The sequence below is a fragment of the Paenibacillus chungangensis genome, from assembly GCF_042675905.1.
Taxonomy (GTDB): domain Bacteria; phylum Bacillota; class Bacilli; order Paenibacillales; family Paenibacillaceae; genus Pristimantibacillus; species Pristimantibacillus chungangensis.
This window is the reverse complement of record NZ_JBHTJZ010000004.1, coordinates 346,029-427,249: the sequence shown is the minus strand read 5'-3', so window position 1 is coordinate 427,249 and position 81,221 is coordinate 346,029. Positions and strand designations below refer to the sequence as shown.

70 protein-coding genes, 1 tRNA gene and 1 pseudogene (1 of these 72 only partly in view) are annotated in these 81,221 nt (G+C 48.6%); 9 read left to right on the top strand and 63 right to left on the bottom strand.

Annotation, left to right across the window (positions count from 1 at the left end; genetic code table 11):
* Positions 1 to 225: 225 nt before the first annotated feature.
* Positions 226 to 1,854 carry a 23S rRNA (uracil(1939)-C(5))-methyltransferase RlmD gene (rlmD, locus tag ACFQ2I_RS02550; RefSeq protein ID WP_377561929.1) on the bottom strand — a complete coding sequence of 543 codons (1,629 nt, stop codon included), beginning with the start codon at positions 1,852 to 1,854 and terminating at the stop codon, positions 226 to 228.
* Positions 1,855 to 2,289: 435 nt separating this feature from the next.
* Here rlmD and argS point away from each other — a divergent pair.
* Positions 2,290 to 2,430 (top strand): annotated as a pseudogene (argS, locus tag ACFQ2I_RS02545) (arginine--tRNA ligase domain-containing protein); the annotation flags it as partial.
* A 95-nt stretch (positions 2,431 to 2,525) separates the two neighbouring features.
* Complete coding sequence (locus tag ACFQ2I_RS02540) at positions 2,526 to 2,759, top strand: DALR anticodon-binding domain-containing protein (RefSeq protein WP_377561927.1); 234 nt, start codon at positions 2,526 to 2,528, stop codon at positions 2,757 to 2,759.
* A gap of 194 nt (positions 2,760 to 2,953) precedes the next feature.
* Here the strand turns inward: ACFQ2I_RS02540 and ACFQ2I_RS02535 are convergent, their stop codons facing one another.
* The 25 genes from ACFQ2I_RS02535 to ACFQ2I_RS02415 form a co-directional block, all read right to left on the bottom strand.
* Positions 2,954 to 3,766 carry an alkaline phosphatase family protein gene (locus ACFQ2I_RS02535; RefSeq protein WP_377561925.1) on the bottom strand — a complete coding sequence of 271 codons (813 nt, stop codon included), beginning with the start codon at positions 3,764 to 3,766 and terminating at the stop codon, positions 2,954 to 2,956.
* 19 nt (positions 3,767 to 3,785) lie between these two features.
* A complete protein-coding gene (locus tag ACFQ2I_RS02530; RefSeq protein ID WP_377561923.1) occupies positions 3,786 to 4,613 on the bottom strand; it encodes a carbohydrate ABC transporter permease in 828 nt (275 codons plus the stop codon).
* A gap of 12 nt (positions 4,614 to 4,625) precedes the next feature.
* Positions 4,626 to 5,507 carry a carbohydrate ABC transporter permease gene (locus ACFQ2I_RS02525; protein ID WP_377561921.1) on the bottom strand — a complete coding sequence of 294 codons (882 nt, stop codon included), beginning with the start codon at positions 5,505 to 5,507 and terminating at the stop codon, positions 4,626 to 4,628.
* 69 nt (positions 5,508 to 5,576) lie between these two features.
* Positions 5,577 to 6,905, bottom strand: a complete 1,329-nt coding sequence (locus ACFQ2I_RS02520) for an ABC transporter substrate-binding protein (protein WP_377561919.1) — start codon at positions 6,903 to 6,905, stop codon at positions 5,577 to 5,579.
* Positions 6,906 to 7,019: 114 nt separating this feature from the next.
* A complete protein-coding gene (locus ACFQ2I_RS02515) occupies positions 7,020 to 8,588 on the bottom strand; it encodes a response regulator (protein ID WP_377561917.1) in 1,569 nt (522 codons plus the stop codon).
* Entirely contained in the window at positions 8,560 to 10,338 is a 1,779-nt protein-coding gene (locus ACFQ2I_RS02510) for a sensor histidine kinase (protein WP_377561915.1), read from the bottom strand. The genes ACFQ2I_RS02515 and ACFQ2I_RS02510 overlap by 29 nt, the downstream gene beginning before the upstream one ends.
* A gap of 178 nt (positions 10,339 to 10,516) precedes the next feature.
* Entirely contained in the window at positions 10,517 to 12,112 is a 1,596-nt protein-coding gene (locus tag ACFQ2I_RS02505) for a hypothetical protein (RefSeq protein WP_377561914.1), read from the bottom strand.
* Between the two features lie 22 nt (positions 12,113 to 12,134).
* On the bottom strand, positions 12,135 to 12,968 hold the full coding sequence (locus ACFQ2I_RS02500; RefSeq protein WP_377561960.1) for a carbohydrate ABC transporter permease: 834 nt from the start codon (positions 12,966 to 12,968) through the stop codon (positions 12,135 to 12,137).
* A 10-nt stretch (positions 12,969 to 12,978) separates the two neighbouring features.
* Positions 12,979 to 13,860, bottom strand: a complete 882-nt coding sequence (locus ACFQ2I_RS02495) for a carbohydrate ABC transporter permease (RefSeq protein ID WP_377561912.1) — start codon at positions 13,858 to 13,860, stop codon at positions 12,979 to 12,981.
* Positions 13,861 to 13,923: 63 nt separating this feature from the next.
* Complete coding sequence (locus ACFQ2I_RS02490; protein WP_377561910.1) at positions 13,924 to 15,192, bottom strand: ABC transporter substrate-binding protein; 1,269 nt, start codon at positions 15,190 to 15,192, stop codon at positions 13,924 to 13,926.
* A gap of 88 nt (positions 15,193 to 15,280) precedes the next feature.
* Positions 15,281 to 16,876 carry a response regulator transcription factor gene (locus ACFQ2I_RS02485; RefSeq protein ID WP_377561908.1) on the bottom strand — a complete coding sequence of 532 codons (1,596 nt, stop codon included), beginning with the start codon at positions 16,874 to 16,876 and terminating at the stop codon, positions 15,281 to 15,283.
* On the bottom strand, positions 16,857 to 18,671 hold the full coding sequence (locus ACFQ2I_RS02480) for a sensor histidine kinase (protein WP_377561906.1): 1,815 nt from the start codon (positions 18,669 to 18,671) through the stop codon (positions 16,857 to 16,859). The genes ACFQ2I_RS02485 and ACFQ2I_RS02480 overlap by 20 nt, the downstream gene beginning before the upstream one ends.
* A gap of 41 nt (positions 18,672 to 18,712) precedes the next feature.
* Positions 18,713 to 19,414, bottom strand: a complete 702-nt coding sequence (locus ACFQ2I_RS02475; RefSeq protein ID WP_377561905.1) for a glycerophosphodiester phosphodiesterase — start codon at positions 19,412 to 19,414, stop codon at positions 18,713 to 18,715.
* Between the two features lie 157 nt (positions 19,415 to 19,571).
* Positions 19,572 to 20,603, bottom strand: a complete 1,032-nt coding sequence (locus ACFQ2I_RS02470; RefSeq protein WP_377561904.1) for a CehA/McbA family metallohydrolase — start codon at positions 20,601 to 20,603, stop codon at positions 19,572 to 19,574.
* A complete protein-coding gene (locus ACFQ2I_RS02465; RefSeq protein ID WP_377561902.1) occupies positions 20,581 to 21,063 on the bottom strand; it encodes a hypothetical protein in 483 nt (160 codons plus the stop codon). The genes ACFQ2I_RS02470 and ACFQ2I_RS02465 overlap by 23 nt, the downstream gene beginning before the upstream one ends.
* Positions 21,064 to 21,120: 57 nt before the next feature.
* The gene (locus ACFQ2I_RS02460) at positions 21,121 to 21,819 is read right to left on the bottom strand and encodes an MgtC/SapB family protein (RefSeq protein ID WP_377561901.1); all 699 of its coding nucleotides are present in this window, start codon (positions 21,817 to 21,819) and stop codon (positions 21,121 to 21,123) included.
* 185 nt (positions 21,820 to 22,004) lie between these two features.
* Positions 22,005 to 23,024, bottom strand: a complete 1,020-nt coding sequence (locus ACFQ2I_RS02455; protein ID WP_377561899.1) for a LacI family DNA-binding transcriptional regulator — start codon at positions 23,022 to 23,024, stop codon at positions 22,005 to 22,007.
* Positions 23,025 to 23,165: 141 nt separating this feature from the next.
* On the bottom strand, positions 23,166 to 24,620 hold the full coding sequence (locus tag ACFQ2I_RS02450; protein WP_377561898.1) for a CoA-acylating methylmalonate-semialdehyde dehydrogenase: 1,455 nt from the start codon (positions 24,618 to 24,620) through the stop codon (positions 23,166 to 23,168).
* A gap of 62 nt (positions 24,621 to 24,682) precedes the next feature.
* Positions 24,683 to 25,672, bottom strand: coding sequence for a 5-dehydro-2-deoxygluconokinase (iolC, locus tag ACFQ2I_RS02445; protein WP_377561897.1), 990 nt, complete (start codon positions 25,670 to 25,672; stop codon positions 24,683 to 24,685).
* Positions 25,673 to 25,679: 7 nt separating this feature from the next.
* The gene (iolB, locus tag ACFQ2I_RS02440; RefSeq protein ID WP_377561895.1) at positions 25,680 to 26,489 is read right to left on the bottom strand and encodes a 5-deoxy-glucuronate isomerase; all 810 of its coding nucleotides are present in this window, start codon (positions 26,487 to 26,489) and stop codon (positions 25,680 to 25,682) included.
* A 15-nt stretch (positions 26,490 to 26,504) separates the two neighbouring features.
* Positions 26,505 to 27,407 (bottom strand): myo-inosose-2 dehydratase, encoded by a 903-nt coding sequence (iolE, locus tag ACFQ2I_RS02435; protein ID WP_377561894.1) that lies wholly within the window; start codon positions 27,405 to 27,407, stop codon positions 26,505 to 26,507.
* 16 nt (positions 27,408 to 27,423) lie between these two features.
* A complete protein-coding gene (iolD, locus tag ACFQ2I_RS02430) occupies positions 27,424 to 29,286 on the bottom strand; it encodes a 3D-(3,5/4)-trihydroxycyclohexane-1,2-dione acylhydrolase (decyclizing) (protein WP_377561893.1) in 1,863 nt (620 codons plus the stop codon).
* Between the two features lie 97 nt (positions 29,287 to 29,383).
* A complete protein-coding gene (gene iolG / locus ACFQ2I_RS02425; RefSeq protein ID WP_377561958.1) occupies positions 29,384 to 30,388 on the bottom strand; it encodes an inositol 2-dehydrogenase in 1,005 nt (334 codons plus the stop codon).
* A gap of 122 nt (positions 30,389 to 30,510) precedes the next feature.
* Positions 30,511 to 32,925: an ATP-dependent helicase gene (locus tag ACFQ2I_RS02420; protein WP_377561891.1), complete on the bottom strand. Its 2,415-nt coding sequence runs from the start codon at positions 32,923 to 32,925 to the stop codon at positions 30,511 to 30,513.
* 51 nt (positions 32,926 to 32,976) lie between these two features.
* Positions 32,977 to 34,272, bottom strand: a complete 1,296-nt coding sequence (locus ACFQ2I_RS02415) for a hypothetical protein (RefSeq protein ID WP_377561890.1) — start codon at positions 34,270 to 34,272, stop codon at positions 32,977 to 32,979.
* Positions 34,273 to 34,372: 100 nt separating this feature from the next.
* Between ACFQ2I_RS02415 and ACFQ2I_RS02410 the strand changes: the two genes are divergently transcribed.
* Both ACFQ2I_RS02410 and ACFQ2I_RS02405 read left to right on the top strand, forming a co-directional pair.
* Positions 34,373 to 34,924 (top strand): SRPBCC family protein, encoded by a 552-nt coding sequence (locus ACFQ2I_RS02410; protein ID WP_377561889.1) that lies wholly within the window; start codon positions 34,373 to 34,375, stop codon positions 34,922 to 34,924.
* Positions 34,925 to 34,961: 37 nt separating this feature from the next.
* The gene (locus ACFQ2I_RS02405; protein ID WP_377561888.1) at positions 34,962 to 35,609 is read left to right on the top strand and encodes a universal stress protein; all 648 of its coding nucleotides are present in this window, start codon (positions 34,962 to 34,964) and stop codon (positions 35,607 to 35,609) included.
* Positions 35,610 to 35,679: 70 nt separating this feature from the next.
* Here the strand turns inward: ACFQ2I_RS02405 and ACFQ2I_RS02400 are convergent, their stop codons facing one another.
* The 8 genes from ACFQ2I_RS02400 to ACFQ2I_RS02365 all read right to left on the bottom strand — a co-directional run bounded on the left by ACFQ2I_RS02400 (position 35,680) and on the right by ACFQ2I_RS02365 (position 43,040).
* Positions 35,680 to 36,471: a PepSY domain-containing protein gene (locus ACFQ2I_RS02400; protein WP_377561887.1), complete on the bottom strand. Its 792-nt coding sequence runs from the start codon at positions 36,469 to 36,471 to the stop codon at positions 35,680 to 35,682.
* Positions 36,472 to 37,003: 532 nt separating this feature from the next.
* Positions 37,004 to 37,804: a PepSY domain-containing protein gene (locus ACFQ2I_RS02395; protein WP_377561886.1), complete on the bottom strand. Its 801-nt coding sequence runs from the start codon at positions 37,802 to 37,804 to the stop codon at positions 37,004 to 37,006.
* A gap of 166 nt (positions 37,805 to 37,970) precedes the next feature.
* Positions 37,971 to 39,341 carry a sensor histidine kinase gene (locus tag ACFQ2I_RS02390; RefSeq protein WP_377561885.1) on the bottom strand — a complete coding sequence of 457 codons (1,371 nt, stop codon included), beginning with the start codon at positions 39,339 to 39,341 and terminating at the stop codon, positions 37,971 to 37,973.
* Positions 39,338 to 40,051, bottom strand: a complete 714-nt coding sequence (locus ACFQ2I_RS02385; RefSeq protein ID WP_377561884.1) for a response regulator transcription factor — start codon at positions 40,049 to 40,051, stop codon at positions 39,338 to 39,340. The genes ACFQ2I_RS02390 and ACFQ2I_RS02385 overlap by 4 nt, the downstream gene beginning before the upstream one ends.
* Positions 40,052 to 40,100: 49 nt before the next feature.
* On the bottom strand, positions 40,101 to 41,150 hold the full coding sequence (locus ACFQ2I_RS02380) for a M42 family metallopeptidase (RefSeq protein ID WP_377561883.1): 1,050 nt from the start codon (positions 41,148 to 41,150) through the stop codon (positions 40,101 to 40,103).
* Positions 41,151 to 41,423: 273 nt separating this feature from the next.
* Complete coding sequence (locus ACFQ2I_RS02375; RefSeq protein ID WP_377561956.1) at positions 41,424 to 42,245, bottom strand: DUF817 domain-containing protein; 822 nt, start codon at positions 42,243 to 42,245, stop codon at positions 41,424 to 41,426.
* Positions 42,246 to 42,317: 72 nt separating this feature from the next.
* Positions 42,318 to 42,548, bottom strand: coding sequence for a helix-turn-helix domain-containing protein (locus ACFQ2I_RS02370; RefSeq protein ID WP_377561882.1), 231 nt, complete (start codon positions 42,546 to 42,548; stop codon positions 42,318 to 42,320).
* Between the two features lie 15 nt (positions 42,549 to 42,563).
* Entirely contained in the window at positions 42,564 to 43,040 is a 477-nt protein-coding gene (locus ACFQ2I_RS02365) for a DUF2975 domain-containing protein (RefSeq protein WP_377561881.1), read from the bottom strand.
* A 191-nt stretch (positions 43,041 to 43,231) separates the two neighbouring features.
* Between ACFQ2I_RS02365 and ACFQ2I_RS02360 the strand changes: the two genes are divergently transcribed.
* On the top strand, positions 43,232 to 43,996 hold the full coding sequence (locus tag ACFQ2I_RS02360) for a hypothetical protein (protein WP_377561880.1): 765 nt from the start codon (positions 43,232 to 43,234) through the stop codon (positions 43,994 to 43,996).
* Positions 43,997 to 44,061: 65 nt separating this feature from the next.
* On the opposite strand, the gene cysK is transcribed toward ACFQ2I_RS02360, so the two are convergent.
* Positions 44,062 to 44,985, bottom strand: a complete 924-nt coding sequence (gene cysK, locus ACFQ2I_RS02355) for a cysteine synthase A (protein ID WP_377561879.1) — start codon at positions 44,983 to 44,985, stop codon at positions 44,062 to 44,064.
* 196 nt (positions 44,986 to 45,181) lie between these two features.
* Between cysK and ACFQ2I_RS02350 the strand changes: the two genes are divergently transcribed.
* Positions 45,182 to 45,255 (top strand) — tRNA-Pro (locus ACFQ2I_RS02350).
* A gap of 135 nt (positions 45,256 to 45,390) precedes the next feature.
* On the opposite strand, the gene ACFQ2I_RS02345 is transcribed toward ACFQ2I_RS02350, so the two are convergent.
* Positions 45,391 to 46,068 carry a restriction endonuclease gene (locus tag ACFQ2I_RS02345; protein ID WP_377561878.1) on the bottom strand — a complete coding sequence of 226 codons (678 nt, stop codon included), beginning with the start codon at positions 46,066 to 46,068 and terminating at the stop codon, positions 45,391 to 45,393.
* Positions 46,069 to 46,441: 373 nt separating this feature from the next.
* Here ACFQ2I_RS02345 and ACFQ2I_RS02340 point away from each other — a divergent pair, with 373 nt between their 5' ends.
* A complete protein-coding gene (locus ACFQ2I_RS02340; protein ID WP_377561877.1) occupies positions 46,442 to 46,804 on the top strand; it encodes a helix-turn-helix domain-containing protein in 363 nt (120 codons plus the stop codon).
* 1 nt (position 46,805) lies between these two features.
* Here ACFQ2I_RS02340 and ACFQ2I_RS02335 read toward each other — a convergent pair whose 3' ends face one another.
* From ACFQ2I_RS02335 to ACFQ2I_RS02235, 21 genes are all read right to left on the bottom strand, one after another.
* Positions 46,806 to 47,696 carry a hypothetical protein gene (locus tag ACFQ2I_RS02335; RefSeq protein WP_377561876.1) on the bottom strand — a complete coding sequence of 297 codons (891 nt, stop codon included), beginning with the start codon at positions 47,694 to 47,696 and terminating at the stop codon, positions 46,806 to 46,808.
* A 96-nt stretch (positions 47,697 to 47,792) separates the two neighbouring features.
* Positions 47,793 to 50,075: a hypothetical protein gene (locus ACFQ2I_RS02330; RefSeq protein ID WP_377561875.1), complete on the bottom strand. Its 2,283-nt coding sequence runs from the start codon at positions 50,073 to 50,075 to the stop codon at positions 47,793 to 47,795.
* Positions 50,076 to 50,115: 40 nt separating this feature from the next.
* On the bottom strand, positions 50,116 to 51,456 hold the full coding sequence (locus ACFQ2I_RS02325; RefSeq protein ID WP_377561874.1) for a UDP-glucose dehydrogenase family protein: 1,341 nt from the start codon (positions 51,454 to 51,456) through the stop codon (positions 50,116 to 50,118).
* A 19-nt stretch (positions 51,457 to 51,475) separates the two neighbouring features.
* On the bottom strand, positions 51,476 to 52,879 hold the full coding sequence (locus ACFQ2I_RS02320) for a sugar phosphate nucleotidyltransferase (RefSeq protein ID WP_377561873.1): 1,404 nt from the start codon (positions 52,877 to 52,879) through the stop codon (positions 51,476 to 51,478).
* A gap of 33 nt (positions 52,880 to 52,912) precedes the next feature.
* Complete coding sequence (locus tag ACFQ2I_RS02315) at positions 52,913 to 53,866, bottom strand: polysaccharide pyruvyl transferase family protein (protein ID WP_377561955.1); 954 nt, start codon at positions 53,864 to 53,866, stop codon at positions 52,913 to 52,915.
* A gap of 148 nt (positions 53,867 to 54,014) precedes the next feature.
* A complete protein-coding gene (locus tag ACFQ2I_RS02310) occupies positions 54,015 to 55,388 on the bottom strand; it encodes an oligosaccharide flippase family protein (protein WP_377561872.1) in 1,374 nt (457 codons plus the stop codon).
* A gap of 6 nt (positions 55,389 to 55,394) precedes the next feature.
* On the bottom strand, positions 55,395 to 56,390 hold the full coding sequence (locus ACFQ2I_RS02305; RefSeq protein WP_377561871.1) for a glycosyltransferase family 2 protein: 996 nt from the start codon (positions 56,388 to 56,390) through the stop codon (positions 55,395 to 55,397).
* A 129-nt stretch (positions 56,391 to 56,519) separates the two neighbouring features.
* Positions 56,520 to 57,554, bottom strand: a complete 1,035-nt coding sequence (locus ACFQ2I_RS02300; RefSeq protein WP_377561870.1) for a glycosyltransferase family 4 protein — start codon at positions 57,552 to 57,554, stop codon at positions 56,520 to 56,522.
* Positions 57,555 to 58,283: 729 nt separating this feature from the next.
* Positions 58,284 to 59,435 (bottom strand): glycosyltransferase family 4 protein, encoded by a 1,152-nt coding sequence (locus ACFQ2I_RS02295; RefSeq protein ID WP_377561869.1) that lies wholly within the window; start codon positions 59,433 to 59,435, stop codon positions 58,284 to 58,286.
* Entirely contained in the window at positions 59,380 to 60,606 is a 1,227-nt protein-coding gene (locus ACFQ2I_RS02290) for a glycosyltransferase family 4 protein (RefSeq protein ID WP_377561953.1), read from the bottom strand. Before ACFQ2I_RS02290 ends, ACFQ2I_RS02295 begins: the two co-directional genes overlap by 56 nt.
* A gap of 33 nt (positions 60,607 to 60,639) precedes the next feature.
* On the bottom strand, positions 60,640 to 61,989 hold the full coding sequence (locus ACFQ2I_RS02285; protein ID WP_377561868.1) for a hypothetical protein: 1,350 nt from the start codon (positions 61,987 to 61,989) through the stop codon (positions 60,640 to 60,642).
* Positions 61,982 to 63,103, bottom strand: a complete 1,122-nt coding sequence (locus ACFQ2I_RS02280; protein WP_377561867.1) for a glycosyltransferase — start codon at positions 63,101 to 63,103, stop codon at positions 61,982 to 61,984. Before ACFQ2I_RS02280 ends, ACFQ2I_RS02285 begins: the two co-directional genes overlap by 8 nt.
* A gap of 23 nt (positions 63,104 to 63,126) precedes the next feature.
* Positions 63,127 to 63,822 (bottom strand): sugar transferase, encoded by a 696-nt coding sequence (locus tag ACFQ2I_RS02275; RefSeq protein WP_377561866.1) that lies wholly within the window; start codon positions 63,820 to 63,822, stop codon positions 63,127 to 63,129.
* 2 nt (positions 63,823 to 63,824) lie between these two features.
* Positions 63,825 to 64,727 carry a UTP--glucose-1-phosphate uridylyltransferase GalU gene (galU, locus tag ACFQ2I_RS02270; protein ID WP_377561865.1) on the bottom strand — a complete coding sequence of 301 codons (903 nt, stop codon included), beginning with the start codon at positions 64,725 to 64,727 and terminating at the stop codon, positions 63,825 to 63,827.
* Positions 64,728 to 64,924: 197 nt separating this feature from the next.
* Positions 64,925 to 65,611: a CpsD/CapB family tyrosine-protein kinase gene (locus ACFQ2I_RS02265; protein WP_377561864.1), complete on the bottom strand. Its 687-nt coding sequence runs from the start codon at positions 65,609 to 65,611 to the stop codon at positions 64,925 to 64,927.
* A complete protein-coding gene (locus ACFQ2I_RS02260) occupies positions 65,592 to 66,341 on the bottom strand; it encodes a YveK family protein (RefSeq protein WP_377561862.1) in 750 nt (249 codons plus the stop codon). Before ACFQ2I_RS02260 ends, ACFQ2I_RS02265 begins: the two co-directional genes overlap by 20 nt.
* 177 nt (positions 66,342 to 66,518) lie before the next feature.
* Entirely contained in the window at positions 66,519 to 66,800 is a 282-nt protein-coding gene (locus ACFQ2I_RS02255) for a hypothetical protein (protein ID WP_377561861.1), read from the bottom strand.
* Positions 66,801 to 67,733: 933 nt separating this feature from the next.
* On the bottom strand, positions 67,734 to 68,966 hold the full coding sequence (locus ACFQ2I_RS02250; protein ID WP_377561860.1) for a Gfo/Idh/MocA family protein: 1,233 nt from the start codon (positions 68,964 to 68,966) through the stop codon (positions 67,734 to 67,736).
* A gap of 185 nt (positions 68,967 to 69,151) precedes the next feature.
* Complete coding sequence (locus ACFQ2I_RS02245) at positions 69,152 to 69,571, bottom strand: hypothetical protein (protein ID WP_377561859.1); 420 nt, start codon at positions 69,569 to 69,571, stop codon at positions 69,152 to 69,154.
* A gap of 5 nt (positions 69,572 to 69,576) precedes the next feature.
* Positions 69,577 to 69,846 (bottom strand): DUF2277 domain-containing protein, encoded by a 270-nt coding sequence (locus ACFQ2I_RS02240; RefSeq protein WP_377561858.1) that lies wholly within the window; start codon positions 69,844 to 69,846, stop codon positions 69,577 to 69,579.
* A 187-nt stretch (positions 69,847 to 70,033) separates the two neighbouring features.
* Complete coding sequence (locus tag ACFQ2I_RS02235; RefSeq protein WP_377561857.1) at positions 70,034 to 70,564, bottom strand: hypothetical protein; 531 nt, start codon at positions 70,562 to 70,564, stop codon at positions 70,034 to 70,036.
* Between the two features lie 214 nt (positions 70,565 to 70,778).
* Here ACFQ2I_RS02235 and ACFQ2I_RS02230 point away from each other — a divergent pair, with 214 nt between their 5' ends.
* Both ACFQ2I_RS02230 and ACFQ2I_RS02225 read left to right on the top strand, forming a co-directional pair.
* On the top strand, positions 70,779 to 71,357 hold the full coding sequence (locus ACFQ2I_RS02230; RefSeq protein ID WP_377561856.1) for an RNA polymerase sigma factor: 579 nt from the start codon (positions 70,779 to 70,781) through the stop codon (positions 71,355 to 71,357).
* The gene (locus ACFQ2I_RS02225; protein WP_377561855.1) at positions 71,350 to 72,132 is read left to right on the top strand and encodes a DUF4367 domain-containing protein; all 783 of its coding nucleotides are present in this window, start codon (positions 71,350 to 71,352) and stop codon (positions 72,130 to 72,132) included. The genes ACFQ2I_RS02230 and ACFQ2I_RS02225 overlap by 8 nt, the downstream gene beginning before the upstream one ends.
* A gap of 36 nt (positions 72,133 to 72,168) precedes the next feature.
* On the opposite strand, the gene ACFQ2I_RS02220 is transcribed toward ACFQ2I_RS02225, so the two are convergent.
* The 6 genes from ACFQ2I_RS02220 to ACFQ2I_RS02195 form a co-directional block, all read right to left on the bottom strand.
* Positions 72,169 to 72,663: a hypothetical protein gene (locus ACFQ2I_RS02220; RefSeq protein ID WP_377561854.1), complete on the bottom strand. Its 495-nt coding sequence runs from the start codon at positions 72,661 to 72,663 to the stop codon at positions 72,169 to 72,171.
* Positions 72,664 to 72,891: 228 nt separating this feature from the next.
* Positions 72,892 to 76,494 (bottom strand): carbohydrate binding domain-containing protein, encoded by a 3,603-nt coding sequence (locus ACFQ2I_RS02215; RefSeq protein ID WP_377561853.1) that lies wholly within the window; start codon positions 76,492 to 76,494, stop codon positions 72,892 to 72,894.
* Between the two features lie 43 nt (positions 76,495 to 76,537).
* Entirely contained in the window at positions 76,538 to 77,797 is a 1,260-nt protein-coding gene (locus tag ACFQ2I_RS02210) for a sulfatase family protein (protein WP_377561852.1), read from the bottom strand.
* Positions 77,797 to 79,197, bottom strand: a complete 1,401-nt coding sequence (locus ACFQ2I_RS02205; RefSeq protein WP_377561851.1) for a sulfatase family protein — start codon at positions 79,195 to 79,197, stop codon at positions 77,797 to 77,799. Before ACFQ2I_RS02205 ends, ACFQ2I_RS02210 begins: the two co-directional genes overlap by 1 nt.
* A 30-nt stretch (positions 79,198 to 79,227) precedes the next feature.
* Positions 79,228 to 80,856, bottom strand: coding sequence for a hypothetical protein (locus ACFQ2I_RS02200; protein ID WP_377561850.1), 1,629 nt, complete (start codon positions 80,854 to 80,856; stop codon positions 79,228 to 79,230).
* A 50-nt stretch (positions 80,857 to 80,906) separates the two neighbouring features.
* Positions 80,907 to 81,221, bottom strand: partial view of a carbohydrate ABC transporter permease gene (locus tag ACFQ2I_RS02195; RefSeq protein WP_377561849.1) — the 3' portion only. Its footprint extends 579 nt past the window's final position; 315 of the gene's 894 nt are visible here — the last part of the coding sequence; its start codon lies beyond the right edge, outside the window; it ends in the stop codon at positions 80,907 to 80,909.

Here is an 81,221-nt window from a genome sequence, read left to right as displayed (position 1 = left end):
CTTCATAACGTAGTGATGCTCTAACAAAATATTGCTGATGCTCTAACCGCGAATCGGTGATGTCCAAATGGGCAAGTTGATGATGCTTTCAGCGTGAAATATTCACCCATTTCAAATCCAAAACAACCGAAACTTTAATCGTATCTCGGAATTCCTTGTTCTTATAGTCGCTCTCATCCTTCGCAAAGGAGAAATACTTCGCAGAATGCTGAAAACTATAGACTTCTAGGTATCGACTCGACATATCCCCACCACGCACTCCACATGACTCGTCTGTGGAAACATATCCACCGGCTGAACCCATTCCAGGCGATAGCCGTTCTCCAGCAGCACCTTGCAGTCCTTCGCCAAGGTGGAGGGATTGCACGAGACGTAGACCAGCCGACGCGGCTTCGACTCCGCAATCGCCTGAAGCAGCGGCAGCTCGCAACCGGTGCGCGGAGGGTCGACAACAACGACGTTGGGTTGCACGCCTTGCGCTACCCACTCCGGCAGCAGCTTCTCGGCACGTCCCTCGTAGAAGCGAGTATTCTCGATGCCGCTCGTACGGGCATTGTCCCTGGCATCGCTAACCGCTTCGGGAAGTAGCTCGATGCCACGCACCTCTCGCGCATACGGCGCCAGCCATAGGCCGATCGTGCCCGTACCGCAGTAGGCATCAACTACCAGCTCAGAGCCCGTCAGTTCTGCCGCCTCCCGCACCGCATCGTACAGCTTCACCGTCTGTTCAGGATTAAGCTGGAAGAAGGCACGCGGCGACAATGCGAACTGAACGTCGCCAAGCGTCTCCTCCAGGCGCTCCTCCCCCCACAATATAGACGTCCGCTCGCCGAAGATAAGCGGCGACTTGCCCTTGTTGACATTATGAGCAATCGTCACCACATCGGGAAGCTCATCCCGCACTCGCTGCACGAGCCTTCTGGCATCCGGCAGCCGATCTGTCGCCGTGATTAATGTCAACTGCACCTTGTCCGTCTCGGCACCGATCCGGGCCACAATCGTCCGCACCGCCCCTTCTCTCTTCCGCTCATCGTAGATGGGAATATCCAGCTCCGCCAGTATCCGCTTCACGACATCCATCGTACGATTCACGGCAGAGTGCTGAACCGCGCAGCCGCTAATATCCACCAGCTGATGCGAGCCAGCAGCATACAGTCCCGTTATAATCTCTCCCTTATGCTGTCCCGTCTGCAGCTGCGCTTTGTTCCGGTAGCCCCACGGATTGTCCATTCCAATAATCGCTCGCAGCGGCAGTTCCTCCATACCGGTATAGCGCCGGAACGCCTCGCGCACGATCTCTTCCTTCGCCTCCAGCTGCGCTTCGTAAGTCATATGCTGCAGTTGGCAGCCGCCGCACGCGTCATACACTTCGCACATAGGTTCTTGCCGCTGCTTGGAGCGCTTCTCGATCTTCACGACATCTGCGGTCAGATACCCCCGCTCCACTCTCGACACCTTCGCTTTAACCACCTCGCCGGGCAGGGCTCCTTCTACGAACACCGCCTTCCGCTTATAGTAGCCGACGCCTTCCCCGTTAATGCCGATCCGCTTAATGGTCACGACGATGCGGTCGCCCGCTTTCACCTGCTCCGCCGAAGCTGCAACAGTAGCGGCAGTCCCGCCGTTCCCTTCACCAGCAGACTTATTCCCGGCCCTCCATTGTTCCCGTCCTGCGTGCCCATTGCCGCGATGCGGCCGCTTGCCTCCCGCTTCCGTGGGCCGACTTGTCTTCCTCTCACTAACTCCGCTTCCTGTCTGCTTACTCGCCCTTCTCTCACTGCCTCCGCTTCCCGCCGGCTTGTTCGCCCTTCTCTCGTTGCCTCCACGCTTGCCCTGCTTGTTCTCGCCTGTCATTCGTTACGTCTCTCCGTTTCCGCCAATGTTCCTTCCACTATACCACAGCATCGACGTTTTCCCAACGCATGAGAATAAGCGCTTGATTTCTCCAGCCGAACCGCTATAATAAATCGTAATATCTTGGAACGGGACAGTAGGCGGTGCATCCAGTTGCGCAGCGAACCGGGGCGGTGGAAGCCGGTCAGCGATCATCAGCCGAAGAGGACCCGGGAGATGGAAGATGCCTGCATTCGCATCAAGTAGGGAAGTCCGGCGAAGCGCCGTTATTGTACGAGAGATCCGATGCGCGCATCGCACTGAATAACAAGAGTGGCACCGCGGGTCAACCCCCGTCTCTAGCAGAGACGGGGGTTGTATGTATGTCAGAGGAGGAATGGATGATGGATAGGAATCAGATTACCCAGCTTATCTCGCCGCATGTGCCTTTGCCTGAAGAGGTTCGGCATCGGGCATCTGCGGTCGACGATGATCGGCAACGCCGTATCCCGCATTTTGCGCGAGGTGGGGCACGATACGGTCAATGTGAATCATCTGGGAGACTGGGGCACGCAGTTCGGCAAGATGATTGCCGCCTTGTCTGATTCTGAAGCCCGATGGCACCTCTATCTATGCGACTCGCGACCTTGCGACTGCCCTGTACCGGCATCAGGAGGGCCCTCATCACGACGTTGACCCGTTATCCTGAACGGCTGCTTCAAGCCGCGGAACGCTACGAGCCATCCGTGCTGGCCAGATACCTGCTGGATCTCGCACAAGACTTTAACCGCTATTATCATCATGTGAAGGTGCTGTCCGGCCAGCCGTCGGAAGTACGCATGAAGCTGGAGCTGGTAAGTCTGGTGTCGCAAATGCTGCGGAGAGGGCTTCATCTTCTTGGACTGCGAACGCCGGAACAACTCTAGGCGGTTTAACCGATCCGCGGCACACAGCGCCTTCTAAATCTGTACCTGGCGTTGTCCGCCGCACTTCCACGGGCCGCGGTTCAGACCGTATTTCCACCGTTCTGTTCTTATCGCCCTGCCCACTTGCAATTCGCTGATCTGAACATGAAGCTGCTGATCCGTGAAAAAAAACAGGTAAACTATCAATTAGAAATTTATTGGAACAGTTCCTGTGGCACTCTTGCATCCCAAGTTTCCGGTTGGGCTATACCGAAAGCATGAAGAACAACAGCAGCTGTATCCATAATATGTATGGACGATGCAAGTTTCTGTCCCGGACGAATTCCGGGGCCTGCACAACTCCAGAATATAGTCATGTCTAATGGATGATCGCTTCCATGATCTTTAAGATTGACCCCTCCGCCGCCATGATCTGTTAATACGATCACTACACTATCAGATAACCACCCTCTGGCAGTTATGGCTTCCATCAACTGTCCAAAGTAACCATCTGCTCTTTGAATTTCTTGATAATACTGTTCACTTTGAAAACCATAATCATGACCCGCATAATCGACATCCCCTAGATGAATAAAAAGTAGGCGTGGATCTTCATTATGGATATAATGCAATACTTCAGGCATCATTAACTCATCTTTTTTTGATACTTTTGCAACATAGGAAGACTGTTCAATTAATCCACTGTTAATTGGTTCCCAAGAACTAAATGCTGCAAGTTTAGACTGAGGTTCATGTTGTTGAATAACCTTAAAGAAAGAAGGATATGCTGAGTTCTCAGAGAAAGGTTGTTGATTAATATTTTCATAGTAAACCCCATGCTTCTCACAACTGACACCGTGAAAGGCGGCTCCCCAATTCTCGGCACTACCCGAGGGATAGTCTGCTGAGGCATCGAATGTTACCGCGCCTTGTGCAAAAAAACGATCCAAATGAGGAGTATCAACCTTTTGCAAAAAATTTCCAGCACCATCAATTCCTATAATAATAACCCTTTTGATTTCACTCATTATTCATCCACCTTAATCATTATTTCACAGCACCGCCAACAGAAAGCGCCCTCTCAACTCGTTCACTAAATAAAACATACATGATGACGGTAGGTACACTTGCTATAGTAAGAGCTGCTCCCATCGCACCCCAATCGGTATTGAACTGCCCTTGAAAACTCAACAAACCGAGCGGCAGCGTCTTAAGAGACTGTTCAGATATTAAAATTAGCGCCATTGTGAATTCATTCCACGAATGAAGAAAAACAAAAATAGCTACTGTTGCCACTGCCGGCGATACGATTGGCACCATAATACGTAAAAAGATCGTATAAATCCCTGCCCCATCAATAGCCGCCGACTCTTCCAAATCATTAGGAATGCTCCGAAAGAAACCATTAATAACAAAAGAAGAAAATGAGATTTGAAATGCCGTATAAGGTACAATTAAAGAAAGCCACGAGTTACTTAAACCTGCATCTCTTACCAATATTAACAACGGAATCAAAATAATTTGTACAGGAATAAACAAACCAGCTACTACATAAATTTTAGCTGCATTAGATAGTTTCCATTTCATTCGCGCGGTTGCATAAGCAAACATCAAAGATATTATTAAGGTCAATCCTACAACACTTAGCGTTACAATTACACTATTCATGAAATAAGTAAGAATATCATACTCCGTCCATGCTCGAACGTAGTTCTCTATACGAAACTCTTTCGGTATTCCAAATGGATTTGTGACGAAAATTTCCTCATTATTCTTAAACGAATATAGAATCATCCAAATAATTGGATAGATGGATAATAGTGAATATGAAAATAAAAAGATATACAACAATGTAGTAGATACTCTCTTCCTCATACAGACCCCCCCTTAATACGTTATGCGTTCTCTAGCCATAAAACGATTGATTAATACCGTAAAAATCAAGCATTCTATCACTAAAATGGCTGCTGAGGCAGATGCGTATCCATATTCATTCAGACGAAATGCTGCCCGATACATAAAGATGGTTAGTGTAAAGGTTGATGTGCCGGGTCCTCCGCCTGTCATAATAAACATATGTTCAAAAGCTTTTAACCCGCCGGTTACCGCTAAAATAAAACAAAACTTAAATGTTTCCGCCAGCAATGGGATTGTAACTTTCCAATGCGCTTTTACAGTGGAAGCGCCATCAATTGAAGCCGCTTCGAAATAATAATCTGGTATTGATTTGATTGCGGCATAGATTAAAATAAGATGGTATCCCATATTCTGCCATGCGTTAACCGCGGCTACAGCCCATATGGCAGTGTCAGGATTGCCCAGCCAGTCCTGTTCATAATCTAATCCGATAATGGAAAACAACTGATTCAATAATCCGTAGTGCCCATTATATATAGTTAGCCATAATTGACAAACAACAGTGACAGACAGGACAACAGGAATAAAAAATGAATTTCTAAAAAATCTTACTCCTTTTATTCTCTTATTAATTAATATCAAAGCTAAAATAGCGCCCAAACCTATCTGATAAAAAACTAACACCAAGGCAAAAATCAAACCATTAATTAATGAAATATAAAAATCTGAATCTTGAAATAGCCGAATATAGTTGTTTAAAAATATAAATTTGGGAGTATTCAGACCATCCCACGCAAACAATGATTTGTATGCCGTTTGGAGTACCGGGTAAACTACCACAACGCTGTACAATAATAAGACGGGAAGCGTGAAAATGAGAATTGCAATAGGATTTTTACGGTATCTATCCACTTATGCTCTCCTTCCTTAGCCCAACCGCACGGAAAGCCCAATAGGCTTTCCATGCATACCGAGCAATGTTTATCTAGCATTTTCAAGAGATCGGGTAGTATCTTTTATAAAGTTCTCCACAGAATATGAGCCAGTTAATAGCTTTTGAACATTATCCTCCAAAGCTGTTTTTACTTTGGCATTTTTAAGCCCCCAAGGAAAGATGGTCATCGATTTAAAATTTTCTGTGGCATCCACATATTCTTGCTGAATGGCATGCAACCCATTCTCTGATTGAGGAGAATCTTTTAATAGTGGAGGCGCATTACGTTTAACCGTTTTCCCCTCTGCCACTTTAACCGAGAACATAGTAGCATATTTGGCTGCGATGTCTTTATTCTTCGAATATGGGGAAACAGCATAGCCATTCAAGCTTCCGCCACCACTCATGTTCCATTGCACAAGCTCTTCCTCTCCCGGTTCAGCAAATGGGTAGTAGAGTATCCCTGCCTCGTCCCCCATTTTTTGACCAAGATCCTCCATTGCCCATCCACCATTCAATAGCATTGCGGCTTCCCCTTCGGTAAATAAAGCTAAGGCTTCATCATAACCCATATTAAATGCGCCCTTTGCAAGAAGTCCTGCTTCTACAAGCTCAACAATTTTCTCGGCAGCCTGCGTATAAGCTTCATCGGAAATGCTAGCTGCCCCGCTGTCCAGATCCATAATCCCTGTAGGTGTTTTTCGTGTAGCGATCATGTCAAACAACTGCACCCCAGGCCATTTTTCTTTAGCAAATAAGGCTAAAGGAATAATATCCTCTTGATTTAATACTTTTACAACATCCAGTAATTCAGAGTAATTTTTAGGAGGATCGATTCCTAACCGTTCGAATACTTCTTTGTTATAGTAAATTAATGATGCCCAGTTTCCACCCATATGAACCGCATATATTTTCCCATCTATGCTATCTCTTAATAGCGGTCTGACCGAATCAAGGTACATGTCTTCAATTCCCCACTCATCAACATACTTATCCAATTCCAGCAAGTTATTTGATGATTTGAAGGTTTTAATGACATCATAGTCAGCGGCAAAGATATCGGGCAGATTTCCTGCTGCAGCAAGTGTCTTTATTTTTTGATTATCGTCGCGTGCAGCGATGTCAATTTCCACTTCTACATCAGGCATTAACTTTTTCATTTCTGCAATTGCGTAGTCAACAGGTTGTTTTTCGGAATCATCTGAATAATTTGTATATACTTTTAATTTGACAATTTCTTGCTCACCTGATGGACTGTTATTTGCTTTATTCTGCTTGTTATTCCCTTCGGTATTGCTGCAACCCACAACTGCCAACAACGTTAGTAATCCAACAATCATTTTCCATTGATTGATTTTCCATTGATTGATTTTCAAATTCATCATCTCCCCACTTTTCATGATTGTAAGCTCAATTTCTATCTTAGATAATCTCTAATCTAATGAAAATGTAATATCCGATATCAAATGGTAATTTTCAATCAATCTGAACTAGCATTGAATTTCACTTGGTTTTACGCCAAAATATTTTTTGAACACTTTGCTGAAATAGCTGGAATCGGAAAATCCTGTCATTTCTGAAATAGCGCTTATTTTGTACTGTTTTTTTTCAAGAAGCGACTTTGCTTGATTCATCCTTACTTGCAAAAGATACTTAGAAATCGAAATGCTCATTTGCTTTTTAAAAGTGGCTCTCAAATAGCTTTCATGAACATAGAAAACTTTTGCCAGTTTTTCTATCGACAGAAGCTCATCGCTATAATATTGATCTATATACAATCTAACAGAATTGGCTATTTGTGCTGTTCGAGTTTCACGTAATGAACCATCAATGTCTTTTATCTGTTTCACTAGTTGTTGCATCCATTCCAATAACTCGGATATTGATTTCCTTTTATTTATTTCATGAACTGGTGTTTTTTTACCAGAGAAAAAGTTTTGCAGTGGTAATCCTTGCTCTTTCACAAACGATAACAGCAATGAGGTTAATCCCATGAATATCAAATGGACATATTCCATCGATACTTTCTGTTTTTTTACTTCCTCCCCCAAACTTGTAAGCAATAGCAGCACTTTCTCCCAATCTCTTGAACGCAAGTGCACCAGCATGGATTCGTTCAACTCCGCAGAGTAAAAACCAATGTTATTCTGTTCTTCCTTTAATTCATTAAACATAATGACTTTTCCAAATTGACCCGAATACTGATTTCGTAATGCAATAACAGCTTCTTTATAAGATTGATGTATATTTTCAATACCTTTATAGATATTTCCCACACCAACATATACAGTTTGATTCAGCTGATTATAAACATAGTTGCAATAAGTTTTAATAACGTGTTGAATGTCTATCTGATTACGCAACTCTAGAATAACTATAATATTATGATCTCGTCCTTTGAACACAATAGACGTTCCGTATTGCTGCATCATGTCATTCCAAACATTGATTAATGCGAATTGACATAAATCTAAATTGTCTATGGATTCCCACCTTTCGTCCAATTGGCCCGCTTCTATTGTTACTACTTGAATATGATCAGCCGAAAATGTGACATCGATTTCTTCCAATCTGCGTCTCATATATTGTGTATCTAGTGGTTTTTCTTCATTGATCCAGTCATTCAATAATAGCTGCTTTAATTGATTACGCTGGAATTGTTCCTGTTTGGCTTTTCTATCTCTATCGTCGAATTCTTCTTTTATTTTTGTCATCGTTTGAACCAATTCATCTCTATTAAACGGCTTCAGAATAAAGTCCTTCACACCAAGCTTGATTGCCTCTAATGCATATTGAAACTCATGATGCCCACTGATCAAGACAACTTCTGTCTGCATTAAGGAGTCGTTTATTTGTTTAGTTAATTCAATTCCATCCATGAAAGGCATATTAATGTCAAGTAATGCAATATCCACCTTAGATTTTTGTAAGTACAACCAAGCCTCTCTTCCATTTTTAGATACATTGACAATGTCAAAACCATAATCTATCCAGTTTATAACCTGGTTTAAATAGTCTCTGAACAACGGTTCATCGTCTACAATCATGACTCGCAGCATCAGATTCATCCTTTCCCGGAATTTTAATAATTGCCTTTGTACCTACCTCTTCCTCAGATTCAATGTAAAGTCCCGCCTTGGGACCAAAATAGAAATTCAATCGATGTTTAATACTCGAAAGTCCAAATGCGCTTTCTTTATTCTCAGTGATTTGATTTAACCACTCCACTTTGGATTTGCTCATGCCTACGCCTGTATCCAACACTTCGAGATATATGGTCCCCTTCTCCAAATACCCGCTTATTTTCAATTCTCCTCCATCTTCTTTTGCTCTAAGCCCATGATAAATGGCATTTTCAACCAATGGTTGAAGAGTAAGCTTCATAATGCTGTATTTATTTATTTGTGGATCCAAGTTGATTTGATATTTAAATACATCCCTGTAACGGATTTGCTGAATGAACAAGTAGGCTTGTACCATATTCACTTCTTCTTCAAGTGTAATAATATCCTTGCCACTACTTAATGAATAACGATAAAAGTCTGCTAGCGCTTTGGCTGCATCTTTAGCTAAATCCGATTTTCCTAAATCGCTCAACACATATACAACATCCAAAGTATTGTACAAGAAATGAGGTTTTATTTGAGATTGAATTAAGGCCATTTCGTACTCTTGTTTGCTACGTTGTTCTCGTTTTATCCTGACAATAAGTAAATCAAGTTTTTTAATCATCTTGTTATAACCTGCAGTAAGCTGTCCAATCTCATCGATACTATATGTAGACGGAGCTAGCTCATAACTTTCTTCATGGATTCTTCCCATCACGCGAGTTAGTCGAACAATTGGTCTTGCAATTACCCTCGATAACTTGTACCCCCCCCAGAATACTGTTACTATACATATAGCGATAATGAGAAGGATCGAAGCTGACATTTTTTGTTTATTCATATGAAGATCATCTAAAGAAATAACCACTATTAGCGACCAGTCGTTTTTCTTAAATTCAGCTTTCACTACCAAAACTTCTTCATTTACCCACTTATCACTTTTGTCAATTTGCTTGCCGGTTTTTAACCAATCCGTTAACTGAGTACTGGGAATTTTTCTAAGTAGTTGCTGATCATCAGTACTTGAGATAATTTGACCTTCATGACTGATCACAAAATATTGACGGTATTCTGGCGAATCTAAAAACTGAGCAGAGAGATCACTTTCACTCAAATGAATAACTAGTTGGCCCAACACCTCTCCAGTCATAATATGAATAACTTCTTTCCCAAGACTCATAATCTTCTCATCGGTATCGTTCCATTGTGTCATCAGGAACCATACATCCCTGCCTCCGCTTCCCGATACTTCCTCTAGCATTGAGAGTAGAAACGGCCCCTCGACTGGCTCCTGGGGATCAGGCATAGTACTGTATGTTACTCCCGAACGATGTACGAACTGCAGTGAATGTATATTGCTAAATATCAACTTGGCGTTGTTCAGTTCATTAATAATTTTGTAACGTCGTTCATATTCAGCTACCTTATCCCTATCAAATTCAGAAAACATACGATTTAAATTTATCGTTACCATATCCGCCGCATGCGCAGTTTGAATCACTAGTTCATCAATTCGATCGGTAATTAGTATGGCATTGCTCTGAGTTACCTCATAATTCTTGTTAATTAACGCCGTGGTCAATATGTGATTAGTTACAATCCCTACTGTTACTAATGGAATAATGACCAGAGGTAAAAAAATAACTAAGATTTTATCCTGAATTTTTCGATTTCTGTACCATTTAGAAATAGCACTCTTCATAAAAACCTCCTCTGAGGTAAGCGTTTTCCCACTCCGGCTTAATTATAAATTATCTCTATCCGCATCACAAGAAGTTTACAAAATCTATATCCCTACAGGTAACAGAACAAAAAGCCCCCTGATTCACTCGAGCGTGAACAGAAGGCTTATATTCCATCACTATTGCGTAGCAAAGATGCTACTTCTTTTTGTAATACATAACTCCATCATTTCGATACCAGTCATATTGCACGGTTTCCCCCATCAGCTTCCACTTGTTTGGTACAGTGGTATGGAGCCAATCAAGTGGTTCTCCAACAGGTTGCTTGCTAGCGGCATGATGGAACGCTTGCTGCAATGCTTCTCTCTGCTCTGCACCTGCGGCTTTATGATCAACGGACACTAACAACGGTGTGCCGCTTCGAGAGAGGAGATCAAGCCACTGCTTATTATAGTGCCAAAGGACCTGATCAGTTAATCCTACACAATCGGCATCTATATCAAAAAATGTACCATGCTTCGGCATTGTAAAAGCCAACGTATTAACGCCCATTAATCTAGTTCTTTCCCAGTACTTCCCGCTCGTATCCTCGCCCGTACGCTGTAGCTCGAAAATGCCAGCGGACAAATGTCCTATTGTATTGCAACCTAGTACAGTAGCATCTCCTGCTGCTTGAGCGATTGCGCGATACATATCCAATATGATCTCGGCTGTGGTCCGCGACGTATCATGAAACTCCCAATCCGAAGATGTAATCTCCCATCCCATTGCCCAGCCGTAGCGACCAAGCAGATCGTATGTAGAGAAATCATGTTTCAACAACTGATAACCCCAAGCTGTCAAACGCTTAATATCTGACCTGATTTTCTCCAAAACTTCAGGTACACTGGGATCCAATATTTTTTCTCCACTTGCCCCGCGTCGTAAAATCCAATTTTCAGGTGTTTTTTCTATAGTCAGCAGAGGACGAAACCAAATACCCGGACGCGTACCTGCTTGCTTCATTTCACTCGCCAGTTTTTCCATATTTGGAAACTTTGAGTTAGATACTGACCAAGGCCCGCCATTATAAGCTGGTTCATCATGACACAATTGCCAACCATCATCAATAATCATAAATGGTCGGTTTGACTCGTTTTTCGCCAATTCAGCCATCAACTCGGCATCCTTTAATATCTCACTATGCGAGCTCTCGCCGTATGCGTAATACCAATTATTCCCTCCGTATACGGGAAATGAGGGGCGCTTGGGTGATGGACATAGTCGCTGACAAAAAGCTCTTGCGAATAAAAATAATTGACTTTCTTCTGTTACTGCTTCTTGCGTAACAACCGTCGCCATCTGCAAGGTGCGTGTACCCAACTGAACGCCTCTGCCTCCACTACGAACATCAATCCATAATGTTATGCCATTCGAGTCGACTTGCCAGAAGCAGAAAGCATTGGCTCCTGTTTGAACCCCGCATCCATATGACGTTTTACCATCATAAGCCAAAAAATACCACGGAAGAACGCGTTCGGCAATTAATCCACGCCACTCCAGATCACCATAACCTCTTTCCCAATGATCATTTACGATTCTCAATTTATCAGAAACAGCTATCTGCCAACGAAATTTCACTCTCTCTACCGCTTCGCTGGGTGAATGCAACAATAATAGCAATTGATCACTTTGCTGAAGCGAAACCTTAGTATTGCCGGTTTCCCAAACCTGTCCCTGTTCTGAACCAGATAACTCCAGCCATGCACCATTAGACTGAATTTGTACACGATTCGGCATGCTATTTATAAACACGTTTGACTTCTCCACCTTTTCATTATTTTGAACCTGTAAAGGCAATTCCTTTTATAAACTGCTTCTGGAACATGAAAAACAAGATGATCATAGGAACCATAGCGATTACAGAACCAGCCATTAAAACTGGATAATCGGTTAAGTATTGTCCACGCAATGAAGCCAAACCTGAAGCTAAAGTCATTTTATCCATCGACATATTGACAATCAATGGCCAGAGCAAGTCTTTCCAGGCGAACAGAGCAGTAAAAATACCTAGTGCCGCCAAGTTTGCCTTTACTAATGGCAGCATAATCCGCCAATAGATTTGGAATGGGTTGCACCCGTCCAACACTGCTGCTTCTTCCAATTCCTTAGGAATTGCCAAAAATGACTGATGTAACAAAAAGGTGCCGAATGCGCTGACCAACCCGGGAAATATTAATGCTTTTATTGAATTCAGCCAGCCAAGCTCCAACACCATCAAGTATTGAGGAATTAAATATACATGCGGTGGGACCATCATCTGAATTAACACCAGTGAAAATAAAAAAGTTCGCAGCGGAAATTTCATACGGGCAAAAGCATAGCCTGCCATTGAACTGAACACAATGGCCAGAACAACACGAGCGGCCATCATAAGAAAGGTATTGAAGTATAGTCTGACAAACGGCAAAGTATCTAACGCAACTTGATAATTTTCCGGTTTCCAGTTTTCCGGCAGAATCGTCAAAGGAACTCGCGTAGCCTCACCATATGATTTTAACGATGTAACGATCATCCAGACGAACGGCAACAGCATCGTAATTGCTCCTGCAATTAAAAATAAATACCCTAATACGATGTACCCTCTCAACTTATTGCGATCTTTTCGCATGAACACGGCATTATTCATAGTGCACCCACCTTTTTTGCAGCTTGAATTGAAGCCATGTCAACAGCATGATAATAGTGAACGTTAAGAACACAATAGCCGAAGCGTAGCCTTTCTCATTTGTAACAAACGCATGATGATAAAATAAATATAAAAGCGTTTGCACTTCATCAATTGCCGGATTCATTTCATCAATCATCATATAAATAAAATCAAATTGTTTGATCGCCGTCATCACTCCTGTCGTTACCACAAAAAATAAAGTCGGTGAGACAAGAGGAATCGTAATCGAGAAAAATTGTCGGACTGGGCCAGCTCCGTCCAGCGAAGCCGCTTCGTAATAAAAATCCGGCACATTTTGCAACCCTGCTAAAATTAAGATCATATTGTATCCGACTAGACTCCATATTGCTACGATTGAAATAGATACAATAGCTAGTGATGGATTAGTCAACCATTGAATATTAGAGATGCCGAACATCCCCATAAAATGATTGATAATACCGTAATCTGAATTAAACATCCAGCGCCAAATCATCGCTACTGCGGCCGGTGCCACAACCAATGGCATAAAATAAATAATACGAAACAGCAAACGTCCTTTTAGATTTGAATTAAGCAGCACAGCTAATACCAGTGAGATAAACACCCCGACGGGGACTGTAATAATTGTAAAGGCAAATGTATTAAATGTTGCCTTCCATACTTTGATATCTTGCATCATTCGGATAAAGTTCGAAAACCCCGTCCAACTGTAATTACCAAATCCTTGTGATTGTGTGAAACTTAGAAACATACTGTGAAAAAAAGGGATGATATTCAAAATGACCAAACCGATCATTGTAGGAGCTATCAGTAGATAAGCCCAAGCCGTATATGAAAATCGTCGCTGCATTGTACCCTCCTTCTGTGAAGTGAAAAGAGGACAAGGCATTTCAAGCCTTGCCCTCGGCGATGGTTATTCTGTTGCCAAATGATTGTCCACCTGATCTGCAATCAGCTTCATGCCGTCTTCAACAGTTACTTCACCTGAGTAAATTTTACGCATGACATCTCGTTCAATTTGCTCCCATTTCAACTTTGTTTTAGAAGAAGGTAACGGAACTCCATAAGCAATCATATCCACTATAGCTTTCGTGTTATAATCCGAATAATAATCGATCCACCCTTGTTGTGTATCATGAAATGCCGAGATGGCGATACCGGTTTTAGAAAGCATATCTTGAGCTTCTTTAGAAGCTAAAAACTCGATCAGCTTTTTCGCTTCTTCAGGATGCTCGGTAGTTGATGAGATAGAATGGCCAAGCCCGTTGTATATCGTCGCTCGTTCCTGCCATTCCGGCAGTACAGTCATATTAAAATGGTCTTTAATATCTTCATTTTTTATTAATGCACTCATTTTCCACGAACCTAAAAACAGCATAGCAAGTTTATCAGCTGCAAATAACGCCATTGCATCGGTATCTGAAAATTGTTCTACTGTAGGTGAAACTTGGTGTTTATCGATTAAATCCTTATAAAATTGGACCGCGGCAATCGCCTCTGGTTGATTATACCCAGAATGAGTCTTATCATCAGCAATCACGTACCCGCCGTTTTGATAAATCAGATTATAATAACCTTGATGGTTAGTATTCGGAGCGCCAAAACCATATATACCTTTCTCCTGATCCGTCATCTGTTTTGCAACCATTAACAACTTGTCATAGTCCCATGTGTCATCTGGATAAGGAATACCTTTATCATCAAAAAGTTTCGTATTGTAAAATAAAGCAACGGTATCAAAATCTTTAGGTACTGCATATTGAACACCGTCATATTGATAGAGTTCTGACAAACTGGAAGGATAATCATCCGTATTCATTAAATTTCCAACATCCAACAATATCCCATTACTGGCATACTTCACAAATTGATTAGCATGCATCCAAAATACATCTGGCGCTACCCCTCCGGTAGCTGCGGCCTCAAGCTTAGTCCAATACTCATCCCAAGGCGTATTTTCCATTTTCACCTTAATGCCAGGATTATCTGCTTCAAACTGATCCAACACTTGACGTATGCCCGGTTCCTGATCGGGACTCCACAACGCATAGGTAATTGTTACATTGCCCTTTCGTTTTTTAGTGTTATCATTTGCACTTGTTTCAACTTCATTTTTTCCACATCCTGCAAGAACATTTAGAAGTAGTGCTAAACTAACCAATAAAGGTACAGATTTCCGCATATCGTCATTCCTCCTGTTATTTTCAACTCATTCTCATGGACGTGTATTCAGTGTAGCCTATAGTTGAAAGCAGGATAATGGACATATATTAAAGATGTTTTGGATTTTTTTTAGAATGGCGATATTGCAATGGTGTCATACCTGTCTGTTGTTTGAAGACTCGATAAAAATATTGTACATCAGCATAACCTACGGCTTGAGCTATATCATCAACAATACTATCCGATTCCAATAGAAGTTGTTTAGCTGCTGCTATTCTCAAATCAGTCACATACTTTTTGAAAGATTGACCGCATACTTTTTTAAACATAGTGGAAAAATAACTTGGCACCATTGCAAATTGCATGGCAAGCTCATTCAAACTCAATTCTTGCTCATAATGATTGTCAATATATTGTTTAACGCGCAAAACCGTATGAATAGCATCTGGTTTCTGATTGTAGTCATCACAAAATAAATTAGAAATAAACGAGTATATATATTTTTTCATATCTTGCAAAGTAGTAAAACGATTAAGAGTCGATTCATTGATAAACACCGTCTCCCATTCTGTATCTTGTTCCACATTCAACCTGTGGGCAAGAAGTATAATTAAATTCCAAATCTCCAGCCATAGAGCATAAATATAGTTAACACTACTATGCGTGTAAGTTTCATTGGCGAATAATTCATCTAAAATCAAGCCGACTGCATGTAAGTCTTGACGTTCCATGTATTTTTGAAGAAGTTGTAATTGAGCGCGTGGAAGCTTCCAATTTTTCTGTTGCAATACATAGTGAAGAACTCGATTTGACCCCTGGATAAACCTTTGATGATAAGCATCATGCGCTTCGCGGTACAAATTTGTATGTAAGCCCATATGTACGCGACTCACACCTATTGTGACACTTAAATTCAAGTATTCACTTAGATTAACGTGCCACTGCATTAAAATAGCAGCATATTGTTTTCGCAATTGCTGCTCGTCTTCATTTGAAAGCAAAACGAATTGTTGATTCCGATCAGTGAAATGGTTACACAATACGGCTTTCAAGGGAGTTTTGTCCGAATACTCTTGTAATAAATTATTTAAACTGAACTTGATTAAATCCAAATCACTATATTGAAAAGTCGATTGATAGAAACTGGCTCCATCGATATGGACAATTGCTAATACATAGGAATGGTCAGGAGGTAAGAAAGAGGCAATTTCATCTACTGCTCCTTCTTGTCCTGTCTTGAAAAACAGATGCAGTTTCTGCTCCAGGCTTGAATCATCCATTTTTTTACTTAAACGTTCGTATTCTGTTTGAAGTTGATCCTTGTTACGAATCTCTTCAATTTCAGTTAGCACCTTATCCATCGTTTCCTTGAATGCCTGATCTTGAATCGGTTTTAATAAATATCCACTTACCCCCATATTCAATGCCTGTTCGGCATAATGAAACTCAGCATAACCGCTTATAATGATAAAGTGAACGGAAGGTTGCATTTTCTTCACTCTTCTGATCAATTCAATACCGTCCACATAAGGCATTCGCACATCAGTAATAATTAAATCCGCTTTCTCTTCTTCTAACCAGGACAAGGCCTCCTCTCCATTTCGAAATTCATATACATTTTCGTAATGGTAGAATTTGTGCTTCAGCATAAAAGCAATACCATCTCTGATTAGCTTTTCATCATCAACGACCAGAATCTTCATCTTTTTCGCCCCCTCCGCGATTATAAAAAGGTAAACGAATCATCACACATGTGCCCTTATGCAGAGAACTGCTTATTTTCAAACCGTAAGATGCTCCGCATGTCAATATGATCCGCTGATGAACATTGCTGAGTCCAATGCCGCTTTTTTCATCTCGATCTATACTGTCAACTTCTAGTCCGTGCTCCAACTGATCAGTCATTTCCCTTAGCTTTTCTTCTTGAATACCCGATCCGTTATCCTGTACTTCCAAAATTAACAGCCCGGATTCTTGATATGCGCGCACATACAGCCTTCCTTTTTCCCTTAAATGTTCAAAACCATGAACAATTGCATTCTCTACGATAGGTTGCAAAATGAACTTAACGATTTTCTGATTGGTTACACATTTGTTAATGTCATAATGCACTTCAAAAGAATCGCCAAAACGAACCTTCTGTAAATAAATGTAGTTCTCAATATGCTGCAATTCATCTTTCAAACGAACAAGTTGATTTTGCTTTTTATGAATACTGTAACGGAACATGTTCCCTAAGCGTTGGCTAATTTCTCTGATATCATCTCGTCCATTAACAAGTGCGATAGAATTAATAGATTCCAGTGTATTATATAAAAAATGCGGGTTAATTTGAAATTGCAGAGCGTTCAACTCCGCTTCACGTTGCTTTAGTTCCTGGATATAATTTTTGCGAATTAATTCATGTAGTCGCTGCACCATCCTGTCAAAATGACGATCTAATACACTAATCTCATCGTTCCCTTTCACTCGTTCCTGTATTCGCCAATCCCCCGTTTCAATACGAAGCATTTTGCGAATCAATTGATAGATACGCTGGGAAAAATGCTTGGAAAACAAGAAAGCAATGGTAATGGATAAAACGATACAAAGGAGAGCGATGATCATAGTAGCCCGATGAACACGTGTCAAATCCTGCATCAAAGAAGATACCGGCACTGAACTAACCAAGTACCAGCCATTGTTTACCTCACTGTAAGAAACTAAATCTGAACCGGAAGTAAATGCTGAGCTTCCTCCATTCTGAATCTCAACCCAATAATCCGTATTCACCCTTTCTCCCAACTTCGTTTGTTCGGAATGATTAAACACCTTTCCATCTCGATCTAGTGTCATCGTTTCGTAAATCGATTGGAAATCAGTCTCTATATCAAACTCGAAAAGCTTGTCCGGATCAATAGCAAAAATGATAATGCCTAGAGGCTTGGATTGCTTCCAGTTGAACAAATATTTCATTAGAAAAATACGATTATAATCCTCTTGCAGGCCCGTTACCCAAAATGGGCGACCATTTCCTTGCACGATTTCATTGAACAATTCACTACTTTTTAATGCCTCTTGATTATCAAGAAAATATCTGCTGTATTGGGGTAACTTATCACTATATGAGCCGGCAATTTTCTCGCCATAAACTTTTACTTCATTATTAAAATCAAACCAAATAGCCGACTTCACTGATAAATGCTGGTATACAATAAGTTCCATCGATTCTTTTATTCTCAAACCACGATTAATTTCTTCTATTAAACTGGCATTTGTTGTTTGTGAGAGTAGATCCAGCATCTCGCTATTGTGCATAACGATATTAATAGCCTTCTCCAATTCGGAAATCCTTCCGCTTAATATAATGGCTTGTTGACTGACCAAACGCTGGGCGAAGTCTCCAACTTGTTGTTTTACAGTCTGTCGCGTCTCATAAGAGTAAAAAATGCCAACAGTAAGTACAGGCAAAGCACTTAACAGGATGAATATAATGAGCAACTTACTGCGGATTCCCATAATGCAACTCCCTTCAAATAACTAAATGCCAGTTTCTTCGATTAACTTGTACTGCTGTTATTCAACAATAAGGAAAGTTCATACACCTTATTCGTCGTAATGGAATGTGCGCCCATATCAACGAGAGACTTCATCACAAATATATCATCCACCGTCCATACCGACACGGGCAGATACAGTTGCGATGCTCTGTCTATTAATTGTGAACGCACATACTTATAGTTGATATTGATGCCGCAGCAGCCGGTGTCCACTGCAATCCGACAAGCATGATTCACCGCTTCGTTATAGTCCCGCCCGTCAAACCATTCAACATCCGTGTTCAACAGCACCTGTACCTTCGAATAGCGCCGCTTAAGCTCGCTCGCCTCGCGCTGATGACAGCCGGTTACGATGACCCGATCGAGCATATCCAAGCTTTGTACGCATTCTATCATAGAATCAGCAGCATCAATTGTTTTCAGATCCAGATTCGCAATCTTATTATGCCGTTTCACAAGCTCAAGCACTTCATCCAGTCGGGTCAAGCCGCTATTCACATAGTCCATGTCCATAATCGGCAGCAGCCGATCACCTACTGGAACATGCACATCGTGAGCTAATACAGAAATTCCGTCCCTTGTCGCGCGAACATCTACTTCTACCACATCAGCACCGTGTCTGATACCTTCTACTACAGATTCCAAAGTGTTGGCTTCCGTATTCATGCACCCGGTGTGAGCCGTAATCAAAGGAATTGACATGTTAGTACTCCCTTCCGCTTAAACCTTATAACTTCTCAAATAGACTAAGAAGCCTTGGATCGCGTATCATCTGCCACCGGGAAAGGAAACGTCAATCTTCATGTTCTTCCCTTAGCATAACGCTTTTTCATCTCCAAGGCTCACATTATTTTATTCCTTATTTTCCCTGAATTTCGATATATCGCCCATTTGTAAAATAAACCGGATTCGTAAAGGCAATCATCGTATGAATTCCCATTAACTCGCCATGTAATTCTGCGCGTAGCCACCGCAAATCATCAAATTGGATTGTATGTGAAAGATTCGGATTGCCTGGAGAAACCTTCAATTCATTAAGAAGGCCTGCATTGCTTTTCAACTTCACCGTAAATTCCTGTTCTTTCACATCCCAAATGCCAGCCCGGGTCAAAGTATCTAAGGTAAACAGAATTTCAAAGTTTTCATCAGGTTGGCTTACATCGATTTCATCACCAATCTCATACTTCTGATTATTATATACGATTTCGAAGGTAAGCAATGGCCCTACTGAAACAGTTACTTTTCCCTTGCTTATAGCTTCAATAACCTGGCGCTCCTGCACTGATGAATTCTCTTGTTTATCGCAATAGATGTAGGAAACTGCAATCGGATTCGGTTCATTGTCTGGAATGACATGCCAATCGCGGCCGCACACACCAGTTATCCGGTACCCTTGATTCAATAGATCATCCCATAACTGAAACGCTCTCTGATTCGATTTCATAATAGACGGGAATGTATAAGACCACACTTCCAAGTAATCAACATCATGCCAGTCGGTTATTGGATATTCCCAATAACAGCCGGTGCACAAGGGGCTTCCTACTCGATAAGGATGTGCAATCCCCGCAAGCCCTCCAGCTTCGTGGATTCGTGCAATGCCTGTATGAATATCGTCTATGCCCAAGTCACGCCATTCCACATATCGGTCAACACCAAGAGCAACCATATGGCCGAAAAAAGTCGTCCATTCCAACCCTCGGATAATACGCATGCTAGTCTTCAGTTCGACTTGCTCCTTATCTAGGAGAGCGGTCATCGTATTGTGGTCCGTCGAAGCAAAACCATGCAGACCCATCTCCTTTGCCGCTTCCGCCATCTCTAATAAGGAGTGATTGCCGTCGCTATGATACGTATGCGTATGAAGTTCATAAGGAAGCCAATTTTTCATATTTCGTCTCTCCTTTCCAGACCAGCAGCTCACAATGACAGGAAGGTGTCAACAACGCATGAATACTTAAAGTAATCTCCCAATGTCCGGTGGGCAGCTTACCCGGAATAAGGCCTGGGGATGCGGAATCTTCATCTATCATCAAGATTTGATCCGGATTTTGCCGATGGCATGCTCCGCGAAACCCGTTACAATCATCAATAGAAAATGTAATCAGATTTTTCAAGGGGACAAACCGTTTCCATGTATCTTCCTGGCTCGCATCAGCCGTTCCATTGTATTTCAACAGACTTTCTTCAATGACTTGCTTAGAAAGTTGCTCGTCGTTCCATTCCTTGGGGCTGTATTTGACCATAAAATTCAACCGGCTTGCTGGTTGATCTAATACAAATTTATACCGAATATGCGTTTGCGTGTCCTTTGGATACAATTCTGTCTTCTTATGCAGCAGCTTTTCCATTGTTGCTCCTCTCCTTACTTCAAAATACCACCCAAAACCTACCACAAGTATGAATCTTCAAGATAAGCCATCTATTTGTACTTGTTTAACTTCTGATAAGTGCTTCAAATGTTCTAGTATAAGCCCTTTATGAAGCTTGTGATGCCCTTTAACAGACAATTTCACTTCTAGTCTAGGTATATCTCCCTCCCTGTGATGTGACTGGGTCAACGTCATATTTTTGACACTCAGACCTTGATCTTTAAGAAAATTAATAATCGTAATAAGAGCCCCGGGCTGATCACTGATCTCTAGCATAAGCTCTACCTTACGGCGGAACATGAGCGACTCAATTTTATTCAAAATCAACAAACTGAATACAACCATCACTGTCGTGATTCCTGCTGCAAAATAAAATCCCGCGCCTATGGAAAGGCCGATTCCTGCGGATACCCACAAGCTGGCGGCTGTCGTTAACCCCTTTACATTCAGTCCGTGTCGGATGATCGTTCCCGCACCTAGAAATCCTATACCGCTTACAACTTGTGCGGCAAGCCGGGCAGGATCTATTCTGACATTTGGTTCATTCACAAATTGCGGAAATCCGTATATGGAAAGTATCATAATTAAGGTCGAACCCATACAGACTAGTATATGCGTGCGAAAACCGGCCTGATGGTTCTTCAATTCTCTCTCTATGCCGATTATGCCACCTAACAACAAGGCGACACTCATTCTAATAGCAATTTCCAAGTAATCAATATGCCATATATCCAATAGCAACCCTCCTTAACACTTTCGTCTGTGCCATCGAATCAAGCTTCTATTCACTCCTTTCAAATCATTGCCCCTTTTAGTTAAGCGCTTACCCTTGTTAATCATTATATCCCTTGTTTGTAGTTTGTCAATAAAAAATGCCCCTCTCTATATACATTAGAAGGGACATTCTATATTCATCACTATTATTTCGCTATTTGCGGCTCGCCAGTACTCTGCCTGACAACCAATTCGGGAAGCAAAACAATTCGTTGTTTTGCTGATTTGGTTCCTTTTATTTCACTAATAAGCAAATCTGCTGCATAACGGCCCATCTCTTTAATAGGCTGAGCTATAGTCGTCAATTGAGGAGCTATCAGTGTGGCCATTACCGTATTATCAAATCCTATCACCGACATATGATCTGGCACCTTCACCTCAAGTTCTCTTGCTGCCTGAATGGCTCCAATGGCGATGATATCATTACAGGCAAAAATGGCAGTCGGCGGGTTTCCGCTTTGTATTAGGCTACGCATACTTTGCTTACCGTCATCAATAGAATGTCCGCAATTGACTATCATGCTCTCGTCAAACGGTATACCGGCATTGGACAAAGCTGCCTTATAACCTCGAACGCGCTCTCTGCTGCTCATAATATTCTCGTATTCCGCAATGACAGCGATCCTTTGGTGACCTTGCTCGATCAAATGCGCCGTGGCCTGGAGCCCGCCCAAATAATCGTCGACTAGAACAGTATCTATAGCTAATGCTGGCATTTCACGTGCGATCAGCACCACTGGAACTTTTTTGCTTATTATTTCGTGTAGAGAAGAATCTCTTTCGTGATCCCTGCCCGTAGCCAAAATGATGCCGTCTACATTTTTATTTAATAAGAGCGATGTGTACTTTAACTCTTTATCCAAGCTATTGTCCGTGCTGCATATAATCATACTGAATCCCAGCTCATGCGCTCTATCTTCTACCGCTCTTGCAATTTCCGCAAAAAAGGGGTTGGCTAGATCGGGGATAATCATACCGAACGTAAACGTTATCTTACCAGTCAGCGCTGATGCAATAATGCTCGGCTGATACTGCAACTCGTTCATGATTTGAGTCACCTTCTCTCGGGTGCTCTTGGATATGCGTCCGGTATTGTTGATGACTTTGGATACGGTCGCAATCGATACTCCGGATTTTTCCGCCACATCGTAAATCGTCGGCTTCATTTAATTCGGCTTCTCCTCTCCGTTGACTGCGCTCTTCCTATCATAGGCTTTTAGTCTTTCAGACGCAAGTTAAGAGCACGTATTATAAAGAAAAAATACAATCCGGCTGCATTAGCCGGATTGTATTCCTCACGGAATGGATTAATAACGTGCGACAGTCATTTTTTTTCTCGTGTAGAATTCTACACCGTCCTTGCCGTTGGCATGGAGATCGCCATAGAATGATTTCTTGTAGCCCGAGAATGGGAAGAATGCCATCGGGGCAGGTACCCCGACATTTATGCCCAGCATGCCGGCATCGATCTGCTCACGGAACTGACGGATCGCCTTCGCGCTGTCGGTGTAGATGCACCCGCCATTCGCAAATTCGGATTCATTAGCAAGCGCTATCGCTTCATCCAATGATTCTACTCGTACAATTTGCAAGACAGGAGCGAATATTTCATCTTCCCAAATAACCATCTCCTTCGTCACGTTGTCGAAGATGGTTGGACCGACGAAGTAACCTTTGCCATTCGACTCTTCACGGTTACGGCCATCCAATCTCAGCGTCGCACCTTGCTCTACACCTTTCTCTATATAACCAAGCGTTCTCGTTTTGTGAGATTCGCGAATGACGGGCCCCAGGAAGACGTCGTCTTGCATTCCATCGCCCATCGTAATCTTCTCCGCATGTGCAACAAGTTGATCGACAAGCGCATCTGCCGTATCGCCAACAGCAACAACTACCGAGCAAGCCATGCAACGTTCACCGGCAGAACCAAACGATGCGGCGATAATTTCTTTCACCGTAAGCTCCATATCCGCATCTGGCATAACAATAGAATGGTTCTTCGCTCCGCCTAACGCCTGCACACGCTTGCCATTCGCCGCCGCAGTCTTGTACACATATTCAGCCACCGGCTGAGATCCGACGAACGAGATGGCTGCTACGTCGGAATGATTCAATAGACCGTTCACCACATCCTTGGCTCCATGAACGATATTTAATACACCATCAGGCAGACCCGCTTCCTGGAACAGCTCTGCCAGCCGATTAGCCAGAAGCGGCGTTCGTTCCGAAGGCTTCAATACGAATGTATTGCCGCAAGCAATCGCTAATGGGAACATCCAGCATGGCACCATCATAGGGAAATTGAACGGCGATATGCCGCCTACTACCCCTATCGGATAGCGATACATGCTAGACTCTATATTCGTCGCAATATCGGGCAAGGTGTCGCCCATCATCAAGGTTGGTGCGCCTGCAGCGAATTCTACGCATTCAATGCCTCGCTGCACTTCGCCGTATGCTTCCTTATAGCTCTTGCCATTCTCCATCGTGACCAGCTTGGCAAGCTCCTCCCAGTTGTCCACGAGCAGCTGTTGATATTTGAACAAGATGCGGGCTCTTTTCGGCACCGCTACTTGCTTCCATTGTTGATAGGCTGCTTTCGCCGATGCTACCGCCTTGTCCACATCCTCCTGCGTGGAGATCGGCACATATGCCAAGATTTCACCTGTTGCAGGATTGGGCACCTCATCATAGCGGGAAGTGACTGATGGCTGCCAGGCACCGCCAATGAAATTTTTTAATTGCTCTGTTTGATTTGCCATATTCATCATCCTCCATTACATTCTGATTGCGTATTGCAGTCGTTGCTCCATACTTCATCTTGTTATTCATACTTCTTCATATGGGTCTCGATCTGTTCAACAGTCGGCATCGCATCTGAGCAGCTATGGCTTCCGACAACGATGGATGCTCCGGCCGCTCCATACTCCTGACAGCGTTCAATCGGCCAACCTTGCATAAGTCCATAGATGAACGCACCGGCAAAAGCGTCTCCTGCTCCAAACGTCTTCACCACTTCATTCGGGAAGGTGCGGCCCTTCCATTGCCCGCCGTCTCTAGTAAACGTGATCGATCCGTCGCCGCCATGCTTCACTACGACAATTTGCGCTACATGACTAAACCAGGTCCGCGCAGTATGATCATCATTGATTTGATCCGGATCGGTCACCGTCTCCATCAGATCGAACTCTTCTCTTCCGCCAATGATGACGTGAGATTTTTCCGCTACCAGACGGCAGTAAATGCCGATCTCATCTTGACTTGCCCATGTATACGGACGATAATCAATATCGAAAATAACGACGACATTATGCTTTTTGGCATAGTCTAAAGCGAGAAATACAGCTTCGCGGGACGGACTTTTGGCAAGTGCTGTACCTGAGATGAGCAATGCCTTACTGTTCGCAATGGTCTGTTCGCATACATCATTAGGTTCCAGCTTCAAATCTGCTGCATTGTCGCGATACATGAGAATGCTGCAATCGGTAGGAGATAGAATCTCCGTGAACGCAAGACCGGTAACGCTGCCTGTGCGATCAATGACGACATTATCCGTGCTTATCGACTGATCTTTCAAGTATTGTATAATGTATCTTCCAAATTGATCGTCAGATACTCGTCCGATAAATCCCGTTTTCAACCCTAATCTGCTCATCGCTACCGTAATATTGGCCGGTGAACCGCCCAAATATTTCGTGAATGTACGCGTCTCCTCCATCGGACGATGAATTTCGTTAGCATTCAGATCAATGCATAATCTTCCTAGGCTGACACAGTCTAATTTCCGTCCTGATTCGAATGGGATTGCATTCACTTTCTCATCACTCCTTCGGTTGAAATAACCACTCATGGTCGGGATCGTTATGGAACTTCCATGTCCGGACAGGTCCAGCCATTACATTCAAATAATAGCTTTCATATCCCGGCGGAGCCGACACTGGATGATAGCCTTTAGGCACCATCACGGCTTGCCCGTCTGCAACGGCCATCGTCTCATTTAAGGATCGATCGTCTGTATACACTCGCTGAACCACAAAGCCGTGACCCGGATTTACTTTATGGTAATAGGTTTCCTCGAGATACGACTCATGCGGTAAATTTTCCTGATCATGCTTATGCGGCGGGTAGCTGGACCAGTGTCCTTCCGGAGTAAAAACTTCGACGACCAACAAGCTGTCCGCCAGGGTCTGCTCAGGTAAAATGTTGTGAATTTGCCGGGTCATATGGCCGTAACCACGTGGTTCAACGGCTACATCTTCCGGTGGAATTAATCTTGCTTTATGATTCCCGTGGCCCGGTGCATAGCAGAGCGCAACTTCCAACTGGGTTAAAGCGGTGATCCGCAGTTCATCCTCATTCGGTACGTATACAGAATAAGGTGGAATTTTGTCAAACACACTCATCCGGCGGCCAATATTCTCAAAGGAATTCTGCGAGACATGCACATCGGCCAATCCTGATAGCAAGACGACGCATACTTCCTGATTTCCCGTCATTTTTGTTAACTTCTCGCCTTCTGCTAACGTATATAGCTCAAATCCAACATAACGCCAGCCGGCAGACTCCGGGGTTACCTTCAATACGTTGCCTTCGGCATCCGGATGATGTTGAGGTACAAGCAGTCTGGACATGTGATCACTCTCCTTCTAAATTAAGCTGTCAATCGTTTCATGCAAGTACGCAATCGATTGTCTCGCATACTGATTGGGCTCCGCTTTATCCGGATCCTGTTCCGCTTCGATAATCATCCAACCTTCGTAGTCTTGTTGTTTTAGTGCCTGGAATATCGGTTTGAAGTCGATAACGCCATCACCCGGTACCGTGAACACGCCTTGAACGACGGCATCAATGAACGGTATCGACTCACGCTTTACACGCTGCAGCACATCGTCTCGCACATCCTTCAGGTGGATATACGCTATCCGATTGCGATGCTTCCTGAGCAGCGTTAACGGATCGGTCCCACCGTAATAAGCATGGCCTGTATCATACAGCAGATGAACAAGCTTCGGATCGGTCATGTCCATTAAGCGATCAATTTCATGCTCATGCTCTACAACTGTACTGGCATGATAATGATAGATGAGCTTCATGCCCAACTCGTTGCATATTTCACCTGCTTGCTGCAGACCTTCCGTCATATATTTCCATTGCTCATCAGTCAGGCGCTGCACTTCTTTTTGCTCCAAGCCGCGAGGGTCCGCATGAGGAGAACCCCCGATTTCACATGTGACCACATGCTTGGCTCCCATATAATGCAGAAATTCGGCATGACGTCTGTAAGCATCAAGTTCTTCCTGGCGTAAGGAAGGATCGGCGAAAATGACACCTTTCCATTGAGAGGTCAACTGCAGCCCTTTGGTTGTCAATACTTGCTTCAACTCAGCCGGATCTTGCGGGAATTTGCGACAGTTCTCCGTCCCTGTGAATCCTAATGCAGTAAAGTCATTCAACAGTTGATGGCATGTGTAATGATCTCCAATGGCATGCACATCTTCATTGACCCAATTGATCGGCGATATGCCGAACTTCCATTTTCCGATTTGCATCGATCGCTGTCTCCTTTTAATAGGGTTTGATTCTGGCTAGCTGCTCTTGATTAGCTTCGTAAGCTTGCTTAACCGATCCACTCTTGGAGACCGCGGCCGTATCTACTCGCCACCAAGAGTCGTAACCTTCTGTATTGGTCCCTGCCAGCACCTTTACTTCAATTAGCGTCGAGCCTTCTTCTTTACGCGCTGCTTGAATGGCTTCCTTCAATTCATCGATCGAGCCCGCTGTAAACACAGTAACCCCAAGGCTTCTCGCATATCCGGCAAAGTCCACTTGCACATGTTCTCCGTTCAACTTGCCGGTTGAGTTGTCACGGTAGCGGAATTCGTTGCCGAATCCATTGCTTCCATGAGCCCGCTGCAGGTTATGAATACATTGAAACCCGTTATTATCGAGCAAAATGACATTCATTTTTTTCCGTTCCTGCACACTCGTCAACAACTCGGAATGAAGCATGAGGAAGCTTCCATCGCCGACGATAGCGTAAACTTCTCTGTCAGGCTCCGCCAGTTTCACGCCGAAGGCGCCAGACACTTCATACCCCATACAAGAGAAGCCGTATTCCATGTGGTACGTTTTCGGCTGCTTGCTTCTCCATAAGCGGTGAAGATCTCCTGGAAGGCTGCCCGCTGCGCAGACGATGACGTCTCGTTCATCAATCGTTTCATTCACCGCGCCTACGACAGTCGTTTGAGCTAAACCATCCGTTCTTTCAATCGCATACAAGCGATCCACTTCCTGGTCCCATTCCTTCTTCAGTTGCTGCAGCCTGGAAGGCTCATAATAGGTTTCTTCGCCATCCTGAAGCTCAGATTGAAGAGCGTTCAACGCTTCACGCGCATCGCCAACGAGTTGATGCCCGTTCATCTTAATCGCATCGAAGCTGCTAATGTTAATATTCAACAATTCAATATTCGGGTGTTGGAACATTGACTTAGAGCCTGTCGGGAAATCGGCCAGGCGAGTGCCTACCGTAATAATGAGATCCGCTTCTTGCGCCAGGCGATTGCCGGCAAGCGATCCCGTAACGCCAACGCCTCCCATATTAAGCGGATGATCCCATGGCAGGGCGCTCTTCCCCGCTTGTGTCTCCACAACAGGAATCTGGAATCGTTCTGCGAAGCGCTTCAACTCTTCCGTCGCCAATGCGTAGTGCACACCGCCGCCGGCAATAATTAATGGTTTGCGCTTGCGCTTTATCAGTTGCACAGCACGCTGCAATGCCGAAGCAGCTACAGGCCGGCGCTCAATATAATGCACTCGTCTCTGGAAGAAGGACACTGGATAATCATAAGCCTCGCTCTGAACATCTTGCGGAAGACATAACGTTACCGCGCCTGTCTCCACAGGATCTGTCAATACACGCATAGCCTGCGTGCAAGCGCTCATAAGCTGCTCCGGACGCGAGATGCGGTCCCAATAACGACTCAACGGCTTAAAAGCGTCGTTCGCAGATATTGTATAATCTGAAGGCACTTCCATCTGCTGCAGCACAGGATCCGGCTGACGATCCACGAAGATGTCGCCAGGCAACAGAAGCACCGGAATCCGGTTTACTGTAGCTGTTGCAGCCGCAGTTGCCATGTTCAATGCTCCAGGGCCGATTGAGCTTGTGCATGCATAGATGCCAAGTCTATTTTTTTGTTTCGCATAAGCCGTTGCGGCATGAACCATGCCTTGCTCGTTTTTGCCCTGTATAAATGTCAGTTCGCCGGGGTCTTGTTCCAGAGCCTCTCCGATCCCGGTTACATTGCCGTGACCGAAAATGCCCATGATCCCTTCTACAAACTTATGTTCTTGTCCATCAAGAGAAACAAACTGCTGATCCAGAAACTTCACTAAAGCTTGAGCCATTGTTAATCGAATTGTTTCCACTTATTCCGCCTCCCTCGAATGAATTAAGGTAATCGCTTAACCTTTTCTCGCATATCTTCTAGCTAGTTGCTCTCTTTTTTTGAAGATCTAGCCGAGTTTATGCCATTTCCGATATTTTGACGGGTCGTTGCTCCGCTAATGATGTCTTGGCTGCCAAAGCAATCAGTTCCGCTTGATAGCCGTCCTCTCCTGTTACAGGTGTTGCATCTCCACACCGGATCGCGTCAATGAAACTTTTAATCTCCTTCAAGTAAGATTCCTTATATCGCTCCAAGAAGAAATATTGCGGCTTATCCTTAAATACGCCTTGCCCATTGCTCAATTCAGCAGAGTTGGGAAATTGATTTTGCACATTAACTTGGCCTTCAGAGCCAAACACTTCTACTCGCTGATCGTATCCATACGCCGCCTTCCTGCTGTTATCAATAACAGCTAGTGAGCCATTCTTGAATCGCAAAGTTGTAATCGCTGTATCAATATCGTCAAGCTCACCAATCATTGGATCAATCAGTACAGCTCCGGCTACACTTACCTCTTCTACCTCGCTGCCGCTCAGAAATCTCGCCATATCGAAATCGTGAATCGCCATATCGATAAACAATCCGCCCGATACCTTAATATACTCATATGGGGGCGGCGCAGGATCTCTTGATGTAATTTTTATAATATGCGGCTCACCTATTCGACCTTCGGTAATCCATTCACGCACTCGACTGAAATTAGGGTCGAACCTGCGGTTAAATCCCGTTTGGAATTGTAGTTTTGCTTGTTTGATCGCTTCAACTGCTCTTTTCGTCTGCTGAATGTTGAAGCTGATCGGCTTCTCGCAAAAAACATGCTTGCCCGCCACTGCTGCTCGTTCTATCAAATCCGTATGGGTATGGGTCGAAGAACAGATAAGCACAGCATCAATGGAAGGGTCTTCAAAAATATCTTCTACACGATTAGTGACATTCGGAATGGATACACTTTCCGCCCATACCTTGATCTTCTCAGGCACCAAATCTGAAACTGTCTTTACTTGGACATGTGGCATCGTCAAAATATTTTCTGCATGAATTTGCCCTATTCGTCCAGCGCCAATCAGTCCGATGTTGATCATTTTCACACTAAAACCTCTTTTCACAAAAGGGTAGGGTAACCGCTTAACCAAATGGTACGATTATCTTAGCACACATTAAATAGTTTGAATAGACGTTATCGAAAAAAAGACTACTGGAAGCGCTAATACGCGCCTTCCAGTAGTCCCATTGACAAACAAGTAGCCAGAGACAACACTTTCGGACCTGACGGGTACTGTAACCATATCCGCTCGCCGTCCCAGCGTTCGATCACTCCCGTACCGAATACGCGATGTCTTACCTTCGCTCCTTGTACAAGCTCAGCCTCCTTGCGAATCGTATTCGGATGGAGCGGAGCATTCGCTCCCCCGCTCCGCTCCTGCACGATTACGCCGGAGGAGCTGCCGTCGTCTGCGACAGCCCCCGATCGCGCGGATGGAACCGCACGTCCAGCCGCGCCCCCTCTGCCCCGCTCACCAGCCGCTTCCGTGCGCCGGGCTGAGCGATCGGACGAACCGCCGATCCTGCCCCCACGCTCCTGCTCCGGCTTCACGATGCCGCGCACCGCAGTGACGAACGCGGACTCCTTCACCGACTCCCCATCCCGCTCCCGATAAGTCACCATTTCCAGATGCTCGCGCGCCCGGGTCATGCCGACGTAGAACAAGCGCACTGCTTCTTCCATAAGCGGCTGCTCGCCCGTACCGCCGTCCTTCTTATGGGGACCGCTACCCTTGCCGTCCTCGCTAGACGGAATGACGCCGTCGATCAGATCGATCATATAGACGCGGTCGAACTCCAACCCTTTCGCACTATGGAAGGTAGAGAAGGTGACGGCGTTTTGCCCCCGCTTGGAGCGCGAGCCCTTCAGCGCAGCCTCCAGTTGCTTCAGCCGGGCTGCGAACTGCTCCATCGTCTCCAGCCCGTCCGCAATATCCTCCAGCGTATTCAGGATGCCGATCAGATACTCCCGCTTGAAGCCGAGCCTCTCGCACATTTTATCCAGCGCCTTCTCATAGCCCAGCCTGCTCCTTATAACGCGTATCGCATGCTGCGGCGGCATGCCGCGCATGCCCTGGAATGTCCCCTTCGCTTCTTCCAGCAGCTTCACCTGATAATCCTTGAGCGTCACGAACTTCAGCAAGTTATCGAATACCGACTCGCCGTTGTCGATCTCCTTCAGCACCGCCATCTGGTGCTTGCTGATGTAGCCGCTCATCTTCAGATGAATCCGCTCCAGCAGATCCGGCCGCTTGTCCGTATACGACATGCGCATGAAGTTAAGCACGTCTTCCACCACCCAATGCGAGAAGAAGCGGACATCCGCATCCTTCATATAGAACGGAATGCCCATCCGGTCGAATTCATTCATCAGCGCAATGGACGAAGCATTGTTGCGGTACAGAATCGCCACCTCGGACAGCTTCTCCACCTCCTGCACATGCTGGGCGAGGAACTTTGCCTGGAAGCGGTAATCCGGCAGCTCGCGGAACAGGATGTCGCCGCGCTCGCCGTTGGCTGTGAACATATTTTTGTTATAGCGGTTCCTATTCCGCTTAATGAACGCATTAGCCGCATGAACAATCTCCTGCGACGACCGATAATTCCGCTCCATATATAGCGTCACTGCATCGGGATAGACCGACTTGAACTCCAGCAAATACGAAGGCTCCGCCCCGCGCCAGCTGTAGATCGACTGATCGTCGTCCGCCACCACGCACAGATTGCGATGCTCGCGGACCAGCTTCGCGATAATGGCATGCTGCACAAGCGATGTATCCTGGCTCTCGTCCGTCAGCACATAATCATAGCGCCGCTGAACCTTCCGCAGCAGCCCCTCTTCGCGCTCAAGAATATCGTTGGCATACGTCAGCATATCGTCATAGTCGAGCAGCAGCTTCCGATGGCCGGAGCGCTTATAGTCTTCGTACTCCAGCAGCACCTTGGCGGCATGCGGCACGCTCGTGCGCACACTGCTCCAGCGGTCCGGGGGAATCATCCTGTTCTTCACATAGCTGATGAACGTCGTCAGTTCATCCATGCTGTCGTCGCTGGGGTTCTCACCGGCTATCCGCTTGAACAGCGATCGCAGCAGCAGCTTCTTGTGCAGAGGCATGCCGTCCATGCCGACCTCCCCGCTTCCGCCCCCGTCCTCTTCCTCGCTCACCTCGCCCTCAATAATCAGGAATTCTGTTCCTTCCACGCGGAACTGCTCCCTTATGATTTCGAAGGCCAGACTATGAATCGTGCTGAACCCGGCGGACGGAAGGTGCGGGAAGAAGCGGTCGAATCGCTCCTTCATATCTCTGGCGGCCGCTCTGCTGAAGGTCACAGCCTTCATGCGCGCCGGATTCACCCCAAGCACTTCGATAAGATAGCCCATCCGCATCATAATCGTGGTCGTCTTGCCCGAGCCGGGCGATGCCAACAGCAAGAGCGGACCGTCCCCATGCGCGACCGCCCGCTGCTGCGCCTCATTCAGCTCGAGGCCGAGCTCCTCTTTCTTCACCGCCAGATACCGCTCTTGCTCCTCTGTCAATCCGCTGCTCCCTTGTCCTGTTGCTACCGTATCCTTCATCACTATCTATCACTTCTTCCTTACGCTTCATTCATTACCCTTATTCGACTGTCACCGCACGTCCCGCTCGCTGTGCATGGGATATCGGAACGCTATATCTCCCTGTTCATAAGCCCACTGCAGAGCAGCCGTAATGGGCGTCTGTAGAACGCTATGACCGAACAAGATGTAGCACTCGTTATTATTCTCGTCGTCTTGCAGCATACTTAATTGCGACACCATCTGCTCGCTGCTATCGCAGCTGTCGAAGCGCCGTTCCGAGCGATAATAGCGCACTCCATGCTCCAGATCAGTATAGCGGTCGTATTGCCTCAGTATCCGTAGCGCCGCGCCTGACAAGCCGCAATTATCTGTTCGGTCATCATCCGCCGTTAGCGCTCCATCGATGAGGCCTTGACGCTTCAACGCAATAAGCGCCGAAGTGTTGACCGAGAAATAACCGAATCGGACGATCTTGTCGATACTGTCGGCGCCGGCGAACCGGATGATGGCCGCATGCATGTCCCGCACGCTCGCGATCATCTCCTCGTCGCTCAACCCGCTGGAGCGCGTATTCTCATACAAGGAATGGTAGCCGAACTTCAGCCATTCCGCATGCGCGGCGAACTCATCTTTGAACTTGATCGTCATATCCGACATCGTGAAGGCATCGTCCGTCCTGCCATAGAACAAGTAAAAGCTGAATACCGCGCCGTACTTCTCATGCATCTCCCGCAAATACGCAAACACTTCATGTTCGAACAGACTGTTGTATCGGGCTTCATTCACCGTCAAATCCTTCATCAGATCGTACGTATCGTCGAACGATATATGCATGAACTTTCCCGGCTTGTGCTGCACGTCGAAGTGAACCAACTGAGGAGCCGGAGCAAGCGTATCTTCAACAGCCGTACCCGCTTGTGTGATATCTCCACCGAGGGCAGACTTCAGCTCGTAAGCGGCATAGCATATCCCGTTGGCATACACGAAAGCCGTCTTGCCGACCATCCTCACTTCCACATCCAGCTGTACCGGCAAGGAGCCGCGACGAAGTGCCTCCTCCGCTTCGCCCGACAAGGCGGCAGAACAATGAGCCCCATCGCCAGGCACAACAGCAGGAATAACGGCATGCGATTCATGCCTTGCATCTACCGCATAGGCTTCTACCTTCAGCGCTCCCGTACGCCCGGCAGTCACCACGAACCATACCGTTGCGCCATTGACATTCCCGATGAACAGACGAAGCCTGTCCACTGCAGCCGTTCCCATACAGAACGTTGCTCTCATCGCGCACATCCCTCTGTTGCCATCCGTCAGCTTGTGTCGCTCCCACCGCTGTGGCGGAAGCGCTGCGTTCTCCTTGCTCATAACAATCCATCGATCTCCTCTATTTTCCTATTTCCATTCCGCTTGCAGCCGATTCATATGTTATTATTATAACAGCTAGTACAGCACACAGGAGGACCCTATGTTCAAAAGAAACAAAAAAACAGCTTCCAAAAGCAGCCCAACCCAAGGAGCGCAAAAGGGGCTTCATATGACCCGTATCTTCAAGGCGCCGCCGGAGCTGCTCTTCGATATATTCACACAAGGGGAGCACATGCCGAACTGGCGGGGCCCCCGCGGCTGCAAGACGTCCGTCATCAGCCAGACCCTGCAGCCGGGAGGCTCTATTCTCTACACACAGGAGACACCGAATGGCGGGGTCATGTGGGGCAAATTCAACTATCGCGAGATTGAAGCGCCTCATAGATTCATCTACACCAATTGCTTCTCCGATGCGGAAGGCAATCGCATACGCGCGCCATTCAGCAAGGACTGGCCGCTGGAAATTCTCAACACGATCACGTTCGAGCCGCATGAGCACGGAACGAAGCTCATCTTGCACGGAGCGCCCGAGGAAGCCAATAAAGCGGAGCGCCGCGTATTCGAAGCATTGATGGACAATGTGAGGCAAGGGATGAACGAAACATTTCAGCTGCTGGACGAATATTTGGAGCGGGTGCAGCAGAAGCCGTAGCGTTATACGAATAGGATAGAGAGAGGATGTCACGGATATGGAACATACAGCGCGGGAGAATATACTTGTCTGCGTCTATTACGGGCCGAATGCAGAGCGGCTGATTCAACGAGGCGCCAAAATCGCGCATGCGATGAGTGGCGCGCTAACCATTCTGACCGTCAATCCGATGCGGGATAATGAATACAACGCCTCCAAGGAACGCAATATGACAGAGTGGAAACGGCTGGCGGAAGAGCATCATGCAGAATTCCTGGCAGAAGAGAGCGGCTCGAGAAGCGTCGCAAACGTAATTGTCGACGTCGCCAGAAAGAAGCAGATTACACAGATTGTAGTGGGGGAGTCGGCTCGCACCCGGTGGGAGGAGCTCATTCACGGCTCGATCATTAACGAGATACTGCGCCAGATCGACTTCATTGATGTCCATGTCGTCTCCGTACAACGCGTCCTGCCGGAACAATATGAAGAGGACTATGAGCAAGGCGTTAGAGCCCATCTCCTGAAGACGGATGACGGCATGATCATGAACGTGGGAGAGTCGCCTACGCACGAGTTGGAGGGCATGTTCTTCAAGCTGACCGGTACGGACTTCAACAGCGGTGTATTCAAGCTCGTTGAGCACAAGAAGAAGACGCTATACAAAATCTCCGACGGCAAGGTGGCGGAGGAATTGAAAAGCAGTTGACGAACCAATAAAAGCCAGGCTGACTCCAACAAGTCGACCTGGCTTTTTGTTTCATACGCATGTGGATGAATTAATCCTCGTCACGATCGTCGTCATCGTCGTCATCGCTGTCATCATCATCGCGATCATCATCATCATCATCATCATCTTGGTCGTCGTCATGATCATCGTCGTCGTTGTCGTCACGATCATCGTCCAGATCTTTGTCGACTTCGAGAATTTTGCCCGTTGCCGCCGCTACTTCCACTTCCGCCGTGCCACCATTGATCTTCAGTTCCACTTCATACACGATACGGCCGTCGTCTTCGTCGCGCTCGACTTCAATAATGGTGCCGCCCACATGCGCGGCAGCGATGGCAGCTGCTTGCTCAGCCGTTACAGCCTTGCTTGCGACGGCAGCTTTCTTCACAGGCTCAGCCTTCTTCTCTTGCTGCACAGACTGCTTGTCATCACGGTCATTCGCATCGTCGCGATTATCGTTGTCATCGTCCCGGTCGTCATTGTCGTCCTGATCATCGTCCACTTTCGTTCCCAGCGACTTGCCGCTGTACGCATCGATCATCACTTCAATCTCCGTGCCCGCTCTCTCAATCTCCACTTCATAATAGAGTCGGTCGCCCTCGTCCTCCAGCTCCACGCTTTCTACTTTGCCGTTCACAATCTTCAGTGCCAGCTGCTTCGCTTTCTCCTTGCCGATCAACTTATCCGCTGTTCCATTCCCCTCTTGTGAAGCGACCTGCACGGCTACAGCCTTGCCTCTGGAATCGTTATCCGCCGAGATCGTACCCACCGCACTCGCTCCGACAATTCCGCCGATGATCAATGCTCCTGACAATACGCCTACCGCTACTACTTTTTTCATCCTGTTGGGCCTCCTTAATGTTGTGCTCTCTCGCTTACAAGACCTACTTTACAGGGCGAGAATGAGAGCAACATAAGAGCTACATTAGAATTCGATGAGAAGAGGGCCCGCTTCACTCAGACTCCACATCCCAATCGGTGGGAGCAGATCGTTAAGATCATTAAGTTAGTTTGAAGTCATCCTTTCATCAGAGGAGCCAGTTGCCTTTAATAGCGATATAGCGATATAGCGTTACAGCGGTGCATGGCATCAGACACTGCTAACTGTATTTCGTGTAGTTAATAGATGCGAGATCGCCATTCTTATCTTCTGTAAATGGAATAAGTACAGTTATATTAGGCCATTCAGAGCATCATCCCAACAATTAATCACATTAGTATCATGGAATCCAGTTAGTCGCAGAAAAAAGGTGCATATTGGAAAATAAACAGCATGAAATCCAGTTAGGCCGGCTGGCAAGCTGCTATACTGGCAACCTGCTACACTGGCAACCTGCTACACTGGCAAGCTGAATGAACCTTCCTTCCAGCCATCAATCGTCGTCATCATCGCCGGACCTGGTGTCCGAATCTCCGTCATCGTCATCGTCGTCATCGTCCCAAGTGATCGACAGGATCTTGCCGGAGATCATGTTCACCTGCACGACCGCCTCACGGCCGTCCGTCATCTCGATATCTACCAAGTAGTCGTCATCGTTACCTCGCTGCACATCTTCAACTTGCCCGCTGCCCTTCACATGCTTCAAAGCAATTGCCGCAGCTTGCTGCTCCGTCAATAGCACGGGCGGCTGCGTAGCCGGCGGCGTTGTCTCTGCCGGCCGCTGCGTCGCTGGCGGATTCGTCGTCGTCGGCTTGGTTCCCGGCGGCTTCGTCGCCGGCGCTTCTGTCACTGGCGGCTGAGTGCCCGGCGGCTGCGTCACCGGCGATCCCGTAGCCGGAGGCTTCGCCATCCCGTCGCCTGCTCCCGTCTCTCCGCTTGGCCCGTCCGGCGGCAGCGGCGCAGGAGTCAGCTCCGGATGCGCACCATGATCCGTCTCCGACGTACCGCCGCCCGGTCCGTTCAAGCGCTGGATCGCCACTATTGCGCCATCAGCCGCACCGACCTCCATCTCATATGTCCCTTGTTCTGATTGCAATCGAATCAGATACAATTCGCCATGCCGCTTGGACTGCATGATCTCTCCGGGATATTGCTCCAGCACAGACGTCTGCACCTGCTGCTCCGTCAGCAGGTCCGGCGACCGCCAAGGCTGCCAGGCGAATACCGTCGCGGACACAAGAGCGCTTGCCAACAATACGCCTCCCGCAATCCACCATAATTTTCGAGCTATCATCAATGCCACCTCTTCCCCCATATCCCAATGGGGCCATTCTAGCAAGCCAAGATGAGAATTTGGTGAGAGCCGCGTCACGCTAATAGGATGCAACTCTCCTACTCACCTCTTATACACTGCACTCCCACTCACCACATATACGATGCAATTTTGCAATTTGACCGTACTACTTCTTCCCTTCGACAGGTACGTTCTCCAGCGTGAGCGTTACGGTCGTGCCGACGCCTTCCAGACTATCGAGCGCAACGACAATGCCGATCGCTGCGGCAATCTCCTGAGCGAGGGAGAGGCCAAGTCCTACTCCGCCCGTCTTTCTCGATCTGGCCTGGTCGACACGGAAGAAACGATCGAACACCTTGGACAGATCCTCCTTCGGTATACCGATTCCGCGGTCCGTAATGCGGATTCTGCCCCTGTCTCCATGCCGCTCAACTGTGATCGTTATACCTTCGTCGCTATACTTGCGGGCGTTGTCCAGGAAGATGAACAAGAGCTGCTTCAGCTTGTTCTGATCCGTATGTGCCATGACCGGTCGCAGCTCTGCCGATACGTTCACTTCACGATCGTAAGCGCTGCGGAACGCCCGAGCGGACTCCTCCGCCAGCTGAACCAGATCCAGCTCCTGGAGCTCGATGTTCCACTGCTCCTTATGCTTCGCGAGCAACAGCAGCTGCTCCGTCATCTCCTTCATTCGCACTGCCTCGGAATGAATCGCCCGCAGCGACTCCTCCAGCAGCTCCGGCCGTTCCTTGCCTCTGCGCAGCAGCAGGCTGGAGTAGCTCTCAATGACCGTCAGCGGAGTCTTCAGCTCATGGGATGCGTTGGAGACGAATCGCTTCTGCTTATCATAGTTGCTCTCCAGCAGCTCGATCATCTCGTTGAACGTATCGCCCATCTCCTTCAACTCATCCTTGGACTTTCCGTCCTGCTCCAGCCGCTTGAACGTTCCGCTGCCTTTAATGTCCCGCATCGTCGTCGTCATGGCTGTGATCGGCCGCATAATGAGACTGCCCAGCAGCCGGCCGGACAATACGACCGGAATGAGCGCAATCGCTGTCACGAGCATCAGAGCCGTGCGGAGCACATCCAGATTGTCCATCGTTGCCTGCAGGCTCTCCATCACCTGGACATTGACGACTTCCCCCTCCATCCATATAACAGGCACAGAGACAAGTGTATACGTGTGACCCGCTTCCTTCACGACCTCCACATGCTTGCGAGGATAATAGAGTGCGGGACGCTTGCTCAGCTCCAGCTCCGAAGATGATGTAACCATTGCCGCATTGTTGCCATCCTGCGTGACGATGCGCAGCATGCCGTCAAGCGGCACGTAAGCGCGCAGCAGATCGGCCTCCGGTATGCTGCCCGCCGACTGCCTTAGTCGTTCCGCCGTCGTCTCCGTCTTCGCTTCCGTCTCATCCAGTCCGCTGTCGATGGACATTCCGCTGAACGCCACATAGATCGATAGATTCATAATGATAAGCAACGCCGCGAACATGACAGAAGAATACAGATGGATTTTGCTCTTCAGCTTCATGCGTTGTCCTTCAGCACGTATCCGATGCCGCGCACCGTATGAATAAGCTGCGGTTGGAATGCGGCGTCGATTTTTTTGCGGACATAACGTATGTACACATCCACGACGTTCGTATCGCCGTAGTAATCATATCCCCATACCGCTTCAATAATCTGCTCCCGATTCAGCACCTGGCGCTTGTGCTTAAGCAGATACACGAGCAGATCGAATTCTCTCGGTGTCAGCTCGATCGCAACGCCGCTGCGCGATACTTCACGCATGCTCTCGCTAACCTTCAGATCGGCCGCTTGTAGCCACTTGCCGCCGGCCTCTTCCTCCCGCTCTGTGACCGAAGCAACGGCAACGGGTCGCAGCCGCAGCGACGCCCTGATTCTCGCCAGCAGCTCCTCGATCTGGAACGGCTTCGTCATATAATCGTTGGCTCCGCCATCAAGACCGGCCACCTTGTCTTCGACGGATCCTTTCGCTGTCAGCAGTATAATCGGTGTGCTGGAATCATGCGCTCGTATGCGCCGCAGAAGCTCAATCCCGCTCATTCCCGGCAGCATCACGTCGAGCAACACGAGATCCCAGCTTCTGCTGCGGAATAGCTCCAGTGCGTCGATGCCATTGTCGGCTTTCCCTGTCGTATACCCTTCGCATTCCAGCTCGATTTCCAACAGCCGCGCAATTTTGTCCTCGTCTTCCACAATCAAGATCGCTTCGTTCAAGTCTTCCCTCTCCCGTTCTTATCCATCTGCTGCCTATCGACGCAACACATTATTCCATCACATAAGCAAGTAGCAATGCAGCTGTGCCGGCAATCGCATCCGCATGCGTTCGCTCCATGCCATGAGAAGCATGAACCCCCGGTCCAATTAGTCCCGCGCGAATATTGCTTCCGCCTCTTAACGCAGCTGAAGCGTCGGAGCCGTAATGGGGATAGATATCTACGGCATGTGCAATGCCCTCCCGCTTCGCCAGTTCAATGAACCGCGATGTCATCCCATAATCGTACGGTCCGGAGGAATCCTTCGCGCAGATCGACACGTCCTTCTCCGTCGCCGACAGATCATCGCCGAGCGCTCCCATATCGACTGCGATTAGCTCCGTAATATCCTCCGGAATATAAGAGCTGCCGTGGCCGACCTCTTCGTACGTCGAGATCAGAAGCTTGAGCGTATAGGCAGGCGTCTTCCCTTCCCGCTTCAGCCATTCCATCAGTCCGAACAGCGCCGCTACGCTCGCCTTGTCATCCAGATGGCGCGACTTGATCCAGCCGTTCGGCAGAATGCGGGTACGCGGGTCCCAGGAGATGAAGTCGCCTACCCCGATGCCAAGCTTCAGCACGTCCTCCTTATTCTCCACCGATTCATCAATCCGAATCTCCATATTGGCTTCTTCACGCTTCAAGTCGCGTGCATCGCTATACACATGTACGGATGGCTTGCTGGACAATACCGTTCCCTCGTACTTGCGTCCATCGCGGGTATGGATGACGCAATACTCCCCTTCCACCGTCTGCATGGCGTAACCGCCAATCGGGGTGAACCGGATCATGCCGCTGGACTTGATGGAACGGACCATGCCGCCAAGCGTATCGACATGAGCCGAGATGCCAATCGTCTTGTCGTTGCTCCGTCCCGGAATGGTAATCATGCCCATGCCCTTCGGCGTCAGCTCCACCGTGTAGCCCAGTCTCCCTGCTTCCTCCTGAATATACGCCATAATGTCCATACAATAGCCGCTCGGGCTTGGGATGCCAAGCAGCTTCCGCAGCTGCTCCACCATATATTCTTGCTTTAATCCCTGCTTGATCGTTGCGCTCATCGCCGGATTCTCCTTTGCTTCATGCTTTGTATTCCTGCTCATGCCTGCTTGCCTTACCTACCCCTATAGTATACATGATTCCGCCATCTCTCTTCACGTCCCTGCCAGAGTACAAGCAATCCTTTCCCCTGAGGAACCGGGCCTCTCATCCAGCCCCCTTCGCAATGAAGTCATTCATCAGACGCAAAGGAGCAGTCCCCGCTGTCGTTCGGACTCGCGGGACTGCTCCTGCTTACTTATGTCGCTAGCGTATAGGGACTGATTCAATCGTATTCAGGCTTGCCGCTTCGCTTCTTGCCCACTGTCCCGGCTGGCACGGAACGGTACTTCTTCCCGCCTCTCCTTCACATGCTTCAGCTGAGCTACAATGATGAAGCTGACGATGACGAGCAGGAACCATGAGCTGAGCTTCCCCCAGCTGACCGCCGTCCATGCCTCTCGCTGATTGGGATATTGCCATGCGCCAAGGTAGGTGGCGATATTCTCGGCCAGCCATATGAACCATCCGATCAAAAAGAACGACACGGCCAGCGGCATCCGCCTTGTGACGGACAACACCTTGTACGTAACGACTGTCCGGAAGAAGATAATAAATAACAAGGCGGTCAGCACCCAGCGAATGTCGTAGACGTAATGATGCGTCATGAAATTCAGATAGATCGCCGCTCCAAGCGGCACGGTCCACACCGGCTTCGGCCAGCCGACGAGTGTCACGTCCAGTCTGCGCCACGCCTGGCACAAGTAGCTCGCCACGCTGGCATACATGAAGCCGCTGTACAGGGGAACCCCGAACAGCTTCGTCCACCCGTCCTGCGGATAGGACCACGAGCCGTGGTGCACCTTGTACACCTCCAGCGCAATGCCGATCAGATGGAAGAGGCAGATCACCTTCAGCTCATCCTTCGACTCCATGCCTGACCGATACATAACGTACTGCGTCGCAAGGCAGATGATGAACAGCAGATCATAATCGGGAAGATGGGGCACGTCAATCACCTTGGTGATAGCGAGTGAGACGAAGATGATCACCGGAAAAAGGCACGACATCGCCTGCTGATAGCCAAAATGAAGCAACGGCTTCCAAAAACGTTCCATCATCGCGTTCATCCGGCACCCGCAAGCAATGCAGCAATTGTAATGCTCTTTTTCATGATGAATTCCCTCCTTTTACTGCTGCTCTTCATCCGATTCCGCATCCTTCGCATATGCCAGAATATCTCCCGGCTGGCACTCCAGCACCTCGCATATTTTCTCCAATGTAGAGAAGCGAACCGCCTTGGCTTTCCCCGTCTTCAATATCGATAAATTCGCCATCGTAATGCCTACCCGTTCCGAGAGCTCGGTTACGCTCATCTTTCGCTTGGCCAGCATCACATCCATGTTCACAATGATCGCCATATCTCCGCCCCCTCCTTAGATGGTCAGATCGTTCTCTGATTTGATCTGGAGAGCTTGCTGCAGCAGCTCTTGCAGGACAGCCGCGAAGAACGCTACCGTCAGAGCGGCGAATACGATGCTGGCTCCGCCTACTGCAATAGCGGGACTCCCTATCTGCATCAGCCCAAGCACCGCGAACATGAACGCATACAGAACAGCAATCACAACGGCGCATTGCTTAATGCGGTGCAACGAACGTACCGCCGATTCGGAGAATGCATCCCTCTCCTCGATGAGCTTCAACAATACGTAGGCTTGATACAGCGCAATGAAGAATGGAATGACGGTGACATATCCTCCTATAAGCAACGGATCGTGTATAAGGGCCAAATCCGGATGTATCCTGGCATAATGCTCGACAGACGTAGGCAGCCAGACGACACACGCCAGCAACGCACTTAGTCCCAATACGGCCAAGGCCAGCTTCAAAAAAACAATACTTCCTCTGCGCATAAAGCACCTCACCTATAGAGAATGAGTCCAGTTTACATGATTATTTATTGTTTATCAATAAATAATTATCGGTTATAGATAAGGGAATACGATTCATAGAAGCATTGTCCCCGTACATCTTCATCCAGTACATCTTCTATTGTGTTATAATTTGGCATATCAGAAATGACTTGAGGAAGGAGGGAGTCACATTGCAGGCAATAGGACTTCGGGTTATCGCTTACGTGGCTTCAAAGCTTGCAGCCGCAGGGCTTGTATTTTTAGGATTTCTGGCTATAATGGCAGGATTCCAGCTCTATGAAATGTCCCAGCTAGCCTGGGAACTCCCGCTGTGGAAGTATATTTACGGCTATGCCGTCTTGTTCTCTGTCGTGGTAGATGCGGTGCTATACAAGTACAAGGCCGGCCCTTCCAAAATAGCACTTACCGTCCTGCTTTATATCCTTGGAGGGTATGTCCCTTTTTTATTTTGGTTTCCTGGTCAATGGCTGTTGAGCCTGTATGCGGGTGTCTTTGGGGTAGCCTGCGCACTTGCATTTCTCGCTATATCCAATCTGTTTCGCGGGTTGCAGCTATACAGCGCAGCTGCAGCACTGCTGCTGCTTGCCGGATCCATCTACATATCCACGACCGACTTCACGGTGACTAGGCAGTGGACAGAGACCAGAACTGCCGACAGCTATCAAGCGGAATTTGCATATTTCAACGGACAGAAGGGGATTCCTGTCAAGCTCGAGAAGGGACAGACATTATCCTATAAGATCGACTGGCAGATCACCGGCGGAGGATATGGCACCCACTTGGACGCCAAGGGAGGGACGCACACGAGCGCTGAGCAAGACGTGGATGCATGGTTCATCTCCTACCGGGTGGACACGCCGTCCACGGTACGAATCGTCGTCACCGGCGATCAGGCACAGGGAGCGCTGAAGGTAAGTTGGGAAATAACCGATTGAGGAGGGATGACTTTGACTTCTGCCTCTATTACAACAGGCTGCCTGTCTTACCGGCAGCCTGTCTACTATCCGAACAAGTCCGTCGACAGATAACGTTCACCTGAATCCGGAGCGATGCAGAGCACTTGAGCGGCAGAAGGGAGCACCTTCCCGATCTCAATTGCGAAGTAAGCCGAAGCTGCGGAAGAAGCACCAACGAGAATGCCTTCCTCGGATGCGAGTCTTCTTGCCATGTGCTGCGCATCGTCATCCCTGATATGCAGAATCTCATCATAGATGGAGGTATTGAGAATCGCAGGCACGAAGCCCGGACCCGTGCCCGGAATCTTATGTTTGCCTGGTTGACCGCCTGCTAGAACAGGCGAACCGACGGGCTCTACTGCATATATTTTCAAATGCGGCATCTTCTTCTTCAATTCTTCTCCAACACCCGTAATTGTACCGCCCGTCCCAGCCGTCAAGACTAGCGCATCCAGCTTCCCCTGGAATGCTTCATAGATTTCGACCGCTGTAGTCAAGCGATGCGCGTCCGAATTGGCCCTGTTCTCGAATTGCATCGGTATGAAGCTGCCCTCCGTCGTCTTCGCCAGTTCCTTCGCACAAGCGATCGCTCCACTCATCCCTTCAGCGGCTGGGGTAAGCACCACCTCCGCACCGTATGCTCGCATCACCTGCACACGCTCCCGAGTCGCACTCTCCGGCATCGTAATGATGCAAGGATACCCTAATGCTGCGCTAACCATAGCAAGTCCAATTCCGGTATTGCCCGAGGTAGGCTCAATAATGGTGGAGATGCCGCGCTTAATCTTGCCTTCTTGCTCTGCGCGCCGGATCATGTTGAAAGCTGCGCGATCCTTCACACTCTTGCCGGGATTGAAATATTCCAGCTTCATATAGACAGATGCGCCCATCTCGGCTGCAACTCGTCTCAGTCTCACGATTGGTGTATCGCCTATAAGCTCCGTGACAGAAGAAACTATTTTTGCCATTGCCAGCACACCCTCTCTAATTGGTCATTGTCCGCACGATTACGTTAAGCGTTTACTAAAGAAGCCCGAGCAGGCTCATATAATACGAAACGCTAACATGCCGCAGGAATGCCTCGTGCATATCTTTACAATTCGTTATTCCGCTATTATAATAAACGGAAGCGGCTTATGAAAGCTTGCTGGCATTTGTACATATCGGGGTATGGCGCAGCCTGGTAGCGCGCACCCTTGGGGTGGGTGAGGTCGCTGGTTCGAATCCAGTTACTCCGATTTTCTCTACAACTTTATGGCTTTCATCGTCTTAAGTGATTGTCATGAAGGTTGTAGTCTCTGACAGACACTTTTTATCACGTTAAGACCACTTTCTAAATGTATCGACTACATTAGGGAGTGGTTTTTTCATGCTCATTTATTGTACTTACCAATAACTGCCTTAACATACTTCTCCGCTTTATAATCCTTCCTGATTTCATGAAGCACACCACTATTAACCTCACTCCATGACTCTAAGATCATACGCGGCTCAGATTCAATTCTATCCTTTATTGCTTGAATATCATCCTTTTTGAAATCATCAATCATCTTGATCAAATCACTTCGATCTAATAGTTTCACACCATTGATTCCAGCTAGTGTTTCACAAGGCTCTGTATATTTCGCTGAAGCAATTACAATAGCTTTTCTAGCTTTATAATATCTCATACATGAGAATACCTCTTGAACCGCGCTAATGCCAACTGGATTGTCTATTGAGTACCGCTTTGCTTGGACAACATTCCTAACGCCTTCGCGATCCGTGAATACGAGGTCTGCTCCGAAATCTCTGCTGTTTGTCGTTTTATAGACACCTTGATAGCCCAGTTCAATAAATAGTCTGTAGAGATACATCTCAAATTCGGAGCCGTCGAGCATTCTGTCAATTTCAGCAATCCCTACCGTTTTCAAATCATAGTTTTCTGAAATGCTTGTGATTGTCTTTGGTTCTTCTTTTCTACTTATCTTTAAATATAGTATTAACCCAATCAATAGAACTATGATGAATACACTTATTGCGATATATAATGATATTGCCTTCGCCCCCATTACTTTAGACTCATATTATGTCATATCGTGCCACTGGATATATGGCTAAATATTACCACAAAGAGACCAAAAGGCGCTAGCTATACTTGACACAAATAGGTGACTACAGCCAAATGAAATACGGTTTTGTACCTTTAAGTCATAGCATATAGAATAAGTGTGTGAATTTACAAATTATGCTATGATTAGACTTGCAACAGAATGGTTTGTATGGAAGGTCGGCTAATCTCCTGAAAAGGAGGTGGCCATTGAGCACAATGGGAATATATGACTAACTTGTACATGTAACTGGTAATCATGATATAATGACATTTAATGAATTGAAGCAGTGGGATGGGTATATTCGATGAGAAGGCGTCTGGAGGGAGATTGTATGAGCATGTTTGGTCAACGACTGAAGCAGCTGCGGAAAAAAAGGAAATTGACCATGCAGGAAGTAGCGGATTATGTAGGTGTGGCAAAAAGCACTTACGCCGGCTACGAATCCGGGTATAGACAGCCGACTATTGAATCCATTCAGACGATAGCCCGAAAGCTGCGGACATCGGCCGACTATCTATTGGGGCTAACGGATTACCCTGATCCTCCAGCCGAGATTAATCATAATGCCAAAGAATACTTGAACGTAGATAAGCTTCATTGGGACGGGGTCCCCTTGGAGAAAGACGATCTGGACCTCATACGCCATTTGCTTGAGCGTGTGCTTCGTGACCGTACCTCCTCCAAGGATGATTGAATCATGCGTTCATCATCGCCTGAAGCTTTAATTCCGTCTCGATGTGGATCTGTTCCAATATTTCGTCGAACGTTGACTCCCATTCTTTAATCGTATCTTGCGATACGCCATCCTTTTCCGCTTGATCGATCACCTCGTTGAATTGCGCCTCACATCCATCCTGCGCAGATTGCAGCTTGTTCGTCAACTCCACGATCAAGGCTTGTACCGCTACCGGATCCCTTTTATCCACCTCTCCGATACTGACTTCCGCTTCCTGCAGCACCTGCTTCAACTCTTCCACACAGACAGCTTGAACGGCAATCAACTCCGCTTCATATAATGCGGCTTTATCGACAGGAGTCGGCGTTGGTTCAATTGGTGTCTCATCCGTCCCTCCTGTCTCGTCCGGCGATGGTTCTGGCGTTGGTTTTTCCGTTGGTTTAGGGATCGGTTTTTCCGTTGGGCTAGAAGATTGAGGCGTCGGCTTCGTCGCAGGCTTATCGTCCTGCTCCGAACCAGGCTGACCCGACACTTCCGGCGATGTCGGCTTTTTGACCGTTCCAGCTGTAGAGTCTTCCGCCGCAGCCTTCTCGTCATCTGCAACAGGTACCACTTCTTCTTTCAAGCCTTCCCCTTCGGAGGATTCGGCTTCTGAGTCTCCGCTATTGCTCAAGCCGGGATTCTCCGCTTCCGCATTCACCTGCTGCAGCTTGTCCAGATCCACCATCACGATGGGTTCGTTATCTGCTTCGCTTGCATATAGGGTCGACTTGTCCTCTGATTGCTCCTGCCAATACAATCCGCCCCACACGAGCAATAACGTCACCGTCATCGTCGACAAGACGATAATGATCGGACTCGCATTGCCCGCTTGCGACCGTCGGTTCGTATGGGATCCTCTTTTCCCCATCTTACTGGCACCGCCTTTCTATACTTCATTTCAGAAGAGAAGAATCGAACCCGTTCGCTCGCCATGCGCGTAGGAACGGGTTCGGCTGCAGCTTGCTTAGAATTCCAGCAGGTCGTTAATAATCATGGTGACCGTTTCATTGACTTTCTCCTTCACGACGCTCAACTGTTCAGTCAGCTTCGAAGGCTCCAGCTCAAGCTTGATCAGCTCTTTCGCAGCGTCATTGCCGGCGCGTACAGCATCCATTAGAAGATTGATCTTCTGATGATCATGCTTGGCTGATTCCAGCTTGTCCTGAATCTTGTCCAGCTTCTCCTCCAATAGCTGCATAATCTTCGCAATATTCTCTTCCACATTCCCCGCATCACCGTTCACCAGCGTGACCTCCTGCTGGAACAATACCTTGCTCGAACGGTCGGATGGAAGCGACAGAGCCGCCTGGATGACAGCCGTTCCGGAGTCGACGTTATTCGGAATCGACACCTTGCCCTTCTGATCTACCTTCACCTCATCATCGCCGGATACTTTGGACCACTTCAGCCAGCCGGTCGGGAAAGCAATGCCGTACACCGACAGTGAATAATGATGCTGTCTGCCATTCGCCGACACTTTCACCGAAGACTCAGAATCGGTACGAATATACGCCACTGCCAATGCCTGCATCGCTTCCTCTTCATGCTTCAGCTTACTCTGGAACGCCAGAGCAGTGGAACGGATATCCTTCGACTTCACTCCCAGCTCGTCCAGCGCCTTCACAAGCGCATAGTCATCTTCTTCTTCCATCAACTCTTCCAGCGCTTCGATAATGAGATCGTTCAGCTTGCCTTTGCTGCTCAGCAGCCTAGTCAGCTCCGTAGCATTCATATCTGCCACAATATCCAGTATCTCGCCTTCCAGACCACCGCGTTCCTCACCGGCTCCGAACAACAGGATGAGGAAATCGTCTATAGAGACGCCTTCGACGCCGCCGGCAGCCGCCAGCGTTTGAATCGCCGATTGATAGTCTGGATTCGTCCGTATTGCATCCAGATCTGAAGCCTGCGGATCGGTACGGAATAATCCGACGGCGACAATCATATCGAACAGCGCTTCCTTCAATTCCTCCTTATCCGCGGAATCGGGAAGATGCCGGGCGATCGGCTTCCAGATGGGGTCGATTAGCCTGTGATCCCTATGGAAGTCGAGTGCGGCTAATTCATCATGCAGTTTCCTGACTGCTTCAGCGTCATCGGGATCGCCCGCCATCAGAGCTTCGCGCAGCTCGTTCATTCGTTCCATGAATGGTCCCGCCGGGAATACGTCCCCGGCTCCGGCTGTCAGCGTCACTTCCTCACGGATGATCATCTTCGGCGAGCCGCCGTATGGATTAACAAGACTGGCCTGGATAACGGCAGATGCGCTCATCACATCATCCGGGATCGTCACAATACCGTTCGAACTTACTGACACATCGGGACTGCCCGACTCTTTGGACCACAGCACGACAAGTGATGGAATATCCACCGAGAATACCTTCAACCGGTACTCGTGCTGGCGGCCGCCATCACTGACTTCCACTTCGGTCTCGGCGGCTGTCCGAATATAAGCAACCGTCATGGCACGAATAGCAGGCACATCCTTCTGAAGCTTCACCTGGAAATGGCCTACAAGTGATCGTACATCCTGTGCCGTCACGCCGAGTTCAGATAATATTGCGCTGAACGTGTAATCGTCTACTTGGGCGAGCAGCTTCTCTGTCGCCTGCAGTAGCACGTTCGTAATGCCTTCCTCGTCGCCAAGCAGGCTCATGAGCTGAACGGAAGACATCCCTGCAAGCTCATCGGCGATCGTCCCCTCTACCCCCCTTCGGCTTCCGCCGTCGCCGAACAGGAAGACGAGGAAATCGTCAATCGTAATGTTCGCATTGCCGCCCGCAGCGGCGATCGTCTTCAATGTCGCGCGAAACTCCGGATTCGTTCGAATGGCTTCCAGCTGTGAAGCTTGCGGATCATAGCGGAACGAGCCGACAGCCTTTATTATGCGGAACAAATTTCTCTTCAGCTCCTGCTCGTCCGCGTGCTCAGGAAGATTGGCGCTGATCTTGCCCCACACCGGATCCAGCAGATGCAGGTTAGCCTCCACATCCAAGGCTGCGATCTCGTCGCGCAGATTCCTTACATCCTGTACGTCAGCTGGATCGCCTGCACGCAACGCTTTATGCAGTTCGTTCATCCGATTCAGGAATACACCTGAAGGCAATCCCGCTTCGGCAGCGCCGGCTACTTCCGCGAAGCCGCGCATCACTTGTCCTCCGCCGTATTGGGGCAGACCAGTCATAGATACACCAAGCAATGCGACGCTGAGCGTGGCCGCAGCAATCGACTTGCTTACTTTCATCATGTCTTCTTCACCTCTTCGATTAGGGTTATGATTACAATTGCTAGAATTGAAGAACGGGCATCTGCTGCTTCATGCCTTGCTTCAGGCTAGGACGCCCGATCGAATCATACATAAAACCGGTATTCAGCATGTTCTCCTCATCGAACACATTGCGTCCGTCGATCAAAATTGGACGTTTCATACTCGCCTGTAGTTGCCCAAGATTCACCTGTGCGAATTCTTCCCAATCGGTAAGCACGCACAGCGCATCGGCACCCGATGCGGCTTCCATCGCCTTCCCGTGCCACGACACCCCTTCGCGCCCCAACAGCAATCGGAAGTTGTCGGTTGCTACGGGATCATAGGCCTGGACATGGACGCCCGCGTCAAGCAGACGCGATATAATTTCAAGCGCAGGCGTATCGCGCACATCGTCGGTATTCGGCTTGAACGCCAGTCCCCATACCGCTACCGTCTTTCCCGCCAGCTGCCCGTCGAAGCACTTCTCCAGCTTGCGAATCACGCTGAAGCGTTGATCGCGATTCACTTCAACGACAGAACGGAGCAGTTTGAATTCGTAATCGACATGACCCGCGATTTGAATCAGCGCTTTCGTGTCCTTAGGGAAGCAAGATCCTCCATAACCGATGCCTGCTTTCAAGAACGACGGCCCGATACGACGGTCGCGGCCCATACCCTCCGCCACCCGCAGCACATCCGCTCCCACCTTTTCGCAAATGTTGGCGATTTCGTTGATGAACGAGATTTTGGTAGCCAGAAAAGCGTTTGATGCATATTTGATCATCTCTGCGCTTCGAATATCCGTCACCATCAATTGATCTGTCAGCGGACTATGCAATTCCACCATCTTGTGAGCCGCCGCTTCCGATTCGGCGCCAATGACGATGCGGTCCGGATGAAGCGTGTCGTAGATGGCGGTGCCCTCCCGCAGAAATTCCGGAAGCGAGATGCTGTCGAAGGGCTCATCCGTCCGTGAGCGGATAATGTCGGCAAGCCGCTCGTTCGTCCCGACAGGAACCGTGCTTTTCACGGCAATCATTTTGTACCCGTCCATCGCCATCGCAATCTCTTGCGCAGCGCCGTCGATATAGCTCAGATTGGCTTCGCCGTTAGGCAGCGGAGGCGTTCCAACCGCAATAATGATGAGCTCGGAGCGCCGAACGGAAGAGGGCAGATCGGTCGTGAATGATAGTCTGTCGGCAAGCCGCCCTCCGGCGATGAACTTCTCCAGGCCCGGCTCATAGATCGGAATTTCGCCAGCTTGCAGCATGCCGATTTTGGCAGAATCCTTATCGACACAGACGACTTCATGGCCTATCTCCGCGTAGCATACGCCGGATACGAGTCCGACGTATCCGGTCCCGATGACTGTGATTTTCATGCCTCTTCCTCCCTTTTCCTCAAGCGGTGCACAGGCCCAATATTTCCTTCCAATCGTAAGCCAGGCGCACAATATCTTCTTCAATCAGCTGCGTTCCTGTCTGCACTTCGATGATTTCCATCTCGCTGTCAGCGCGCAGACTATGCCGGCTTTCCTTCTCAATGGTCAGCACATCGCCGGCTTTGACCCGGAACACTCTGCCGTCTTGCACCACCTCCCCCTCGCCGGACACAATCGTCCACACTTCGCGTCTTAGCTGATGGTACTGATAACTCAGATTTTGCGAAGGACTGACACATATGCGCTTGGTCAGCACTTCTGTTCCGCCGGGATATTTCAAATAATCAAGTACCCGGTAACGTCCCCAGCGTCTCTCCTCGTACATCGGACGCTGATCGGAATGCTTCATAATCTCTTTGATCATCGGACTTGCTTCCTTGTCGGATACGAGTATGCCGTCAGGACTTGCGGCTACGACCACGTTAGACAAATTGAGAAGCGTAATGGGAATGTCAAGCTCGTTAATGACATGCGTATTGTCCGAATTCCCGGCAATCGTCCCTTTGCCGATCAGTGAATCGCCGATTTGCTCCGTTAGCGTGTTCCATGTCCCCAGATCCTTCCACTCGCCTTCATATGGCATAGCCACAATGCGATTGGACCGTTCTACGATTTCGTAATCGAAGCTGGTCTTGGGGAGCTGGTCATATCGCTTCACCATCTCGTTGTATTGAATGGGATAGCCGCCAGCAATGAGAATGTTGATCATGAAATCAAGCTTGAAGGCGAATACGCCGCAATTCCAAAGCGCCGATTGTTCCATCATCCGGAGCGCTTCTTCCCTGGCCGGCTTTTCCTTGAAGCTGTTCACGTTGTAATAAGACATCTCCCCGGGGATATTCCGAATGGCCTCCCCATCGGTCGGCACAGCATCCTCCGCCGGCACAATATAGCCGTACTTCTCAGAAGGAAAGGTCGGCTTGACGCCCATTAGTGCCAAGTCGGCTCCGGAATGCTCCAATACAGACTCCAGTTCCTTTGCTTTATGGAAAAACGACGTGTCTACATAGGGATCAACCGGCATGACCACTACGGTCTCGTTGAGACCGACGCCCTCCACAGAGTACAAATAAGCGACGGACAGCGCGATAGCCGGGAACGTGTCTCTTCGCTCCGGCTCCACGATCATCTCCACTTCGCTGCCAAGCTGGCTCTGAATCATCTCGACCTGCGGCTGACTAGTCGCGATATAAGCATGCCGCCGCAGTCCAGCCTCCCCGATCTGCCCCCATACACGCTTCACCATGGATTCCGGACTGCCCGCAGCATCCGGTAGCACCTTTAAAAATTGCTTGGATCTGGAATCATTGGAAAGCGGCCACAGCCGCTTGCCCGATCCTCCCGACAACAACACCATTTTCATCTGGAATACCTCCCTATCGAATCATCTCAGCCGCTAATGCGTGTCCTCGGAGCCCGCCAAGCGGGCTGTCTGCACATTGCTCGTCCACGTATGAAAGTAACCGGAGTTTTTGCCGTATGAATTGTCGAGCAGCGTGTTAGGCTTGTCCAATAAGCAAGACAGAATGTGTCCGTGCAGCCTGGACGTCTGAACCGCTTCATATTGGCTGAAGCGACGGACCGCCTTGTCCACCAAGTAATCGCTGTACTTGCTCCAGATCGTCCCCATCGGCAGCAGCCCTGTCCGCTTCTTCAACATTTCTCCAATCCAATAAATCGATTTACGTTCCACACGATTGTACAGCGAGCACCAATCCAGACAGTCGCCGAATCCGTCGCCTTCAAGCATGATCTGATCAGTTGTTTTCTCCATATCGGTGCGGAGGAACCGCAGCAGCCTCTTGCCCGGCTTGCTCGCCGGAACAATCGGCCAGAGCTGATGGGCCATATCGGGAGAAAGATAGATCGCGCATTGCCGGAACCGCTCCTTGGCCGCCTGGTAAGATAACGGGTCCCTTACGAATAAGTGCACATCGGGATGCCGGTTGAAAATACGGGCCGTCTGCTGAAACTCCGACTCATCCCGATAGAAGATCGTCTGCGGAAGAATAACGATACGATTATGCGGATAACTGGCCACGACCCGCTCGCGAAGCTTCTGGTGTACGGGATATAAGTCACCGAAATTGCCCCCGCCCTGCAGCACAATGATATGATCTCGCGGAACAGCTAGCGATACCGGAAAGTCCAGGACGCTATAACGCGCGTGGATAGAAATGTCATTCTCCTTGAAGAAAGCCTCCGTCCCTTTCATAATCAACAGATCGCCGCCGTTGTTATAAACGGGATAATCGATATATTGAATGGTCGAACCCTTCGGAATAACCGTCAGTATGCGGCTAAGCTGAAGCTTCAGTTCGTCCATCGGATGCCGGCTGCGCTTCTGCATCTCCTTCGGCAGTTGCATCGCCTGCGAATCAGCCCGCTCTTCGGCTTGCGCCCCGGATGCCGTCCCGCATGACGCCTCCTTTGGCGGACACATGACCGGCGAATCCTGCACCGCTGCATGCCCCAAAGCTGATGGCTTTGGCGGCGCCTTAGTTTGTTCCATCTGCATGTTCATTCGCTCCTTTGCGACGTTTTTTCTCTTGCATCCGCATCTGAAGAAAGCGGAAGTCCGTTCGGTCAAACAGCAGGGTCGACAGCCGCTCCCGAAATGTCATACGCATGGCCAGAAGCGTGACCCCCAACCGGATGAACGAGCCGATTAACAGCGCCAACGCGATGCCGTTAAGCCCATACGGCGGCACTAGCAGGAAGAACAGCCCGATCGTCGCCGCCAGAGCAATCACCTGTCTGATCAGTACGAGCCCCGGCCTTCCCATCGCGTTGAATGCGGATGCGAGAATCCATGATCCGCCGCCAATCATGCATTCTACCGACAGCAGATAGAAGGCGGAGCTGGCTTCCAGGAACGCCTCTCCGAACAAGATGCCCATGAGATATCGGCCAATCAGCATGCAAGGAACCGCCGCTATCGCCATGAACAGCATCGAGAGCCGGAACGCCCGGCCGACCGTGGCGATGATGACGCTTTTGTCCTGACCCGTCACTTTCGGAAACACAACATTCGTAATCGCCATCTGCACAACGTTGAACACACGCGACAGCGCATAGACGACCGTATACAACCCTAACTCTCTGGCTGAAAGCATCGTCAGAATAATGAGCTTGTCGAATTGGGCGTATAACGTCCCGAGCAGCTCCACGCCGAACACCCTGCTGCCGTACCCAAGCAGCGCCTTGGCCGCCAGCCGGTTGCCTAGCCCCTTCAGCCAGTTGATAGCCAGCGAGTCCCGCAGACTGTAGAATGTCCAGACGACGACCGCCGCGCTTGTGGCGAGGAAGACAGCCGCCGCTGCGGACAGCGACGGATGACCCGCAGCCCATAACGCGGTCAGACCGATGAAGTTGAACAACGGTACGGACAGCCGCAAACCATTGTATGTCTGGAATCGGCCCGTGCTTTGCGCTAGAGCGGCCAGAAGATTGATCGCGAGCAAGATCGGCAGCATGGCAACCGCGTACCATCTTGCGGTTGCCACGACCTCGCCGGGATAATTCGCCAGCCAGGAAGGCATCCATGCCCATGCCACTGCCCCCGTCACAAGTACGACAGGAAGCTGGAATAGAAAGCCTGCCCGTATGAAGTCTGCGCTGCTGCCCCGATTATTTTTTAAATTGTAGATCAGTGAAGTCGGCAGCCCGAATGACACGAGCCCGGCCAACAGAGTCGGCCAGTATAGAATGGCCGAGAACTCTCCCTTCCCGACGACGCCGAACATGCGCGCCGATGCGATCGAAGTCAGCGTGCTCAGCACCATCACGAGCAGGTTGGTGGCGCTGGTGCGCAAGATCGTGCCGGCAAGTCCACCGCTTCTCCATACTTTGCTCAATGCGATTTGCGCCATCTGCCGTCAACCCTTCCCGCCATACCGAACAATTCCGACAAGCGTCCCGTTGCGGTAGCAGATGTTGCTCACCTGCCGGATGAATGCCTTGGGGCGGAAAACCGCGGGCAGCGTCGCCATAATGGCCTGCAGCATGCGAATAATATGCTTGGCCATCGCCCAAGCGCTTCGGTCCCCGCGTTTTACCGCGTCGCTGACGCCTTGCCAAAAAATGCGCCTAAGAAACCATTTTCTCGTGGTACGCGTCTTGGCGATTTTGTGCCTGACGGAACCGTGAGGCGTGTAGACAACCTTATGCTTCCGGCGCAATCTGGCGATCAGCTCGCTCTCCTCACTGGACAGCAGCTTGCTGCCGACCCGTCCCAGATCCTCCCGGAATAACTGCCCTTCCATTAACGCGCTTGTCCGAAAGGCGACATTCGCACCGTATGGAATCGCGGGCGCTTCCATCTCCGTAATCGAATCCGCAAAGTCCAGAATCGTAAACACAGAACGGTGCTCATCCGGTATCCATGCCGGCTCCCCCGCTTCCCAGATGGGATCGATTCGTCCTCCGACGCAGCCGATGCTGTTATCGCTCTCGAATACATGCAGGATCTCCTCCACCCATTCCCGGGACGCAAGGGCGTCATCGTCCAGGAATAAAATGTAGTCTCCTCTCGCCTCGCGAATCGCCCGATTGCGGGCGACCGACAGTCCCAGACGCTGCTCGTACGCATAACGCACCCGGGAACCATGCCTGTCGCATAGCGCTCCGATGACCTCGGGTGTAGCGTCCGTCGAACCGTTATCGACGACGATGATCTCCAGATCGTCACCGCGATAGCTGCCGTCCAGCACGCTCTGAACCGCCTCCCTCGTATCCTCCGCCCGGTTATGGGTACAGACGGCTACCGTTGCTTTCATCCATTCATCCCCGTCCTTCGTAACTTGCAACTTGTGATGCCGGTGACTATCTTCCTCTATACGACCCGGTACACCCGCAGCCCGAGCTCGACACACTCGCTTCGTCTTCTGCGCGACCACACTCTATACAACCCGAGTTCGATACACCCGTTTCGTCTGCTGCGCGACCACACTCTATACTGCCCGAGTTCGATACACCCGTTTCGTCGATTGCGCAATCACACTCTATACAGCCCGAGTTCGATACACCCGTTTCGTCTGCTGCGCAATTACGCTCCAGTCCAGCTCCCTGAGCGCTTCCTCGTAGCGAGATGTCCGCTGTCCGTATTTGGCACTGCGCGCAGTCATAAGCGCATTGTCCAATGCCCCGGGCTTCGCCGGATCGTAGGTCACGACCATGCCCTCCCGGAAATATTCATTCACGAATTCATTGTCCGGCATGACGACGAGCTTCTGGAACGACAGTCCCAGAATCGCCGAACCCGAAGTTGTGATTTCCTTGTAAGGCAACACCAGCGCGTCCGCGGCGCGAACCAGGTCAGCCACTTCCTCATTCGGAACGAAGCCAAGCCGCAGTACGATATTGTCGGCATCTTCCATCCGGCGCAAATACCGCTCCTGCTCCTCATCTGCTTTGCCCGCAATAATCAAGTGCGTGTCCCTGGTCTTCATCGCATTGAACGCCTCGATCAGATCTTCGACGCCCTTATAGGCTTTGATCGCGCCCATGAATAGGAACACGTCTGCCTTCTCATCGATGCCGTACTGCTTGCGGACACAGATGCCTTGCGGCTTATATACGTCCAGATAGTGTCCGTGCTTGACAACATGGAGCTTGGCGGGTGGAACGCCGAACTCCTTGACGGCTTTGCGCTTGATCGATTCGGAGGCGACGATCATCCCTGTGCACATACGGCATATAAGCGAGCGCATCCAACGTTCCAGGCGGGCATATTTCATCTGATGCGGATACAGGTTGTGAATCGTCCAGACCAATCCGATGTTCCACAACCGCAAATAAAGCATCGTCAAGATCAGAATGAGCGACTTAAACGCAAACACAAGCAGGTTGCTGTGCTGATAAGCATGATGAATCCAATGGATATGGATCGTATCCCCGGGCTTCGCTCTGCCGATCTTCAGCATCAGTCTGCCGTGCTCCAGATCCATAACCTCAATGCCCGCTTCACCCAATGAATCCGACAATAGATCGTTGTACCTGTTCAACGGGCTTGATTTCGGCCACATCCATACTTTCACAAGTCCGCTTCCCTTCTGTTCAGTAAAATGTAATTTGTACGATATTCCGTGCCAACTCACAGCGTTATCCTGTACCACCTCGCAGTCCCATTCCGTACCAGCACGAAAAAGTAACCGTTCATCGCTCAACATGGCTACCTAGACGCTCCACCCTATGCCCCAGTTAGAAAAAGCAACCGTTCATCGCCTAATGACCACATTGACGCGTTCTAGACACTTCAAGCACACTTTCCCTCATCTGAGATTCACCGCTACTTCGGGGGTTTGTATGCATTTTTCGTACAAACACGACGGCGCCGAGCACCTTTCCAGGGATTTTGTACGATTTTTCGTACAAATGCACCGGGGCGGAGCACCTTTCCAGGGATTTTGTACGATTTTTCGTACAAACACACCGCTGCGGCGCATCATTCCAGAGGTTTTGTACGATTTTTCGTACAAATGCACCGGCGCGGCTCACCTTTCCAGAGGTTTTGTACGATTTTTCGTACAAACACGACGGCGCCGAGCACCTTTCCAGGGATTTTGTACGATTTTTCGTACAAACACACCGCTGCGGCGCATCATTCCTGAGGTTTTGTACGATTTTTCGTACAAACACACCGCTGCGGCGCATCATTCCTGAGGTTTTGTACGATTTTTCGTACAAACACGACGGTGCGACTCACTGGTCCACCAGTGCAGCGCACTGATCATGCAGCATGATCAGTGCGACGCTCACCGCACCTTTCACTGTGCCGCTCTCCTTACCGCGTCTGGCTTCTCCGACGCGACCGGTTGCTCCAGCAGAGAACAATAAGTGTCCTCCACCTGACGGGCGATGGGGTTCATATGGAATTCCTTCATCACGCTGCGGTAACCACGATTGCCCATCTCCTCGCTGTCGAACGCACCGTCATCGAAGCTATTAATGGCTTGACTAAGCGCTTCCACGTCCCCATCCTTCACAACAATTCCGCCTTGCGTACGGCGGATAATCTCGGGAGCTCCGCCGGAATCGGCTACGATAACCGGCGTCTCTGCAAGCATCGATTCGATAATGACCCGCCCGAACGGCTCGTTGCTGGAGAAGTTGATTGTCAGATCGCATGCTTTCATCAGCTCGATCGGCTTGCTGCTGTACCCGTAGAATTCCACATGATGCTCCAGGCCGTAATCGATCGCCCGCTGAATTAGATCGGAGTAGTACGCTTCCGAGCCGTCCACGGACACATCGCCGACGATCAGCAGCTTCCAATCCAGCTTTCCACTTTGCGCGAGCAGATGAACAGCATCGATGACAAGATGATACCTCTTCCACTCCACGATCCTGCCGAAGATGCCTACGACAAGCTTGCCGTCCTCCTTGAACTTCCTGCTCTTCGGCGTCAGTGCCAGCTTCGGATCGATACCGTTGTAAATAACGGTCTTATTGACGCCTTGAATGGAGTCCGCCACGAATTGCGAGATGCAGATGACACGGTCCATGAACCGCGGCAGTACTTGATCATACATGCGCTGCTGCATGCAATCCCGGTGATGCCATACCAGCTTGCAGCGCGCGAAGAACTTCAGAGGCGCGGCATACCACGGCGCACGCCAACCATTGGCGTGAACGATATCGATTCGGTTCTTCCTGACCAGCTCCCGAATTCGCCATACCGTCGCGACATAGTCGAGACCGAGCCGTCTCTTCACACTCTCCAGGCGCATTGGAATATGCTCGTATTCCGCCCGAATCTCCGGCAGATAAGACGCTTCGCCCGGACAGATCAGGAAGATCCGATACTGCGCCGTATTCAGATAATTGATCAAGTGAATAAGACTTTGCTCGGCTCCGCCTTTCTTATCCGCGTGTGTCACAAACATGACGTTGATTTTTCTGTTGCGAATCTTGCGCATCCGAAGCACTCCACTCATGAGATATTGGGGAACCAAGGGATTGAAAGAACTCCTTCAGCACTTCCTTATGGTTATAACAGGTCCGAATGAATAGCTGAGACGATTCAAGCAGCTTCCCAGCCATCCCGGGATCGCGAAGCAGCAATCTGATTCTGTCGCAGAACGCTTCCGGGCTGTCCGCCACAAGAATATGCTCTCCGTCGACCAGTCCCGTGCCTTCGCAGCCGACCGAAGTCGATACGACCGGGAGACCGTTTTGAATCGCTTCGATCGTCTTCAGCTTGACGCCGGCCCCGTTCCGCATCGGATTGACGAACAGATAGCCTTGTTCGTATATGTCGTCCAGACTTTCCGGCGTGTCATGCACCTCGACATCTATCAGATCGGCGCCCTTCAGCCAGTCCAATCCTCTCCCGCGTGTATTGCCCGCTACAATGAAGCGGTACCCCGGCTCGCCTCGCAGCTTGGGATGGACATGAGTCAAGTACCACTGGATCGCCTCGCGATTGTTCGGCATGAACAATGAGCCGATGAATACGACATGCCCCCGATGGAATGTCCCCGGTTTGAACACCTCCCGAGTGGTCGGCGGCGGCAGGAAGCGGCTGATGGTTCTAGGGTCCCGTTCCCGGAAGCGGTCGTATTCCTTGCTGGAGATGAACAGATAGTTGTCTACCTTTCGGCGCATCCTCTCCTGCAATCCGGCGAACTTCAGAGACTCTATATAGTAATAGAGCTTGTGAGCCGGATTGCCCGCACTGCGGGCCAACGCCTTGAAGTAGGCCGCTTCGTCATTGTGGACCCGTAATATCGCGCTTGCCGGGGATATGGCGGGATGCTCCAGTATGGGGTAGACGTAATCGCCTTCCAGCAGCACATAATCGTATCCGCCTTCCAGCTCCATGCGCCGCAGCCCTACGCGGGATTGGACTTGCATCGGAAGCTTGTGCAGCAAGTCCGTCAGCTTGCTGGTCCGCTCGCGGAATAGGATGCGGTTCACATAGGCACTTGCGGCTTCCCTGTCCGCAGCTGAAGGCGCCTGCTTGCCGCAGACCGCCAGATCGATTCGCCAGCCCAGCTCGGCAAGCGCTCGGATCCTGCCCCAGGTATCCACTCTGCCTCCATGATCGGCAGGATAAGGAAAGTCGCTGCACACGACGAGTATTTTCATCAACCTCTTCAAACCTTCCTCACGGCATAAATATCACCGTTCATTGATGTTCCCGACATAGTCGTTCCGCCCCATACACATGCTGATAAAGGCGAACAGAAGCCAAATTTCGTATTTGATCTCCAAAGAGACAAGCAGCAGAGAGAACAAAATGAATACGAGTGCTACAAACATGATCAAACTGGCTTTAGCCTTTGCGATCAAATTCCTTGTGATCAAATAGAAGAAAACGACAGCGAACAAGCCGCCAAACATAAACCATTGAAAGAATCCGGACTTGACGCCCAGGTTCTTGGTCGATTCGGAATAGCGAAGCAGCTCGCTCACATTGATCTGGCTGACGCCTAATGCGTCGTAATACATGCCGGACATTAGGCTGATCGAGTCTCCCATATATTGATTGAAGTAAATGGGATAGGCTCCCGTGCCGACGCCAAGCGGGTGATGCAACACCGTCAGTACCGCAATCAGTATCGTTCCCATCCGCGTGTAAGATGAAGTGTAGTTCTCAATATCATTGCTGAAAGAGCCGAGAAGCTCAGCAGCGAACTGCGCAATAAACACATACATCATCGCTACGGCCGCAAGCACCAGCACAAAGTTCCGTTTCTTCCTGAAGTCCAGAAATTTCGCCATCGTGACAACGAGAGTCAGCATAATAATGATCAGAAACCCTTTGGAGCCGGTTACAGACATGTAGAAGAAAAAGAAAGCCGCCGCATATCCAGTTGCCAGCCATTGTGCCGCAGGTGTACTGAAGTAGCGTGCCAAGTAAATCAGAATCGCGGTAAATACGACAATGATGGAGCCCGTCGTACTGCTCTCCGACGTCAGCAATCTCACCCGCCAGTACGGTTGATCCCCTGAGTGAAGAAATGTCAGAGCGTTAGGCATAGTGGCCAGCTCAACAACCATGATCCCGAACAGACAGGTGACGGCGGTGAGAAAGCACAGACCAATCGTGCGACCGTTCCCAAGCTTGGCAAGCACCAACTGCACATGGCGGATATACAACAGAATCAGTATGAAATAGATCAGCACCTTGACGCCTTTGGCCAGCAGCGCTTCCGATCCGAAGCTGTATTGACCGAACAAATAATGAACCAGGATGTATACAAGACTGATGACGCTCAAATAAATAATGAAGGCGAAAACATACGCTTGCAGCCGCGTGCCGCCCTTGATCGCTTTATGCTTGACCAGCAGCGCAACCTCGCAGAACACGAAAACCGGAAGCAGTACCAAGATAGGCGTTCGGCCAATTTCCCCGATCATTGTAACTAGCGGAAAGTCCTGATAGACGGTGAGCAGGAGCAGCAGCACAAAATACACCGCGAGAAAAGAATGCTCCATCCCTTGCTTTCGCGCCGCAATACTAGACATATTTCCCCTCAGCGGAAGCATGGCGTCCCCTTCTTCCGATCAGAACGTCCCGGTACAGGCTTTCGATCCGTCCGTTCATCCCATCCGCATGAAATTTCCCGAGGAAGATGTCTCTGCCGGCACGTCCCATCTCCTCCAGTCTATTCTTGTCCATCCCGCGAATGATCGCTGCCAGTTGCTCCGTATCATCGAAATCGAATAAATAACCGTTGACGTCATGCTCGACGATTTCCGGAAGCGCTCCACGCCTGCTGGCGATAACCGGCTTGCCATTGCGCAGGGCTTCTACCGCCACAATGCCGAAGCCTTCCCAGCGCGAGGGAACGATCACCGCATCGCAGGCGCTCATATAACGGTCAATCTTGGAATTGTCCACCCATCCTAGCCGGACAGCGTTGTCAGGGAAGTCATACGTCTGCGCCTTCAGCACGGTATCCCCGATCAGATATAGCTTCACGTTCGGGAAATCGTGCTGCCGGAACAAGTCCAATAGGCGGTCGAACCCTTTCTGGCGGTCGAAACGCCCGACATACAGAAGGTTCAAGCAAGAGGGGGTCGTCTCGATTGGAGGATCCTCGACATCAGACGGCTTCCGTTCCGACACGCCATTGTACACCACGACCGATTTGCGCGCGGACAAGCCGTACGCTAACGCCATCCGCTGCTCATGTCGGGAAATATGGATGATGGCATCCGAACGGCACTCCAGTATGCGCTCGGCCAGCGCGTACAGACGTTTCTTCCATGGTGAAGTGTCCATCAGGAAGGACCAGCCATGCGCGCAATATACGATGGCGGGCCGTTGCCGTCGGAACAGGAGCATCCCTCTGGCGAATAGCCCGGCGAACGTTCCATGCACATGCACGATATCAGGCTTCAGTTCCTTCATGACTCTGGCCATAGCGCTCATCGCCTTCAGCATGTGCATCGGCTTTCGCTTGTAAGGATACACGATTAAGCGTTCCGGACTGATGCAGAGCGTCTCTCGGCTGGAATTCTGCTCGGACACCATCAGGTAGACATCGTGCACAGAGCTTTGATAGCCCAGTACTTCATTCAGATGCGTCTCGATGCCGCCTTTGGTGAACTCCGACAGATGAAGTACTCTTGCCATTCTCTCCTCCTCCACTTCACTTGCTAGAATGCATCCTGGGGGGTAATCATCACCTTTACGGTTTTCAGCATAATCTTAATATCCAGCCACAAGCACCGCTTTTGAATATAGGCAATGTCCAGCTCTACCATTTGCTTGAACGTCAGACTGTTGCGACCGCTTACTTGCCACATGCCTGTGCAACCCGGCGTAACGCTGAGCCTCAGCTTGTCATATTCGCTATATTCCGCAACCTCTCGTAGAAGCGGCGGTCTTGGACCGACGAGCGACATGTCGCCCCGCAACACATTGAACAGCTGCGGCAACTCGTCAATACTCGTTTTGCGTATCCATTTGCCTACCTTCGTAATGCGCGGATCGTCTTTCATCTTGAACATAGCTCCGCTGATTTCATTTTGATCCAGCAGATCCTTTAGCTTCTCCTCCGCATTTACCGCCATGGAGCGCAGCTTGTACATGCGGAACGGCTTTTCATTTTTGCCAATCCGAGTCTGATAGAAGAGAATAGGCCCTCTGGGCTCCTCCAGCTTAATCAGAACGGCGACCATCACGATAATCGGGCTGAGCAACAGCAATCCGATTAGCGATCCGGCAATATCCATCATCCGTTTCGCACTGTTATACAGCATTGCTCCCTGTCGCATTCCCGTATGCTTCGGTTGCGAATAGTAGCCGGAGCCATTCCATACCGCTTCGTCTCTATAAGGTGGAGGTGCCATTGTCACTCACTCCTTCCCGTAATCAATTGTCTGCTGATCTCACGTCCCATGAGTTCTTCGAGTTCAGTCATAAGTGGATACCGGAGCTCCTGATTCCGGAGAGCGAAGTTGATGGTCGTCAATATGAATCCCAGCTGCTCGCCAACATCGTAACGAACGCCCTGGAAGTCGTAGGCGTACACGCCTTGCTCTACATTCAGCTGTTGAATGGCGTCGGTTAGCTGAATTTCTCCACCGGCCCCGATGTTATGTTCACCCAAATAGCGGAATATGTCAGGGGTGAGTACATAACGTCCCATAATCGCCAGATTGGACGGAGCTTGTCCAAGCGGGGGCTTCTCGACGAAGCAGTTCACTTGATACAGATTGTCGATCCGCTCACCGGGATCAACAATGCCGTAACGATGCGTCTGATCCACTCCGACCGTCTGCACACCAATAACAGATCGGCCCGTGTGCTCGTATTGCTGAATCAGCTGCTTCGTGCACGGAATGTCCGACTCCACGATGTCGTCTCCCAGCAGCACGGCGAACGGCTCGTTGCCGATAAAGCTGCGGGCGCACCATACCGCATGGCCGAGACCTTTCGCTTCCTTCTGGCGTATATAGTGCAGATTGACGTTGGATGACTTTCTGACCTTCTCCAGCGTACTCAGCTTGCCGCGCTCCTGAAGCGTGTGCTCAAGCTCGAATGCGATATCGAAGTGATCCTCGATTGCGCGCTTGCCTTTTCCTGTCACGACGATAATATCTTCGATGCCGGATTCGATCGCTTCCTCAACAATGTACTGGATCGTCGGTTTATCCACGATTGGGAGCATTTCCTTCGGCATCGCCTTCGTAGCCGGCAAGAACCGTGTACCAAGCCCGGCAGCCGGGATAATGGCCTTAGTCACCTTTTTCATTAGAACTCACCCTTCCCTTCAAAATTTGGCATAACACTCACATTCATCGGGCATCTAACCCCTCCTCACGCCACACCCTTGACGATTAACGTCTAAGGCCGCATGCCCACAGCATGGCCGAGTGCCTCCAGTGATAGAGGTGCAGGAGGCATTACCTATATCCAGCCCGCTTAGGAGGCTGCGCTTCTACCGATAGGTTATTTCACTTCGGTATAGTAGTAAGAGTAGGAATCTGCCTGTCGGCGATTGACATTGTTCAGCACGACGCCGAGCAGCTTGGCGTTGACATGCTCCAGGGACGCCTTCGATTTCAGCACGAGGTCCTTCGACACTTGTCCCGAATCCACAATCAGCACAGCACCGTCGCTGCGTGTGGCCACGATTTGCGCGTCTGTCACGGATAGAATCGGAGGCGTGTCGATGATTACGACCTCATAATCGCGTCTGGCTTCCTGGATCAGTTCGGTCAGTTGCACCGAGGATAGCAGCTCAGATGGATTAGGGGGTGTTGGCCCCGCATGCATGATGAACAGATTGTCGGTAATCGTATGCTGTACGATATCGCTTAGCGGCTTCTGGTTAAATAATGCCGTCGTCAGCCCATTGCGGTTGGACGTGCCGAATAGATAATGCTGCGTCGGCTTGCGCAGATCCGCATCAATCAAGAGCACCCTCTTGTTCGCCTGAGCGAAGGCGACGGCCATATTCGCGCAGGTGGTGCTCTTTCCTTCGCCAGGCTTGGATGAGGTGACCATAATCACTTGCAGCTTCTGGTTAATCGTTGAGAATTCGATATTGGTACGCAGCATCCGGTACGCTTCCGATATCGGAGAGAATGGATTCAGCTGCGTAATCAGATTCCACTTAGGCATCAAGCGTGACATTGTTCTCCCTCCCTGTTATCACTGCGGCGTTGCGAGCGCCGCTACTTGAATCACTTTCCTTGAAGAGCGGTACTACGCTCAGCACCGGAACCCGGAGGAGCGTCTCGATGTCTTCCTCCGTCTTCACCGTATCGTCCAGGTATTCCAGCAGGAAGGAAAGTCCGATTCCTAGCATGAACGCCAGCATAAAGGCAACCGTCAAATTCATGCTCAGATTCGGCGATACTGGACCTTGCTGCTCAAGCGGGTTAGCCTGATCCATAATGGAGACGTTATCGACCTTCATCAGCATCGGCACCGATTCCTGGAATACGATGGCGACTGCATTGGCGACATTCGCCGCCTTCCGGTAAGATTCTGCCCTGACAGTTATCGACATCACCTGCGTCTCGTTAACCGAGCTGACGCTGACCATTCCGATGAGTTCCTTATACGTGACGTCCAATTCCGGGTAAGCTTCGACTACTTTCTTCATCATGCGCGGCGTTCTAATGATCTCTTTGTATGTTTTAATCAGCCCGATCGTCGAATTAATTGCGCCAATATCGATGCTGGACAGCAGAGAGCCGCTTGCCTTGTACTGATTGACGATCAGCTTCGCGGAGGCTTGATATTGCGGCTTGGCATAATAACTGGAATAGAGGCCGACGCTCAGACAACTAACCGCAATCAACAAACCTATCAACAACAATCTTTTCTTGATAATGATCCAATATTGTTTTAATTCCATCTGGCCACCTCCAATGGTCTGGAGCCAAGCTCCATTCCATAACCTTCGCATGCAACTCTCATTTTCATTATTCAATTAGAGATTTATGATATATTTATTATTCATTTCGCGACCTTTTTGGCATAAAAAAAGCATCCAAAACTCCGATTGCCTACGATGCAACCGTTACCGCTAGAGCTAGCCTTGCAAAAAACCATCAATCGTCCCGCCATTCAAAATATGCTCCATCATTGCTTCCGAACAGCCTTCCGTGCCTCTCTTCCTTAACAGAAGCGTCATGAGCCGCGCCAGATCAATGGATTCATTCCAGGATCCGTAGCCTGACATCAGCAGCAATTCCGTCATAGAACGAGAAGTGTCTGTAGAAGATTTCTGCTGACACAACGATTCATCTTCGGATATTCGCTGCAAGAACAACTTCAGACGTATTTGCTTTTGCTCCAGATTGATAGCGTTCATTGGCAATCCTCCATTCATCCACTTGCTGCCCCCGCAAGTTTTAGATTGCTATACTTCGACTTCAAATACAACCTTAATGAGGAGGTTCTAATCATTTCGTATGCGTGATCTCCCGTTGAAAGGGACATATGAAACTTTTTACACTACGAGTTTTAGTATGCCACAGATTTCCGCAAATCATGAGGGAAGAAAGACATGTGTCGCTTAGCCTTTCTTTCTCATTTTCGACTTCATGTTTCCTAAGCAAGAACGACTATTTTTACCATTTGATAATATTGTTGGTACCGCTTTCAACCCCATTTCTGAATCATATGGCAAAAAAAATTATTTTTATCCCCGCAACCGCTTTCTATCTACAGACTCACTTACCTGACGCAGGCAGATCCCCGTCACCCCTTATCAAACAAAGGATTGCACAACATGGTTCCAAGAAGATACTGAAATCTGAAAGCAACCGCTTCCCGGATTTGATGATCCATTAGGGACTATTGTCCATAAATGAGTCGATTAACAGAATATAACGTTCTTTTCGACAATTTTCGCACTACTCATGTCTCTATTTTCTTATCAATTTGATCGATATTTTTTTCGCATTAATGCAAATCATTCATAAGAATTGTAAATGATAGGTTGATAGCGCTTGACTTCTTCATTTTGCTTGAGCTCAAACTAACGGTACGCCAAACTGCATTTCAATTGAGCCTCAGTCCGACTAGGCATACACGACCATGAATCTCTTTGGTTTTCCGTTACTAATGGAACAAAGATAACCTATCGGTCCTTACCAGCCCTAGATACAATGGCACCCAAGAGGTACTGAACGATGGAGATGATACGGAATGTCCACCTCTACCTCCTGTATACTGCAGTAGCCCGATTCATCCCGCACCGGGAAGAGTCGGGCTATGATCATCATATTCTAAGCTTCATCATTCATGCATAAATGCCATAGTCTACCAATTCTCGGATGGATACCGGTCTGCCCTCGGCAATCGACAGATTCGCTCCAGCTCCGATCAGCAGCGACATAGCGCCCGCATGAGTTCCGGCTTGCTGCCCCAGCGGATCGGACACCCCGTCTCTGAACAGCATATCGCGCAGTCTTGGATCGCCGCCGCCATGGCCGCCGCTGGACAGACGACACTGCACGATCGTCTTCTCGCCAAGCTCATTGTACAACATTATGTCACTGTATGGCTTCATCGGCTCGCCGTTCACCGGATAGAACTCCTCGGCAATCAGTCTCCCCTTCGTCCCGACAAGTACCGCCCGCCAACCTTCAATCGGATTATATGCGCTTAAAGAGTAAGACATCGTCGTTCCCCGTTCATAGCGCACTTGTACAGCCATCGTATCGTAGATATCGATCTCCTCACTGAACACACAACGATCTCGATAATAACCGTCATAGCTCTCATTATCGAGATACAATGTCCGGTCTCGTTCATTGCCCGCAATATTGTAGTAGAAAGAACAGGATTGCGAATGTGCGCAGGTATGACAGCGTTCGCCGCGCTCTTCCCGGTTCGGCCCGTAGAACTTCAAATCGCCGAGTGCTTGCACTGTCTCGGGCTGATCGTCCAGCCACCAGTTAATCATGTCGAAGTGATGCGTCGACTTGTGTACCAGAAGACCCCCACTCTTCTCCATATGCCTGTGCCATCTGCGGAAATAATCCGCTCCGTGACGCGTATCCAGGAACCATTCCACATTGACGTGTAGCACATCGCCGATCACCCCTTGCCTAAGCAACTGCTTCACCTTCGCCACATAAGGCATGAAGCGCATATTGAATGTTACGGCGACGTGCTTCCCCGTCTCCGCTTCTGCCTTCATAATCTCGCGGCACTTGTCGGCATCAATCGTCATGGGCTTCTCGGTGATGACATCGCACCCGGCTCGCAATGCGCGGATTATGAAGTCGTGATGAAGGCTGTCAATCGTCGTTACGATAACGGTGTCAGGCTTCGTCTCATCCAGCATTCGCTCGAAATCAGCGTAAGTGGCTACTCCGCCGCACCGCTCGCTCATGAGCTTAGCACGTCCCTCATTCACGTCGCATATGCCAACCAGTTGCGCCACATCAGACAACTCTTCCACCAAGGGAAGCGCGAACATATACATACATCTTCCACCTGCGCCTACAATCGCATACTTCTTTTTCATTGCTACTCCTCTCGCCTCAAGTACGATGACATCAGAAAATAGAAATCGATTTCTTAATTTAGTTTAAGCTTACTATAGCACAGCAACGCCGCTTTGAACATACAAAAAACTAACGATTGTCAGAAATGACCGCTGCAGCAGAAACTCCCCTTCTTGACATTCGTTAGCCTATGGAACAGCCTATACTAAAAGCAGTCCATCTCTTCCACAACTGCTTCCTTCTCATTAATTCGTACGCTCGTCATACCGTTCAAATATTCCGTATATCCGCATACAGTAAGCTCCCCAACTTCGCCTCTGGCATCTCGGAATTTCAAGTAAACGGCATTCTCGCTGGTGAGATCGAGATTGGGAATAAATCTTGCTTTCGCCCCGCTCGCAATGATCTTGTCCAGTGTTTCCTTAGATTCACCCTTCAGCAACCCTAATTCCAATGAAACAATATCGTATACCGAATCATTGGTCACTTCGACCGTAAACGGACGAACGAAATTGAAGATCTCTGCGCTCTTGATCCAATTGACAAGCAGGAAAGCAGAGGCTGTCAATAACGCTATAAAGACGATAACGAACAGAATCGCGTTCCTACTTCCACGTTTCTCCATAAGACTTAGCTTCCGAATCGACGAACATTCCTCGCCCGGGCACGCTCGGCCTCCATTTCGCGATCACGCGGCTCGGCATTGGTTACAAGTCCATCCAGTAGCGTCTTGGCCGAAGCCGCCACATCCGCTACAGCACGATGAAAGGCTTCTTCATTCGCCTTGGACGGCTTGTTGAAGCCGGACAGCTTCCGGACGAACTGCAGGGCAGCCGCTTCAATCTCCGCTTCCGTCGCAGGGGGATCGAAATTGAATAGCGTTTTAATGTTACGACACATTACTATCTCTCCTTCATTTATAGCAGTTTTATTATCATTTATACTACGATAATGTGCGCTACATATCCAGCTCATACTATAATTCACATGGAGATGATGGCCATGCAGGAGCCGCTGGTTCAATGGATAAAGAGTAGCCAGAAGATAACCTTTTTGACCGGAGCAGGCCTCCGAGACATACATCCGTCTAGGGCCTGGAAATGAACAATTGCTGGAACTGCTCGTGACTTGAGAGTGTATCATCTATCATAACGCTTTCATACTGACTCCTGGACACCGTGTACCTCTCTTTGTCTTTGCCGGTACCAGATTCGGATGACAAATTTATAATCGTTACAAATTCGATGTCAGGAAAACGTTCAAACACCGTGCTGGCAATGCCTATAACATGATCATCTCTTAATTCTGCGTCGATTTCTTTTATGGATACGTATACCCGGCTTTCATTGGAAACTTTGATCTCTTGCACAATGTGTTGGTTTTGCAGTGCAGCTCCCAATAAATGCTCCAATCCGGGATATAGCGCTCCCTGACTTTCCCATTCCCCTCTGTCCATGTGCAGCAAATTTGCATAGTAGCCTTCTTTGGTCTTAAAGTCTCCTTCAGACGAATGAATGAGCAGTTCGAATATGCGTGGTATGGCGTACACACTAATAATGAACATAATAAATATCAATAATATATAGTCACTTCTTCGAGCATACTTGCTTCTTTTCATTTTTGATACGATCCCCTTTCCCATCAACTTGGAGCTTCTCTATAGTAGTAACACTTTCAATCTCCATTAGGTAGCAGGTCTTGCGATTTTCTCTCAATCGCCAATAGTTTATACACACAAAGGATATCGGAATAGGTTATAATAACTGGAGGAAATTAGTGAAATATGCAACTCATCTACTATAAATAGCGCTCGTAAGGGGGTCGCCATAGATATGCAAGAGAAGCTAGTCCATCTGATGACCGCTAACTATGAACAACTAACCCCACAGCTTCAGAGAGAGATTTACGACGAGTTCTATCAGCTCATGTACCCAATCATTATCTACATGGTGAAGGATCACGCCACAACCGAGGATATTATCCAATCCTCGTTCATAAAGGTCATTCGCAATGTGCCGGAAACAACTACTGAAGTGCAGTTGAAAGCATGGATGAAAGTTGTCGTGAAGAACACGGTCTTCAATTATTTCAGAAAAACGAAAAAAAATCGCAACGATATCGACTCTGACAGTGTTTACATAAATGAGAACTACGAACTGACCACTGAACCGGGCTCTATCGAGCAGGAGGTGGAGCTCAAATTCATGTCAGAGACGCTGGAACAATGTCTTAGAGAGTTGAAGCCGGAGTATCGTTCTCTAATTGAGCTAAGATGGAAACGGGACTTGAGTTACAAGGAAATTGCAGCAGAGCTGGACACTACTCAGGAGACGGTCAAGTATAAGCTATACCGCGCAAGGGAAGCAATGAAGAAACGATTCAAAAAGAGATGGGGTGGCAAAAATGAATAAAGATGAATTCGAAAGGTGGTTCGATACGGCATTACAGGAGACGGCAAAAAAACAGGAGTTCGTGCCCAGCTCCGATCAATCGTGGATGAGACTCCAAGCGCAATTGCAGCGTAAATCCAAACGCAAGTTCCAATTAAAAATACTGCCTTATGTGGCAGCCTCCTTCCTGTTAGGAGCCATCATCTTTGGAACACCTACGGTGTCGAACGCTTTCGACCCCATCTATAAAGCCATTGTGAGCATAAAGGACGAAGCCATCAAGATCATATTCGGCTCGGAAGACAACAAAGTCATTCCACAAACATCGCCTCCTCCCGAGGAAGGGGCTGAAGAAGTGAATGATGGGGGTGGGAAAGAAAATACAGAGTTCGGACAAGAAGAATACGATTCATGGGAGGAAGCATCTAAAGCAATATCTTTCAACATTCCTTCTATTGCTTATACGCCTGAAGACTACAAGCTTGAAACTATCTTCACATTTTCAAACGGCTCAAAGAAAGAGACAATAGCAGCACTATTCAAGTATATGAATGCTAATCAACAAATCATAAAGGTAACTATCAGAAAACTAACAGAACAAGAACAAATTGCTTCCGATAGTAAGCAAGCAGATAAAGCATTTGAAAGAATAACCATTAATAATTCAGAAGCTATCTTATTTTCTGAAGAAGGCGGGCTTCATAGTATTGAGTTTCCATTGAAAGATATGTATATCATCATCTCAGGTGAAATTTCCAGACATGAATTGATTCAAATAGCTCAAGAAATAAAATAAGAGCGTATCTGAAATTCAGATACGCTTTTTTTTCTATTAGTCAGCAAGCATTGTAGGAGTATATTCAACTGCCGACTCATATGTGCCGTTGTGGTTAACGAAGTGTGTTATTTGCCCACGATAATAGTAACCCGAAGTGGTTGTTTTAGTAACACCATTAAAGAAAACAAACGTATCATATGATCTGAAAACAGTTTCAGGACCTACACTTAACCAGTTCGTACCCGTCCATCTTTGAAGCTGGAATTTTGCACCAACCTCATCAACATCTTGTTTTGCTGTAGTTTGAGCTGTCAACAAGCATGTTTGATCCAAATTATCTTTAATCGATCTGTTAGATGATTCTAAATATGTATACCCCGTATATAGTCCTAGAGGCTGAACCATCACCGGCGGTGGCGGCGTCTTGGGAACCGTCTTCGATTTAGAAGCCGCCCCTCCTTCTGCAAACGCTGCCATCGGCGTCAACATTAATACCAGCGCTAAGACCATGCATGCTGAAATTTTTGAAAATCCGCTTAACCTTTTCATTTAAACCAATCCCTTCTTTTTATATTTGTCCTTCACTCCTTAAACACATAAACTATTAACGAGGTTGCGTATTTCGAAAAAAATTTTATGACTTTTTAACCAGACAGTATGCACTATATCAAAACAGTCCGACCAGTACATCTTTGTTGCTATGTCATCATGATATGACGCAATAGAATCGAAAAAAACGCAAGAGGGCTTTCACCCTCCTGCGCGTGCATAACTCTACTATTCCCGGATGACCGTGATATCATCGACTTTGACGGACTTATTACTGGCTGTAGTGAATCGAAGCGTGAGTTGGGTGACACCTGTCGGAACGGTCACTGTTAGCGTATAGGGCGTCCAGCTCTTGGAAGTCGCTTCGACCGCATCTATTACTGTAGTTCCGTCCAGTACTTCCATGACGCCTTTCGAATGGACAACGTCCATATAAGCCTGCAACGTATATGTGTGTCCCGGGGACACATGAATGTGTTGAGACAACTCACCATTCCCGTCGAGCTTGGCAGCATAAGCACCGACATAGCTGTTGGTATTAATCGTGACATTGTTACTGTCCCAACCCGTTAGATCTCCCGATTCAAAGCCTGGATTCGTCACCACTGGATTCGTCACCACCTCGGCAATCAACGTACCGCTCTTGATCAGCCTCGCTCCATCTACGAACAAATCGCTTGTATTTGTATCCGTGACAATAGTAAGTTTCGCCGAAGACAAGTTGCCCGACCAGTCCAGATCGACATGTCCGCCCATGGCCGTCCACTTGCCGTCGGTGCTATAGAATGTACCCGTGTACGTTCTACTACCGTTATCATCGGTTACTTTGAGCTTCATTTTCGTTTTCTCATCCACACCCGACCCTAATTTTACAAATGCGGAATAATCATATTCTCCCGGCCCTTCTTGCGACAAGATTGCGGTAATATCCTGCTCAATCCCATCGGCAGGTGTCGCGCGTCCGTTAAGGACTCCGGCATATTCTCCCTCTGCGAAGGTACTCGTCACTGCCGTCAACGCACCGGAGCCGGAGCTGCTCCAGTCGCTCGTTCCGCTCTCGAACCCGGGATTGCTCAGCAGATTCACTTGTTGATCGTAACTATAATCGCCTTTATATAACTGTACATAATCCACGAAGTAGGATTGGGCAGGATCGAGACTCACGATCTCCAGCTTCGCCGATGATAAGGTACCGTTCCAGGATAGAGAGAGACGGTCATGAATGCGCTGCCAGTACATCGCTCCTCCTTGGATCAGCTTCGTCTCATGCGTACCTGTACTGTCGGTTATAACGATTCGAAGCTCGAAGTCCGACTCGATGTTCGTCAAGTTGCGCACCCACGCTTCAGGTGTATATATGCCTGATCCGTTCGCCTGAAGAATCGATGTAATATCGTATGAGATCGTGTCGTCCGATGAGGATCGGTTGCTCACCATTGCCGATTGGGATAACTGATAGATGTTATCCGATTCGGCGGTAATCGTTGCGCTTCCTTCTGCTGACCAGCCAATTAGCCCTGACTCGAATCCCCCATTGGTGAGCAAGTCCGTAGGCGTGCTTGCGGAATGCGCATTGTCTTCTTTGTACAACAGCAAGGTATGATCGTCGGGAATGGACTCCGAACCATTGATGATCCAGCTTCTGCCCTGGTATTCCCCATAATGTCGCATTGTCAGTCGGCTCAAGCCGGCAAAATAAAGTTGCGATGTATTGTTTACTTGAATAATGGCCGGATGATTGTCGCCAATCGCATAGTAGCCGTATCCGCCGATGATTCGAATATCATTGGAGTCTTCGACGCGGAATAAGCGATTCTCCTCCTCGTATTTCAGTGCGTAGATATTGACATGCTCCGCATTGTCAATATTCAGCAAGACCGATTTCTCCGCATTATTGACTCCCATCTGATAAATATCCAATGGCTGATTCGTATTTTGGATGACGACGCGGTGATAGTCGCCGGATACGTTTCCACCGTCCGTATATTTGACTGACGTATTAACGGCCAAGTTATAGATTTTCCCGCCAGCCTGATCCGAGAATACGACCTCCGGCTGCAGATAGAAGTTATCAAATACTTGCTCCGTTGCCGCCAGTTGCACATCCCGAAAGACCGTTCCGCCTCCTCTAATTCGCAAGAAACCAAGATTTTTCATATCGGTTTGTCCTAATGCGGCTGAAGCATCAAGCTTTAACAACGCGAAATCCGTCATAACGATATCCGCTTGTGCGTCATTCACGGTATCAAGTAAAAAGGATGGTCCGTTTACAGTGAAGGCGGGGTCCACTTCTATGACCGATATATTTTTTCCCGCGCCGAAAATTTTGACGCCTTTTTTCAACAGAAGACCTTGCTTCACTTTAAAATGTCCTCTGGGAATAAAAATCGACTTGCCGTAATTGGCATGATTCAAGTCCGCAACGTCATCAATTGCTTGCTGAATCGCCACAGCATCATCGTCGGAGTCATCATAAGGCGTAGCCCCGTAATCGGTGACGATATTGACTTTATCCGCATCATCATAGGACGGCATAGCAATCGGCCAACTATGCCGAGAGACCAGATCGGGCGGCGGGCTGACGCTTGCGATGGTTCCCATGTACTCCGAATCGTTCAGCGGCGTCGAATGGTCGTCCCCGTTCACATGAATGTAACTGCCATAGGCGCCCGGGGAATAAGCATAGTCATCGATATGCTTCCAGCTCGAGGCATTGCCTGAGTGGTCGGAGAGAGGGCTTCTTACCAAGACGTCGGATTTGATGTAAACATCGTTAATGACCACATTAGAGCCGTTATTGTCATACAGCGGATTGTCGGCATTCTCAATCGCGACACCGTTGGCCCCTTGCACTTCGATTTGGCCATCCTGCAGATACACGCTGCTCTGTTCTTTCCCGTAATCTACGATCGGGTTGCGTTCAACGTATACGCCTCTATAGGAAGCGCTGGGCGAGCTGGGACCGGTAATCTTGAAGCCGATAACGTTAACGGTGGATTGCCGCGAATCTGTAATCTTTATTCCGTATTCGCTTTGCCCTTCCAATGTAATGCCGGCGACCAACGGCTGTGGTGCATAGGAGTCCGCTAATATGCCAATATCCCCGCCTGTAACCCGGGCGTTAATGACGGACCCCACAGCACCCGGTATTTTGTGAATTCCCACACGGAAGTCCGAGCCGTATATATGCGTATCCTGAATCGTACAGTACTGTGCACCGTCCATGGAGATAGCGCTAACGCCGGCGTTATTGCCCATGTCGATGTCGATTCCGCGGAAGGTTGCCAGATAGTGCTTCGGTCTACCGTCTTGCGTCGGATTATTGGGATTCAACCACTTATACAGAAGCAGAATATTGTCCGTCACGGTACTGTTATCCTTCAGCTTGATAACCGGTCTGCTCCCTCCCGTCTCCCCTACGAGCAGATTGCCGAATTTCCTCTGGCTGCCGAAGCCGCTGCCTTGATACCAATTGTCATCGTATTGGAATGCCCGGATCTGATTAGAGACCAGATATGTTCCGGTCGGGAAGTACACGATTAAATTGCTGGCGTAGGCATCGTCGATTGCCGCCTGAATGGCAGCCGTATCGTCTTGCATACCGTCTCCCGCCGCATTATAGGGAGGTTTCGTTATATCGATATATCCATCCTCCCATGGTTGCTGCGATAAATGGTTTTGTAGCCGAACGGGAAATTGACTGGATTCCACATTGTCGAAGTATCTCATGGTTGCAGCTTGAACCGATTCAGATCCATTTCCTGACAGCCCTCCTATGCACATAAGCCCGACTAGCACATAGATCATCGACTTTCTCACCATTGTCATCATTTCCCATAAAACCTCCCTACAAATCTATAATCGCTTGCCAATCTCAGATAATCCCCACATCACCATGCAGTAAGGGATCGTTAGTGGCCTCCATCCAATCGAGCAGTTCCTTCTCCATGGATGCTCTGACCTCACTATACGTGCTGCATTGAGCCAGATTCGTCCGCTCTACCGGGTCCAGATAAAGGTCGAACAACATCTCAGCCGGTTTCTCCGTCTCCAGGAAGCCATTCTCCAAGAGGAAACTGCCGTGCATGCTGGCATCCAGATTCCGGGGAAGATAGGTACACTCACCGAAATTGCGAATGTACTTGTATCTTTCCGTTCGAACCGCTCGCATTGGCTCGTAATCCACATGGTGATTAATCTCTGCATAGACGGAGCTTCGAACACTTGTTGACCGTCCTTCCAGATAAGGAACCAAGGAATAACCCTGAAGCCAAGAAGGCGGACGCAATCCGGCTATATCGCAAATTGTCGGGAATACGTCCAAGTGGGATACCAGCCCATCAACAGCCTTGCCATTCCTCTCGATATGAGGAGCGCGAATAATAAGCGAAACCCCTATTCCGCTGTCGAACAGGCTGCACTTCATTCTGGGAAAGGGCAACCCATGATCCGTCGTAAAAATAATCAACGTATCCTCCCATAGGCCGGAATCCTTCAAAGCTTCCAGCACGATGCCGGCGCATCTGTCCGCGGCTTGAGCCGAAGTCATATACGCAGCCCACTGTTCACGATTCTCCGCACAATCGTGGAATTGATACGGCATTGCCACATAATCCCGTTGAATTCCGGGATCGGGATCCGGGAAGTTCAAGTGCGTATTGAACAGCCCCACCGATAAGAAGAACGGCTTATCGTGCTGCTGGCGAATGTAGCTTGCTGCTGCATTCGCATTCTCCTCATCCCATTCGACGGAACGGAATGAGAAGTTGCTCATATCATAGTCCGGATTGCCCAATATATGGTCATATCCAATCATTGCTGCTTCAGGCGCTTCATGCTGAATACCGCATAATACCGTCTCATACCCATTCCTCTTCAAATACGGCACCAGATGCTGATTGTAGTCATGAAGTCGAGCTCCCCGATGGGCAAGTCCAAGCATGCCTGCCGAGTGAGGAGCCATACCCGTCAGCAAGCCGGCCCGGCTCGGCGAACATGTCGGCCCGGCACAATAGGCCTGTCTGAACAATACCCCTTCTGTGGCCAATTGCATAAGATTCGGCGTCGGCACCGCATATCCATAAGGCTCGATATATCGCCCTGTATCATGTGTGTGCAGATAGACAATATTCATTACGAATGTACCGGCTCATCGCCGAGCTCGCGTTGCAGCCGTTCAAGCTCTTCTTTCAATTCCAATACGGTCTGTTGATATTCTGGCTGATTGTACACGTTGTTAAGCTCATAAGGATCCTTCACAAGATCGAACAGCTCCCACTCCGGATTGACGGCAATCTCTTGCGAACCGGGCAATCCATATGCTTCGCCGTAATAATAGATCAGCTTGTGCGTATGCGTACGCACTCCGTAGTGGGAGTAGACATTGTGCTCGCTATCGCAATGCATCCAATAACGGTAATACATCGACGTCCGCCAGTCTGCCGGCGATTCGCCGCCAAGCACCGCCTGCAGGTTAACGCCCTGCATATTCTCAGGAACAGGAACCCCTGCATAGGAGAGAAATGTGGAGGCGAAGTCAACATTTAATATCATTTGATCACTTACTGTCCCTGCCGGAATAGCCTGAGGGTATCGAATAACGAATGGCATTCTTAACGATTCCTCATACATGAACCTCTTGTCGAACCAGCCATGATCTCCAAGGAAGAAGCCCTGGTCCGAGGTGTAAACTACAATAGTATCTTCAGTCAGCCCTTCGCGATCCAAATAGTCGAGCAACCGACCGACGTTGTCGTCAACCGATGCAACGCAGCGCAGATAATCTTTAATGTACCTCTGATATCTCCACGAACGCTCTTCCGCCTCGGTCAAGCCTTCCGGAACAGCTTCCTTCAGATCCTTCGGCCTCAGATCACGCATTCTCATCTTCGCTTCTCTGGCAGCTTCGGATCGATTGGAATAGTCATCGTTGAACGTGTCCGGCTCCGGAATGTGAACATCCTCATAGAGATGCGCATGTTTTTCGTCAGGCACCCAAGGGCGATGCGGCGCTTTGTGGTGACAATAGAGCAGGAACGGCTTATCTTTATCTCTATTATCTATCCAATCTATCGACAGATCCGTTACGATGTCGGTAGCATAGCCTTCAAGCACTTTCTCTTCGCCCATTTCGATCATTTTCGGATTGTGATACAAGCCTTGGTTGATGAACACGTTCCAATAATCGAATCCGGCGGGATCGCTATACCCGCCGTGGCCCAGATGCCACTTGCCTATGATGGCCGTCTGGTAGCCATGCTCCTGAAGCAGCTTCGGGACCGTCTGCTGCCTGGAATCGAAAGGCTCATTCAAGGTTCTTACTCCGCAATGATGATTATACTTCCCTGTCATGATGACCGCCCGGCTGGGAGCGCAGATGGAATTGGTGCAGAAGCAATTGTTGAAGCGCATGCCTTCATTCGCGATGCGGTCGATGTTGGGCGTTTCATTCATTTTGCTCCCATAGCAGCTCATGGCGTGCGCGGCATGATCGTCGCTCATTATAAAAACAATATTCGGTTGTTTCGTAGCCAAGTCGTCTCCTCCTTTTGTCATTCGCCCCAGTTATTTGCGAATCGCGTCGTAATATTTCTGAGCAATGTCGGTACGCCCTTGCAGATTCATCTTCTCTAATTGCTTGACCATCTCGTTCCAAGTGGCCTCAGGATTCGGTTCAAGCACGATCTTCGCCAGCATTTGATCTAGAAATCCGTTAGGGCCCTGTACGTCGATTCCCCAAGCCGTAATCGCCGGTTCGTCTTCAAGAGAATAGAGCACCGCTCTGGGATACCATTCATCGGGTGTGAACGGTTTATATCGCTCATTAATCTTCGCCTTCACAATTTCATTCTCAGGGTCCGCCGCTTTGACATCATCCGGCAGCACAATACTCACGCCTTGCGGCCCCGGCGCCTCGCTGACGCGCAATTCCATATCTGTCATGCCTTCTGGAACCGGTATCGGTACCAATTGGTCGCCTTCTTCCTTCCAGGCGGTATTGATCATGCCGAAGTTCGCCTGGAACGACATTTTCGGCTCCAGCGCTGCATCAATCCATTTCATCGTAATTTCCGGATGTTTATTGGCTCTCGTGATACTGAAAGCGTCGATATTCATATTATTATCCTGAATTTGCCAGCCAGCCTTGCCATCCGGACCTTTCAACGGCTCCAGCAGTGCGTATTCCGTATTCGTGCTGCCTAATATCGAATAATCGCTCCAGCCGAACCAGACGCCAACAATCGGCGTTTTGCTCGTTAGCTTGGACTTGTATACGGAGACATTGTGCGTAAAAATTTCTTTGTCGATCAGATTTTCTTGATAAAGCTTATTCAAGTAAACAAGGAAATCGCGGTTTTCCGGAAGCGTCGGCGCAAAGCTCACTTCACCGTTCTCCACATGCCAGAATCCGTTCGTGCCGGACGGGAAAGTTTTGCCGAATGCTCCTGCCAACGGTGTCGGGCTATAGAAATGGTGCTTCAAGTCCAGGAAGCTGAATGGAATCTCATCCTTCTTGCCGTTCCCGTTCGGATCCCCGTCGCGGAACGCTTTAAGCACTTCGAAGAATTCATCTGTAGTAGTCGGCATGCTCAGTCCCAAGTCGTCCAGCCATTTCTTATTGATATACATGGCGGAAGGAATCATGTTGTTATTGTGATTGAAGACGGCATTGGGCAACGTATAGATTTGACCGTCCGAAGCTGTAACGGACTTTTTCAATTCCGGATTTTTTTCGAAGGCCGCTTTTACGTTTGGCGCATATTTTTCAATCAGCTCATCAAGAGGTATGATGACGCCGTCGGCCGCATTTTTCACGACATCCTTCAACGCCCCGGAACCGTAGAAGGCATCGGGCAGATCGTTGCTTGCAATGGCCAGATTTACGACTTCCGCACTGTTTTGCTGCGTCATTAGCGTCCAATCAATGTTGACATTGGTTTGTTCTTTCAAGATTTTGAAATACTCCAAATCGTTATACTCTTTTTTCTGCACCGCGTTTTTAATCGTGTATATTTTCAGCGTGACGGGCTCGGCCAGCGGAAATTCGACTTCGGTTGCCGCGCCTTCTCCCGTTGTCTCTCCATTCCCGGTATTGTTCGGCTCATTGGTGCTGCATCCCGCCAGCAGCAGAGTCCCTGCAAGACAACCCGCAGCAAGCGCCTTTACCCAGCGTGTGTAGTTACGTGTAATCATTGAACATTCTTCCCTTCTTTAATTTAATTTTATTAATCCTCTTATCCGGGTTACCCCTTCAAAGAACCAACCATAATGCCATGTACAAAATAACGTTGCGCAACTAAATACAAGATCAGCATCGGCAAGCTGGCGACAATAATTACGCCATATTTGATCTGTTCCGCCGCTTTCAAATACATGAGAGTCTCCATCGTACCGTCCAGCATTTCACTCTGCGCTTCGCTCTGAATCAGAATGGACCGAAGCACTAATTGTAGTGGATGCAACGCCTCGTCTCGCAAATAGAGGAGCGCCGGAAAATAAGAATTCCATTCGCTGACTGCACTAAAGAGACCGACAACAGCAATAATTGGCGTAGACAA

Bases quoted from the DNA above. Each gene is read 5' to 3' on its own strand.
- rlmD (WP_377561929.1), bottom strand. From the start codon at position 1,854: ATGACAGGCGAGAACAAGCAGGGCAAGCGTGGAGGCAACGAGAGAAGG.
- ACFQ2I_RS02535 (WP_377561925.1), bottom strand. From the start codon at position 3,766: ATGAGTGAAATCAAAAGGGTTATTATTATAGGAATTGATGGTGCTGGA.
- ACFQ2I_RS02530 (WP_377561923.1), bottom strand. From the start codon at position 4,613: ATGAGGAAGAGAGTATCTACTACATTGTTGTATATCTTTTTATTTTCA.
- ACFQ2I_RS02515 (WP_377561917.1), bottom strand. From the start codon at position 8,588: ATGCTGCGAGTCATGATTGTAGACGATGAACCGTTGTTCAGAGACTAT.
- ACFQ2I_RS02510 (WP_377561915.1), bottom strand. From the start codon at position 10,338: ATGAAGAGTGCTATTTCTAAATGGTACAGAAATCGAAAAATTCAGGAT.
- ACFQ2I_RS02500 (WP_377561960.1), bottom strand. From the start codon at position 12,968: ATGCGAAAAGATCGCAATAAGTTGAGAGGGTACATCGTATTAGGGTAT.
- ACFQ2I_RS02495 (WP_377561912.1), bottom strand. From the start codon at position 13,860: ATGCAGCGACGATTTTCATATACGGCTTGGGCTTATCTACTGATAGCT.
- ACFQ2I_RS02490 (WP_377561910.1), bottom strand. From the start codon at position 15,192: ATGCGGAAATCTGTACCTTTATTGGTTAGTTTAGCACTACTTCTAAAT.
- ACFQ2I_RS02485 (WP_377561908.1), bottom strand. From the start codon at position 16,876: ATGAAGATTCTGGTCGTTGATGATGAAAAGCTAATCAGAGATGGTATT.
- ACFQ2I_RS02480 (WP_377561906.1), bottom strand. From the start codon at position 18,671: ATGGGAATCCGCAGTAAGTTGCTCATTATATTCATCCTGTTAAGTGCT.
- ACFQ2I_RS02475 (WP_377561905.1), bottom strand. From the start codon at position 19,414: ATGTCAATTCCTTTGATTACGGCTCACACCGGGTGCATGAATACGGAA.
- ACFQ2I_RS02470 (WP_377561904.1), bottom strand. From the start codon at position 20,603: ATGAAAAATTGGCTTCCTTATGAACTTCATACGCATACGTATCATAGC.
- ACFQ2I_RS02465 (WP_377561902.1), bottom strand. From the start codon at position 21,063: ATGGAAAAGCTGCTGCATAAGAAGACAGAATTGTATCCAAAGGACACG.
- ACFQ2I_RS02455 (WP_377561899.1), bottom strand. From the start codon at position 23,024: ATGAAGCCGACGATTTACGATGTGGCGGAAAAATCCGGAGTATCGATT.
- ACFQ2I_RS02450 (WP_377561898.1), bottom strand. From the start codon at position 24,620: ATGGCAAATCAAACAGAGCAATTAAAAAATTTCATTGGCGGTGCCTGG.
- iolB (WP_377561895.1), bottom strand. From the start codon at position 26,489: ATGTCCAGACTGCTTGTACCTCAACATCATCCGGATGCCGAAGGCAAC.
- iolE (WP_377561894.1), bottom strand. From the start codon at position 27,407: ATGCAAATCGGAAAATGGAAGTTCGGCATATCGCCGATCAATTGGGTC.
- iolG (WP_377561958.1), bottom strand. From the start codon at position 30,388: ATGATCAACATCGGACTGATTGGCGCTGGACGAATAGGGCAAATTCAT.
- ACFQ2I_RS02420 (WP_377561891.1), bottom strand. From the start codon at position 32,925: ATGAAGGATACGGTAGCAACAGGACAAGGGAGCAGCGGATTGACAGAG.
- ACFQ2I_RS02415 (WP_377561890.1), bottom strand. From the start codon at position 34,272: ATGAGCAAGGAGAACGCAGCGCTTCCGCCACAGCGGTGGGAGCGACAC.
- ACFQ2I_RS02410 (WP_377561889.1), top strand. From the start codon at position 34,373: ATGTTCAAAAGAAACAAAAAAACAGCTTCCAAAAGCAGCCCAACCCAA.
- ACFQ2I_RS02405 (WP_377561888.1), top strand. From the start codon at position 34,962: ATGGAACATACAGCGCGGGAGAATATACTTGTCTGCGTCTATTACGGG.
- ACFQ2I_RS02400 (WP_377561887.1), bottom strand. From the start codon at position 36,471: ATGAAAAAAGTAGTAGCGGTAGGCGTATTGTCAGGAGCATTGATCATC.
- ACFQ2I_RS02395 (WP_377561886.1), bottom strand. From the start codon at position 37,804: ATGATAGCTCGAAAATTATGGTGGATTGCGGGAGGCGTATTGTTGGCA.
- ACFQ2I_RS02390 (WP_377561885.1), bottom strand. From the start codon at position 39,341: ATGAAGCTGAAGAGCAAAATCCATCTGTATTCTTCTGTCATGTTCGCG.
- ACFQ2I_RS02380 (WP_377561883.1), bottom strand. From the start codon at position 41,150: ATGAGCGCAACGATCAAGCAGGGATTAAAGCAAGAATATATGGTGGAG.
- ACFQ2I_RS02375 (WP_377561956.1), bottom strand. From the start codon at position 42,245: ATGGAACGTTTTTGGAAGCCGTTGCTTCATTTTGGCTATCAGCAGGCG.
- ACFQ2I_RS02370 (WP_377561882.1), bottom strand. From the start codon at position 42,548: ATGGCGATCATTGTGAACATGGATGTGATGCTGGCCAAGCGAAAGATG.
- ACFQ2I_RS02365 (WP_377561881.1), bottom strand. From the start codon at position 43,040: ATGCGCAGAGGAAGTATTGTTTTTTTGAAGCTGGCCTTGGCCGTATTG.
- cysK (WP_377561879.1), bottom strand. From the start codon at position 44,985: ATGGCAAAAATAGTTTCTTCTGTCACGGAGCTTATAGGCGATACACCA.
- ACFQ2I_RS02345 (WP_377561878.1), bottom strand. From the start codon at position 46,068: ATGGGGGCGAAGGCAATATCATTATATATCGCAATAAGTGTATTCATC.
- ACFQ2I_RS02340 (WP_377561877.1), top strand. From the start codon at position 46,442: ATGAGCATGTTTGGTCAACGACTGAAGCAGCTGCGGAAAAAAAGGAAA.
- ACFQ2I_RS02335 (WP_377561876.1), bottom strand. From the start codon at position 47,696: ATGGGGAAAAGAGGATCCCATACGAACCGACGGTCGCAAGCGGGCAAT.
- ACFQ2I_RS02330 (WP_377561875.1), bottom strand. From the start codon at position 50,075: ATGATGAAAGTAAGCAAGTCGATTGCTGCGGCCACGCTCAGCGTCGCA.
- ACFQ2I_RS02325 (WP_377561874.1), bottom strand. From the start codon at position 51,456: ATGAAAATCACAGTCATCGGGACCGGATACGTCGGACTCGTATCCGGC.
- ACFQ2I_RS02320 (WP_377561873.1), bottom strand. From the start codon at position 52,879: ATGAAAATGGTGTTGTTGTCGGGAGGATCGGGCAAGCGGCTGTGGCCG.
- ACFQ2I_RS02315 (WP_377561955.1), bottom strand. From the start codon at position 53,866: ATGCAGAAGCGCAGCCGGCATCCGATGGACGAACTGAAGCTTCAGCTT.
- ACFQ2I_RS02310 (WP_377561872.1), bottom strand. From the start codon at position 55,388: ATGGCGCAAATCGCATTGAGCAAAGTATGGAGAAGCGGTGGACTTGCC.
- ACFQ2I_RS02295 (WP_377561869.1), bottom strand. From the start codon at position 59,435: ATGCGCAAGATTCGCAACAGAAAAATCAACGTCATGTTTGTGACACAC.
- ACFQ2I_RS02290 (WP_377561953.1), bottom strand. From the start codon at position 60,606: ATGAAAATACTCGTCGTGTGCAGCGACTTTCCTTATCCTGCCGATCAT.
- ACFQ2I_RS02285 (WP_377561868.1), bottom strand. From the start codon at position 61,989: ATGTCTAGTATTGCGGCGCGAAAGCAAGGGATGGAGCATTCTTTTCTC.
- ACFQ2I_RS02280 (WP_377561867.1), bottom strand. From the start codon at position 63,103: ATGGCAAGAGTACTTCATCTGTCGGAGTTCACCAAAGGCGGCATCGAG.
- ACFQ2I_RS02275 (WP_377561866.1), bottom strand. From the start codon at position 63,822: ATGGCACCTCCACCTTATAGAGACGAAGCGGTATGGAATGGCTCCGGC.
- galU (WP_377561865.1), bottom strand. From the start codon at position 64,727: ATGAAAAAGGTGACTAAGGCCATTATCCCGGCTGCCGGGCTTGGTACA.
- ACFQ2I_RS02265 (WP_377561864.1), bottom strand. From the start codon at position 65,611: ATGTCACGCTTGATGCCTAAGTGGAATCTGATTACGCAGCTGAATCCA.
- ACFQ2I_RS02260 (WP_377561862.1), bottom strand. From the start codon at position 66,341: ATGGAATTAAAACAATATTGGATCATTATCAAGAAAAGATTGTTGTTG.
- ACFQ2I_RS02255 (WP_377561861.1), bottom strand. From the start codon at position 66,800: ATGAACGCTATCAATCTGGAGCAAAAGCAAATACGTCTGAAGTTGTTC.
- ACFQ2I_RS02250 (WP_377561860.1), bottom strand. From the start codon at position 68,966: ATGAAAAAGAAGTATGCGATTGTAGGCGCAGGTGGAAGATGTATGTAT.
- ACFQ2I_RS02245 (WP_377561859.1), bottom strand. From the start codon at position 69,571: ATGGAGAAACGTGGAAGTAGGAACGCGATTCTGTTCGTTATCGTCTTT.
- ACFQ2I_RS02240 (WP_377561858.1), bottom strand. From the start codon at position 69,846: ATGTGTCGTAACATTAAAACGCTATTCAATTTCGATCCCCCTGCGACG.
- ACFQ2I_RS02235 (WP_377561857.1), bottom strand. From the start codon at position 70,564: ATGAAAAGAAGCAAGTATGCTCGAAGAAGTGACTATATATTATTGATA.
- ACFQ2I_RS02230 (WP_377561856.1), top strand. From the start codon at position 70,779: ATGCAAGAGAAGCTAGTCCATCTGATGACCGCTAACTATGAACAACTA.
- ACFQ2I_RS02225 (WP_377561855.1), top strand. From the start codon at position 71,350: ATGAATAAAGATGAATTCGAAAGGTGGTTCGATACGGCATTACAGGAG.
- ACFQ2I_RS02220 (WP_377561854.1), bottom strand. From the start codon at position 72,663: ATGAAAAGGTTAAGCGGATTTTCAAAAATTTCAGCATGCATGGTCTTA.
- ACFQ2I_RS02215 (WP_377561853.1), bottom strand. From the start codon at position 76,494: ATGATGACAATGGTGAGAAAGTCGATGATCTATGTGCTAGTCGGGCTT.
- ACFQ2I_RS02210 (WP_377561852.1), bottom strand. From the start codon at position 77,797: ATGAATATTGTCTATCTGCACACACATGATACAGGGCGATATATCGAG.
- ACFQ2I_RS02200 (WP_377561850.1), bottom strand. From the start codon at position 80,856: ATGATTACACGTAACTACACACGCTGGGTAAAGGCGCTTGCTGCGGGT.